This window comes from Mycoplasma sp. (ex Biomphalaria glabrata), assembly GCF_001484045.1.
In the GTDB taxonomy this organism is placed as follows: Bacteria; Bacillota_I; Bacilli_A; order Mycoplasmatales.
Genome location: NZ_CP013128.1, coordinates 396968 through 512310 on the forward strand (window position 1 = coordinate 396968; position 115343 = coordinate 512310).

At 28.4% G+C, this 115343-nt stretch carries 126 protein-coding genes, 5 tRNA genes and 2 pseudogenes (2 of these 133 running past the window's edge); 126 read left to right on the forward strand and 7 right to left on the reverse strand.

Features of this window, described 5'->3' with window-relative positions; all coding sequences use genetic code 4:
* From ASO20_RS01735 to ASO20_RS01840, 22 genes and pseudogenes are all read left to right on the forward strand, one after another.
* Window positions 1-127 carry the final stretch of a Mur ligase family protein gene (locus tag ASO20_RS01735; protein WP_085056251.1) on the forward strand. 1091 nt of this gene lie to the left of the window's left edge, so the window shows 127 of its 1218 coding nt (coding positions 1092-1218); the start codon falls outside the window, past its left edge; it ends in the stop codon at window positions 125-127.
* 34 nt (window positions 128-161) lie between these two features.
* On the forward strand, window positions 162-1145 hold the full coding sequence (locus tag ASO20_RS01740) for an ECF transporter S component (protein WP_085056252.1): 984 nt from the start codon (window positions 162-164) through the stop codon (window positions 1143-1145).
* Window positions 1129-2352, forward strand: coding sequence for a cysteine--tRNA ligase (cysS, locus tag ASO20_RS01745; RefSeq protein ID WP_085056253.1), 1224 nt, complete (start codon window positions 1129-1131; stop codon window positions 2350-2352). Before ASO20_RS01740 ends, cysS begins: the two co-directional genes overlap by 17 nt.
* A 21-nt stretch (window positions 2353-2373) precedes the next feature.
* Window positions 2374-3087: a 23S rRNA (guanosine(2251)-2'-O)-methyltransferase RlmB gene (gene rlmB / locus ASO20_RS01750; RefSeq protein ID WP_257720220.1), complete on the forward strand. Its 714-nt coding sequence runs from the start codon at window positions 2374-2376 to the stop codon at window positions 3085-3087.
* A gap of 8 nt (window positions 3088-3095) precedes the next feature.
* A complete protein-coding gene (locus ASO20_RS01755) occupies window positions 3096-3710 on the forward strand; it encodes a sigma-70 family RNA polymerase sigma factor (RefSeq protein WP_085056255.1) in 615 nt (204 codons plus the stop codon).
* Window positions 3711-3779: 69 nt separating this feature from the next.
* On the forward strand, window positions 3780-3920 hold the full coding sequence (locus tag ASO20_RS01760; protein ID WP_085056256.1) for a 50S ribosomal protein L33: 141 nt from the start codon (window positions 3780-3782) through the stop codon (window positions 3918-3920).
* A gap of 2 nt (window positions 3921-3922) precedes the next feature.
* A complete protein-coding gene (gene secE, locus ASO20_RS01765; RefSeq protein ID WP_085056257.1) occupies window positions 3923-4417 on the forward strand; it encodes a preprotein translocase subunit SecE in 495 nt (164 codons plus the stop codon).
* A gap of 28 nt (window positions 4418-4445) precedes the next feature.
* Window positions 4446-4982, forward strand: coding sequence for a transcription termination/antitermination protein NusG (nusG, locus tag ASO20_RS01770; RefSeq protein ID WP_085056258.1), 537 nt, complete (start codon window positions 4446-4448; stop codon window positions 4980-4982).
* Window positions 4983-5093: 111 nt separating this feature from the next.
* Window positions 5094-5564, forward strand: coding sequence for a 50S ribosomal protein L11 (rplK, locus tag ASO20_RS01775; protein ID WP_085056259.1), 471 nt, complete (start codon window positions 5094-5096; stop codon window positions 5562-5564).
* 1 nt (window position 5565) lies between these two features.
* Window positions 5566-6243: a 50S ribosomal protein L1 gene (gene rplA, locus ASO20_RS01780; RefSeq protein WP_085056260.1), complete on the forward strand. Its 678-nt coding sequence runs from the start codon at window positions 5566-5568 to the stop codon at window positions 6241-6243.
* Window positions 6244-6374: 131 nt separating this feature from the next.
* Window positions 6375-6878, forward strand: a complete 504-nt coding sequence (rplJ, locus tag ASO20_RS01785) for a 50S ribosomal protein L10 (protein ID WP_085056261.1) — start codon at window positions 6375-6377, stop codon at window positions 6876-6878.
* Between the two features lie 10 nt (window positions 6879-6888).
* Complete coding sequence (gene rplL, locus ASO20_RS01790) at window positions 6889-7254, forward strand: 50S ribosomal protein L7/L12 (RefSeq protein WP_085056262.1); 366 nt, start codon at window positions 6889-6891, stop codon at window positions 7252-7254.
* 189 nt (window positions 7255-7443) lie between these two features.
* Window positions 7444-10791 (forward strand): annotated as a pseudogene (gene rpoB / locus ASO20_RS01795) (DNA-directed RNA polymerase subunit beta); the annotation flags it as partial.
* A gap of 52 nt (window positions 10792-10843) precedes the next feature.
* Entirely contained in the window at window positions 10844-14689 is a 3846-nt protein-coding gene (rpoC, locus tag ASO20_RS01800; protein ID WP_085056497.1) for a DNA-directed RNA polymerase subunit beta', read from the forward strand.
* A 137-nt stretch (window positions 14690-14826) separates the two neighbouring features.
* Window positions 14827-15252, forward strand: coding sequence for a 30S ribosomal protein S12 (gene rpsL, locus ASO20_RS01805; protein ID WP_085056264.1), 426 nt, complete (start codon window positions 14827-14829; stop codon window positions 15250-15252).
* Window positions 15253-15312: 60 nt separating this feature from the next.
* Window positions 15313-15750: pseudogene (gene rpsG / locus ASO20_RS01810) on the forward strand (30S ribosomal protein S7); the annotation flags it as partial.
* Window positions 15751-15758: 8 nt separating this feature from the next.
* Window positions 15759-17828 carry an elongation factor G gene (fusA, locus tag ASO20_RS01815; protein ID WP_085056266.1) on the forward strand — a complete coding sequence of 690 codons (2070 nt, stop codon included), beginning with the start codon at window positions 15759-15761 and terminating at the stop codon, window positions 17826-17828.
* Between the two features lies 1 nt (window position 17829).
* Window positions 17830-18084: a hypothetical protein gene (locus ASO20_RS01820; protein WP_085056267.1), complete on the forward strand. Its 255-nt coding sequence runs from the start codon at window positions 17830-17832 to the stop codon at window positions 18082-18084.
* 82 nt (window positions 18085-18166) lie between these two features.
* A complete protein-coding gene (gene tuf, locus ASO20_RS01825) occupies window positions 18167-19351 on the forward strand; it encodes an elongation factor Tu (RefSeq protein ID WP_085056268.1) in 1185 nt (394 codons plus the stop codon).
* A gap of 66 nt (window positions 19352-19417) precedes the next feature.
* Complete coding sequence (gene pepF, locus ASO20_RS01830) at window positions 19418-21190, forward strand: oligoendopeptidase F (RefSeq protein ID WP_085056269.1); 1773 nt, start codon at window positions 19418-19420, stop codon at window positions 21188-21190.
* 57 nt (window positions 21191-21247) lie between these two features.
* On the forward strand, window positions 21248-21955 hold the full coding sequence (locus ASO20_RS01835) for a hypothetical protein (RefSeq protein WP_085056270.1): 708 nt from the start codon (window positions 21248-21250) through the stop codon (window positions 21953-21955).
* 11 nt (window positions 21956-21966) lie between these two features.
* Window positions 21967-23643 (forward strand): hypothetical protein, encoded by a 1677-nt coding sequence (locus ASO20_RS01840; RefSeq protein WP_085056271.1) that lies wholly within the window; start codon window positions 21967-21969, stop codon window positions 23641-23643.
* Here ASO20_RS01840 and ASO20_RS01845 read toward each other — a convergent pair whose 3' ends face one another.
* On the reverse strand, window positions 23644-24216 hold the full coding sequence (locus ASO20_RS01845; protein WP_085056272.1) for a hypothetical protein: 573 nt from the start codon (window positions 24214-24216) through the stop codon (window positions 23644-23646).
* Window positions 24217-24335: 119 nt separating this feature from the next.
* Between ASO20_RS01845 and rpsJ the strand changes: the two genes are divergently transcribed.
* The 71 genes from rpsJ (at window position 24336) to ASO20_RS02190 (ending at window position 77896) form a co-directional block, all read left to right on the forward strand.
* Window positions 24336-24638 (forward strand): 30S ribosomal protein S10, encoded by a 303-nt coding sequence (rpsJ, locus tag ASO20_RS01850; RefSeq protein WP_085056273.1) that lies wholly within the window; start codon window positions 24336-24338, stop codon window positions 24636-24638.
* 21 nt (window positions 24639-24659) lie between these two features.
* Entirely contained in the window at window positions 24660-25334 is a 675-nt protein-coding gene (gene rplC, locus ASO20_RS01855; protein ID WP_085056274.1) for a 50S ribosomal protein L3, read from the forward strand.
* Between the two features lies 1 nt (window position 25335).
* On the forward strand, window positions 25336-25968 hold the full coding sequence (gene rplD, locus ASO20_RS01860) for a 50S ribosomal protein L4 (RefSeq protein WP_085056275.1): 633 nt from the start codon (window positions 25336-25338) through the stop codon (window positions 25966-25968).
* A 1-nt stretch (window position 25969) separates the two neighbouring features.
* Window positions 25970-26299 (forward strand): 50S ribosomal protein L23, encoded by a 330-nt coding sequence (gene rplW / locus ASO20_RS01865; RefSeq protein ID WP_085056276.1) that lies wholly within the window; start codon window positions 25970-25972, stop codon window positions 26297-26299.
* Window positions 26299-27138: a 50S ribosomal protein L2 gene (gene rplB, locus ASO20_RS01870; RefSeq protein ID WP_085056277.1), complete on the forward strand. Its 840-nt coding sequence runs from the start codon at window positions 26299-26301 to the stop codon at window positions 27136-27138. Before rplW ends, rplB begins: the two co-directional genes overlap by 1 nt.
* 9 nt (window positions 27139-27147) lie before the next feature.
* On the forward strand, window positions 27148-27423 hold the full coding sequence (gene rpsS, locus ASO20_RS01875; protein WP_085056278.1) for a 30S ribosomal protein S19: 276 nt from the start codon (window positions 27148-27150) through the stop codon (window positions 27421-27423).
* Window positions 27424-27442: 19 nt separating this feature from the next.
* The gene (gene rplV / locus ASO20_RS01880; RefSeq protein ID WP_085056279.1) at window positions 27443-27787 is read left to right on the forward strand and encodes a 50S ribosomal protein L22; all 345 of its coding nucleotides are present in this window, start codon (window positions 27443-27445) and stop codon (window positions 27785-27787) included.
* A 2-nt stretch (window positions 27788-27789) separates the two neighbouring features.
* Window positions 27790-28452: a 30S ribosomal protein S3 gene (rpsC, locus tag ASO20_RS01885; protein WP_085056280.1), complete on the forward strand. Its 663-nt coding sequence runs from the start codon at window positions 27790-27792 to the stop codon at window positions 28450-28452.
* On the forward strand, window positions 28439-28849 hold the full coding sequence (rplP, locus tag ASO20_RS01890; RefSeq protein ID WP_085056281.1) for a 50S ribosomal protein L16: 411 nt from the start codon (window positions 28439-28441) through the stop codon (window positions 28847-28849). The genes rpsC and rplP overlap by 14 nt, the downstream gene beginning before the upstream one ends.
* Complete coding sequence (gene rpmC / locus ASO20_RS01895; RefSeq protein WP_085056282.1) at window positions 28849-29295, forward strand: 50S ribosomal protein L29; 447 nt, start codon at window positions 28849-28851, stop codon at window positions 29293-29295. The genes rplP and rpmC overlap by 1 nt, the downstream gene beginning before the upstream one ends.
* A complete protein-coding gene (gene rpsQ / locus ASO20_RS03155) occupies window positions 29288-29467 on the forward strand; it encodes a 30S ribosomal protein S17 (protein WP_442928645.1) in 180 nt (59 codons plus the stop codon). The genes rpmC and rpsQ overlap by 8 nt, the downstream gene beginning before the upstream one ends.
* Window positions 29392-29571: a small ribosomal subunit protein uS17 gene (locus ASO20_RS03160; RefSeq protein WP_442928648.1), complete on the forward strand. Its 180-nt coding sequence runs from the start codon at window positions 29392-29394 to the stop codon at window positions 29569-29571. The genes rpsQ and ASO20_RS03160 overlap by 76 nt, the downstream gene beginning before the upstream one ends.
* A 10-nt stretch (window positions 29572-29581) precedes the next feature.
* Window positions 29582-29950 (forward strand): 50S ribosomal protein L14, encoded by a 369-nt coding sequence (gene rplN, locus ASO20_RS01905; protein ID WP_085056283.1) that lies wholly within the window; start codon window positions 29582-29584, stop codon window positions 29948-29950.
* 8 nt (window positions 29951-29958) lie between these two features.
* Window positions 29959-30276, forward strand: a complete 318-nt coding sequence (gene rplX, locus ASO20_RS01910) for a 50S ribosomal protein L24 (protein ID WP_085056284.1) — start codon at window positions 29959-29961, stop codon at window positions 30274-30276.
* Window position 30277: 1 nt separating this feature from the next.
* Entirely contained in the window at window positions 30278-30820 is a 543-nt protein-coding gene (gene rplE, locus ASO20_RS01915; protein ID WP_085056285.1) for a 50S ribosomal protein L5, read from the forward strand.
* A 12-nt stretch (window positions 30821-30832) separates the two neighbouring features.
* On the forward strand, window positions 30833-31018 hold the full coding sequence (locus tag ASO20_RS01920) for a type Z 30S ribosomal protein S14 (protein WP_085056286.1): 186 nt from the start codon (window positions 30833-30835) through the stop codon (window positions 31016-31018).
* 19 nt (window positions 31019-31037) lie between these two features.
* Entirely contained in the window at window positions 31038-31436 is a 399-nt protein-coding gene (gene rpsH, locus ASO20_RS01925) for a 30S ribosomal protein S8 (RefSeq protein ID WP_085056287.1), read from the forward strand.
* A 9-nt stretch (window positions 31437-31445) separates the two neighbouring features.
* Complete coding sequence (gene rplF / locus ASO20_RS01930; RefSeq protein WP_085056288.1) at window positions 31446-31982, forward strand: 50S ribosomal protein L6; 537 nt, start codon at window positions 31446-31448, stop codon at window positions 31980-31982.
* Between the two features lie 9 nt (window positions 31983-31991).
* Window positions 31992-32342: a 50S ribosomal protein L18 gene (gene rplR, locus ASO20_RS01935; RefSeq protein ID WP_085056289.1), complete on the forward strand. Its 351-nt coding sequence runs from the start codon at window positions 31992-31994 to the stop codon at window positions 32340-32342.
* 8 nt (window positions 32343-32350) lie between these two features.
* Complete coding sequence (rpsE, locus tag ASO20_RS01940; protein WP_442928646.1) at window positions 32351-32965, forward strand: 30S ribosomal protein S5; 615 nt, start codon at window positions 32351-32353, stop codon at window positions 32963-32965.
* 10 nt (window positions 32966-32975) lie between these two features.
* The gene (rplO, locus tag ASO20_RS01945) at window positions 32976-33422 is read left to right on the forward strand and encodes a 50S ribosomal protein L15 (protein ID WP_085056290.1); all 447 of its coding nucleotides are present in this window, start codon (window positions 32976-32978) and stop codon (window positions 33420-33422) included.
* A 125-nt stretch (window positions 33423-33547) separates the two neighbouring features.
* Complete coding sequence (gene secY / locus ASO20_RS01950) at window positions 33548-35020, forward strand: preprotein translocase subunit SecY (protein ID WP_085056291.1); 1473 nt, start codon at window positions 33548-33550, stop codon at window positions 35018-35020.
* Window positions 35008-35679, forward strand: a complete 672-nt coding sequence (locus tag ASO20_RS01955; protein ID WP_157061705.1) for an adenylate kinase family protein — start codon at window positions 35008-35010, stop codon at window positions 35677-35679. The genes secY and ASO20_RS01955 overlap by 13 nt, the downstream gene beginning before the upstream one ends.
* Window positions 35669-36418 (forward strand): type I methionyl aminopeptidase, encoded by a 750-nt coding sequence (gene map / locus ASO20_RS01960; RefSeq protein ID WP_085056292.1) that lies wholly within the window; start codon window positions 35669-35671, stop codon window positions 36416-36418. Before ASO20_RS01955 ends, map begins: the two co-directional genes overlap by 11 nt.
* A 160-nt stretch (window positions 36419-36578) precedes the next feature.
* Complete coding sequence (gene infA, locus ASO20_RS01965; protein ID WP_085056293.1) at window positions 36579-36824, forward strand: translation initiation factor IF-1; 246 nt, start codon at window positions 36579-36581, stop codon at window positions 36822-36824.
* Window positions 36814-36927 (forward strand): 50S ribosomal protein L36, encoded by a 114-nt coding sequence (rpmJ, locus tag ASO20_RS01970; protein ID WP_085056294.1) that lies wholly within the window; start codon window positions 36814-36816, stop codon window positions 36925-36927. Before infA ends, rpmJ begins: the two co-directional genes overlap by 11 nt.
* Window positions 36928-36936: 9 nt before the next feature.
* Entirely contained in the window at window positions 36937-37317 is a 381-nt protein-coding gene (rpsM, locus tag ASO20_RS01975; RefSeq protein WP_085056295.1) for a 30S ribosomal protein S13, read from the forward strand.
* A 31-nt stretch (window positions 37318-37348) separates the two neighbouring features.
* A complete protein-coding gene (rpsK, locus tag ASO20_RS01980) occupies window positions 37349-37762 on the forward strand; it encodes a 30S ribosomal protein S11 (RefSeq protein WP_085056296.1) in 414 nt (137 codons plus the stop codon).
* A gap of 13 nt (window positions 37763-37775) precedes the next feature.
* A complete protein-coding gene (locus ASO20_RS01985) occupies window positions 37776-38732 on the forward strand; it encodes a DNA-directed RNA polymerase subunit alpha (protein WP_085056297.1) in 957 nt (318 codons plus the stop codon).
* 16 nt (window positions 38733-38748) lie between these two features.
* A complete protein-coding gene (rplQ, locus tag ASO20_RS01990; RefSeq protein ID WP_085056298.1) occupies window positions 38749-39108 on the forward strand; it encodes a 50S ribosomal protein L17 in 360 nt (119 codons plus the stop codon).
* A 60-nt stretch (window positions 39109-39168) separates the two neighbouring features.
* Window positions 39169-39993 (forward strand): energy-coupling factor transporter ATPase, encoded by an 825-nt coding sequence (locus tag ASO20_RS01995; protein WP_157061706.1) that lies wholly within the window; start codon window positions 39169-39171, stop codon window positions 39991-39993.
* A complete protein-coding gene (locus ASO20_RS02000; RefSeq protein ID WP_085056299.1) occupies window positions 39984-40859 on the forward strand; it encodes an energy-coupling factor transporter ATPase in 876 nt (291 codons plus the stop codon). The genes ASO20_RS01995 and ASO20_RS02000 overlap by 10 nt, the downstream gene beginning before the upstream one ends.
* Entirely contained in the window at window positions 40852-41709 is an 858-nt protein-coding gene (locus tag ASO20_RS02005; RefSeq protein ID WP_085056300.1) for an energy-coupling factor transporter transmembrane component T family protein, read from the forward strand. The genes ASO20_RS02000 and ASO20_RS02005 overlap by 8 nt, the downstream gene beginning before the upstream one ends.
* A complete protein-coding gene (gene truA / locus ASO20_RS02010) occupies window positions 41672-42433 on the forward strand; it encodes a tRNA pseudouridine(38-40) synthase TruA (RefSeq protein WP_085056301.1) in 762 nt (253 codons plus the stop codon). Before ASO20_RS02005 ends, truA begins: the two co-directional genes overlap by 38 nt.
* Window positions 42434-42453: 20 nt before the next feature.
* Window positions 42454-43263 carry a histidinol-phosphatase gene (locus ASO20_RS02015; protein WP_085056302.1) on the forward strand — a complete coding sequence of 270 codons (810 nt, stop codon included), beginning with the start codon at window positions 42454-42456 and terminating at the stop codon, window positions 43261-43263.
* A 96-nt stretch (window positions 43264-43359) separates the two neighbouring features.
* Entirely contained in the window at window positions 43360-43791 is a 432-nt protein-coding gene (gene rplM, locus ASO20_RS02020; protein WP_085056303.1) for a 50S ribosomal protein L13, read from the forward strand.
* 9 nt (window positions 43792-43800) lie between these two features.
* Window positions 43801-44196, forward strand: coding sequence for a 30S ribosomal protein S9 (gene rpsI, locus ASO20_RS02025; protein WP_085056304.1), 396 nt, complete (start codon window positions 43801-43803; stop codon window positions 44194-44196).
* Window positions 44197-44212: 16 nt separating this feature from the next.
* Window positions 44213-44289: transfer RNA gene (locus tag ASO20_RS02030), tRNA-Ile, on the forward strand.
* Window positions 44290-44454: 165 nt separating this feature from the next.
* On the forward strand, window positions 44455-45501 hold the full coding sequence (locus ASO20_RS02035) for a hypothetical protein (protein ID WP_085056305.1): 1047 nt from the start codon (window positions 44455-44457) through the stop codon (window positions 45499-45501).
* A 26-nt stretch (window positions 45502-45527) separates the two neighbouring features.
* Window positions 45528-46673 carry an ABC transporter ATP-binding protein gene (locus ASO20_RS02040; RefSeq protein ID WP_085056306.1) on the forward strand — a complete coding sequence of 382 codons (1146 nt, stop codon included), beginning with the start codon at window positions 45528-45530 and terminating at the stop codon, window positions 46671-46673.
* Window positions 46663-47754: an ABC transporter permease gene (locus tag ASO20_RS02045; RefSeq protein ID WP_085056307.1), complete on the forward strand. Its 1092-nt coding sequence runs from the start codon at window positions 46663-46665 to the stop codon at window positions 47752-47754. The genes ASO20_RS02040 and ASO20_RS02045 overlap by 11 nt, the downstream gene beginning before the upstream one ends.
* 80 nt (window positions 47755-47834) lie before the next feature.
* Window positions 47835-49274: an MATE family efflux transporter gene (locus ASO20_RS02050; protein WP_157061707.1), complete on the forward strand. Its 1440-nt coding sequence runs from the start codon at window positions 47835-47837 to the stop codon at window positions 49272-49274.
* A 61-nt stretch (window positions 49275-49335) separates the two neighbouring features.
* Window positions 49336-50535, forward strand: a complete 1200-nt coding sequence (locus ASO20_RS02055) for an acetate/propionate family kinase (RefSeq protein ID WP_085056309.1) — start codon at window positions 49336-49338, stop codon at window positions 50533-50535.
* Window positions 50536-50545: 10 nt separating this feature from the next.
* Window positions 50546-54109, forward strand: coding sequence for a pyruvate:ferredoxin (flavodoxin) oxidoreductase (nifJ, locus tag ASO20_RS02060; RefSeq protein ID WP_085056310.1), 3564 nt, complete (start codon window positions 50546-50548; stop codon window positions 54107-54109).
* Window positions 54099-56522 carry a leucine--tRNA ligase gene (leuS, locus tag ASO20_RS02065; protein WP_085056501.1) on the forward strand — a complete coding sequence of 808 codons (2424 nt, stop codon included), beginning with the start codon at window positions 54099-54101 and terminating at the stop codon, window positions 56520-56522. The genes nifJ and leuS overlap by 11 nt, the downstream gene beginning before the upstream one ends.
* 89 nt (window positions 56523-56611) lie before the next feature.
* A complete protein-coding gene (locus tag ASO20_RS03045) occupies window positions 56612-56812 on the forward strand; it encodes a hypothetical protein (RefSeq protein ID WP_232297026.1) in 201 nt (66 codons plus the stop codon).
* 13 nt (window positions 56813-56825) lie between these two features.
* Window positions 56826-58217, forward strand: coding sequence for a Sapep family Mn(2+)-dependent dipeptidase (locus ASO20_RS02070; protein ID WP_085056311.1), 1392 nt, complete (start codon window positions 56826-56828; stop codon window positions 58215-58217).
* Window positions 58218-58235: 18 nt separating this feature from the next.
* Window positions 58236-58619, forward strand: a complete 384-nt coding sequence (locus tag ASO20_RS02075) for a hypothetical protein (protein WP_085056312.1) — start codon at window positions 58236-58238, stop codon at window positions 58617-58619.
* A gap of 60 nt (window positions 58620-58679) precedes the next feature.
* Window positions 58680-58755: transfer RNA gene (locus tag ASO20_RS02080), tRNA-His, on the forward strand.
* A 51-nt stretch (window positions 58756-58806) separates the two neighbouring features.
* The gene (locus ASO20_RS02085) at window positions 58807-59337 is read left to right on the forward strand and encodes a DUF402 domain-containing protein (RefSeq protein WP_198140217.1); all 531 of its coding nucleotides are present in this window, start codon (window positions 58807-58809) and stop codon (window positions 59335-59337) included.
* Window positions 59321-59779, forward strand: a complete 459-nt coding sequence (tsaE, locus tag ASO20_RS02090; RefSeq protein ID WP_085056314.1) for a tRNA (adenosine(37)-N6)-threonylcarbamoyltransferase complex ATPase subunit type 1 TsaE — start codon at window positions 59321-59323, stop codon at window positions 59777-59779. The genes ASO20_RS02085 and tsaE overlap by 17 nt, the downstream gene beginning before the upstream one ends.
* Before the next feature lies 1 nt (window position 59780).
* A complete protein-coding gene (gene tsaB, locus ASO20_RS02095) occupies window positions 59781-60311 on the forward strand; it encodes a tRNA (adenosine(37)-N6)-threonylcarbamoyltransferase complex dimerization subunit type 1 TsaB (RefSeq protein ID WP_198140218.1) in 531 nt (176 codons plus the stop codon).
* Window positions 60311-61234, forward strand: coding sequence for a tRNA (adenosine(37)-N6)-threonylcarbamoyltransferase complex transferase subunit TsaD (gene tsaD, locus ASO20_RS02100; protein ID WP_085056316.1), 924 nt, complete (start codon window positions 60311-60313; stop codon window positions 61232-61234). The genes tsaB and tsaD overlap by 1 nt, the downstream gene beginning before the upstream one ends.
* Before the next feature lie 156 nt (window positions 61235-61390).
* Window positions 61391-61624, forward strand: coding sequence for a hypothetical protein (locus tag ASO20_RS02105; RefSeq protein WP_157061709.1), 234 nt, complete (start codon window positions 61391-61393; stop codon window positions 61622-61624).
* 2 nt (window positions 61625-61626) lie between these two features.
* On the forward strand, window positions 61627-62961 hold the full coding sequence (asnS, locus tag ASO20_RS02110) for an asparagine--tRNA ligase (protein WP_085056318.1): 1335 nt from the start codon (window positions 61627-61629) through the stop codon (window positions 62959-62961).
* 57 nt (window positions 62962-63018) lie between these two features.
* Window positions 63019-63615, forward strand: coding sequence for a hypothetical protein (locus ASO20_RS02115; protein ID WP_085056319.1), 597 nt, complete (start codon window positions 63019-63021; stop codon window positions 63613-63615).
* A complete protein-coding gene (locus ASO20_RS02120; protein ID WP_085056320.1) occupies window positions 63602-65581 on the forward strand; it encodes an ATP-dependent helicase in 1980 nt (659 codons plus the stop codon). Before ASO20_RS02115 ends, ASO20_RS02120 begins: the two co-directional genes overlap by 14 nt.
* A 19-nt stretch (window positions 65582-65600) precedes the next feature.
* Window positions 65601-67223 carry a hypothetical protein gene (locus ASO20_RS02125; RefSeq protein ID WP_085056321.1) on the forward strand — a complete coding sequence of 541 codons (1623 nt, stop codon included), beginning with the start codon at window positions 65601-65603 and terminating at the stop codon, window positions 67221-67223.
* A 37-nt stretch (window positions 67224-67260) separates the two neighbouring features.
* Window positions 67261-67710 (forward strand): response regulator, encoded by a 450-nt coding sequence (locus tag ASO20_RS02130; protein ID WP_085056322.1) that lies wholly within the window; start codon window positions 67261-67263, stop codon window positions 67708-67710.
* 59 nt (window positions 67711-67769) lie between these two features.
* Window positions 67770-67913, forward strand: coding sequence for a hypothetical protein (locus ASO20_RS02135; RefSeq protein ID WP_198140219.1), 144 nt, complete (start codon window positions 67770-67772; stop codon window positions 67911-67913).
* Window positions 67906-69159 carry a sensor histidine kinase gene (locus ASO20_RS02140; protein WP_085056324.1) on the forward strand — a complete coding sequence of 418 codons (1254 nt, stop codon included), beginning with the start codon at window positions 67906-67908 and terminating at the stop codon, window positions 69157-69159. The genes ASO20_RS02135 and ASO20_RS02140 overlap by 8 nt, the downstream gene beginning before the upstream one ends.
* Before the next feature lie 51 nt (window positions 69160-69210).
* Complete coding sequence (locus ASO20_RS02145) at window positions 69211-70395, forward strand: substrate-binding domain-containing protein (protein WP_085056325.1); 1185 nt, start codon at window positions 69211-69213, stop codon at window positions 70393-70395.
* Between the two features lie 6 nt (window positions 70396-70401).
* Entirely contained in the window at window positions 70402-71295 is an 894-nt protein-coding gene (gene pstC, locus ASO20_RS02150) for a phosphate ABC transporter permease subunit PstC (protein WP_085056326.1), read from the forward strand.
* Window positions 71285-72208 (forward strand): PstA family ABC transporter permease, encoded by a 924-nt coding sequence (locus ASO20_RS02155; RefSeq protein ID WP_085056327.1) that lies wholly within the window; start codon window positions 71285-71287, stop codon window positions 72206-72208. Before pstC ends, ASO20_RS02155 begins: the two co-directional genes overlap by 11 nt.
* Entirely contained in the window at window positions 72186-73109 is a 924-nt protein-coding gene (pstB, locus tag ASO20_RS02160; protein ID WP_198140220.1) for a phosphate ABC transporter ATP-binding protein PstB, read from the forward strand. The genes ASO20_RS02155 and pstB overlap by 23 nt, the downstream gene beginning before the upstream one ends.
* A 1-nt stretch (window position 73110) precedes the next feature.
* A complete protein-coding gene (locus tag ASO20_RS02165; protein ID WP_085056328.1) occupies window positions 73111-73770 on the forward strand; it encodes a phosphate signaling complex PhoU family protein in 660 nt (219 codons plus the stop codon).
* The gene (gene proS / locus ASO20_RS02170; RefSeq protein WP_198140221.1) at window positions 73760-75184 is read left to right on the forward strand and encodes a proline--tRNA ligase; all 1425 of its coding nucleotides are present in this window, start codon (window positions 73760-73762) and stop codon (window positions 75182-75184) included. The genes ASO20_RS02165 and proS overlap by 11 nt, the downstream gene beginning before the upstream one ends.
* A gap of 67 nt (window positions 75185-75251) precedes the next feature.
* On the forward strand, window positions 75252-75800 hold the full coding sequence (locus ASO20_RS02175; RefSeq protein ID WP_085056330.1) for a hypothetical protein: 549 nt from the start codon (window positions 75252-75254) through the stop codon (window positions 75798-75800).
* 134 nt (window positions 75801-75934) lie between these two features.
* The gene (locus ASO20_RS02180; RefSeq protein WP_085056331.1) at window positions 75935-76246 is read left to right on the forward strand and encodes an MG284/MPN403 family protein; all 312 of its coding nucleotides are present in this window, start codon (window positions 75935-75937) and stop codon (window positions 76244-76246) included.
* Window positions 76246-77454, forward strand: a complete 1209-nt coding sequence (locus ASO20_RS02185) for a hypothetical protein (RefSeq protein WP_085056332.1) — start codon at window positions 76246-76248, stop codon at window positions 77452-77454. Before ASO20_RS02180 ends, ASO20_RS02185 begins: the two co-directional genes overlap by 1 nt.
* Window positions 77420-77896 carry a hypothetical protein gene (locus ASO20_RS02190; protein ID WP_085056333.1) on the forward strand — a complete coding sequence of 159 codons (477 nt, stop codon included), beginning with the start codon at window positions 77420-77422 and terminating at the stop codon, window positions 77894-77896. Before ASO20_RS02185 ends, ASO20_RS02190 begins: the two co-directional genes overlap by 35 nt.
* On the opposite strand, the gene ASO20_RS03050 is transcribed toward ASO20_RS02190, so the two are convergent.
* Window positions 77893-78042, reverse strand: coding sequence for a hypothetical protein (locus ASO20_RS03050; RefSeq protein ID WP_157061711.1), 150 nt, complete (start codon window positions 78040-78042; stop codon window positions 77893-77895). The genes ASO20_RS02190 and ASO20_RS03050 overlap by 4 nt on opposite strands.
* Before the next feature lie 268 nt (window positions 78043-78310).
* Between ASO20_RS03050 and ASO20_RS02195 the strand changes: the two genes are divergently transcribed.
* The 6 genes from ASO20_RS02195 to ASO20_RS02220 all read left to right on the forward strand — a co-directional run bounded on the left by ASO20_RS02195 (window position 78311) and on the right by ASO20_RS02220 (window position 80094).
* Window positions 78311-78961 (forward strand): TIR domain-containing protein, encoded by a 651-nt coding sequence (locus ASO20_RS02195; protein ID WP_085056334.1) that lies wholly within the window; start codon window positions 78311-78313, stop codon window positions 78959-78961.
* Between the two features lie 13 nt (window positions 78962-78974).
* The gene (locus tag ASO20_RS02200) at window positions 78975-79415 is read left to right on the forward strand and encodes a hypothetical protein (RefSeq protein WP_085056335.1); all 441 of its coding nucleotides are present in this window, start codon (window positions 78975-78977) and stop codon (window positions 79413-79415) included.
* Window positions 79416-79564: 149 nt separating this feature from the next.
* Window positions 79565-79795: a phosphopantetheine-binding protein gene (locus ASO20_RS02205; protein ID WP_085056336.1), complete on the forward strand. Its 231-nt coding sequence runs from the start codon at window positions 79565-79567 to the stop codon at window positions 79793-79795.
* A 64-nt stretch (window positions 79796-79859) separates the two neighbouring features.
* Window positions 79860-79934, forward strand: a tRNA-Asn gene (locus ASO20_RS02210).
* Window positions 79935-79938: 4 nt separating this feature from the next.
* Window positions 79939-80014, forward strand: a tRNA-Glu gene (locus tag ASO20_RS02215).
* A 4-nt stretch (window positions 80015-80018) separates the two neighbouring features.
* Window positions 80019-80094: transfer RNA gene (locus tag ASO20_RS02220), tRNA-Trp, on the forward strand.
* A 63-nt stretch (window positions 80095-80157) separates the two neighbouring features.
* On the opposite strand, the gene ASO20_RS02225 is transcribed toward ASO20_RS02220, so the two are convergent.
* Window positions 80158-81012: a DegV family protein gene (locus tag ASO20_RS02225; protein WP_085056337.1), complete on the reverse strand. Its 855-nt coding sequence runs from the start codon at window positions 81010-81012 to the stop codon at window positions 80158-80160.
* Between the two features lie 68 nt (window positions 81013-81080).
* On the opposite strand from ASO20_RS02225, the gene ASO20_RS02230 reads away from it, so the two are divergent.
* The 9 genes from ASO20_RS02230 (at window position 81081) to ASO20_RS02270 (ending at window position 88834) form a co-directional block, all read left to right on the forward strand.
* Complete coding sequence (locus ASO20_RS02230; RefSeq protein ID WP_085056338.1) at window positions 81081-81386, forward strand: hypothetical protein; 306 nt, start codon at window positions 81081-81083, stop codon at window positions 81384-81386.
* On the forward strand, window positions 81386-82429 hold the full coding sequence (locus tag ASO20_RS02235) for a nicotinate phosphoribosyltransferase (RefSeq protein ID WP_232297027.1): 1044 nt from the start codon (window positions 81386-81388) through the stop codon (window positions 82427-82429). The genes ASO20_RS02230 and ASO20_RS02235 overlap by 1 nt, the downstream gene beginning before the upstream one ends.
* Before the next feature lie 75 nt (window positions 82430-82504).
* Complete coding sequence (locus ASO20_RS02240) at window positions 82505-82744, forward strand: FeoA family protein (RefSeq protein ID WP_198140222.1); 240 nt, start codon at window positions 82505-82507, stop codon at window positions 82742-82744.
* Window positions 82734-84899, forward strand: a complete 2166-nt coding sequence (gene feoB / locus ASO20_RS02245) for a ferrous iron transport protein B (RefSeq protein WP_085056340.1) — start codon at window positions 82734-82736, stop codon at window positions 84897-84899. The genes ASO20_RS02240 and feoB overlap by 11 nt, the downstream gene beginning before the upstream one ends.
* A 26-nt stretch (window positions 84900-84925) precedes the next feature.
* On the forward strand, window positions 84926-86164 hold the full coding sequence (tyrS, locus tag ASO20_RS02250; RefSeq protein ID WP_198140223.1) for a tyrosine--tRNA ligase: 1239 nt from the start codon (window positions 84926-84928) through the stop codon (window positions 86162-86164).
* Window positions 86165-86203: 39 nt separating this feature from the next.
* On the forward strand, window positions 86204-87424 hold the full coding sequence (locus ASO20_RS02255; RefSeq protein WP_085056342.1) for a DNA methyltransferase: 1221 nt from the start codon (window positions 86204-86206) through the stop codon (window positions 87422-87424).
* Window positions 87425-87427: 3 nt separating this feature from the next.
* Window positions 87428-88084, forward strand: coding sequence for a hypothetical protein (locus ASO20_RS02260; RefSeq protein WP_085056343.1), 657 nt, complete (start codon window positions 87428-87430; stop codon window positions 88082-88084).
* Window positions 88078-88494: a hypothetical protein gene (locus tag ASO20_RS02265; RefSeq protein WP_085056344.1), complete on the forward strand. Its 417-nt coding sequence runs from the start codon at window positions 88078-88080 to the stop codon at window positions 88492-88494. The genes ASO20_RS02260 and ASO20_RS02265 overlap by 7 nt, the downstream gene beginning before the upstream one ends.
* An 85-nt stretch (window positions 88495-88579) precedes the next feature.
* The gene (locus ASO20_RS02270; protein WP_085056345.1) at window positions 88580-88834 is read left to right on the forward strand and encodes a hypothetical protein; all 255 of its coding nucleotides are present in this window, start codon (window positions 88580-88582) and stop codon (window positions 88832-88834) included.
* A gap of 149 nt (window positions 88835-88983) precedes the next feature.
* Here ASO20_RS02270 and rpsD read toward each other — a convergent pair whose 3' ends face one another.
* Window positions 88984-89589, reverse strand: a complete 606-nt coding sequence (gene rpsD / locus ASO20_RS02275; protein WP_442928647.1) for a 30S ribosomal protein S4 — start codon at window positions 89587-89589, stop codon at window positions 88984-88986.
* 233 nt (window positions 89590-89822) lie between these two features.
* Here rpsD and ASO20_RS02280 point away from each other — a divergent pair, with 233 nt between their 5' ends.
* Together ASO20_RS02280 and thiI are read left to right on the forward strand one after the other, a co-directional pair.
* Window positions 89823-91529, forward strand: coding sequence for a septation ring formation regulator EzrA (locus ASO20_RS02280; protein ID WP_085056346.1), 1707 nt, complete (start codon window positions 89823-89825; stop codon window positions 91527-91529).
* A 57-nt stretch (window positions 91530-91586) separates the two neighbouring features.
* Window positions 91587-92747 carry a tRNA uracil 4-sulfurtransferase ThiI gene (thiI, locus tag ASO20_RS02285; RefSeq protein ID WP_085056347.1) on the forward strand — a complete coding sequence of 387 codons (1161 nt, stop codon included), beginning with the start codon at window positions 91587-91589 and terminating at the stop codon, window positions 92745-92747.
* On the opposite strand, the gene ASO20_RS02290 is transcribed toward thiI, so the two are convergent.
* Both ASO20_RS02290 and ASO20_RS02295 read right to left on the reverse strand, forming a co-directional pair.
* Entirely contained in the window at window positions 92744-93214 is a 471-nt protein-coding gene (locus ASO20_RS02290) for a hypothetical protein (protein WP_085056348.1), read from the reverse strand. The two genes, thiI and ASO20_RS02290, sit on opposite strands and share 4 nt — an antisense overlap.
* A 179-nt stretch (window positions 93215-93393) precedes the next feature.
* On the reverse strand, window positions 93394-94557 hold the full coding sequence (locus ASO20_RS02295) for a P-loop NTPase fold protein (protein WP_085056349.1): 1164 nt from the start codon (window positions 94555-94557) through the stop codon (window positions 93394-93396).
* A gap of 124 nt (window positions 94558-94681) precedes the next feature.
* Between ASO20_RS02295 and ASO20_RS02300 the strand changes: the two genes are divergently transcribed.
* The 11 genes from ASO20_RS02300 to ASO20_RS02350 all read left to right on the forward strand — a co-directional run bounded on the left by ASO20_RS02300 (window position 94682) and on the right by ASO20_RS02350 (window position 108274).
* Window positions 94682-95626, forward strand: a complete 945-nt coding sequence (locus tag ASO20_RS02300) for a DHH family phosphoesterase (protein WP_085056350.1) — start codon at window positions 94682-94684, stop codon at window positions 95624-95626.
* Window position 95627: 1 nt separating this feature from the next.
* Complete coding sequence (dnaE, locus tag ASO20_RS02305; RefSeq protein WP_085056351.1) at window positions 95628-98603, forward strand: DNA polymerase III subunit alpha; 2976 nt, start codon at window positions 95628-95630, stop codon at window positions 98601-98603.
* Window positions 98587-100413, forward strand: a complete 1827-nt coding sequence (locus ASO20_RS02310) for a Ppx/GppA phosphatase family protein (protein ID WP_085056352.1) — start codon at window positions 98587-98589, stop codon at window positions 100411-100413. The genes dnaE and ASO20_RS02310 overlap by 17 nt, the downstream gene beginning before the upstream one ends.
* Complete coding sequence (mutM, locus tag ASO20_RS02315; RefSeq protein ID WP_085056353.1) at window positions 100413-101240, forward strand: DNA-formamidopyrimidine glycosylase; 828 nt, start codon at window positions 100413-100415, stop codon at window positions 101238-101240. Before ASO20_RS02310 ends, mutM begins: the two co-directional genes overlap by 1 nt.
* Window positions 101241-101249: 9 nt before the next feature.
* Window positions 101250-101870 (forward strand): dephospho-CoA kinase, encoded by a 621-nt coding sequence (gene coaE, locus ASO20_RS02320; protein ID WP_085056354.1) that lies wholly within the window; start codon window positions 101250-101252, stop codon window positions 101868-101870.
* Window positions 101863-103278, forward strand: a complete 1416-nt coding sequence (locus tag ASO20_RS02325) for a hypothetical protein (RefSeq protein WP_085056355.1) — start codon at window positions 101863-101865, stop codon at window positions 103276-103278. The genes coaE and ASO20_RS02325 overlap by 8 nt, the downstream gene beginning before the upstream one ends.
* The gene (locus ASO20_RS02330; RefSeq protein WP_085056356.1) at window positions 103278-104192 is read left to right on the forward strand and encodes an ATP-binding protein; all 915 of its coding nucleotides are present in this window, start codon (window positions 103278-103280) and stop codon (window positions 104190-104192) included. The genes ASO20_RS02325 and ASO20_RS02330 overlap by 1 nt, the downstream gene beginning before the upstream one ends.
* Window position 104193: 1 nt before the next feature.
* Entirely contained in the window at window positions 104194-105120 is a 927-nt protein-coding gene (locus tag ASO20_RS02335) for a phosphatidylglycerol lysyltransferase domain-containing protein (protein WP_085056357.1), read from the forward strand.
* Window positions 105105-105950, forward strand: coding sequence for a GNAT family N-acetyltransferase (locus ASO20_RS02340; RefSeq protein WP_085056358.1), 846 nt, complete (start codon window positions 105105-105107; stop codon window positions 105948-105950). The genes ASO20_RS02335 and ASO20_RS02340 overlap by 16 nt, the downstream gene beginning before the upstream one ends.
* A gap of 80 nt (window positions 105951-106030) precedes the next feature.
* Entirely contained in the window at window positions 106031-107035 is a 1005-nt protein-coding gene (gene gap / locus ASO20_RS02345) for a type I glyceraldehyde-3-phosphate dehydrogenase (RefSeq protein ID WP_085056505.1), read from the forward strand.
* 42 nt (window positions 107036-107077) lie between these two features.
* The gene (locus ASO20_RS02350; RefSeq protein ID WP_269465123.1) at window positions 107078-108274 is read left to right on the forward strand and encodes a phosphoglycerate kinase; all 1197 of its coding nucleotides are present in this window, start codon (window positions 107078-107080) and stop codon (window positions 108272-108274) included.
* A gap of 138 nt (window positions 108275-108412) precedes the next feature.
* Here the strand turns inward: ASO20_RS02350 and ASO20_RS02355 are convergent, their stop codons facing one another.
* Window positions 108413-108805, reverse strand: coding sequence for a hypothetical protein (locus ASO20_RS02355; protein ID WP_085056359.1), 393 nt, complete (start codon window positions 108803-108805; stop codon window positions 108413-108415).
* A 100-nt stretch (window positions 108806-108905) separates the two neighbouring features.
* Here ASO20_RS02355 and tpiA point away from each other — a divergent pair, with 100 nt between their 5' ends.
* The 5 genes from tpiA to thrS form a co-directional block, all read left to right on the forward strand.
* Window positions 108906-109646: a triose-phosphate isomerase gene (tpiA, locus tag ASO20_RS02360; protein WP_085056360.1), complete on the forward strand. Its 741-nt coding sequence runs from the start codon at window positions 108906-108908 to the stop codon at window positions 109644-109646.
* Between the two features lie 10 nt (window positions 109647-109656).
* Window positions 109657-111162: a 2,3-bisphosphoglycerate-independent phosphoglycerate mutase gene (gene gpmI / locus ASO20_RS02365; protein WP_085056361.1), complete on the forward strand. Its 1506-nt coding sequence runs from the start codon at window positions 109657-109659 to the stop codon at window positions 111160-111162.
* 62 nt (window positions 111163-111224) lie between these two features.
* Window positions 111225-112211 (forward strand): ATP-dependent 6-phosphofructokinase, encoded by a 987-nt coding sequence (locus ASO20_RS02370; protein WP_085056362.1) that lies wholly within the window; start codon window positions 111225-111227, stop codon window positions 112209-112211.
* A gap of 3 nt (window positions 112212-112214) precedes the next feature.
* Window positions 112215-113615 carry a pyruvate kinase gene (gene pyk / locus ASO20_RS02375; RefSeq protein WP_085056363.1) on the forward strand — a complete coding sequence of 467 codons (1401 nt, stop codon included), beginning with the start codon at window positions 112215-112217 and terminating at the stop codon, window positions 113613-113615.
* Window positions 113615-115343, forward strand: the 5' portion of a protein-coding gene (gene thrS / locus ASO20_RS02380) for a threonine--tRNA ligase (protein ID WP_085056507.1). The gene runs 197 nt beyond the window's last position; only the first 1729 of its 1926 coding nucleotides appear in the window; its start codon is at window positions 113615-113617; the stop codon falls past the right edge of the window. The genes pyk and thrS overlap by 1 nt, the downstream gene beginning before the upstream one ends.

The following is a 115343-nucleotide window of genomic DNA, read 5'->3' on the forward strand; positions in this document are numbered from 1 at the left end:
TATTGATAATTACCAAAAATATTTATTAGAAAATGATTTTTCTAGAAAAATATTGATTTTTTTTGGAAGTTTTTATTTTGTCTCGGAAATAAAATTTCTATATGAAGAAAATCGATTGCTAAAGTAAAATTTAATTATTATCCGGTTTTAAGAGAGGAAATATGAATTTATATGTAGTGTTTGCGATTGTTGGGATTATATTTCTCTTCATTATTTCTTTTTGTTTGGAATTTTTCATAGCATACAAAAGTATTACTTTGAAAAATAGATACCAATTCTACTTAAAAAACACCTTTAAAACATCTAAAATAGCCATTACAGGTATATTTGTGGCAATAGCTGTAATGGCTAATTATTTTGTGATACCAATTGTTCCGCCACAAACAGTTCTCATTACTTTATTCTCAATAACAATTGGATTTGTAGGGATATTGTATGGACCGCTTTTAGGAACATTAACAGGTTTACTTGAAGATGTTTTACATTACTTGTTTAATTCAACCGGATTTAGTTATTATCCAGGTTTTACTTTTTCAGCTTGTTTACATGGTTTTTTTGCAGGACTATTTGTTTTAATTTTTAGATATATAATTGGTCGAAGAAAAACGTTGGTTATTTCTATGATTTCTATGTTAGTGATGCAAATATTAATGGTATTCAGTATTTTGTTAATTTATAGTGATTTTTCTATTTCTAGATCTTTTGAAAATATAGATAAGAAGTTTAACGGTAGTGGTTTAGTTTTCTTAATACTATATTTTACGATTCCTAATTTTGTCATGATTATTTCGTTCTTAATGCCAATTGTTAAACCTAAAAAATTTGAACATTTAAATGTTTATTACATGATCATTTTGTATGTTTTATTTGATCAATTTTTAATTTCGATGGTATTTGATAATTTATGAGTTCATGACCTATACGGGGTACCGATTGAACCATTAATAGCTTTAAAATCATTCTTATTGCCAATGTATGTTGTAATTAAATTTACCTTAACATATTTTCCTATTATAGCCATTTACAATTTATGACCAAATGATACATTTATTGGACTTTTGTTTAATAACAATAACAGCAATAAATGTGTAGAAAATAGTAAAATTAAGGAAATAAGCAAAAATCAGTATGAAAATTTTCAATAATTTAACAAAACAACTAGAAGAGTTTAAAACCATTAACCATAATCAAGTATTGATGTATGTTTGTGGTCCTACAACTTACGATTATATTCATATAGGAAATGCAAGATGTTTTTTAACTTTCGACATAATTTACAGATATTTAGAATTTAGCGGATATGAGGTTTTATATTTGCAAAATATTACAGATATCGATGATAAAATAATAAACCGTGCTATAAAAAATAAAAAAGAAGAACTAGAATTATCAAATTTTTTTTATCAGGAATTTATAAAAGATTGCGAAAATTTAAACATCAAGAAACCATGAAAAACCATTAAAGTTAGTGATGAAATAAATGCTATTAAAGAATTTATCAATAAATTAATTTCAAATAATAGCGCTTATATTTCAGATAGTAATGTTTATTTTGATACTTCGAAAATTCAAAATTATGGAGTTCTTTCAAAAAGAATACTAGAAGAAAATTTGGAAAATTCGCGCGAAATTATTCAATCAAAAAAACACAATGCAAGTGATTTCATACTTTGAAAACAAACTAACGAAGGAGTTAATTGAGATTTTAACGGAATTCAAGGAAGACCTGGATGACATACTGAATGTGTTACATTAATTAAAAAATATTTGGGACCTAGAATTGATATTCATGGTGGCGGAATAGATTTAACATTCCCGCATCACGAAAACGAAATCGCTCAATCTTGTGCGCTAGGAGATGATTTTTTAGCGAACTATTGAATACACAACGGACAATTATCACTAAATAATGAAAAAATGTCAAAATCATTGGGTAACATTATTAGTGTTCATGAATTTAATAATAAATATGATGATAATCTTTTAAGATGAATTTTTATGCAAAAACGTTATGCTCAACCTCTTGAAATAAGTGATAGTGTTATCGAGGAATCAAATAAACAACTTCACAAAATTTATGATGCTATTGAAAAGTCATTAATTAATTACATCAATACATCACAGTCTAATGAGTTATTTATGAGAAAATTTAGTGAACAAATGGATAATAATTTCAACACTGCAAATGTTGTAACTATTTTGCTAGAAATAGTTAAAAAAATAAACATTTTGACACGTGACAAAAATGTTAATAAAAACGAAATTTCTGTTCTACTAAACACATTTTTCAAAATTTTTAGTGTATTAGGTTTTAAAATGAAACAAAATTGAAACAAAATTGAAATTAATTAGGGGGATATTATTACAAAATTAATATATGGCAAACAACAAGTACTAAGCGCAATTAAGAGTGGAAAAAAAATTGACAAAGTTTATTGCACACCAAAGTCTTTTGATATGATCGATATTTTTAATCAAAATAAGATTATTTATAAATTAAGACCAAGTGATGAAATTACCAAAATTGCTGGCAATAATAATCACCAAAACGTAGTTGCATTAGTTTACATGGAAGAGCCGTTAACATTAGAACAATTTTTACTAAAATCATCATCAAAAGAAAAACAATTAATTGTGATTTTGGATAAGATACAAGACCCTCACAACTTTGGATCAATATTAAGGTCATGCGAAATATATAAAACTGATGCTGTTATTTTTGGAACTCATGAACAAGCCCCAATAACCCCAGTTGTAACTAAAACTTCTGCTGGAGCATTAAATTATTTAGATGTTGTTCAAGTTGGAAATATTTCTCAGGCGATTGAAAAATTAAAACAAGCTGGTTTTTGAATTTATGCAACTGGATTTTCCGAAAGAGCTGTTCCATTATCTGCAATAGATTTATCTGATAAAATGGCACTTGTCTTAGGCAATGAAGGTGACGGAGTTTCTAAGAATATTTTTAAAAATTCAGATTTTCAAGTAAAGATAGAAATGCTTGGTAATACAGAAAGTTTAAATGTTAGCGTCTCTTGCGGTGTTTGTCTATATTTCATTAGATATTTACAAAAATTTCACTACTAGAGGAGAATATGGAAATTAAAACATTAGAAATAATAACAAGTCAAAGTGACGAGTTTTTGGCATTGGTGTATAAAGATACATCACAAGAATCAATTATTTTTCAATTAATGGAAAAATATAACGATAGGTTTAATATTTTAATAAAACAATTGCTTAGAAAATATTCATCTATTGCACTATATGAGGAAGATTTTTACTTTAATAAGTACATTGCTGTTAAGAAATCATTAGATTGCTATAATCCAGAAAGCAATTATCAGTTTGTTCAATTTCTAATAAGAACATTTAAATGTCTTATTAGTGATTACGCAAGAAAATTTACACGTAATAAGCATGTTGCTTTAAATTATGCCATCAGAAACGGGATAGAGGATTATCACATCGAAATTGCTGAAAGTAATGATGTTGAATTTGATATTTATCAAAAAAATTTAGTTAGAAACGTTATAAATGGTAAGGAAAAATTAACTTCTATCGAAAAATCAATTTTATTGATGAGAGTTAGAGGATATACGCCAGAAGAAATTTCTTACGAAATGAGCATGCCTATTAAGGCTGTTCATAATGCCTATTATCGGGCCGTTACAAAATTAAAACAGAATTATAAATATATTTCTAATTAATTAGTATTACAATTACATTTTTGATACTATGATAGTAGTACTTAGGTACTATTTTTTATTTAGGAGCATATGAAAAAAAAACAATATATATTGATTTGCACCGTTTGTCATAGTCGAAATTATCAAACACATACAAATCTTAAATCTGATGTTGTTAATAAGTATTGCAAGAAATGTGAAGCACATACTCCGCATAAAATTTCGAGGTAGTAATGGAAAAAATGGATAAAAAAACTCTCCATAATCAGAGAAAAATCGAAAAAAGAGAAAACGCACTTAAAAAATGAAAAGCAAGAATTATAGAGCAAGAAAAAACTCCCGAATTAAAGGCTTATTTTTTTAAGTTAACTCCAGAGGAATTAGAAAAATACTTAAGAGAAGATGCGAAGAATCGACGTTCTGAAAAACGTTTATCATCAGCCGAATTTTATAAAAATAATTCTATTGATAAAGGTGTATATAATAACTTAAAACCCGATTCGATATCGAAAGTTAAATATAAAAGATACATGAATAATAAATCATGATCATTTCATTACTTTTGAGGTGTGGGTAAAGAGCGAAGAAGAATTCGTTGAGAGTCAAAGGAAAATTTGAAAACTGACACAATTCAAACATTAGTATTTATTGTTATTTTTGCAGCAATCTTTGCTGTAGTAGATTTATTTATTACAATGTTAAGATACTTTCATGTAATTCAAAAATAGATTTAATGGATAGAGATAGAGGAAGAAAATGAGTAATAATTTAAAGTGATATATCATCATAACTTATAATGGACATGAAGATAAAGTTAAAGAAGCAATCTTATCAATGGCTAAAACGTTGAATTGAGAAGATGATATAGTAGATTTAAAAATAGTAAAAAGAACTGAAATAAATTCAAAAACAAAGAAAGAACGCGAAAAAAACGTTTATCCTGGTTATGTTTTTATTAAGGCGAATATGACAAATGATGTCTGATTTAAAATTAGAAATACATCAGGAGTTACAGGATTTGTCGGGTCATCAGGAAAAGGAACAAAACCCTTTCCGTTGTCAGATGAAGATGCTGAAAGAATGATTAAACAATCTGTTGAACTAAAAAATAATAAACAAATTGTAATTAACTTTGCAATTGGAGATCATGTAACAATAACAAGCGAAAAAGATGGTTCTGAGGGTATTGTAAAATCAATTGATTATGCAAGACACACAGCAATAATCGAAACAGAAATGTTTGGTCGATTAATGCCAATTGAAGCTGATTTTCAAAATATTAAAAAGCGATAGTAATATTGCTTTTTTTTTATAGAAATGATATTCTATATAGGCACAATTTGTGTATATCTGTAGGAGACTATAAAAAGTCAGTTACTACTCAAAGAACCAAGGAGGTTTCTCGTGGCAAAGAAAGTTACACGTATCGGTAAAATTCAGATAGAAGGTGGAGCAGCAAAACCTGGAGCTGCATTGGCATCATTTGGAATTAATATGCCTCAATTTTGTAATGCTTTTAATGAAGCAACAAAAAATCGTAAAGGTGAACAAGTGCCTGTTATTATTACGGCTTATAATGATAAATCATTTGATTTTGTTATTAAAAAAGCGCCTTTAACTTCTTATTTATTAAAAGCAGTTAATGCTAAAAAAGGTTCAGCAAAACCAAATTCAGTAAAAATTGGAAAAATTAACGTTGAAACTTTAACTAAAATTGCAGAAGAAAAAATGGAGGATTTCAATACAACTTCCCTTAATTCCGCAATTAACACAGTAGCTGGAGCTGCAAAAAGTTTAGGGATCGAAATTGAAGGAAATTTACCTTCAAATAACGATAAAGAAATGCATTTAAAATTTAAAAAGGAGCAAAATTAATATGAAAAAATATAATTCGGCTACTGCTAAAGTGGAAAAAACAAAATTATATAATTTATTAGATGCTATCAAATTAGCTAAGGATACAAGTTTTACAAAATTTGATGGAACTATTAATATTGCATTAAATTTAAATTTAGATACTAAACAAGCTAACCAACAATTAAGAGGTTCAATTTCTTTACCAAACGGTATTGGAAAAACTAAAAAAATTGCAGTTATTACAACAACAAAAATTGCAGATGCTGAAAAAGCAGGCGCTGATTTTGTTGGTTCAAAAGACTTATTAGAAAAAATTAAAAATGAAAATTGATTTGGTTTTGATGTTTTATTAGCTACTCCAGAAATGATGGCAGAAATCGGTAAATTAGGAAAAATTTTAGGACCTAAAGGTTTAATGCCTAATCCAAAAGATGGAACAGTTACTATGGATGTTGCTAAAGCGATTGATGAAATTAAAAAAGGAAAAGCTTCTTTTAGAACGGATAAAGATGGTAACATCCATTCAATAATCGGTCTAGTATCATTTAGCGATGAAAAATTATTAGAAAACTTAGAAACATTTGTAAATTCAATTAAAAGATTAAGACCATCAGTTGTTAAAGGAAAATTTATTAAAAGTGCAACTTTATCAGCAACAATGGGTCCTGGTATTAGATTACAAGTTTCGGATAATTAATAATAATCAACTAATTTGCAGTTTGAAAAAATTGTGATATAATCATTAGTGCTTTTTGCCTAAGATAGTAACAGGGAAACCTTAATATTTGTTACCGAGGTGTTCTTAGCTTAAAGTAAGAAAGAGGTATTATGAAAAAGAATCTCTTGAACAAAAACGCTAAAGTTGAAGAAATTCTATCTAAACTAGAAGCATCGAAATCACTTGTTGTTTTCGATTACAAAGGTTTAGATGTGGCAACTTTAGAATCTTTAAGAAACATCTTAAGATTAAAGGGATCAGAACTAAAAGTTTACAAGAACACTCTTGCAAAAATAGGTTTGTCTAAATTAGTTAAAACAGATGGTTTTGATAAGTCATTAACAGGGCAAAGCATTTTCATGTTTAATTATGACGATGCTTTCGCTCCAATTAAAGAATTAAAAAAATTCCTAGCTGGAAAAGAAATTAAATTAGATGTAATTAAAGCTGGTGTTTTAGAAAAAAAATTCATCAACAAAAAAGAAGTACTTGAGTTAGCAAATATTCCAGGTTTTGAAGGATTAGTAAGTATGTTCTTATCATGCTTACAAGCTCCAATGAGAAACTTGGCTTACTCACTAGATCAAGTTGCTAAAAGTAAAGAATTAAATTAAGGAGTCAAAAATGCAAAAATTACAAATTATTGAAGCTATTGAAAAAATGTCTGTGCTTGAACTAAACGATTTAGTTAAAGCTATTGAAGAAAAATTCGGTGTTACAGCTGCTGCTCCAACAGCAGTTGCTGGAAATACTGAAGCTGCTGCTGAAGCTAAAGCTCCAACAGAAGTTTCAGTTTTATTAAAAAATGCTGGTACAAATAAAATTGCAGTAATTAAAGAAGTATGTACTATTACAGGTCTTGGATTAATGCAAGGAAAACAATTGGTAGACAAATTACCAGCTGCTTTAAAAGAAAAAATTAAACCAGAAGAAGCTGAAGAAATCGCAAAAAGATTAAAAGATTTAGGCGCAGAAGTAGAAGTTAAGTAATTAACTTTAATTTTTAAATTAAAAAAACAAGGATCGACTTGTCTTTCCTTGTTTTTAGTATTTATGGAAAACTCAATAAGGAGTTCAGGAGGCAAAATGACTTATCAAGTAAAGAAGTTCGGACATTATAGAAAAAGAAGATACTATAGTAAGATTGATAGATATATTGAATTACCGAATCTAATTGAAATTCAAACAAAAAGTTATAAAAAATTTTTTGATGAAGGTTTTGAAGAAGTCTTTAACGAGATTTTCCCGATTGTAAGTAATAATCGCGAAATGGTTTTAAAATTTAATGGTTTAAAATTCGGAAAACCTAAATTTAAGACTATCCAAGAAGCAAAAGAAAAAGGTAAAAATTACGAAGCTCCATTAGAAATTGATATAGAACTAGAATACACAGACGGAACAAAAAAGAGTCAACACGTTAAAAGTTTGTATTTTGGAGAATATCCAATTATGACAAGTAAAGGAACTTTCATTATTAATGGAAGTGAAAAAGTTGTTATTGCTCAATTAGCTCGTTCTCAAGGTGCATTTTTTAAAAATTCAATTGATGAGTTTACAGGTAAAAACTTATCATCTGCAATGATTATTCCTTTAAGAGGAACATGAATTGAAATTGAAAATGATTCAAATGATTTAGTTCATGTAAGAATTGACAAAAATAGAAAATTGAATGTCGTTACCTTCTTATATAGTTTTGGTATTCCGCAAGAAGTATTAGATCTTTTATTTGGAAATAGTCCTTTATATACAAAGTCATTAACTCAAAATATTGCAACAGATTGAATTGAAGCCTCACGTGAAGTTTTTAAGAAAATTAAACAAGGTGATCCAATCTCTAATGAAGGTGCAAAACAAATTATGGGATCATTATTTTTTGATCCTAAAAAGTATGATTTATCAAACCCTGGTCGTTATAAAATTAATAAAAAATTAAGCATAGCAACTCGTGCTTTAGGTTTTTATTCAGCTAGAGATTTAACTGATGCTAAGGGTAATGTAGTAATTAAAGCTCAAGAGCAATTTACGCATGATAATTTACCAATTTTATCAAAATTAATTGATGATAATATGTTAAATTTTGAATTTAAAACTATTAATTTTGGAAGTGTGAAATTGGATCTTTTAGAAATTATCAAGGATATTGAATTTCCAAATGAAACGTTGAAATTAATTGCTCCAAAAAGAACAAAAGAACACAATGTTATTCAAATAAGTGACATTTTAGCAACATTTAATTATTTTTTAAATCTATTTTCTGGAATTGAAACTTACGATGATATTGATGATTTAGCAAATAGAAGAGTTAGAACGATTTACGAATTACTACAAAATCAAGTTCGCATCGGTTTGACAAGAATTGAAAAAAATGTTCTTGAATTAATGAATACAACTTCAGATAAAAAAGCAACTATTAAAAATTTAATCAATAGTAAACCATTATTAGCTGTGATTAAAGAGTTTTTTAATACATCTCAATTATGTCAATTTATGGATCAAACAAATTTACTTAGTGAATTAACTAATAAACGTCGTTTAACAGCTCTTGGACCTAATGGATTAAGTCGTGACCGTGCAGGGGTAGAGGTTCGTGACGTTCATAATAGTCATTATGGTAGAGTTTGTCCTATCGAAACTCCTGAGGGACCAAATATCGGGTTGATTAATAATTTAAGTACATATGCTAAAATCAACGAATTAGGATTTATTGAAACTCCTTATTTAAAAGTCGTGAATGGAAAAGTAACTAACGAAATAGAACATTTGATGGCAGATGAGGAGAATAATCACTATATTGGTCAAGCTAATATTAAATTAAATAAAAATAACGAAATTGTTGATAAAGAAGTTATTGCTCGTTTAAACGGAGAAATTACATTAATTGAAGCGAATAAATTATCATATGTTGATGTTTCTGCAAAACAATTAATTTCAATTGCTACTTCATGTATTCCATTTATTGAAAATGATGATGCTAACCGTGCTCTGATGGGTGCGAACATGCAACGTCAAGCTATTCCACTATTAAGACCTGAAGCACCATTAGTTGGAACGGGTGTTGAATACGCCATCGCAAGAGATAGTGGTTTATCTATTTTAAATAGAGAAGATGGAGTAGTTAAATTTGTTGATGGAACAAAAATTATTGTTGAAAGTGATAAAGATAAAAAACAAATTCGCTATGATTTAATTTCATTTGAACGTAGTAATCAGGGAACATGCTTAACACAAATTCCGCTTGTAAAAGAGGGTCAAAGAGTAGAAAAAGATCAACTATTAACGGATGGTCCTTCAATGGAAAAAGGTGAACTAGCTCTTGGTCAAAACGTTTTAGTCGGTTTTACTACTTGAAATGGATATAACTATGAAGATGCCATTATTATTTCTGAACGTTTAGTAAAAGACGATGTATACACTTCTTTACATATTGAAGAATACACAATTGAATGTTGCGAAACTAAACTTGGTGAAGAAGAAATTACTAGGGATATTCCTAACGTATCCGAAAATTCTAAAAAGTATTTAGATGAGGATGGAATTGTTCTTGTTGGAACTGAAGTTAAAGAAGGAGATATTCTTGTTGGAAAAGTTACTCCAAAAGGACAAGTTGAAGCTTTAGCTGAAGAAAAAATTTTATATTCATTATTTGCTGATAAATCAAGAAGTGTGAAAGACTCTTCGTTAAGAGTACCAATCGGTGGAGCCGGAATTGTTCAATCAATCAAAATCCTTTCAAAGAAAGATGGAGATGAACTTAATAATGAAGTTTTAAAAGTAATTAAAGTTTACATTGTTCAAAAAAGAAAAATTCAAGAGGGTGACAAAATTGCTGGACGTCACGGAAACAAAGGAGTTATTTCAAAAATTTTACCTGTCGAGGATATGCCTTATTTAGCAGACGGAACGCCACTTGACTTAATGTTAAATCCACTAGGAGTTCCATCTCGTATGAACATTGGTCAAATTTTGGAATTACACTTGGGATTGGCAGCTAAGAAATTAAATATTCATGTAGCAACACCAGTTTTCGAAGGAATGTCAATTGAAGAACTTTCAACTGTAATGCAAGAAGCCAATATCCCAGAAGATGGAAAATTCGAAATCTTTGACGGGAAAACAGGTGAAAAATTTGATCAAAAAATTTCAGTTGGTTATATGTATATGCTAAAACTTTCACACATGGTTGAAGATAAAATTCACTCAAGAAATATCGGTCCTTATTCATTGATTACACAACAACCTCTTGGAGGAAAAGCACAAAATGGTGGGCAAAGATTTGGAGAAATGGAAGTTTGGGCACTTGAAGCATATGGGGCAGCTCATTTACTACAAGAGTTATTAACAATTAAATCAGATGATATTAAAGGTAGAACAAAAACTTACGAATCTATTGTTTGAAAAGAAAAAATTCCAAAACCTTCAACACCTGAATCATTCCTGGTTTTAACTAGAGAATTAAAAGCACTAGGTATTGATGTCAAAATTGATCGTAATATAACAGATGATATTAATTATGACAAAAGTGATTATCTAGAAGATGTACAATTTGGAGAAGAAGGAGAAAGATCATATGAATAATAAAATGAAAACTCATAAGGATATAAATTATATCTCCTTAGGATTAGCATCACCAGAAAAAATCATTGAATGATCTCATGGTGAAGTTACTAAATCCGAAACGATAAACTATAAAACACAAAAACCAGAACCGGATGGTTTGTTTTGTGAAAAAATATTTGGTCCAGTAAAAGATTACGAATGTGCTTGTGGAAAATATAAAAAAGTACGTAACAAAGGAAAAGTTTGTGAACGCTGTGAAGTGGAAGTTACTGAATCAATTGTTCGTCGTGAAAGATTTGGACACATCAATTTAGCTGCTCCAGTTACTCATATTTGAATGTTAAAAACTTCTCCAAGTAAATTGGGGCAAGTTTTAGCTTTGAAGACTAAAGATATTGAAGAAGTTGTTTATTTTATTTCATATATCGTCATTAATGAAGGTGGACATGAAGGAAAACCTAAATCTGGATTGAAACACAAAGATATATTAGATCAAAACCAAGGTCGTGAAAAATTAATCAATTCTTTGAGAACGATTTTAAAACAAGGAAATATTTCAGATAACGATATAGATTTAATCAATGTTTACTTAGGAGATTTAGCAAACCGTGAATTACCATATAATTTTGAAGAAATTATTAAATTAATTGAAAGAATTACGGGTGCAAAATTTGGGGTAGGAGCTGAGGCAATTAGAGAATTGCTAGAAAATATCGATATCACAATAGAAATTAAAAATCTACGTAACCAAATTTCTAAAAATATTGGTGATATTTCTAAAAATACAAAAAGATTGGGAGTTTTAGAAGCATTTCATGATAGTCAAAATAAACTTGAATGAATGATCTTAACTACATTACCAGTTTTACCGCCAAACTTGCGCCCAATTATTCAATTGGATGGAGGAAGATTTACATCTAGCGATATTAATGATTTGTATAGAAGAATTATCATTAGAAATGAAAGATTGCAAAAATTAATCGATGTTGAAGCACCGAAAATTGTTATTAATAACGAGAAAAGAATGCTCCAAGAAGCAGTAGATGCCTTATTAGATAACGAAAGAAAGCAAAAACCATTTGTAAGTAAAGACAAACGTCCTTTAAAATCACTAAGTGAAATTTTAAAAGGAAAACAAGGTCGTTTTCGTCAGAATCTATTAGGAAAAAGAGTTGACTATTCAGGTAGAAGTGTAATTATCGTTGGACCTGAATTAAAAATGCATGAATGTGGTCTACCTCGTGAAATCGCTTTAAATCTTTATAAACCATTTATTATTAGTGAATTGATCAGAAAAAATCAAGATACTAAAATGAATATCAAATCAGCTGAAAGACGTATTCAAGATAAAACAGATGAAGTTTGAGAAATTCTTGAGGAAGTGGTTAAATCACGTCCAGTTTTATTAAATCGTGCTCCAACTCTTCATAGATTAGGAATTCAAGCTTTTGAACCAGTTATTATCAAATCAAAAGCTATTAGATTACACCCTCTAGTGACACCGGCCTTCAATGCCGATTTCGATGGAGACCAAATGGCTGTTCATTTACCTCTTTCAGATGAAGCGATAGCTGAAGCAAGAGCTTTACTGATAGGTTCAAAAAACATTCTTGGTCTAAAAGATGGAAAACCAATTGTAACACCCACTCAGGATATTGTTTTAGGAATTTACAATTTATGTCGTGAACAATTACAAAAAGATGAAGATATTAATATTTTTTACCAAAAAGACGATGTAATTTCTGCATACGAACAAAACCATATTTCATTGCATGATATCATTCTTTTATCAACAAGAGCATATCCTAATAAACCTTTTACAACAAGCCAAAAAGACGGTTTTATCATTACAACAGCTGGAAAAGTAATTTTTAATGATGCTCTTCCAGCAACAATGAGATTTATTAATAGCGGAAACATTCGTCCATCAGCTCAATACATTCGATCAGAGCACATTGTAGTTTTTGGAAAAAATTCTTCAACTGATTTTGTTGGATTAAAAGATATTTCAGAGTTATACAATTATTTAGCTAATGAACGCGAAGCTAAGATTTTTAATAAAAAATCCTTATCACTTTTAATTGTTAATTTATTTAAAGACTTTAAAGGTGAAACAGCATATGTTTTAGATCAAATTAAAAATTTAGGATTTAAATTTTCAACAAAAGCTGGTGTAACAATTTCAGCATTCGACCTATTATTTAAAGATAAAAATGATGATGACATTATTTTTGAATACAAAAAAAATGTCCTTCAAGATTCAGCTAATAAAATCAAACAATATAAATCTATGTATAGCGATGGATTATTGACTGAAGAAGAACGAAAAATTCAAGTAACAACTGAATGAACTGTTGCAAAAAACAAAGTTCAAGACAAAATCGAGGAAATCATTTCTTCAGATAAGTATCGTAATAATCCAATTTTTCAAATGATTGATTCAGGAGCGAGAGGAAACATTTCTAACATGACTCAGTTAGTTGGTATGCGTGGATTGATGAGTAATCCAAAAGGTGAAACAATCGAATTACCAATTAAGTCATCATTCCGCGAAGGTCTAGATGTATCAGAATTCTTTATTTCTACTCATGGTGCTCGTAAAGGAATGGCTGATACAGCCTTAAAAACAGCTGACTCAGGTTATTTGACTCGAAGATTAGTAGATGTTTCTCAAGAAATTATTGTTTCTGTTGAAGATTGTTTTACAAGTAAATCATTTGTTGTTTCAAATATTGTAGACACAAAAACAAATTCATTTATTGTTCCGTTAAAAGATCGTTTAGTTGGTAGATTTATTGCTGAAAATATAACAATAAAAGGTAAAAAAATTATTGAAGCTAACCAATTAATTACAGATGAAATTGCTGATGAAATCGTAGAAGCAAACGTTGAGAGAGTACAAATTCGTTCATTACTAACTTGTGAAGCTGAAGCAGGTGTTTGTCAAAAATGTTATGGAACTCATTTAGCTAACAATGAACTTGTTAAAATTGGCGAAGCTGTAGGTGTTATTGCCGCTCAGTCTATTGGTGAACCAGGAACTCAGTTGACAATGAGAACATTCCATACTGGTGGTGTTGCTGGTGGTAGTGACATTACACAAGGGTTACCAAGAATTAAAGAATTATTCGATGTAACTCAACCTAAAGGAAGAGTTGCCTTAATTTCTAGAGTTGAAGGTAAAGTTACAAAAATAACTGATTTTAATCATGGACAATACGAAATTACTATTGAATACGAAAGACATGATTCAGATGGTAAAAAAGTTAAAGACTATGAAGTTTATAAGTCAAAAATTAATTCAAAATTACGTGTTAAAATGCACGATGTAGTACGAATTGGTCAAAAATTAACTGATGGAAGTATTGATTTACGTGAATTGCTAGAAGTGGCCGATGTAACAGAGGTACAAAAATATATCCTAAAAGAAGTTCAAAGAGTTTACCGTTTACAAGGTATTGAAATTTCAGACAAATATATTGAAATTATTGTTCGTCAAACGTTAAATAAATTGGTTGTTATCATTCCTGGTGATTCAAAATTATTAATAGGTTCACATATAGACGTTAATAAATTCAAAAAAATCAACAAAGAACTACTAATGAATAAAAAACGTCCCATTTTTGCAAAACCAATTATTCTTGGTATCAAAAAAGCTCCGCTTGAAAGTGAATCATTTTTAAGTGCTGCTTCTTTCCAAGACACAACTAGAGTTTTAGCGAACGTAGTTATCGAAGGAAAATCTGATCATTTAGTTGGATTAAAAGAAAATGTTATTATTGGAAATTTAATTCCGGCCGGAACTGGTTTATTAACAAGTGAAGAAATAATTGAACTTGGTAATAAAGCGAAAAGTGAACAGTATTAAAAATAGAGCATCTGCTCTATTTTTTTTGTAAATAAAAAATTTGTTTTTTTAGTAAAAAGTTATACAATATATATGTTTTCATGTATTTTACACACACGAGAATGTGTAAGAAGTTGCATACATAAATAGGAGGAAAAATGCCAACAATCAATCAGTTAGTTAGAAAACCAAGAAAAGATAAAACATCAAAAAGTAAATCACCAGCTTTAAACTTTTCATTAAATACAATTTCAAAGAAAAGAAAAGCTATTGCATCACCACAAAAAAGAGGAGTTTGCGTTCGTGTTGGAACAATGACGCCAAAAAAACCAAACTCAGCGTTAAGAAAATATGCCCGTGTTAGATTATCAAATGGAATGGAAGTAATTGCTTATATTCCGGGTGAAGGTCACAACTTACAGGAGCACTCAATTGTTCTTATTAGAGGTGGACGTGTAAAAGACTTACCAGGGGTTAGATATCACATTATTAGAGGTGCTTTGGATACACAGGGTGTTGAAAAAAGACGTCAAAGTAGATCATTGTACGGAACAAAGCGTCCAAAAGCTGCTGCTGCAAAATAATTTAATCAACGAATAAAAGGAGAATAATATGTCAAGAAAATCATTAAAAATTAAAAAAGAGTAAGTGTAGATCCAATTTACAACTCTAAGTTAATCAGTATGGCGATTAATAAAATTATGTTAGATGGGAAAAAAAGTATTGCACAAAAAATCTTTTATGATGCTTTAAAAATCGTTAAAGAAAAAACAAGCGAAAATCCTGTTGAAGTTTTTGAAAAAGCTTTATCAAACATTTTACCTCAACTAGAGTTAAAAAGTAGAAGAATTGGTGGAGGTAACTATCAAGTTCCTGTTGAAGTTTCAGCAGCTAGAAAAACTACATTAGGTATTAGATGATTAATCAACTATGCAAGATTAAGAAATGATAAAACTATGGAAGAAAAATTAGCTCATGAAATCATTGATGCAGCTAATAATACAGGTGGAGCTGTAAAGAAAAAAGAAGATGTTCATAGAATGGCTGAAGCTAATAGAACGTTCTCTCATTACCGTTTCTAGGATTAAGTATGGCAAGAGAATTTAGTATAGATAAATATCGTAATATCGGTATCATGGCTCACATTGATGCCGGTAAAACAACAACAACTGAAAGAATTTTGTTTCACACAGGAAAAATTTATAAATTAGGTGAAGTTCATGAGGGAGCTGCCCAAATGGACTGAATGGTTCAAGAACAAGAGAGAGGTATCACAATTACTTCTGCTGCTACAACAGCTTTTTGAAAAAACCATAGAATTAATATTATTGATACGCCTGGTCACGTGGACTTTACTGTGGAAGTAGAAAGAAGTTTAAGAGTATTGGACTCAGCGATAGCTGTTTTGGATGCTCAATCCGGAGTTGAACCACAAACTGAAACTGTATGACGTCAAGCTACAACATATCAAGTTCCAAGAGTTGTATTTGTAAATAAAATGGACAAGGTTGGAGCAAACTTTATTGCAGCTGTTGATTCGATTCATAAAAAATTAGGTGGAGATGCACATCCTATTCAATTACCAATCGGTGCTGAAAATGATTTTATCGGAATTATCAATATCGTTGATAAAGAAGCGTATTTCTATGATGGTAAATCAGATGAAAACTATGAAGTTAAATCAATTCCAGCAGAATACGAAGCTCAAGTAGAAGAATATCGTGCAAAATTAATTGAAGCTGTAGCTCATTATGAAGAATCATTAATGGAAGAATATTTTGAAAAAGGTGATGTTGATAATGCTACTTTAAAAACAGCAATTAAAAAAGCCGTGTTAACTTCAAAATTCTTCCCAGTTTTATGTGGTTCAGCTTTTAAAAATAAAGGTGTTAAAGCTTTACTTGATGCAGTCGTTGACTATTTACCAAATCCGATCGAAGTTCCTCCAATGAAAGGTTTTGACGACCATGGTAATGAAGTTAATGTAGAATCTGACGAGAATGGTAAGTTTGCAGCTTTAGCTTTTAAAATTATGACTGACCCATTTGTTGGTAAATTAACTTTCTTCAGAATTTATCGTGGAAAAATAACTTCTGGTTCTGCTGTGATGAACACAACAAAACAAAAAGATGAAAGAATTGGAAGATTATTATTGATGCATGCTAATAAGCGTGAAGAAATTGAAGAAGCGTATGCTGGAGATATTGTTGCTGCAATCGGATTAAAAAACACAACAACAGGAGACACACTTTGTTTAAAAGATAGACATGGTGAAGTAATTCTAGAATCAATGAATTTCCCAGAACCTGTTATCTCATTAGCTCTTGAACCAAAATCAAAAGCAGATCAAACAAAGTTAGGATTTTCATTACAAAAATTAGCTGAAGAAGATCCAACGTTTAGAACATTTATGGATCATGAAACCGGTCAAACAATTATTGCTGGTATGGGAGAGTTACATTTAGAAATTATTGTTGATCGCTTAAAAAGAGAATTTAAAGTGGAAGCTAATGTTGGTAAACCACAAGTTTCATACCGTGAAACATTAACAAAACCAGGAGAATGTGAAGGTAAATACATTAAGCAATCTGGTGGTAAAGGTCAATATGGTCATGTTTGAATAAAAATCGAACCAAACCCACAAAAAGGTTTTGAATTTGTTGATAAAATCGTTGGAGGAAAAGTTCCAAGAGAATACATTAATCCAGTTCGTGATGGTTTTAAAGAAGCACTTGAAAATGGTTTATGCTGAGGTTATCCAATGATTGATGTTAAAGCGACATTATTTGATGGTTCATATCATGATGTTGATTCATCAGAAATGGCCTTTAAAATTGCTGCTTCACTAGCATTGAAAGAAGCTAAAGAAAAATGTAAACCAGTTTTACTTGAACCTATTATGGCGGTTAACGTTATTACGCCAGACGAATATTTCGGAGATGTTGTTGGTAACTTATCATCAAGACGTGGAGAAATTCAAGAAACAGATAAAGACGGAAATGCTAATAAAATTAAGGCATTTGTACCATTAAGTGATATGTTTGGATACGCTACAGATTTAAGATCATTTACTCAAGGTCGTGGAATTTATACAATGCAATTTAGTCATTATCAAGAGACTCCAAAAAATATTGCTGAAAAAATTCAAAAAGGAAAATAATATGCCTAAAAAACTAAAACAGAAAAATATTAAAACTCTTTTGAAAGAGGAAAATCAAAATATTGATCCAATTATCCCAAAAGAACCAGTTGACCCAAAAACAGTAGAAATTAAATCAACTGACAAAAATTTTTTCATTAGTAGAAGATCAGATTTTTTAAAGGAAAAGAAAAAAATGAACACTGTGTTCATTGTTATTCTGATCCTTGTAATTTTAGGAACTATCGGCATTATTCTTTATTACTTTTTAAAGTAAGCAAGAATATTGTTTTTTTGAATAAAAAATAATAAAATAAATAAAGTTTTGCAAAAAATTAAGAAAAGAAAGAGGAAATCAAATGGCAAAAGAAAAATTTACTAGAACCAAAACACATTTTAATATTGGTACAATTGGTCACGTTGACCACGGAAAAACAACTTTAACAGCTGCAATTACAACATACTTATCAAAATCAGGTAATGCAAAAGCTAAAGGATATTCAGATATCGACGCTGCTCCAGAAGAAAGAGAACGTGGAATTACAATTAACACAGCTCACGTTGAGTATGAATCTAAAAAAAGACACTACGCACATGTTGACTGTCCAGGACATGCTGATTATGTTAAAAACATGATTACAGGTGCTGCTCAAATGGATGGAGCTATCTTAGTAGTATCGGCTACAGATGGCCCAATGCCACAAACCCGTGAACATATCTTGTTATCAAAACAAGTTGGTGTTCCAAAAATGGTAGTATTTTTAAATAAATGCGACATGGTTGAAGATGAAGAGTTAATTGATTTAGTTGAAATGGAAGTTAGAGAATTATTATCTCAATACGGTTTTGATGGAGACAATACCCCAGTAATCCGCGGATCAGCTTTGGAAGGATTAAATGGAAATCCTGTATGAGAAGCTAAATTGGGTGAATTAATTGAAGCTGCTGACACATATTTAGACGACCCAGCTCGTGAAATGGATAAACCATACTTAGTATCAATTGAAGATGTGTTTACAATTACAGGACGTGGAACAGTTGTTACAGGTAGAGTTGAAAGAGGAGTTTTACCAATCAACGAAGAAGTTGAAATTATTGGTTTAAAACCAACAAAGAAAAGTGTTGTAACTGGTATCGAAATGTTCAATAAATACTTAGACGAAGCTACTGCTGGTGATAATGTTGGATTACTATTAAGAGGAGTTCAAAGATCAGACGTACAAAGAGGACAAGTTATTGCTAAACCAGGTTCAGTTAAAGCTCACACAAAATTTAAAGCTCAAGTATATGCTTTAACTAAAGATGAAGGTGGACGTCATACACCATTCTTCTCAAATTACAGACCTCAATTCTTCTTTAGAACAACTGATGTTACTGGTGTTATAAACTTAAATCAAGGTGTTGAAATGGTTATGCCAGGAGACAATGCGGAATTAAATGTTGAATTAATTGCGCCTGTTGCTATTGAAAAAGGAACAAAGTTCTCAATCCGTGAAGGTGGAAGAACTATTGGTGCTGGTTCAATTACTGAAATTATTGCTTAATTAATTTAAACAATAAATAATAAATAGAAGGTAGTACCTTCTATTTTTTATTACAATTAAAACAATATGAATAATTTAAATAAATATGATTGAAACTTGTTACCTTTGCTTCAAAACAAAACCATTGAACAGTGGAAAAAAGAAATTATTGAGCATTATGAAATAATTTTTTCTTTGAAAGGGAAAATTACTAATAGTATTGATAATTTAAAAGAATTCTTAGATCACTCAAAAAAAAGCTCGATTATTGTTTCGAAAATAGGGTGTTATTTACATAATTTGGAAAATGTTGATTTATCTAATACAGAAATTTCCAAATTAGTTAACGATTTTGATTTATTTTTATATCCTTGAGGGATTAAATTATCCTTTGTTTCCAACGAACTTAAAGATAATGTTGAAAAAATACTAAATATGTTGGATGAAGAAACTGCAATTTATAAAAAATCATTTGAGCGATTGAAAAGAAGAAAAAAACATAAAATTTCTAATCGAGAGGAAAAATTGTTGTCAGTATTATCGAATGCATTAGGTAATTCCGATGAAATATTTTCTAAATTAACAAATGTTGATTTTTCCTTTGGAGAAGTAGAGGATTCGCAAGGTGTAAAATATAAATTAACTCAGGGAACAGCCTCAAAACTATTGCGCGATAAAGACATTGTTCTTCGTAAAAATTCATATTTTGCTTTTTGAAAAGAATATAAAAAACATGAAAACACGCTATCAGCAACATATTACGCCAATCTTTGTGAAACTAGTGCCTTTTCCAAAATTTATAAATATAAAAGCTCACTAGAAGCAGCACTTTTTTCAGATAATGTTACTCCAAAATTTTATAATTTTGCACTTAATCAAATTGCTAAAAATAGTAAATTATTACTTAAATGAAGGAAAATTCTTGTTAACAAAACTGGTATTTCCAATCCAAAACCATGAGATTGAAATACAGAAATTTTTAGTCCAATTGATAAGAAATATGAAATTAATGATTCGCAAAGAATTATTAAAGACGCTTTGAGTATTCTTGGTTCAGATTATGTAGCAAAATTAGATAAAGCATTTGAGAATAATTGAATTGATTGACTACCAAAAGATTCCAAAAGAAGTGGTGCTTATTCGTATGGAGTTTGAGAGGGGAATCCCTACATCTTACTGAATTGAAATGGTAAATATTTAGATTTATCAACCTTAGCGCATGAGTTAGGTCATTCAATGCACACACTTTACTCAAATGAAAATCAAGATTACGAATATCACGATTATCCGATTTTTTTAGCAGAAGTTGCCTCAACAACAAATGAACTTTTACTTGTCGAATATTTATTAAAGCATGAAGAAAATCCGCAAATGAGAGCATACATTTTAGAGAATGCTATTAGAGAAATTATTGGAACAATTTACCGTCAAGCGTTATTTGCTGATTTTGAACAAATTGTTCATAATAAAGTTGACCAAAATGAACCAATCACGTTGGATGTTTTTAAAAATATTTGTAAAGAATTATATCCAAAATACTTTCCAAAATTAAAAACAGAAACGTATGAGGATGAATTTGAAAATTTATGAGGATTATATGTTCCGCATTTTTATAGTGATTTTTATGTTTATAAATATGCAACTGCAATGATAAGTGCGATTTCATTTACGAATAAAATTTTGAACGGTAATAAAGGCGATGTGGAAAATTATTTATCTTTTTTAAAAATGGGTTCAAGCGAATGACCAATTGATGCTCTTAAGAAATCTGGAGTTGATTTGCTAGATAAAAAAACTTATGATGAAGCATTTGAATTATTGGAGCATTATTTATGTGAATTGGAAAAGCTTTTAAATTAATTTATAATTAAGATGTTTTAATGTATATAGTTACATTTACTAATTAAAGGGGGATTTATGGGTATTTATACACCAAGCACAACAGCGGTAAGATCTAGATGATCAAAGGTTTTTAGAGCATTAGCTTTAATTATTATTATAGGTTTAGGTATTGCAACAACTTCGCTGGCAATCTCGTTAAAAAATGCAAACGGAACAATTGAGCATATGAACGATAATCCAGTTGATCCAAGTAAATCAGGAAAACAACAAGCCGAGGGTGTCATTGTTCAAACATTTTTAAACTCTAATTCATGACAAAAGAAACAAGGTTCAACAACTGAATATTTAACTATGGCAGAGTTTTTAGGTGAAAATTTAATAAGTACGTTTGTGAGTAAATTGCCACAATTCGATCCAACACAATCAAATTTAAATGCCATTTCAGCAAGTTCAAGTAGCATAAATATTCTTAATTATTCACTGACTCCTGATGTTACAAATTACAACAGCAATAATCAAAAATACAAAGTTAATGAAGTTCAAGTAGTATTTACCTGTTCGTTTACATATGTAACAGATAGCCCAACTCCGCCTCCTGCAAAAGGTTATGCTCCAACGATGGAAGTGCATTTAAAATTTAGAACAGGAACTGACTACACACAAGACAAGGATCCAAGCGTTTCTCCGACTTCTAATCCAAAAATATTAATATGAACTGATATGATATCTGCCTATTCAATTTATATTCCTAATTCGAATAATCCATACCCAGATGGAAATTAATAGTGAGCAAAATGAATTCATACATTACAAATTTTAATACAATTGTTGAAAACAATAATTTAAAAATAAACCACAATCACGAAACTGTTGCAGATAATTTCCCCTTTTTAGAAAAAATAATTGTTTTTGTCGTTGAAAATATAAAAAAAGAAAAATCATTTATTGGCACTATTGCAATAAACGATAAAACTAATGAAATTTATTTAAACGCGCATCTAATAGTGGCTAAAATATTATTTGATCACTTTTTTCTTAATAAAAAAATTGATAACGATATAGCAAAAAGAATTAATCACCCTTTAATTAATTCAATTGTAAAAAATGATTTGAATTTTCAACAATCGATCAATTATTTTCATTATTTAATAAAGGATTTCACAGATTGATTGGTAGGTGTTAATTTAAAGAAAGAAGATGTTGTAGTTTTTTTTGATAAAGTGCAAATTAATGTTTTACAAAATAACATCTATGAAGATCAAGTTATTTCAGACATGAATAATTCATTATCATTAGTTTTTGATACGTCGATTGCTCAATTATTCGAAAACAAATTATTTAATTTCATGGATCAAAAACTTGTTTCTAGTAAGTATTCAGAATTGAGAGATATCTTTAATAAAGAATTTAAATCTATTTTTTCACGATTAGCTACTAACCAAAGTTTTATTAATAATTTAGACAATTTTATTCACTCGTCATTAATAATTGACGATTTATTTTTAGTTTCTCAATCTCAAATTTCTATAAATTATCAAACATGAAAACACGCTATTTCAATCAGAATAACACGAGTTTTAGAAAGAAATTTTGGCGAAAAAAATAAAACAGTAACTGATTTTGTCAACATATTAAATCATTATAAGTTGAGATTTTATATTGTTTTATATTTAGCAACTAAAAAATTTGATAACTTTTCTAATTTATCAACATTATCTATTTTTTGTGCATTAGAATTGTACTCGCATAATATTCCTTTGGAATTTATTTCAGCAATAATTGTTGAGCATAGCAGACTAGAAAATAATAAAGTTGTAATTGCAAATTCTAAATCATTAGATAATGTTTTAAGAAAATTGTTAAGTTATGTATTAAGAATTTATATGTCTAAAAAACCAATTAATTTTAATCAAGCAGGGCAATTATTATTAAATTCAATAGTTTCATTAAATCAAGTGAACGATATAGATGAATTTATTAAACATGCTAAAGATTTTCTAGTTAAATTTGATGAAAAAAATAACGATGAAGAAGGTATAGATGATATTTTAGATGATTCATTTGTTGGTAAATTTTTAAATAACGAGAAAATTAATTCCCCAAAAATGTCATATTTGTTGCCTAAATTAATTATGTTTTCTGAAATAACAAAATATAAGCATGAGATTGCAGATATTAAAATACCTTATTTAATTTATTTACCTCAGTTATTTCAGAAGAATGTTGAATTGAATCATTTGTCAATTGGAGATTTATTCCCGATTGCTGCAGACGATTACCAAAAGCTAGCAACAAATAATATGGATATTCAATTTGCATATATTTCTGCATGCAAAAATTTTAGTCATTTGTTGCATGATAAAGTAATTCAAGAAACAATAAATACTAGATCATTTAATGAAGATCAGAGAAATAAAAGGAAAAATCAATATATCGATTTATTTATAGATGTCTTAAGAATAAATAAATAACTATTCTTGGAACATTGTTGAAATGTGACTTCTTACTTTTGAAGATTCATTATAGTTTTCTTCAATAAAGTTGGTAAATTTTCTCTCTAATTCAATTAGTTCGATATATGAAGATACATGAATTACAAAACAACAAACATTTTCCTTTTGCTTAATATTGCATTCGTAATTTTGAAAAATAATTTTTCTTTTCTCGTTTGTTGTAAAGATTACTCTAGTCTTAAATATATCCATTAATTCGATTTTTTTATCATATTCTGTATTATGTTGAACTAAATTTTGACCAAAATAATCAGCTAACTTTAAAGTTAAGTTACTACTTGTAATAGCCATTTCGTGAGTCATAATTTTTGAACCATGGATAGATATAAAATCAAATAATTCAGTTATATTGGTTATAGATGTTAATTTAGCATGTAAGCCTTTATAAAAAGATATTATTTTTGGGTGTTGATCATTATCTTCCATTATTTTTTTTCGATATCTTTCAATTAAAAAATGTTTCACATCTTGAATACTTTCATAAATATCTTCATTAGTTTCTTTAAATATATTTTTAATATCATTATTCATACTTAAATTTTACTTTTTAATAATTTATTTTTTCAAATTTGATTTTATTTTTTTTATGTTAAAATTTTATTTGTGTTTAAAAAAAATCAACACACCAATCATAGTTGTTAAGGAGAAATATGCAAAAACTAAGAATTAGATTAAAAGCATACGATAGCAAAGTACTTGACGAATCAATTAAAAAAATCGTTGAAGTATTACAAGGTCTAGAGGCTGATATTAGGGGACCAATTCCACTACCTACAAAAATCGAAAAATATACAATTTTAAGATCTGTACATAAACATAAAGACTCAAGAGAACAATTTGAAAGAAGAACTCACGTGAGACTAATGGATATTTACAATCCAAATAACAATATTATTAACAAATTGAAATCTCTTTCATTACCTTCATCAGTAAATATAGAGATTAAATTTTAGTTTATTAGAGAAGGAGTAATAATGAAGGGTTTATTAGGAAAAAAAATTGGAATGACACAAATTTACTCAAAAACTGGAAAGGCAATCCCTGTAACAGTTATTGAAGTAACACCTAATGTAGTTACACAAGTAAAAACATTAGAAAATGATGGTTATGTAGCTACTCAATTATCTTTTGGAGATATAAGAGAAAATTTATTAACAAAATCACAAAAAACTCATTTTGCTAAAGCTAATACTACAGCAAAAAAATACACAAGAGAAATTAGAGATATGAATGGTTACAATTTAGGTGATAACGTTACTGCTTCTATTTTTCAAAAAGGTGAAATGGTGGATGTAGCTAGTGTATCTAAAGGACACGGGTTTTCAGGACCTATTAAAAGACATAATCAATCAACAGGTCCAATGGGTCACGGTTCAGGGTACCACAGAGGTGTAGGATCAATGGGTTCAATCACAAATAATAGAATATTTAAAGGTAAAAACATGCCTGGTCAATATGGACATGACAACACAACAGTTCAAAATTTACAAATTGTAGATTTTAGTGAAGAAAACAACTTTGTATTGGTGAGCGGAGCAATTCCGGGACCAAAAAATTCATTAGTGGTAATTTATGAATCAATTAAGCATCCAGGAGTTGTTAAACCGATTGAACTTGTAAATTACAATACAAAGAAAGAAAGTGAATAATATGCAAGCAAAAGTATTAAATAATAAAGGTCAAGAAGTAAAAAATATTAAACTTGCTGACGATGTTTTCGCTATTGAAAATCCAAATAGTCATGCAATTTTTTCATCAGTTATTTCAGAAGAAGCTTCATGAAGACAAGGAACTCATTCTACTAAAACTAAAGCTGAAGTTAGTGGCGGTGGAAAGAAACCATGAGCTCAAAAAGGTACAGGTAATGCTAGACAAGGTTCTACAAGAAATCCGCAATGAAGACATGGTGGAATTGCTTTTGGACCAAAACCAAATAGAAATTACTCATTAAAATTAAATAAAAAAGAACAAAACCTATCATTGAGATCTGCATTATCAATTAAAATGGCAAAACAAGAAATTACAATTATTGATTCATTCTCATTAAATGAATTTTCAACTAAAAAGTTCTTAACTAACTTAAAGGATTTAGGACTAGACAACAAAAAAGTTTTAATTATTGCTAATCAACCAAGTGATTTTTTAGCAAAATCAGTAGATAATGTTGCTAATGTTTTATTACTTGGTGTAAATCAAGTAACGACAAGAAGCATTTTAAATAACGATGTTATTTTAGCTTCAGAGGAATCAATTAAAGCTTTAGAAGAAAGATTGGTGAAATAATATGGATTTAATTAATGTAATTAAAAAACCTGTTTTAACAGAAAAATCATACCGCGGTATTCAAGATCAAAAATATACATTTGAAGTAGATCGTAAGTCAACAAAACTCGAAATTAAAAAAGCATTTGAACAATTGTTTGGAGCAAAAGTTGCGAGTGTTAATGTAATTAACAAAGAAGGTAAAAAGAAAACTGTTGGTAGATTCACTGGAAGAAAAAATCATGCTAAATATGCAATTATAACTTTAAAACCAGGTGAAAAACTAGAAATTTTTGATGAAGCCAATGCTGTTGAAGACAATGCTCAATCAGAACTTAAAGGAGATGAATAATGCCAGTAAAGGTATATAAACCAACCACAAATAGTCGTAGAAATTACTCTGTATTAGATTACAAAGCAACTATTACAAAACAAACTCCAGAAAAAAGCTTAACAGTTTCTTTCAAAAAACATGCCGGTAGAAATAATCAAGGTGTTATCACGGTAAGACATCAAGGTGGCGGTCACAAAAGAAGATATCGTTTAATCGATTTCAAAAGAAATAAATTTGATATCCCAGCTAAAGTAGTGGCGTTTGAATATGATCCAAATAGAACATGTAATATTGCATTATTGAATTATGTTGATGGTGAAAAGAGATACATCATTGCTCCACAGAATTTAAATGTCGGTGATGAAATTATTTCAAGCACTAAAGCACCAATCAAACCAGGGAACACATTACCATTAATTAATATTCCTGAAGGTACATTTATTCACAATGTTGAAATGAATCCTGGAAGAGGTGGACAACTAGCAAGAAGTGCTGGAAGTTCTGTTCAAATTTTAGGATTTGAAGAAGGTAATAAATATGCAATCGTTCGTTTAACTAGTGGTGAAACGAGAAAAATTCTTTCAAATTGTTTAGCAACAATTGGTACAGTTGGAAATGAAGAACACAATATTGTTTCTATCGGTAAAGCCGGGAGAAGCCGTTGAATGGGAATTAGACCAACCGTTCGTGGATCTGTTATGAACCCAAATGATCACCCACATGGTGGTGGTGAAGGTAAAACGCCAGTTGGACGTAAAAGTCCAATGACTCCATGAGGTAAAAAAGCTTATGGTGTTAAAACAAGAAATAAGAAAAAATTTAGCTCTAAATTAATCATTAGAGGAAGAAAGAAATAGGGAGGGAATATGGCTCGTAGTTTAAAGAAAAGTTATTTCGTTGAAGAAAGCTTAGTAAAAAAAGTTAAAGCAATGAATGAAAGTAACAAACGTTCAGTAATTAAAACTTGATCAAGAAGAAGCACAATAATTCCTGAATTTATAGGGCATACATTTGCCGTTCATAATGGTAAAGAACACATCCCTGTTTTCATTAGAGAAGATATGGTTGGTTACAAATTAGGACAATTCGTTCCAACAAGAAAATTTGTTACACACAGTAAAAACAAAAGTGATAGTAAGTAGTCATAGAGAAAGGTAGATTATGGAAGCAAAAGCATTTGTAAGTAAAATTAGAATTACACCAAGAAAAATGCGTTTAGTTGTTGATTTAGTTAGAAATAAATCTGTAAACGAAGCGTCATTAATCTTAAAAAATACAGATAAATCAGGAGCATATGTTGTTTCAAAATTATTGAAATCAGCAATTGCAAATGCAGTTAATAATCAAGGAATGAAAGCTGATGAACTAGTTATCTCGTCAATAATGGTAGGAGATGGACCAACATTAAAAAGAATGCATCCAAGAGCTAGAGGTAGATCTGGAGCAATTTTAAAGAGAAGTTGTAACATCAATATAACATTGTCAGACAATAAAGGTCAGGAGTAAAAATGGGACAAAAAGTTAATGCACATGGTTTAAGAGTCGGAATTAACAAGGGTTGAAGATCATCATGATTTGGAGACAAGAAAAATTATGCTAACTGATTAGTTGAAGATTCTAGAATAAGAGAAGCAATTACAAAAATCGCTGGGAAGAAAAATATTTCTGAAATTCTTATTGAAAGAATTGATGATTGTCCAAATATTGTAGTTATGACTGCAATGCCTGGTTTAGTTCTAAAAAAGAATGGTGAAGGTTTAGAATCTATTAAGAAAGAACTTACACAAAATTTAAAATTAAAAAAATATAATGTGGAAATTCAAGAAGTAGAAAATTTAAATTTAGATGCTCAAAGTGTCGCTTCATCTGTAGCTGAACAAATCGAAAATAGAGTTTCACACCGTGTTGCTCAAAAAAAAGCTATTGCTAACGTAATGGGTGCTGGTGCTTTAGGAATTAAGATTAAAGTTTCCGGAAGACTTGGTGGAGTAGATATGGCCAGAGAAGAAGGATATACTCGTGGGAAAGTTCCTATGCAAACATTAAGAGGACAAATTTCTTACGGTTTTGCTGAAGCAAAAACTAAGTATGGTCAAGTTGGAGTAAAAGTATGAATCTATACAGGTGATTCTTTGAAAAAACAAGAGGAGGAAAACAATGTTAATGCCTAAACGTACAAAATATCGTAGACCACACCGTGTGTCATATGAAGGAAAAGCCAAAGGCGGGAAAGAACTGAACTTTGGAGAATACGGATTAAGATCTGAAGAAGGAGCATGAATTACAGCTCAACAGATCGAAGCTGCCCGTGTTGCTTTTACTAGATATATGAAAAGAGGAGGTAAAGTTTGAATTAGAATTTTCCCTCACATGGCTATGACCAAAAAACCATTAGAGGTTAGAATGGGTTCAGGAAAAGGTGCTCCTGAAAAATGAGTTGCTATTGTAAAAGAAGGAACTATTATGTTCGAAATTGCTGAAGTTTCGGAAGAAGTAGCAAGAGAAGCTTTTAGATTAGCATCACACAAGTTGCCTGTTAAATGTACATTTGTGAAGAGAGGTGAATAATGTTAGATATTAGAGATATTAGAAAAAAAGACTTAACTGAGTTACAAACTCAATTAACAGAACTAAAACAAAAATTATTTGCTTTACGTTTTCAAAATTCAGTTGGTAAATTAGAACATCCTGGTGAAATTGCATCTCTTAAAAAAGATATTGCTCGTATTTTAACAGTGATTCATGAACAAAAAATGGGAATCAATCAAAATTGACAACCTAAAGTTATTAAAACACCAAAAACAGAAGTTGAAAATTTAGATAGTGTTGAAGTAATTGCTGAAGAAAAAACTGCAAAATTAGATGAAGTGAAAGAAAAAACGTCAAAAGCGAAAGTAGCAAAAGCTAAAACTTCAGGAACAAAGAAATCAGTTTCAACTGCTCCAAAGAAATCAGCTATTAAAAATATTAAAGTTGACAAAACAGAGGAAAAATTAGAGGTAATTCATGACTAAAACAACTGACTCAAGTGTAAGATCAAAGAGAAAATCATTGATTGGTGTTGTAGTGAGCAATAAAATGGCTAAAACAGCAACTGTTTTAGTTGAAACTTACAAAAAACACCCAATTTACAAAAAAGAATTAAATATTCTAAAAAATATCATGCTCACGATGAAAATCAAGTAGCAAAAATCGGAGATTGAGTAAAGATTTCTGAAACAAGACCAATCTCAGCAACTAAAAGATTTTATGTTGTTGAAGTTGTAAAACACGTCGAAGACATTAAATAGGAGGTACAAGATGGTACAACAAGAATCGAGATTAAAAGTAGCGGATAATAGTGGTGCTAAAGAACTATCTGTAATTCGTTGTTTGGGTGGATCACATAGACGTTATGCGTTTGTTGGAGACATTGTAGTTTGTTCAGTGAAAGATGCTATTCCAAATGGCCAAGTTAAAAAAGGTCAAGTTGTTAAAGCAGTTATTGTTCGTACAAAACAAGGAATTAAAAGACAAACTGGAGAAACATTAAAGTTCGATGAAAATGCAGCTGTAATCATTCGTGAAGACTTAAGTCCAAGAGGAACGCGTATTTTCGGACCAATAGCAAGGGAACTAAGAGATAAAGGATTTATGAAAATAATTTCTCTAGCTTTAGAGGTTCTATAGGAGTAATTATGAAAATTAAAAAAGGCGATAAAGTAAAAGTTATCACAGGAAAAGATAGAGGTAAAGAAGGTACTGTTATTAAGTCATTTCCAAGTGAAAACCGCATTAAAGTTGAAGGTATTAACATTGTTACAAAACACATTAAACCAAGTCAAAAAAACCAAGAAGGTGGAATTGTTAAGGTTGAAGGAAAAATTAACGTTTCTAATGTAATGTTTTTAGATTCAAAAGCTAAAGGAACTAAAACTTCAAGAATCGGTTACCGTTTAGAAGATGACAGAAAAGTAAGATTTTCGAAAAAAACAGGGAATAAAATAGGTGCTTAATATGAATTTAAAAGATAAATATACACAAGTAATTGCAAAAGAATTATTTACTGAATTTAAATATAAATCACCAATGCAAGTTCCAAAATTAGAAAAAATTGTTATTAATATTGGAGCTGGAGATGCTGCTGCAAATCAAAAAATAATGGATAACGTTGTTGAAGAACTACAAAGCATTACTGGTCAAAAACCTGTTGTTACTAAGTCAAAAAAATCAATTGCTTCTTTTAAATTAAGAGAAGATATGAAAATTGGATGCAAAGTAACTTTAAGAAATAAAAAAATGTATGATTTTTTAGATAAATTAATCAACATTGCATTACCGAGGGTAAGAGATTTTCAAGGAATCTCAAGTACAGCATTTGATGGACATGGAAATTACACTTTAGGTATTAAGGAACAAATCATTTTCCCTGAAATCGATTACGACAAGGTAACGCGTTTAAGAGGAATGGATATTGTTTTCGTTACTTCAGCAAAAACAAATGAAGAAGGTAAAGCTTTATTAAAAAAATTAGGTTTACCGTTTAAAGATAAACACTAACAAGGAGAGAAAATGGCAAGAAAAGCATTAGTTGTAAAATCAAAAAAACAAGCAAAATTTAGTTCACGCGAATATACAAGATGTGAAATCTGTGGAAGACCGCACTCAGTTTTGAAAAAATTTAAAATATGTCGTATATGTTTTAGAAAAATGGCTTACAAAGGTGAGATACCTGGCGTAAAAAAATCAAGTTGATAAGGAATAAAGGAGTTAAATTATGATGACAGATCCAATCGCAGATATGCTGACGAGAATTAGAAATGCAAATAAAGCACACATCACGACTTTGAGCATGGATAATTCAAAAATCAAAAAAGAAATCGCAAGAATTTTACATGAAGAAGGTTTCATTACTAGTTTTGATGTAAAAAAAGAAGAAAATTCACCAAAAGAAATTTTGAACATTGAATTAAAATATAACGACAAAAACGGTGTTATTAAAGGCATCAAAAGAATTTCAAAACCAGGTTTAAGAGTTTATACAAACTCTAAGGAAATGCCAAAGGTTTTATCAGGCTTAGGAGTGGCAATTGTGTCAACTTCTAAAGGAATTATGACAGGAAAACAAGCTAAAACGCAAAACTTAGGTGGCGAAGTTTTAGTGTTTGTTTGATAGGAGATCATTATGTCAAAAATCGGAGCTAAACCAATTAAAATACCAAACGGAGTAACAATTACTCAATCAGGAAATCTATTTGTTGTTCAAGGACCAAAAGGAAAAATTGAAAAATCTTTAATTAACGTAACTATGGAAATTAAAGAAGAACAATTACATTTAACTCCTAATAACAATATCACTAAACCATCTATGTTTTGAGGAACAGCTTCATCAATTATTAGAGGAATGATTGAAGGTGTTACAAATGGGTTTATAAAAGAACTAAATATTGTCGGAGTTGGTTACAAAGCAGCTGTTGCTGGGAAAAATTTAAATCTTGCCTTAGGTTTTTCACACCCAGTTAATTTACCAATCCCAACAGGAATAACGGTAGAAACACCAAAACCAACAATCATTATTATCAAAGGAATTGATAAAGAACAAGTTGGACAATTTGCAGCTTTAATTAGATCATATAAAATGCCAGAACCTTACTTAGGTAAAGGAATCTTGTACAAAGATGAGAAAATTATTAGAAAAGCTGGAAAAGCAGCTGGTAAATAGGAGATTAATATGTTAGGTAAAAATATAACAAATCAAAGAAGAAGACATTTAAGACTTCGCAAAAGATTAATAGGTACTTCAAATCAACCTAGATTATGCGTGACTGTTTCAAATAAATACATTTCAGCACAAATCATCGATGATAGTAATCACCATACATTAGCGTTTGCTACAACACAAACAATGGAACTTGCAAATAAAAATAACATTGAAGCAGCAACTAAGTTAGGTGAAGTGCTAGCTAATAGAGCAAAAGAAAAAAACATTACATCAATAATTTTTGATAGAGCAGGTAGAAAATACCATGGTAAAGTACAAGCTTTTGCTGATGCATGTAGAGCTAACGGATTAATTTTTTAGGAGTAAAAATGGAAGATATTAAACAAAAACAACAAACAATAAACGAAAACTCAAAAGAAACAAAACCTTTTGTTAAAAAAACTGATCGTCCAGGTGGTCCAAGAAAACCGGGAATGCGTCCAAGAAAAGAATTTTCAACTGATTTAGTTTTTGAAATAATTAAAATTAAAAAAGTTACTAAAGTTGTAAAAGGTGGTAGAAGATACCGTTTTAGTGTGATCGTTGTTGGTGGAGATAAAAAGGGTCGTGTTGGATACGGTACCGGAAAAGCGTTTGAAGTTCCAGATGCTATTAAAAAAGCCAAAAAAGAAGTATTAAAAAACATGATTAGAGTTCCTTTAACAAAAGAAACACAAACAATAGCTCACGAAATCATTGGTCACAAAGGTGCTTCACAAGTGCTATTAAAACCAGCTACAGAAGGAACTGGAATTGTTGCTGGTGGATCTATCCGTATTTTCTTAGAATTAGGCGGAGTTAGAAATATCTATAGTAAATCATTTGGAGCTAGATCAGAATTAAATATGATTTTAGCAACAATTGATGGAATCAAAAATCTAAGAACAAAACAACAAATTTCTAAGAGTCGCGATAAAAAAGTGGCAGAAATTATGTTTAACTAAGGAGAATGAAATGAAACTAAACGATATACAAGCTCAAAAAGGTTCTCGTCATACTAAAAAAACATTAGGTCGTGGTATTGGGTCAGGTCTTGGAAAAACTTCAGGACGTGGACACAAAGGTCAAGGTTCTAGAAAAAGTGGAAACGTTAGAATTGGTTTTGAAGGTGGACAAACTCCTTTATATAGAAGAATTCCGAAACGTGGGTTTACAAACTTTACTAAAAAAGATTTTTTAATTATTAATGTTGGTTTATTAAACGCATTAGAAATTGAAGGCGAAATTACACTAGAAATTTTGGTTGAAGCTGGTGTTATTAAGGCTCCAAAGAATAATCAATACTTAAAAGTTTTAGGAGAAGGTGATGTAACAAAACCATTAGTGGTTAAGGCATCTGCTTTTACAAAACAAGCTAAAGAAAAAATTGAAGCAGCTAACGGACAAGCAATCGTAATTTAAATCAAAAAAAGTGTAGTGAGAACTACACTTTTTTGTTGTTGTATGTTTGGTTTGCAATCATTCTTTGTTAATATTATAAAGTATAAAAATTTGTGTTAAACAAATTATAAAGTAAGGGGGAAATAGTGTCTGATAGATTAACCATGGTCCAAACGATCAAATATATGCTTAATTCAAAAGAGCTATATAAGAAGTTATTGTTCACTATTGGAATATTAATACTATTTCGTCTTGGTTCAAATTTAACAATTCCTGGAGTTACAGCTCAAGCAAATGATACAAGTAATCCGTTAGCTGCCTTAATGGGTGGGAAAAATGGGAACGATTTATTGAGCGTTTTGGGCATGCTTGGTGGTGGAGGTCTACGAAGATTTAGCATTTTCGCCTTAGGAATTTCGCCATACATTATGTCAACGATTATTGTCCAATTGTTATCATCTGATGTTATTCCATCATGAACTCATTTAAATAAGTCTGGTGAAGCTGGTAGAAAACGTTTAGATTTTTATGGGCGTATTATGACATTTTTTATAGCTATTGCACAGGGATATGCTTTTACAGCAACATTGCAATCGTCAAATGCTATTTCTTTTACTAAAGATAATGGTTTATTTACATCTTTTTACGTAGTTATGGTGTTAGTAGGAGGAAGTTACTTATCACTATGATTTGGTGATAGAATTACTAAAAGTGGTTTGGGTAACGGAGTTTCATTATTAATTTTTTCTGGAATTGTTGCTAATTTACCTTGAAATTTTTTCGAAATATTCCAAAACGCCATTAACCCAACTGGACCATTAGTTTACATTTTTAAAGGGATTTTGGATTCGATATTCTGTGTGTTAATTTTTATTGTTCTAACGGTCGCAACGGTTTATTTGTCGCAATCATTACGAAAAATTCCTGTGCAAAACTTAGGAGCCGGATTGGCGTTAAAAAATGAGGAAATTTCATATCTACCATTAAGAGTTAACTCCGCAGGAGTTATTCCAGTTATTTTTTCTTCTGCTATTTTAACAACACCAATTACAATTACTCAATTTATTTCAAATGATGAAGTAAAAAGTGTTATTACAACAATATTTTCAACTTCTCAACCCTTTGGAATGTTCTTATATTTCGCATTAACTTTTGCTTTTACATATTTTTACTCACACATTACTGTTAATTCAGAAGATATAGCTGAGAATTTCCGTAAAAATGGAACATTTATTCCAGGTATTAATCCTGGTAAGGATACCGAGAATTATTTGAAAACAACATTAAACCGTCTAAATTTTATTGGAGGGTTTACCTTAGCCGTTATTGCAGTTTTTCCATACATTATGGCTAAAGTTTTAAATATTCCATCACAAATTGCTATGGGTGGTACAGGATTAATTATTTTAGTTGGTGTTGCTATTGACACACTGACTCAAATTCAGGGAAGAATTCGTCAAAAATCATATTCTGAATTTAAAAGTCAAACTATATTCTTGGATGATATTCGTAATGCTAATGTTATGAATCAAGAAAATAAAAAATTTGAAATCATTCAAGATGGTTACTCAAAAAATAATGATCCAAATTCAGGAGAATTTGGTGGATGATTGTGGTAGATAATATGAATATTATTATTTTTGGTCCACCTGGATCGGGTAAAGGAACTATTAGTCAGGTTCTAGTAAATAAACATAATTACAAACATTTAGCATTGGGTGACGTTTTTCGCGAGCATATTAAAAAACAAACTAAACTAGGATTAGAAATTAAGAAAATTGTTGAATCAGGAAACCTTGTTAGTGATGAATTAGTTTCACAAGTCGCTAAAGAAGAATTAGTAAAAATTGGTCGCAAGCAACACTTAATTATTGATGGATATCCAAGAACAATAGGACAAGGTAATGCCTTAGATATAATTTCAAAAGAACTTAATATTAATTGAAATTTTGCTGTCTATTTAGATGTTGAACGCGAAATTATAATTGATCGAATCATCACTAGAAGGGTATGTTCGAAATGCGGGTCAACATACAATATTAGATATAATCCACCGAAAGTAGCTAATGTTTGTGATATATGTGGTGGAGAAGTTATCCAAAGAACAGATGATAAACGCGAAATTATTACTACACGTTTAGATAATTATATAAACGAGACAGCTCCGCTAGTTGATTTCTATAAAGACAAAGGTATTTTTAGAACAATTTCATCACACGGGGATGTAAATGAAATTGTTAATGAAATATTAAATTTACAATTAAAAAATGAAAGTTAGTGTTAAAACCCCTTTAGAAATTCAAAAAATCCGTGAAGTCGGATTAATTTTAAGAAATTTGAAAAACCACTTACGTCAAATTATTAAATCATCAATGACTTTAAATCAAATTAACGATATAGCTCATGATTATATTACTCAACAGCAGGGAATCCCTTCTTTTTTAAATTATAGTGGTTTTCCGAAAAGTATTTGTACTAGTGTTAATGAAGTTTTAATTCATGGTGTCCCCTCAGAATATTCTTTAAAACCGGGTGATTTACTTTCACTAGATATAGGTGTTTATAAGAACGGGTATCATGTAGATTCTGCTTTTAGCATGATCATCGATAATATCGATAACAAAAAAGCTCAAGATTTAATTAAATGCGCAGAAGAAAGTTTTTTTAATTCTATTAAAAATATTAAAGACGGTGCGCATTTATCAGATATTGGAAAAATTATTGAGGAAACGATTACATCTTGAAACTTTTTTGGTACAAGTTTGTATTGTGGTCACGGGATTGGTAAAAATCTTCACGAAGCACCAATGATTTTAAATTATTATGAACCGAGTTATGATTTAATATTAAAAACCGGCATGGTTTTAGCTATTGAACCGATGGTTCTTGATGGTAGTCCGGAAACGATTGTTGATAAGAACGATAATTGATCAGTTATCTCTAAAAATCACCAACTAACTGCGCATTATGAACATACAATAGTGATAACAAAAACAGGTTACGAAATATTAACTTAGTTTATGAATATTAATAACATAAATAATTTTTAAAAAAAATGAAAAATGATATAATCTACAAAGTTATAGAGTTTTTATTCCCATGCTTGTATTTCTTATACAAGTATTTTATATGGAAATAGAAGGATAAATCCCCTGACCTATAACGTGGAGGTTGAACTTGGCCGAACGTAATTTTATTACTATGGATGGAACAGTAAAGGAATTGATTTCAGATTCAAATATTATTGTTTTGTTAGATAACAAGATCGAAGTTATTGCCCATCCATCAGGAAAAATGCGTATTAACAAGATCCATTTATTACAAGGAGATCGCGTTCAAGTACAAATCTCGCCTTATGATTTAACAAAAGGCAGAATAACTTACAGGCTTCGTATCAAGAAAGGTGAAAAAAATGAAAGTTAGAACATCAGTTAAAAAAATATGTAACAAATGTCAAATTATTCGCCGTAAAGGTCGCGTAATGGTAATTTGCGAAAACCCAAAACATAAACAACGTCAAGGATAGGAGAAATTAGTGGCAAGAATTTTAAATATAGATATTCCTAATAATAAAAGAGTAATTATCGCTTTAACAAGCATTTACGGAATTGGTCTTTCAACATCAAAGGAAATCTTGGAAACTGCAAAAGTTGATGAAAACAAAAAAGTTAAAGATTTAACAGAAGAAGAATTAACAAGTATTAGAAATGCTGCAAATAATTACTTAACAGAAGGTAGCTTAAGAAGAGAAGTAGCTTTAAACATTAAGAGATTAATGGAAATTGGAAGCTATCGTGGTTTAAGACACAGAAAAAGTTTACCTGTTCGTGGACAAAGAACTAGAAGTAATTCTAGAACAAGAAAAGGTCCAAGAAAAACAGTTGCTAATAAGAAAAAAACTACAGCTAAAACATAGTAGTTAATTTTATTTTTCAGAAAGGATTAAAATGGCAAAAACAAATAATGCAAAAACTGTTTCAACATCAGAAAAAAAACGTAAACAGAAAAAATTTAATATCCAAAAAGCCCAAGCGCATATTCACGCTTCTTTTAACAACACAATCATTACAATTACTAATGAAAAAGGTGAAGCAATTACGTGAAGCAGTGGTGGAGCGTTAGGATATAAAGGATCTAAAAAATCAACACCGTTTGTAGCTCAACAAGCAGCTGCATCATGTGCAAAAATTCTTAAAGATTATGGAGTTCAAGAAATTTCAATTTTCGTTAAAGGATTAGGACCTGGGCGTGAAGCTGCTATTAGAGGAATTCAAGGAACAGGTTTAGCTGTATTAAGCATTAAAGATGTTACTTCAGCACCGCACAATGGATGTAGAGCTCCAAGAGCTCCAAGAAAATAATTAAGGAGAGAACATGGATAAATTTATTAGACCTACATTTGAAATAATTCACGAGAGTGACGATAAAAGGCACTGCATAGTTGCGGTTGAACCGTTAGAACGCGGATTAGGTGTTACGTTAGGTAACTCTCTAAGAAGAGTATTATTATCATCGATTCCTGGAGTAGCAGCATATGCTGTTAAATTTCATGGAGCAAGACACGAATTTTCAACAATTCCAAACGTTCTAGAAAGTATTCCGAATATTATTATTAATATTAAAAATTTAGTAGTAAAACCGGAAAATTTATTTCAGGAATCAAAAGAAGAAATCGTTTTAAAAATTGAAAATGCAACTGGCGAAGTAAAAGCCGGCAATATTAAATGCCCTACTGGTTTTTCAATAACTAATCCAGATTTACACATTGCAACTGTTACAGAGGGAAAAACATTTTCTGGAAATATTTATGTTGCAATTAATCGCGGTTTTGTTTTATTTACAAAAAATAAATTAAACATGAAAAAATCAGAAGGAATGATAGCTATTGACTCAAACTATTCACCTGTTAAAAATGTAAAAGTTGTAGTAGAAGAAACAAGAATCGGAAAAGTTAAAGATTTAGAAAAATTAACTTTAGAAATCGAAACAAATGGAGCAATTACTGCAAAAAAAGCAGTAGCATTTGCAAGCAAAGTTGTTATCGAACACTTAAATGAATTTGCTAATTGAGCTTCAGATATTCAAGCACAGGAATTGATTGTTGATCAAAAAGAAACAGAACAAAGAACATTCTTAAGTTCAAGTTTAATTGATTTAGATTTAACAGTTCGCCCATTCAATGCTTTAAAACAACAAGGTATTGAAAGAATTGAACAATTGTGTGAAATGTCATTGTTTGATTTAAACAACATTAAAAACCTTGGTAAAAAATCAGTTGAAGAAATTATTGAAAAATTAGACCAAAAAGGTTTAAAACTAAGACAAGAATAATTAAGAAGGAGAAAACATGTCATTTATTCAAAAACGTGGACAAAACACAACATGAAGAAATAATTTGATGAGAAATTTGGTTACTGAATTAATTGTTCACGGTCAATTAGAAATCATCGAAGTTAGAGCAAAAGAAGTTCAAAAACATGCTGATAAAATGATTACCTTAGCTAAAGAAGGTAGTTTGCATTCAAGAAGACAAGCATTAGCTTATTTAAGAGATATTAAAGACAAAAATGGAATTAGCGCAATTGATATATTGTTCACAAAAATTGCTGAAAAATATAAAGATCGTAATGGTGGTTACACACAAGTTATTAAAACTGAAAACCGCCGCGGTGATAGCACTCAAATGGCAATCATTCGTTTAGTATAAACTCAACCAAAATTTAAAAAAATTAAAATTATAACACCTCAAGTGTTATAATTTTTTTATATGTCTGAAAAAAATTTGAATATCATCGAAGTTGAAAATTTAAACTTTGGTTATTCACCAAAAAAATTAGTAATTAAAAATCTTTCAGTTAAAATTCCTCGTGGTAAGTACACCACAATTTTAGGGCATAACGGTAGTGGGAAAAGTACACTTTGTAAATTATTGCTTGGTATTATTTTTTCTCATGATGGAACAGTTAAAATTAACGATTTTGATATTTATAAAGACTACGAACAAGCTCGTAAATTTTTAGGAGTAGTGTTTCAAAATCCTGAAAATCAATTCATTGGAACAACTGTTAGAGATGATATCGCTTTTGGTTTAGAAAATAATTGTATTGATCCCAAATTGATGGATGAAATAATTTTAAAAAATGCAAAAATCGTTAAGATGGAAGAATACTTAGATTTTGAACCACAGAGATTATCGGGTGGTCAAAAACAAAAGGTTGCTATAGCTAGTGTTCTAGCTTTAAATACTGAAATTATTATTTTTGATGAATCCACGAGTATGCTCGATCCTAAATCAAAAAGAGAACTTCGAGCACTAATGATTGATATATGCCGTAAAAATAAAAAAACAGTAATAAGTGTGACGCATGACATGAACGAGGCTAACAGTGCTGATAACATTATTGTCCTAAAGGATGGGGAATTATTGATCGAAGGAACACCGAAATATGTATTTTCTCACGGTTCAATAATCAAAAAATCCAAATTAGATGAACCATTTCCACTTCTTTTATCTAAAGAAATTAATAAAAAAGATAAGAATTTTCCAAGAACATTATCGTACGAAGAGTTGGTGAAAAATTTATGCAAATAAAATGTAATCAAATTAATTTCATTTATCAACCTAAAACAGAATTTGCAAAACACGCATTGGTCGATATCAACACAACTTTTGCAGAAGGAAAAATAACTTGCATAGTCGGCAACACAGGAAGCGGGAAATCTACATTAATTCAATTATTTAATGCAATTGAACGTCCATCTTCGGGCGAAATTTTTGTTGGAAATAAGTGAATAATTCAAAAGAAAAACCGAATTAAAGATATTAAAAATCTTCGCCAAAGTGTTGGGCAAGTTTTTCAATTTGCAGAATACCAATTATTTGAAGACACAGTTAAAAAAGATATTTTGTTTGGTTTAAAAAGTTTGGGTCAAAAGAAAACTCAAGAATATTATGATGGTGCAGCAAATAAGTATATTAAGCTAGTTGGTTTGAAAACGGAATTTTTAGACAGTAGTCCTTTTGAATTATCAGGCGGTCAAAAACGTAGAGTGGCTATTGCAGGCATTTTAGCTATGGACCCGGATGTAATTATTTTTGACGAACCAACAGCTGGTTTAGATCCAGATGGTGAAATAGAAATTATGAAAATCATCGAATCTTTGCAAAAAGAGCATCATAAAACAATTATTTTCATAACTCACAATATGGATCATGTTTTAGAACATGCAGATAATGTTATCGTTATGAAGAATGGTGAAATAACTGCGACAGGGACTCCTATTGAGATTTTTGAAGACAAAAGCATAATTGAAAAAAATGACTTACTTTTACCGAAAGTATATGAAATAATTCATGATGCTAGATTGGTTAATGAATTAAGAAAATATAAAAAAGAAGTTCGCAACATTAAAGATTTAGCAAAATTTATTTTGTGATCAAGGGGGAATAATGAATAATTTTGTTCTTGGTCAATATATTCCTAAAAATACCATCATACATCGCTTAGATCCTCGTATTAAGTTTTTAGGATTGATTGTTTTGATAACTGCCATTTTTATCAAAGGTTATTGAGAATCTTTTACATATGTATCAATTTTTGTTGTTATTTTATTTATATTAGCTCAAGCACCGCCAAGAATAATTATTTCGATCTTCAAATCATTAATATTTATGGGAATATTCTTGTTTATTATAAATATGTTTGCTATATCGAGTTCTCATCAAGAAGTATTGGTCAATTGATCTTTTATTAAAATAACTTCTAAAACAATAACAATTACGGCATATATTATTTCTAGAATTGTTATTATGATGTTTTTAACATTTATTTTAACTATGACAACTAAACCATTAGATTTAACAATAGCGATAGAAGATTTATTAAAACCTTTAAGAATTGTTAAATTTCCGTCAAGTATTATTGCTATGATTATTTCCATTGCCTTGCGTTTTATTCCTACTTTAATTGATGAAACATTGAGAATAATGAAAGCACAAGCCAGTCGAGGAGTTGACTTTAAACATGGTAAGATTAAGGAAAAAATGAAGGCATTGACTGCTTTGATAATCCCTTTGTTTGTTAGTTCTTTCCAAAAAGCAAATGATTTATCAAATGCTATGGAAGCTCGAGGTTATAATCCTTACGGGAAAAGAACTAGATATCACCAATTTAAAATTAAATTATTTGATATTTTTGCTTTCTTACTAGTTTTAGGATTATTATCACTAGTTATTGTCACTTCAATAATCCCTGAACTTCAATGAATGCATGCTGGAGATAATTCTAGTTGATCGCCATATGCTTAATCGTTATTTAGTTACGTGTTCTTTTGATGGTCGTTTGTATAGCGGATGAAATGTTCAAGTTTCTACGCCAACAATACAAGCAACCATTCAAAATGCATTTAAAAAAATTTTTAAACAGGAAATTAAAATTTATAGTTCAGGGAGAACCGATGCCGGGGTTCATGCTGAAAAAATGTACTTTCACTTTGATTTCGCTAACGATTTTGATTTAAACAAGATATTAATGTGATTAAATCGTTTATTACCGTTAGATATACGTGTTATCAAAATTAGAAAAGTCAGTTTAAATTTTCATGCTCGATTTAGTGCTAAATGAAAAATTTATAGGTATAAATTTAAATACAACACACACCAATTTAATAATCAATATTATTTATTAATTAATAAAAATGAAATTGATTTTTCTCGATTGGAAGAAATTTTAAATGTATTTATCGGTGAACATGATTTTTATAATTTTTCAACTAAGTCAATAATTAAAAATAATACTATTCGTTTAATTAAATATATTAAAATTAAAAAAATGAAAATGGGTTTTGAAATAGAAATTTGTGGAAATGGATTTCTGCATAATATGGTTCGCAAAATTATTGCATTTGCAATAGATAACATGAATAATACGAATTGAAGAGATGAAATTACTAAATTTTTGGATAAGAAAAATAATGTTTATCCAAAAAAAGTTCCAGGCTATGCTCTATATTTGAAAAATGTTATTTATTAGTTGGGTATATAATTAAATCTATGGACATACAGAAAATCAAGAATTGTTATCATTCTCACACAATATATTGTAAACATGCGACATTAACACCAGAAGAATTAGTGCAAATGGCAATTAGTGAAGGTTTCGAAATAATCGGAGTTAGTGAACACGTTCCGTATAAAAATAATCGCCAAAATGGAGCTTCATTTCGTTTAGATATTAATAAAATCAAGGATTATTTTAATGATATGAATTTCCTAAAAGAAAAGTATAAAGATCAAATAAAAATTTATACTGGTTTTGAATGCGAATATTACCAAGGCGAGGAAAATTGATATAAGGAACTATCTAAAAATCCTAATGTTGATTACCTGATATTTGGCAATCATGCTTATCCTAGTGAAAATAATCCCATTTTCACTACTTCTAATCCATCAAAGAATCGCGAAGAGGGATTAGAACTTTATTGTAAATCCGCCATAAAAGGGATGAGATCGGGGTTGTTTAAATATTTTGCACATCCAGATGTTTTTATGAAAAATGAACAATGCTGAGATAGTTTGACGGAAAGTATTTCACGCGATATTATAGCATGTGCTATTGAATGTGATATTCCGCTAGGTTTTAACTTTACCGGTTATTTAATCGGTAAAAGAGAATTTAAACATGGATTAAGATATATTTATCCTCATAAGGAATTTTGAGAATTAGTATCTAAAATGGGAGCAAAAACAATAATAGAACCAGATGCCCATGGACGAATGGGGCTTCGCCAAGAGTATTTAAAAGAAATAATTAAATACGCAAATCAGTTCAAATTAAACATAATTGAAAAAATAGAAATTTAGTTTGTTAAATATAAAAAATATTATATAATTTAAATTGCCTATTTTGACTATGTAGCCCTGGTACCGTTATATGTGTTTAAAGAAAGGAAATAAACTATGAGACAAACGACAAATTTAAAACATTTAGAAGTAAACCCGCAATGATTTTTAATCGATGCGCAAGGACAAGTTCTAGGAAGACTAGCAACACAAATCGCTGATCTATTAAGAGGTAAAAATAAACCAGATTTTACTCCAAATGTAGATTCAGGAGCATTTATTGTTGTTATTAATGCCGATAAAATTGTTTTAACTGGAAATAAACTAAATGATAAAATTTACTACTCTCATTCAATGTATCCTGGTGGTTTAAAACAAAGAACTGCTAAAGATATGTTGGCTAAATTCCCTGAAAGAGTTTTAGAAAAAGCTGTTCATGGAATGATCCCTCACACAAAATTAGGGGATAAGCAAAGAAAAAAATTGTTTGTATACGCTGGAGATAAACATCCACATGAAGCACAACAACCAATTAAATTAGATTTATAGGAGAACAAAATGATTAGTAAAGTTATTAACTCAACTGGTAAAAGAAAAAATGCAGTTTGTAAATTAAGATTAATTTCTAATGGTACAGGAAAAATTACTATTAACGATAAATCTATAAATGAATACTTTCAAAATGATTTTTTAGTAAGTAATTCAGAAAAACCTTTTTCTTTAACAGAAACTGTAAATCAATTTGATGTTGTTGCTGATGTTCTTGGTGGAGGATTGTCTGCACAATCTGATGCATTAAGACACGCTATCGCTCAAGCATTAGCGGAATATAATGAAGAATTAAGATCAGTTCTTAAATCAAATAAATTTTTAACAAGAGATTCTCGTGTTAAGGAACGTAAAAAATACGGTCTAAAATCTGCACGTAGAGCTCCACAATACTCAAAAAGATAGCAATATCTTTTTACATGGGACTATAGCTCAGTTGGTTAGAGCGCACCCCTGATAAGGGTGAGGTCGATGGTTCGAGTCCATTTAGTCCCACCATTATGACAATTGTCGCCATTTAAAACCCTTTCGCAAGGGTTTTTTTATTATTCATGAACATCGATATTTTATAGTCCTTAATTACATTTGTAAGTTTTTTTTATTTAAAATTATATTAGCAAAATAGTTCAAAAATTTTATTTTTATATACAAGAAGGGTTTTAAATGAACAAAAAAATAGGCAACAAAAAACGTAGCAAATTTGTTAAATTAGCCACACTAGTCGGTGTTTCATTGTCAATGATTCCACTAGCCGGATTTACACTTAACAATAATACAAAAAACGTAGCAAATAGCGTTTTTAATATCGAGAGAAAAGGGGACAAATTAAATTTAACATTTAACTTTTTAAATTTTGAAAAATATTTAATCTATAATGCACAATTACCAATTCCAACTGATTGAAAACCACTTCAGCAATCAAGTAGTTTTCCATGAAGTCCGGGAGGAACAGGTTGAGATACAAGCATGGGATATACTTATTCAGTAAATACGTTATCTCAAGATAAAGGATTAGGAAATCCTACATCTTCATCTTTAACGGATACACAAGCAATTTCAGATAGAAATCTTAAAGAATTAACAACATGATTAGAAAATGTTAAAAACCAAACAAACACATCAGGAGCAAAAATAGTTGTTGCTGCAGATTGTGTGAATTGTTCTAATCCATCTCAAGATGGAGAACAATTGGGTAGTTTTCCAATTGATCCAAGTTATTACGATGTTAAGGATGGTAATGGTTCACCAACCAATAAAACACCTGGTACAATCTCACATAATCCTGTTGATACAGCATCATTTACACTAGGTTATACAAGTATTTTTAGACTTTCATTCCATTTTGATATTTCAGCAACCAAAGATAGTTCAATTCTTGTTTCAATGGCTGATGGTTGATTATCAAATACTGCTGCAAAGCAATTTGAAGATTTCATTCAAACTGGTAAATGCTCTCCACAACTGTATGTTGGTTCGTGATTTCAATTTCCTATCACTTACCAAGGTTGACTAACTGAAAAAGTTCAAGGTAATGATGATTCTCATCAAAATTTACCAGATGGATACTTTTTTAACTTATGAACAGTTCCAGGTAATGAAGTAACAGGAGCAACAATGGGTGTAGTTAGTTATATTTTTATTGCTGCGTCGATATTAATCATTTTAGGTTTATTTACACCTGCTTACATTAGAGCCATTAGAAGATGATAAAGAAAGTTATTTAGGGGGTAAATAATATGAAAAATTTAAGAGATCTAAAATTTTTAAAAAACTGAAGAGATAATATTGAAAAAAAACGTGCAACCTTGTATCGCGCAAAAGAAAAGATGACGGCGGCTGAAGAAAGAGCTAAACCTCAATCTCAAAAAGATCTTGAAAAACTTGAACGAAAAATGTCTTCAATTGAAGAACAAGTTAAAAGAGATGCTTCGTTTAGAGGATCAGCGATCGAGATTAAAGCCTTTACTAAAGTTTTTAAAAGTTTTTTTGCTGTAAAAGATGCCACATTTAATGTAAGTTCTGGTGTTATTCATGGTTTCTTGGGACCAAATGGTTCTGGAAAAACAACAACAATTAAATGTTTAATTGGTGCTGAGAGAAAATCATATGGAAATTTAAAGGTGTTTGGGAAAGTTGCGGGATCTGTTGAAGCAAAATCAACAATTGGTTATATTCCTGAAGCTGCTCGTTTCCCAAAACACATGAATTCAATAGAATATTTAATTAACATGGCAAAGCTATCAGGAGTAGAACCAAATGCGGCTTATGAAATTGTTAAATCAATTCTTGAATCAATGGGACTATGAAAATTTCGTTATAAAAAACCAATTTTCTTTTCATCTGGTATGCAAAAGAAAATGTTATTAGCTCAAGCGATGATTAATGATCCAAAATTATTAATTCTTGATGAACCAGCTGAAAACCTTGATCCAACAACTCGTGCTCAATTGTATAACGAGTTAGTAAGATTAAAAGATTTAGGGAAAACAATTTTTATTTCATCTCACGTTTTGGCGGAATTGAATGATATTGTTCAAGAAATCACAATCTTACGTTTTGGTAAAGTATTGTTCTCAGGGAAAACAGATACAATTGCTTCTTCGGGATTATCAACTTATCGAATTATTACAAATGATAATGATAAATTAATTACTTTATTAAATAAACAAGGTTTTTCTTGTAAGGAAACAGATGATGGAGTAATTATTAAAATTGAAAGTGAATCACAAAACTACATTATTCAAAATATTATTTACCAAAATAGTTTATACATTAAGGAATATGTGCAAGCTAAAAAATCACTACAAGATGTTTATGATTCACTAGTAACAGAGAATGACTTCAGTTCACCTGAAGATAAAGGAGGTAAAGGTGAAAATTAATACAAGATCAAAAGAGCATTTAACAAAAAGTTATATTGGTCTAGACTTTGACTTTTCAAAAATGAGAATTGCTGGAAAAGCACGTGGGTTTTCAATTTTTAACTATACATTAGTAAAAATGTTGAGAAGTCCAAGTACAATATTCTTCCTAGTAATTTCATTTATATTAACAGCAACTTTACTATACATTGGAACTAACGTATCAACTTTTACACTTGATAAAAAAGTTTCCTTAATGAATTCTACATATACTGTTGTTTACTTTACGATGTTTTTGTGTGGTATTTTTACAATATTTTTAGCGACAAAATGTTCACAAACAATTTGTGATGAAATCGAAGAAGGAACATTTCTTGTTGTTTTATCAAAACCGATTTCTCGTTTAAGTTTATTACTACAAAAATGACTTTCCTTTCAATTAATTGGAATGGTTTTAGTTATTTCTGTTTTATTATTCGATTCAGCTTTCTTAGCTATCGTTTTACAAAATGATCAAATATTTGAACAATTTATTAAATCAGTGGTTTTCATTTTTATTTTTTCAATAATTTACCAACTATTGTTTTCATCAATCTTCTTCATTATTTCATTTAGTGTAAGTTCAAGAACATTAATTATTATTGCTGCTTTAACTTCGATTCTATTATTGGTTTTAAACGTAATTATTCCTTTATTCACAGTTAATAATGTTTTACAAATTCAAAAAGGAATTAAACAATTAACGGTTTCTAATGATTTATATCCAGTTATTACTAATGAAATAAATACCTTCGGGATTATTGCTATTTTTGATATTTCGTACCAATTACAAACAATTTTCCACTTAGCTCAAACGTATTTCGGAGCTAAAGCTGCTGAAAATAACGAAATTGGAAGTTCAGGTTTCTTATCACAATTTGACTACTTCGAAAAACCAAACATTCTTCCTCCGCAATCAACAGGAGGAACTTCTCCAATTGCATTAATTAATGGATGATCAGATTTTATTAATGCATGAGTCTTGTTGGGAATTTATTTAGTTATCTCTGCTGGGTTATTAGTAGGAACATACTACTCATTAATTAACAAAGATTTTAGATAAAATAAAAATAATAAAAATTATATAAAAAATTGCCTTTGGCAATTTTTTTATTTTTGACTAACATATATAATTTAAATATTATGATAAAACGTCATATGGTTTTTTTTAGAGCACATAACATTTTTGATAAAAAATTTTTAAAATCAATATTACCATTTTTAATACCTGCTATTCTACAAGCATTAATCGATGTATTAATTAATTTTATTGACTCATTTTTGATTGGGAGTGTTAATACCCCAAATCACACAGATAATGTTTCAGCTTTAGTGGGAGTTACCGCTACGCAATCATTAATTTTTGTTGGGATATCAGTGATTATTGGCGCAGCATATGGTTGTAGTACATACGCTGCTCAATTTTTTGGTGCTGAAAAATATAGAGATTTACAAAAAAACAATATTGTTAGGTTATATTTGTCTGTTGTGACGGGTTTAATTTTTATGATTATTTGCTTTATTTTTCAAAGTACATTATTAAATTTATTTTTAAATGTCGATGGAACTGTCGGATCGAATGATAATGTTGGACCAATTGCTTTGACTTATGCCAAAACTTATGCACAATATGCCTTTTGAACTCTTCCATTAATTGGTGTGAGTTACACATTAATTGCGTCATATCGCGATTGTAAATATGTTTTACCCCCTTTTTGCAGTAGTTTGTTTGTGTTGATCATTAAATTTGCGATAACATTACCTATTTGTTTATCAAATCGTGATAATCCTGATTTAATAATTAATGTACTAGGAATTTCGAGACTAGTTTCATATTTTATTATTCCGATTTTTTTAATTATTTATGGATACTGAAAGAAGTACGAATTCTTGCCAAGATTTTTTATTTTTAAAGATAACGAACTCGTAAAAAAAGTTCTTATTAAAGCATTGCCGTTGATTGTTAATGAATTATTGTGAACAGTTGCTATCTCAAGTCAAATTTATTCTTATTCGAAACTAGGGGGTAATAGATTAGCTGGAGCAGAGGTTTCCTTTTCAATAAATGAATTATTTTTTACATTTTCACTAGGTTTGGCACCAATAGTTGCTGCCTTAGTTGGTCACCGCTTAGGAGAGAATGATTTAAAAAACGCAAAAAGAGATGCATATCGCTTAATTATTTTTTCTGGATTTGTTTCAATAATTATTGAAGTTCTTATATTAATTTCAGCATTCATTGTTCCAAGATATTTATATTCAGGATTAACCACGGATGCTATTTCATACGCAAGAAATATGTTACTTGTTTTAGCTGGATTTTACATTTTCATGGTGATCAATGGGGTTATTTATTATATTTTAAGAATTGGCGGAGATATTAAATCGGTGTTTATTGTTGATTCTATATCAACTATTTTAATAAATGGTTTGGGAACTTTCTTACTTGTTGAATTTTTATCACCATATATTGATTATGACCCAACGATTATTTATCTAATTATTTGTGCATCATACATTATAAAAACTACAATTTGTTTCTATATTTTCCAAAAAAAACGTTGGTTAAGAAGTTTGGTTTAATAGAAATTAATGGGAATAATGACTATATTAAATTAACTCATAAATTATATAATTGTTATGTATGAATAAAAAAGTTTTAGTTATTAATGCAGGAAGCACTTCTTGCAAATTCATGATATTTGAATTTCCATCAGAAAAAATATTAGCACAGGGGAATGCGCGTAACATTGGTTTAGAAGATTGCGCAATTTTAATTGAGTATGGTGATCAAAAAAATGAAACATTTACGCCAAGTTTTAATTATCAACAAGCATTAAATAAAATATTTAGTTTAGTAGTTGATTTAAAAGTAATTAAATCATTAGAGGAATTAGAATTTGTAGGACACCGTTTTGTGCATGGTGGAGAACTAAAAGAATCTAAATTGATGACGAATGATATTGTGGAAACAATCGAAAAAATGTCTCCATTTGTACCATTACACAATCCACCATCTTTACAATGTTACAAATTAATTAAGGAAAATTACCCTCATTTTAAGCATGTAGCCGTATTCGATACATCATTTCACGCAACAATTCCTAATTTTGAATTTTTATTTCCAGTTCCATTAAGATTTTATACAAATCACAAAATTCGAAGATACGGTTTTCATGGGACAAGTTTTCGTTCAATTCTACAAATGTTCATCGATGAAACAGGAATTAAAAAACCAAATTTAATTGTTGCTCATATTGGCGGAGGTGGAAGTGTTTGCGCCATTAAGGATGGAAAATCTTACGCTACAACGATGGGACTAACACCACTTGGTGGTTTTTCAATGTTAACAAGATCGGGAGATTTAGATCCATCGGTATTAGAACATATCATAAAAACAGAAAATTTAACATTAGACCAAGCAATGGAAGTTTTATGAAAAAAATCTGGAGTTCAAGGTTTAGCAGAATTACCAACTGGGAAAAGTTTTATAGATTTAACAAAGGAAGCACGTGAAGGTAACGAAAAGTATGCAATTGCTTTAAGAAATTACACTGAAGGAATCATTGGCTACATTGCAAAATATTATTTTAAATTAAGAGGAAAAGTTGATGCAATTATTTTTACAGGAGGGGTTTGTGAACATAGCGTTTATGTTCGTGAACAATTCTTTAGCGCCATTCAAGAAACTCTACAATTAAAATATAAAAAAGACTATAATCCCAATCATTCAATTAAATCATGACATGAATTAACTGATGAAAATAATAAATTAAAAATGATTGTTTTACCAACTAAAGAAGAATTAATCATTGCAAGGGACACATACGAAATAACGAATTAAGGGGTTATTTATGAAAAAAATAATTATTAATGGAACAACAGCTGCCGCTTTAACAGCTTATCAATTTTCAGAGGTTTGTGCTATTTATCCAATTTCGCCATCTTCAAGTATTTCAGAATACATGGATATTTACTCAGCAAAGAAAAAGGCGAATGTTCTAGGAAATGTGGTTGATATTATTCAAATGCAATCTGAAGTAGGAGCGATAGCTGCTGTTCATGGAGCTTTACAAACTGGAGTATTGTCATCTACATTTACTTCTTCGCAAGGTTTATTATTGATGTTGCCAAATCTTTATAAATTACGTGGAGAAATGTTGCCATCTGTTATATATGTAGCGAGTCGTTCAATCGCTTCTAGAAGTTTAAGTATTTTTTGTGACCATCAAGATATTTATGCGACAAGAATTACTGGTGTTCCAATAGTTTCTGCCGCATCAGTTCAAGAAATTTTAGATTTAGCTCCAGCCATTCATGCATCATCTTTACAAGCATCATCACCTTTTATTTTCTTTTTTGACGGATTTAGAACAGGTCATGAAACTCAAAAAGTGGAAGAGTATACACAGGAAATGTATAATCAATTTCTAAATAATGATGATTTAACGAAATTTAGAAATAGAACTATGACCCCAATGGATCCAGATACACGCGGAACGTCAGAGGATGAATCCTCTTTTTTTCAATCTATTGAGTCACAAAATTTTCAAAATCAATTAATTATTGATTCAGTAAAAGAACAATTCAAAAAAGTGGAGAAATTAACAGGTCGTCATTATGCACCTTTTGTTTATAATGGCGCAAAAAATCCTAAATATGTAATGATTATTATGGGTTCAGCAACAGAAATTGCAGAAGAAACAATCAACAATTTAAACGAGAAAAATGATGAATATGGTGTTATAAAAGTTCATTTGTATCGCCCATTCAGTGTAAAAGATTTTGTTAATGTTTTACCTAAATCTGTGCAAAAAATTGTTGTTTTAGACCGTGCTAAAGAATGGGGTGCTAATGGTGAACCACTATATTTAGATACTGTTGCAACAATAAACGAAAACAAAGATCAATTTAAAAAATTAGACCTAATTATTGGTGGAAGATATGGTTTGAGTTCAAAAGATTTCAATCCTGCAATGGTAAAAAGCTGTTTTGATCATTTACAATCTAATAATCCATTTCATTCATTCACTGTCGGAATTAATGACGATATGAACATGACATCTATTAAAATCGATGATTCATATATTATCGAAAAAAGTGACGAAAAATCATACTTGTTTTGAGGTCTGGCTGGTGACGGAATGGTTTCAGCTGGAAACACAATTACCAACTTTATTGGCGAAAATTCAAAAGATAATGTACAAGTTTATGTTACTTATGATTCAAGAAAAGCTGGCGGAATTACAAGAAGTTTTTTGCGAGTTAGTCCAAAACAAATTAAAGCTCCATACTATTCGCAAGCAAATAACTTAATTCTTTGCTCGAAGGATAGTTTTGTTCTTTCTATAAGAAGTATGTTGTCTACTTTAGGGAAGAATGGGATTTTCTTATTGAACACTCAAAGAACATCGCAAGAAATTGTTGAAATATTACCAAATCGAATGAAAAAACAATTAGCTGATAAAAATGCCAAATTTTATATTATTGATGCAATGAAATTGTCGAAAGAAGCTGGCCTAGGTGAAAGAATGAATACTGTTATTCAGATGGCGTTTTTATACCTTATTTCAGATGAGAAAAAATTTAATGAATCAAAACAAACATTAAAAGACATTGTTGAAAAAACTTATGGGAAAAAAGGACAAGACATTGTTGAAGCAAATTTTAAAGCTATGGATTTAGTGTCAAAGGAAAATTTATTAGAAATTAATGTTGATCCTCATTGAAAAAAACTACTTATTAATGAAAAACCGATCGACAAAAATATCTCATATGAGGAATTTACGAGATTAATGAACAACATGGATGGGAACGATATTCCAGTTAGTTTTTTTGCTTCTGAAATTAAAGGAAAGTCACTTTTAGATGGTAAAGCATTGAATCAAGACATTACATTCAATTTGAAACGACAAATGGCTAATAATATTCCAGTTTGAAATCCAGAGAATTGTATTCAATGTTCACAATGTGCTTTTTATTGCCCACACGCTACTATCCGCGCTTTTCAATTAACTAATGAAGAAATAAAAAATGCTCCTAAATCTTTTCCAACCATTGAACAAACAAATCCCGCGAATCAAAAATACCGTTTTGCAATCCATATCGATGCAGAGAATTGTGTAGGCTGTGGTTTGTGTTCTAATATTTGCCCAGGAAAAGGTCCAGATAAAAAAGCCCTAAAAATGACACCAGCAAAAGAAGTAGCTTTTAAAAATGTTGATTTAACTAATTATCTTTTCAAGAAAGTTGAATACAAAACAGATGGTTATTCAACTGATACCATTAAGGGAGCAGCTTTATTGTATCCATATTTTGAAGCTAGTGGAGCTTGTGCTGGATGTGGAGAAACTCCTTATTATCGTTTATTAACTCAATTATTCGGAAAAGATATGGTGATTGCTAATGCAACTGGATGTACTTCCATATATTCAGGAACATACCCCTTCACACCACTTACAAGAGATAAAGATGGTTTAGGACCAACTTGAGCCAATTCGTTATTTGAAGATAATGCAGAATTTGGTTTTGGAATGGTTAGTGCTTCATCGTATAAAAATAATGTTTTACGAGAAACAATTATCAAGAATCTAGATAAAGCAGAACCGGAATTTAAGGAAATTTTACAACAATATCTAATTGCGCAATCTCGCGAAGAACAACGAAATCTACGCTCTCAATTATTGACTTGAACTAAAAAAACTAAAGTTACTGAATTAAAACTAATTGATAATTTTAAAGATGTTCTTGTTAAAAAATCGCACTGAATTATTGGAGGAGATGGTTGATCATACGATATAGGTTATTCTGGTATTGATCATGTTGTTGCTAGTGGAAAAGATATAAACATTTTAATTTTAGATACGGAAGTGTATTCAAACACAGGTGGGCAAAAATCAAAATCTTCTCAAATCGCTTCGGTTGAAAAGTTTGCCTTTAATGGTAAAGATGTGGTGAAAAAAGATATTGCTTTAATTTTAATGCAATACAAAAATGTTTATATTGCTAAAATTTCTCTAGGAATGAATCCAATGCAAGCAATTAAGGCTTTAAAAGAAGCAGAATCTTACGATGGACCATCAGTTGTAATTTGTTATTGTCCATGTGTAGAACACGGAATTAAAGGAGGAATGTTTAATCAAAGACTTCATTCAATGCAAGCAGTAATGACGGGTTATTGACAAATTTATCGTCATGATCCAAGATTAATTGATAAAAACCAAAATCCATTTCAACTGGATTTTAAAAATCCTAATTTTGAAAATTTACAAACTTTTTTAATGTCAGAAAATCGTTTTGCAATATTGCAAAAAAATAATCCTAGTCACGCTCAAGAATTATATACTAAATTAAGAGCTAGTTTGGAAGATAAATTCAAACAAGTTAAATTTTTAAGTGAAAATTATTATGGAAAATAAAGAAACAAATCAATTTGCTTATGATCATTTAGCAATCGAAAGAAAATGACAAAAATATTGAGAACAAAAGAAAATTTTTAAAACAAACATTAAGTCCTTAAAACCGAAGCAATATATATTAGATATGTTTCCGTATCCGAGTGGTAGTGGTTTACATGTTGGTCATCCAAAGGGTTATACTGCAACAGATGTAGTTGCGAGATTTAAACGTTTTCAAGGATTTGAAGTACTTCATCCAATTGGTTGAGATGCTTTTGGTTTGCCAGCTGAACAATATGCATTAAAAACAGGGAATGATCCAAGTACTTTTACTTTGGAAAATATAGATAATTTTCGAAAACAACTAAAATCATTAGGTTTCAGTTTTGATTATGACCTAGAAGTAAACACAACAGATGAAAATTACTACAAATGAACACAGTGAATTTTCCTTCAACTATACAAGCACAATTTGGCAAAAATTGAAACAATTGATGTAAATTATTGTCCTGAATTAGGAACAGTATTGGCTAACGAAGAAATTTTAACTATTAACGGCAAAATGGTTAGTGAACGTGGAGAATTTCCTGTTTATAAAAAACCTATGCGACAATGGGTTTTAAAAATCACGCAATATGCAGATAAATTACTTGAATTGGATGATTTGGATTGACCAAACGGGATTAAAGAATTACAAAAAAAATGAATAGGTAAAAGTTACGGCCACACTATTAAATTTGAAACTAATAAAGATGTTTTTGTAAATGTATTTACAACTAGATTGGATACATTAGCAGGTGTTTCATATATAGTATTAGCTCCAGAACATATTGATGTATTGCGATTAACTACAAGTGATAATTTGCAACAAGTGAAACGATATATTGATGAAGCAAAATTAAAAAATGATTTTGAGAGACAAAATAATATTGAAAACATTACGGGATGTTTCCTAGGTTCGTACGCAATTAATCCTTTAAATAATCAACAAATACCAATTTATATTGCAGATTATGTCTTAAATCATTATGGTACTGGAGTAGTTATGGCTGTACCAGCTCATGATAAACGTGATCATAAATTTGCTAAAAAATTTAATTTGCCAATTACCTATGTTATTGAATGTTCAAAAGAAGATTGTTATGAAGGTGATGGTAAACATATTAATAGCGGATGTGCTAATGGATTATTAATTGAAAACGCTAAAACAGCATTTATGAATGAACTGAATATAAAAAACGTTGTTACACAATCAATTAATTATAAATTGAAGGATTGAATTTTTTCTCGCCAACGTTATTGAGGAGAACCTTTCCCAATAATTTTTGATGAGGAAGGGAAAAGTTACCCTATCGATGAAAAAGAATTACCAATTTTACTTCCAAAAGTTAAAAAAATTGAGATTGGTCACGAAGGACAAAGCCCTCTTTCAAAAATAACTAATTGAATTAAATTTGAAAAAGATGGGAAAATGTATACACGTGATAGTAATACCATGCCTCAATGAGCTGGAAGTTGTTGATACTATATTGCCTATATTCTAAAAAAAGATGATGAATACATTCCAATTAATTCAAATGAAGCTAAAGAATTATTAGATAAATGATTACCAGTTGATTTGTATGTTGGTGGCCAAGAACATGCTGTTTTACATCTATTGTATGCAAGATTTTGACATCGTTTTTTATTTGATATTGGTATCACTTCGAAAAAAGAACCTTTTCAAAAATTATTTAATCAAGGTATTATTTTGGGAGAAAATGGCGAAAAAATGTCAAAATCAAAGGGAAACGTTATCAATCCTGATGATTTAGTTCATCAATATGGGGCAGATGCATTTAGACTTTACGAAATGTTTATGGGACCATTAGACGCAACACTACCATGAAGTAATGATAATTTAATGGCAATGCGTAAGTGAATCGATCGTATGTATTTAGCGATTAAAAACTGTCAAATCCAAGATAATGATGATTTAAATTACGAATTCAATTTGATGGTAAAAAAAGTAACAGATAATTTAGGATTATTAAAATTTAATGTTTCAATTAGTGAATTTATGATTTTTGTAACTCAATTAATAAATAAAAAAGTTATTTCAAAAAAACATTTAAAATCATTTCTTGTTATGTTAAATACATTTATTCCGCACATAAGTTCCGAAATATGATCAAACTACTTTGAAGAAAACATTAATGAGCAAATATGACCATTAGTTAATGAAAGTGATTTAATCAAATCAGAAATTACATTACCAATTCAAATTGACGGAAAAACAAAATTTTTCCTACAAGTTCCAAATAATGCTAGTGAAAAAGAGATTTTAGGTTTGTTAAAAGGAAATCCTGAATTTACTAATAAATATGACACAAACAACATTCAACGCATTATTTATGTAAAAAATAAAATTATTAACTTAATCATAGGTAAATAATTAATTATTCTAATAATAGGCATTATTTATTGGAGATTATCATGAAATGCTTTTTAGATTTATGTAATTCAAAGATCAAACTAGGTTTTATGAATTCACACAGCGATCTTGATGTTTATTATTTTAACTCTAAAATACTTCTTAAATCTGCAAGTTATAATTTACATCGTATTGAATCTAATAACATAATCGCTTCTTGTCCTCAAACTAAATTGGGTGACGACATCATAACAAAAAAGTGTATAATGAAACCTAATTTAGTATTACACCGACTATATAATTATTTTTAGAAAGGGAATAACAATGATTAACTTTAAAGAGGAAATTGATAAAAGAAGAGAAAGTATTTTAGAAGACTTGAAATTAATTATCCAAACAAAAACAGTTTACGATGAATTTACAATATCTCCAGAAACCCCTTTCGGAAGATATGTTGCAAAAGGTTTTAAACGTTTACATCAATTAGCTGATCGTGATGGATTTATTTTTAAGGATGACGCAGGATATGCTTGTCATATCGAATATGGAAATGGAGAAGACCTATATGCAGCATTAGCTCATATAGATACAGTTCCTTTTGATGAAAATCATTGAACTTATCATCCGACTTCAGCTACGGTAATTGATAATGAAATGTGAGGACGCGGAACGCAGGATGATAAAGGACCATTAATTGCTTGTTATCATGCATTAAAAATTATCAAGGAATTAAAGTTGCCAATTAAAAATAAGTTTCGTTTAATTGTTGGTGGTGATGAAGAAAGATTTTCAAATTGTATCAAACATTATATGGAAACCCACCCTCAACCTAAGCTAGCCTTTACCCCTGACGGAAATTTCCCAGTTACCTCAGCAGAAAAATATATTCGTGTTTTTAATTTAACAGGAAAAATCGAAAATAATGACATCATCATTATGATGAAAGCAGGATTTGCAACAAATATTGTTCCTGACATTTGTGAAGTTATTGTAAAAGACATTAATTACAAAATGGAAAAATATTTTGTAGAATTTTTAACAAAAAATAATTTACGCGGAAAAGTTGAAAAGCTACAAGATGGCGTATTGCATTTGTTTTTAAAAGGAAAATCTTCTCATGCTTGCGAGCCGGAAAAAGGTGTTAACGCTATCGGAAGGATGTGTGAATTTTTAGCTGATTTTACAGAAAATGAAGTAGTTCAATTTATTAATTTTTATTTTAATGATGATATTCATGGTCACAATTTAGGAGTGCATTATTTTGATAGTTTTGAAGGGAATACAACATTAACACTGAGTCAATTAAATTATGAAAATTCAAAATTTCAAATGGCAATTGACACAAGAACTCCAAATAAAGAAATTAAAGAAAAATTACCAAAAACATTAGAACGCAAATTGGCAGAAAATTTTACAAATTCAGTTCAAGTTAGCTTAATTAAAGAAGGGAAAGGATTATTTTTTGATCCAAAATCTGAAGAAGTAAATTTTTTCCTAAATATCTATAAAAACATTACTAAAGATTATGATGCAAAACCTTTAGCAACAGGCGGAGGAACATATGCAAAAAATGTAGATAATTGTATGTGTTTTGGAGCAATTTTTGAAGGTGACCCAGATCGTGCTCATCAAATTGATGAAAAAATCAATTTAGATAGCTATTTTTTAGCAATTGAAATTTATTGTCATACTATTTATAAAATGCTTAATAATTAACAAGTATAATAAAAATATATGTTAGTTTTATCAAATGTAATGGATTCAATTGGAAGATGCCTGGAAAATGTTCCTATATGATTTTGAATGGTTGTTTTAACAATCGCTTCGTTAGCTATTTTATTAACAATAATTGCATTAGCTATTAAATCAGGTAGCAACAAAGGTATAAAAACAATTAATGGTGAATTAGATGTTGAAAAGCATCAACTTTTAAAGAGTGGTATTATTCCGTCTGAAAAGGAAAAAATTGCACTATTGCAAATGTCGACATTTTACTTTAGTAAATCTTTATTAACGGCTATTTTTTTTATCGGAAAAAGATTAACTTTAATTTCTGTATTTTTATTTTTATTAGCTTTATTATTAGCAACTTGCGGAATTTTATACTTTAATATATAAATTTGGTATATTTTCTCAAATATTGTAATATTAAATGTGTTAGTTTTAACTAATAATATGGCGGATGTGGCGAAGTGGTTAACGCACTAGATTGTGGCTCTAGCACTCGAGGGTTCAAGTCCCTTCATTCGCCCCATTTTTTTTATAAATTATTACTTAATATATAAAAAAAATGAGAGGAATTCTTTTGAAAAATTTAGCACCAGGAATGATTATTAAAGTTCATGCATACAAACATGATGGTACCATTTATCGAGAATGATCACGTTGCAAAGTAATGAAAAATGAACCAAATTACTTGATTCTAAATAATAAAGATATTTTAATTAAAGAAATTAAAGGTCAAACCTATCGTACTAAAGAATTAGCAATTTGATTTTTACCAAAAAATGAGTGGTTTAATATTTTAGCGATTATTCACGATAATGACATTAGTTGATATTGTAATTTAGCAACACCTATTGTTTATGATGGTGAAGTGTTAAAATACATTGATTATGATATTGATTTAAAGGTATTTGAAAATGGCAAATACGCTATTAAAGATTTGGACGAGTTTTTTGAACATAAAGAAAATTACAATTATCATTTAAAAATTTGTGAAAAAATTGAAAATAATTTAATTGATTTAGTTAAAAAAATTCGCGAGCAAACACATTTTTTTAACAAAGAATTCGTTAATGAATTAGTTGGAAAATATAATGATAAAAATTGCTAGTTTTTCGAACTATAATGAAATCGATGTTAAAAAATTAGTTAAGAAATTAACTAAACATTTTTATAACGGATTAATTATTTATTTTGAAGGCGAAGTAGGTTCTGGTAAAACCTTCTTAATTGATAAATTAATTAATGAATTAGATGAAAAAATTCACGCTTCAAGTGCAACGTTCACGATTGTAGAAACTAAGAAAGTTAATAATTACACTCTAAATCATATCGATTGTTATCGTTTGGAAGATAATAGCGAAAATAAAAATTTATTAATGGAATCGCTAGAAGTTGATTTAGTTTTTATTGAATGAGCAAGTAAATTAAATTTTTTACAAGATATACCGCATTTACTAATAAAAATTCAGAACAACAATAATGAAAGTCGTAATTATTTAATATATACAAATGATGAAAAAATTAACCAAAAATTTAAGGATATCCAATAATATGTATAAATTATTAATCGACTGCACGTCAAATTACTTAATTATCGCTTTAATAAAAGATAGTAATTTATTATTTTCTTTAAAAAAAGATAATGCAAAAAATCACACTGAGAATGCACTAGAAGAAATTATTAAAATGATTAAACATAATAATTTAAATAAAGAAGATATTGGTCAATTATTAGTAGTGAGCGGTCCTGGAAGCTTTACCGGAATACGTGTAGCTTTAACAATCGCTAAAACTTGAAAAATTTGAAATCCTTCTATTCAATTATTTTCTACAAATAGTTTTTTATTAAATAGTTTTGGTAGAAACGAAGTGAAAATAAGAGCAAATAGATACGAAGTATATTTTGCAAATGTAGATAACTTAAAGTTGAGTAATGTTCAGACTAAAAGAGACCAAGAATCAATTAGTGATTATGAATCGTTTGACCTAGAAAAAATTGATTTGTCATATTTATTAAATTGTTTTTTAGAAGTAAAAAAATTAGAAGATTTTCAACCATTTTATTTTAAAGGGGTGATCTAATGAAAATACTGGCTATAGAAACTTCTTGTGACGAAACTAGTTTAGCAATTATTGATAACGATACCTTAGTTTGCAACTTAGTTTTATCACAAATTAAAAATCACCGTGAATATAAAGGAGTTATTCCTGAATTGGCTGCTAGGTTGCATTATGAAAATTTTCATTTTTTGTTTGAAGAAATGACAAAATACAATGTTGAATTAAATTCAATTGATGTAATTACGTACACTTCAGAACCAGGTTTGCCTGGTGCATTAAGCGTCGGTAAAGTTTTGGCAGAAACATTGAGTTACCTATTGAATGTCAAAACCTATCCAATTAATCACATTTACGGACACATAAATTCAGTTAATATTGATGATAATTATTTGTATCCAGCTATTGCTTTAGTTGTAAGTGGAGGGCATACAAATCTTTATCTCCTAAAAGATAAAAAAAATTATGAACTTCTAGGAAAAAGTTTAGATGATGCAGCTGGAGAATGTTTAGATAAGGTAGGGAAGGTTATGGGATTAGACTATCCAGCTGGACCAGAAATTGATAAATTAGCAAACTCATGATATGGTCCGGAGTTACCATGTCCAAATCTTCGAAACAGACACGAATATAATTTCTCATATAGCGGAATAAAATCTTATTTTATTAATTATTGAAATAGTAAACCTCTAGTTAAGGAACAAGTTTCTTACACTATTCAAAATTTTATTATTTCTGATTTGATGACAAAAGCAGAAAAAGCAATTAAAAATTACCAGGCTAGAAGTTTTTCAATTTCGGGCGGTGTTTCTAATAACAATAAACTTAGAATGGAATCTATCAAACTCGGAGAAAAATTAAGTATTAAAGTATTGATTCCACATAAAGAATTTACAACCGATAATGCCGCTATGATAGCTAATGCATTCAAACATATTAATCGATAAATTTTTATAAATAAATGCATTATCATTTATAATAATTTGTAATATGAATCCAACAGAAAACTTAGAACAATTAAAAAAATTTTATGAATATATTAATTCCCCAAAAATAAAAAAATTAGATTTTTTTATCTAATATTTTTGGTTTTTCCAACTCCAATGATAATTGGAATATTGTGATTAGTTTTAGGTATTGAACCTAAGTGAGCCGCAACATTTTTCTTTATTATGCCGATTCTTTCGCTAGTGGTGGCTATATGAATTTTTAAATCTATTTTTGAAAATAAATTTGGAGATAAAAAATCATCAAATGAACACGGAAATGATCATAGATTTAATGGATCGAAAAACGATAGTGAAAACATCCAAGATGCAGAAATAATTGAGGAATAATTATGGATATTAAAAAAATTTTAACACTAAAAAAATCACAACAATTGGAAGTTACGGGTTGGGTTAAAAGTATTAGAGTTGGAAAGAACATAGCCTTCATTGTTTTACAAGATGGTAGCACTTTTTCAAAACTACAAATTGTTTGTAAAAATGATTTAGAAAATTTTAATGATATTTGTAAATTAACTATTTCAACAGCTATCAAAATAACAGGGGAACTAAAAATTACAGAGGGGCAAAAGCAAGCATGTGAAATTTTAGCAAGTGAAGTTAAAATTTTAAAATCATCTGATTTAGACTTTCCATTGCAAAAAAAAGAACATTCAATGGAATTTTTAAGATCAATCGCTCATTTAAGACCAAAGTCTGACTATTTTTTTGCTGTTTTCAAAATTAGAAGTTTTTTATTTCAAAAAATTCACCAATTTTATGCGCAAAATAATTTTCATTATTTAACGTCTCCTTTAATAACAAGTAATGATTGTGAAGGAGCTGGTGAATCTTTTGTTTTAGATTCACCAACAGAAAAAAATTTTTTTTCAAAGCAAGCAATGCTATCTGTTAGTGGACAATTAATGGGAGAAGCATTCGCTCAATCTTTTAAAAATATTTATGTTTTTGGTCCAGCTTTTCGAGCTGAAAAATCGAATACAACAAAACATTTAGCGGAGTTTTGAATGTTAGAACCAGAATTGGCTTTTTGTGACTTAGAAAAAATTATTAATCATGCCAAGGAACTAGTTGAATATTTAACTTCAGAAACATTGCGTGAATGTTTAACAGAACTAGAATATTTATCACAAGTGAATAACTTAGACTTAATTACTCGTCTAAAAAAACTAAATAATTTTGAATGCAAAATTATTAGTTATACAGAAGCTATTAAAATTTTGGAAAAAAATAAAGAAATATTTGAAAACAAAAACATTCATTGAGGGATGGATCTACAAACAGAACACGAAAAATTCCTGTGTGAAAAAGAATTTCAAAAACCTATTTTTGTCACACATTATCCGAAAGAAATTAAAGCCTTTTACATGAAACAAGATAATGATGGAAAGACAGTTCAAGCTTTTGACTTCCTAGTTGAAGGTATTGGTGAATTAATTGGAGGAAGCGTTCGTGAGGATGATTATGATATTTTAAATAAAACTATTGAACGTTTAAACATTTCAAAACAACCTCTAGAATGATATTTAAATTTACGTAAGTATGGATACGATTCTAGTGCTGGTTTTGGTTTAGGTTTTGAGAGATTAATTATGTACATAACAGGAACACAAAATATTCGCGATTGCATTCCTTTTCCAAGATCATTTAACTACCTATATTTCTAGAAATTTGTAAAAAAGTCCTAATCATATATAATTTTAATTATGATACTTTTAAGAAGAATGCTTTGTTGAATTTTAGATTTATCTTTATTGGCGGTATTGTTTTTCGGACTAACACTTGTTAACAAATTAATTCCATTTCATAATGGGAAGTTTTACTATTTTCTAGACGTGATTGAATTAGTTACTATCTACATAATTTTATTTTTGATAGTTCCGTTTTTTTTAAAAAAGAAAACTATTTTTCAATTAGTTTTTAAATTAGAGATTAAAGGTTCAAGTGAAAAATTAAAATATCTTGAATATTTTAAGTTCATTTTTTTCCCAATTACTTTACCTCTTTTACTAATAGTTATAAATTTACTATTAGCGCCATTGAATAGTTCATTTGTTTCAACCATTATAGAGACGTTAATTAATGGTAGTTTATTACTAATAACGCTTTTTGCAATAACAGCGTTAATCGATAAAAACCATGTAGCTATTCATGAAAAATTATTCAAAATCTACTGTATAAATTCTTTTGAAGAAGAAAAAATAGAATTAGGAAAATTTGACATTACAGAAGAATATACATCTATTATTAAACCTTCAATTAACGATGAATCAGTGAATGAAATTGACAAAATATTAAGAAGCAATAATGAAACAGTATAATAGAGAACAATTACAAGCTATTGAGACATTTAAAGGACCTGTTAAAGTAGTTGCTGGGGCTGGTACTGGTAAAACAACAGTATTGGTTGGTCATTTTAAAAACTTAGTTGAAAACCATAATGTTTCTCCAGAACGAATTGCTTGCTTCGCTTTTAACAAAAAAGCAAGATATGAAATGATTAAAAGATTAGAATATTTGAAAAATGAAAATATTTTTACTGATTTTTGAATAAATACTTTTCATTCTTTTGCATTACAATTTATTCGCGAGGAATATGTTGCTGCAAAATTAGTAAATCGTAATTTTGATGTCTTGGACGAAAATTCAGCAAAAAGATTGTACACAGAAATAAAAGACATTTTCTTATCGAATTACGAAAAAAATGAAGAAGCTTATAACAAATGAAAAGAAGTCACTAGAAAAATCGATAGTCAAATCTTAATGCACCATATCGAAAGAATTAAAATAGATTGCTTAAAAAGATTAGATGAATTAACACATGAAGATGTCGTTATTCCTAATGATAATGATGAATACAAAGAAGAAGAGATTTTTTATTTAAAGTATGCAATAAATCTTTTTTTTAGAAGACAAATAGATTTAAATTCATTAGACTATGAAGATTTAATTATTTACAACTTTAACATTTTAAAAAATAATCCTGATATTAGAAGGAAATGACAATCTAAATTTGATCATATTCTTGTTGATGAATTTCAGGATATTGACGGAACACAGTATCAAATCATTAAATATTTAGCGATTGGACATAAGAATATTTTTATTGTCGGAGACCCTGATCAATGTATTTACGAATGAAGAAGAGCAGATATTAATATTTTATTAAATATTTTTGATAATGATTTTCCGAATGCTAAAATAATCACTTTAAATGAGAACTACCGTAGTCCTCAAAACATTTTAGATGTTGCAAATAACATCATTAATCACAATACTAAAAGAATTAATAATATTTTCAAACATCTAAATTCAAAAATTGAAGCGAATCCCAGAAATATTGTTTCAAAGCAGTTCTATCACTTTAAAGATGAATTATATTGGTTGATTCAAACTATTAAAAATTTTGAAGTTCAAAAAAATTTTAATTTTAAAAACATAATGGTCGTTTTTAGAAGTAAAAAAATGTGATCGTTTGTTGAAATAGAATTCAAAAAAAATAATATACCGTATGTAATTTATGGAAAATCAAAATTTTTTGAATCTAAAGAAGTGAAGACATTTCTATCATATTTAACATTGATAATTAAGGAATCTGATCAAGAGTTATTAAATGTTATAAATTTTCCTGCTCGAAAAGTAGGTAAGAAAAGTCTTCAAAAATATTTAGATGAATCAGTTGAACAAGAAATGTCATTCTATAATTGATTTTTTGCAAAAACAGATTTTAAAGAACCACTAAAAAATTTACAAGAAATTCTTATTAAATATCGAAATCAAATTAATAATTTTTCAAAGAATGATGATATTAAAAATTTAGTAACTTCATATATTACGGAATTGAATTTATTTGAATTTTTTGGAGAGTATGAACCACATCACCACGAATCAAATAAGCAAAGAGTGGAAAATTTAAATGAAGTAATTCAATTATTTACTAATGAATTTAATGGGAATGATCCAATTGAATCTTCAATTAATTTTTTGAATCAATTTATCGGCACAGATATATCTGAAGGTAATGAAGAAAATAAGGTTATTCTTTCTACGATCCATGCAGCCAAAGGTTTGGAATTCGACATCGTCTTTATACCATTTTTATGCGAAAGGATTTTTCCTAATGGACGTTCAATAGCTGAAGGAAATAAGGAAGAGGAATATCGACTAGCTTATGTTGCAATCACTCGAGCTAAGAAATATTTATATTTATCAAATCACAGCATGGATTTTACGGGAAATTATTTTAAACCAAGCACATTTTATAAAGTCGGAAAAATTCAAATTTAATATTTATAATTAAATTATTATGTGATATTTATTTTTCTTTTTCTTTTTAATATTTGCATTATCAATAATTTATTTTTTATATAAAAAGATTCAAGTTTTAAATAGAAATATTAACTTTAAGGCTGAAGACATTATTCCCTTTAGTTATTCATTTGATTCAAAAACGATATTATTTACAAAAAATGAAAGCATTTTTAATGAAGCAAGAGAAATCAGCTATGTTAATTTCTCATCATATATCAGTTCAAAAAATCGATTAGATATTGATTTTTTATTTTCTAATTTCGGAAATATTTTTAATTATCGAGGTATTAATAGAATCGAATTATATTCAGATAAAAAGTCATATTCATATTTTTTAAAAATTTTGTCATCAGATAATAAAACAAAAACAGTTTACGGAGTTTTAGAACAGGTAAATGACTTTAGTGCACATCGCCATGTTCCTAAGAAAATTCTAGAAAAATATGAATTATCAAGTTATGTGAGCCATATAGATTTCATTATTAAGTCTAATCAAATTTTGAACCAAGAATACTCTTCAAAAAATTTAGTAGGCAAGAAGTACGCTTTTGCTTATGCTAGTTTTATTAACAAAAATTCTTCAATTAACACTTTATCAAATAGTGATAAAGAGGATTTATTTGAATCGATAAAAGAATGTTTAAAAGAAATTAATTACGATAAAACTTATTTTGCTATAACTGATGATATGAATTTATTTATTTTCAAGTATGACATTAGCAAACGAAGTGACTTGGAAAATTTTTGTCAAAAATTTAACGACAAATTGAATTCACGTTTGAACGCGAAAAGTATTATGGTATCGCTAACTATGACTTTTGGAGTTTATTTTGGTAATCAAATAACAAAAAATGATGATTTACAACGTAATATGGAATATGCTAAAGTTAGTTGATATCAAGCTATTGCTTATAATTTATTCATTTATACTTATCACCCACAAGATTCCATATTAACTATTTCTAATAAAATCGAAAATCGTATTATTGAAGAACTAAAGAGAAATGAGTTATCTGTTACTTTTAGTGAAATTAAAAAAGAAACAAAAACATTTGCAAAACTAGCACAGTTAGACAAAAATATTTCCAAAAGTAAAAAAACCGACCAATTCATAATTCAATGATTTTTAGTTGAAAATAAATTTGCTGATTTTGTCGATTTAATTGCTAAGGAAACTAAAAAAGCTAATTGTAAAATTATGGTAAAAATTTCATTTGACACCCTAAAAACAAATTTGCAAAGCATTATTAATTATGAAAAAATAATTAAGGAAGAAAGATTTATATTTTTAATTTCAGATTATACATACGAAGACATTATGATATTAAAGTGAGTTTTTCAAATCTTGAAAAAACATGATATTGAATATGGTTTATGACATTTCAAATTTTATGACAATATGTACTCAATCTTAAATCAAATTGAACCAAAGTACTTGATTTTATCATCAGATATTAACATAAGTATTGGAAAAAGAACAACTTTAATTGTTGCCTTACAAGGATTAGTTCAATATTGTGAGGAAAAAGATATTAAATTAATTGTTAATGAATTAGAAACGATTAAAAGTAAATATTACTACGATCAATTTAATATTAAAATGCGACTTTTACCTTAATTTTGAAATATTTCTTTATTTTTATATTATTTAAGGTATGAAAATATTAGTAATAGATGATAATAAACAAATCAATGATTATTGAAGTTTAGAACTTTTTCGTATGAACTTTTCAGTAGAATCTTCTTTTTCTATTGAACAAACATATACTTTATTAGAAAAAAATTCTTTTGACTTAATTTTATTAGATCTTCACTTAGGCACAAATGTTTGTGATGGATTTGAAATAATAGATTATATTAATAGAAAAAAATTTTCTACAAGTGTTATTGTAATTTCTGGAAACAATATTGAAGATTTTGATGAAAGTCAATTGCTGAAAATTAAAAACTCCTTTGCATTTGTTAAAAAACCATGTCTTAAAAATGAATTAACCCTTGTTATCGAAAAATGACTTACGTATGTTAAAAACAAAAACATAATATCTTACGGGAAATATGAATTAGATTCAAATAAAAAAATTATTTACAAAAATAAAAAATTTTAAATCTAAGTGAAATTGAATACAGTATTCTATCACATTTAATTGTTGCTCAAGGGAAAACATTGCCGAAAAAATACTTTTCTAATGAAATTAGTGACACATTAGAACAACATTTAGGTGTTTACATTTTTAGATTACGCGAAAAAATTGGTTCTAATTCGATAATTTTAATCAGAAATAAAGGAATTTTACTAAATTATGAGTAAATTAAGAATAACAATAGCATTAATAAATTTTTTCACCAATAAAAGAAAAATCGAAATATCCTTTTTAATTTCATTTGTTTTTTTAATTTGAATTCAAATGCTAACCATTTGATCAGTGGCTTACTATGTCCACGGAGGATGGTTATTTAGTAGAGCTGATTTTTATTACACAATAATGCCTCTAGCAATATTTAATGGGGTTTATTGTTTCGGATTTGCATTATTTTGAGGATTAGCTGCATATATAAATATAACAAGCTCAAGTTATGTTTCGAAAATTAGGGATGATATAAAACACCAACTTTTGGAAGAAGGAAACAGAATTAACTTAAACAATGAAGCATTTAAAAATATTAGTATTCATGACATCTTAAAATCTTCTAACGATCCAATTTTCATTATTGATAATAAAAATAACATTTATACAAATGAAGATATTCTTGCTAGGATCTGACCAAGTGATAATTTATTGATTAAAAATAGAATTCTAAAGTTATCTAAATGAAGATTAAAAAATATTAGCATTAATGAGAGTCATTATTTAATTGATTACTATGACATTAAATCAAATGATTATTTAATAATAATTATGAGAGATATTTCTCAATACCATTACGATAAGAAGATTACTCGCCATGAAATAAAGAATAATTTACAAAATATTTTAATAGAAATTGATAGTAATAATGTCGATAGTACAATTAAAGATAATATTTCATTTCATATTAAGAAAATAGATGAGTATTTAAATAACTCGGGGAAAATTGAATTAAATATTGAAAACGTTGATCTAAAAATTTTTGAAAAACAACTTTTTCAATCAATAAATAATGAAAAATATGAATTAATTATTACAAATAAATTGAATATTAATAATTGATTTTTTGATAAAAATAAAATTGAACATGCTATAAAAAATGCTGTTCTAAATTCATTTCATCATGCTGCAGTAAATAAAGTTAATCTAGATATAACAACTGATAGTAAATATTTACATTTTTCTATTATTGATTTAGGAAAAGGAATTGATCAAATTTCATTAAATGATGTCAAACAAGGTCACAATAATATTGGATTTGACCTAATTAACAATATTATAGAAGCTCATAAAAATAAAAACGGAGAAGCTGGATTTCTTACAATTAATTCGAAAAAAGATGTTGGAACTCTTGTCAAAATTTCAATTCCTAACATGAATAAAATTACAAAAAATTACAAAACAATGTATAATATTAACGAAATTTAATTTTTATTATTAAATTTATTGATTAATAATCCTGTTGTGAGGAGAAGATAGATGCTAAAACGTTACTATAAGAAGATATTAGTTGTTCTTGCAGTTATCGCCTTGCTATCATTTACTCTTGTTGGTTTCCTTGTTAAAGGAAGTAATGTTCTAGTAGCGGCAGGTAGTACAACTGTTTTGCCTTTATTAGAAGACGGTGCAGAGGAATATAACGCTCAAACTGGACAAAAAATTACAGTTTCTCCGGGCGGAAGCACGGTTGGTATTGAATACATCAAACAAAAAAACAAGATAGTAGATTTTGGTGACTCTTCACGTTACCCTAAGGAAGCTGAAGTTGGTAGTGATTATTCTGATTGAAAAAATCTTTCAACAATTACGTTAGCATATGATGTTGTTGTAATGATTGTTAACCTAGAAGAAACGGGATGTTCTGTTACACAAGGAAATAATTTAACATTAACTCCTCAAGAACTTCTTGATATTTATTCTGGAAAGATTACTACATGATCACAATTAGCACAAAATGATCCAGGAACTCATTTAAGTTGTTCATCACAGAACAATGAAACATGACTTGTTATGAGAGAGTCTGGTTCTGGAACAAGGGATGCTTTTTTTCAAGCTCTAGATCAATATTCAGGTGCTAAGAGTGGAACATCGCAAAATTTATATATAGCATCCTCACATGGTAATAAAGCCAATCATAGTCTGGAAGTAAATTCAACAGGTGGAGTTGTAACTGATGTTGATAATAATCCAGGAGCAATCGGTTTTATTTCACTCGGATACGAATCTTCTGTTAAAAAATCAACATTCGTTTCAGTAAAAACATCATCTACTCAATATAATCCGTTAGACGCTGGTTTCGAAAGTAATGTCTACAATCAATCGATTTCGAACGCTAATCCAGCTACTCCAGATAAAAATAATTATCTATTTTGACATCCAATGAACGTTATTATTGATGTTACGAATAATCGAATGCCTGATATTAGAACATTTATTATATGATTACTTGATTACGAAATTAAACAATACGACGGAGGCAAAGGATCTTTCGGATACATTCCGCCAGATATTAGTAGCATAAAAGGAAATACGCCGATTGAAAAAATAACTACATATTGAGACGAAATTTTAAGTATTTCTGATAAAGATAAAGCTGCTAAATTACAATATAATAAACCATGATGAGAAAATACATTCGATATCATTGCGAAGTGAACGTGATAATAAAATATGAAAACTACATCAATTTTAAAAAAATACGAAGATAAAAAGCAAATTATTGATCAAATTGCTAAATACAGTACTTTAATAATTGCTATATTTTTTGGTGCAATATTTCTTTCAATATTAGTTTTTTTAATTGTTCGCGGTGTAAACGGATTAGCAGATATTTTTTCAGTAACAAAATGAGATTTTGTTAATAATTATGGAGTTTTGCCTGTCCTTGTTGGGTCATTATTTGTAACTTTATTTGCTATTTTAATTTCATTACCAATTTCGCTTTGTACATCGATCGTTATTAATGAATTTACAACTCAAAAAGTGCGAATTATTTTAATATCAATTGTTGAAATATTAGCAGGAATTCCTTCAGTAATTTATGGTTTCTTTGGGGTTATGTTTTTTGTAGAAAACGGTTTATTAAATTATTCAGTTTTTTTAGCTGCTCTAATATTGGCATTTATGATTGTGCCAAACATCACACACTTTATTAATATTTCTTTACAAACTTTACCAGAACACTATCGCAATGCCTCATATGCTTTAGGAGCTAATCGCATTGAAACAATTATGAAAGTTTTAATTCCAAATATTCGTAGCGGAATTATGGCTGGAACGATGATTGGTTTATCAAGAGCGATTGGTGAAACAATTGCTGTAACAATGTTAATTGGAGGAACATCTAATATCGATGCTCATTCATTTTTCACAGATTTTTTTAACTCATTTTTGTTTGCTCCAAATTTAACATTATCATCTGTTATTGCCAATAACTTCCTAGAAGCCACTAAACATGAGCAAGACATTTTGTATGCAATTGCGATTGTTTTATTATTGCTTGTAACAATAATTAACTTTTTTGCTTTATGAATTATTAGAAGTAGGGAAAAAAATGCTAAATAAATACACTAGAAATGCGAAAAATCGTTCGATATATTATTGATCTTGATTAGTGATCTTATTTTCAGGAACTTTTGTTACTATTGGTTTTACTTTCTTAATTCTGTTTTACATTATCATTAACGGATTACAACATTTTCATTTAGACATGTTGGGGAAGCCATATAATTCAAAATCACCAATGAGTGGAGGGATGGGACCATTCCTGTTATCATCACTGATGATTTTATTTCTAACAATGGTGATGTCGATTCCATTATGTTTATTCTTTGCAATTTATTATGTTGAATATTTAAAGAATCCTCGTACTAAAGATATTATTTTTTCAACATTAAATGTTTTAAATTCTATTCCATCAATTATTTTTGGAATTGTTGGGAATACAATATTTGTTGTCACTTTTCACTTAGGTTATACAGGATTTTCCATTTTATCAGGTTCATTAACGTTGTTCTTAGTAATTTTTCCAATTTTATCAATTTCGATGATTCAAGCAATGACAAAAGTATCACGCATTACAATTGAGAGTTCTTATGCGCTTGGTTCAACAAAATGACAAACTATTTATAAAGTTCTTTTACCTGAGTCAATGAAATCGATGTCAGGAGGGATTATTCTATCAATTAGTAGAGTCCTTGGAGAAAGTGCTCCAGTATATTTAACTGTTGGTGCTTCCGTTTTTGCTCCTGCTAATTTCTTAGACCAAGGTCGATCACTTGTTGTATGTATTTTCTTATTGTTTCAAAATCCAAGTCCTGGTAGTACAGACTTTATTTATTCAATGGCCTTTGTCTTAATATTTTTAATTTTTATAATAATAGTTACAACAAGAATCTTCTTCTTCTTTATTGATAAAACAAATATTCAAGAGAAGAGAAAGCTTAAAGGTGTGTATGAAAAAATTTTTAAAAGATAAAACTGAAAAACTAAAATTAAGAAAAAAAACTAAATCGACAACTCAAGTTGATAAAGATTTAATCATTTCTAATACACAAGAACTGGATATTAATGATTTAGAAAAAGAAATTTCTCATAAAAAAATTATGCAATTTGATAACGTTAAAAAGAGTAAATTTGTATTTTCGGTTGAGAATTTGAATGTTTATTATGGTAAGAAACACGCTTTAAAAAATATTTCGATTGATATCGAAAAAAATAAAATTACAGCATTAATCGGACCATCAGGTTGTGGAAAAAGTACTTTTTTACGTTCTCTAAATCGCATGAATGATTTTTTCCCAAGCATTAATATTGAAGGAACTATTTTATTTGAGGGTCAAGACATTTACAAAACTTTCCCAAATGCATCATTATTAAGATCGACAATTGGAATGGTATTTCAAAAACCATCACCATTTTCTTTTTCAATATATGATAATATTGCTTATGCTCCCCGTATTCATGGAATTAAAAAGAAAGAGCAACTAGATCAAATTGTTGAAAAATCTTTAAAGCAGGCAGCATTATGAGATGAAGTGAAAGATAATTTACATCATTCAGCACTTGAATTATCGGGAGGGCAGCAACAGAGATTGTGTATTGCTCGCGCTATCGCTCTTGAACCTGAAGTTATTTTATTAGATGAACCAACTTCAGCTCTTGACCCAATTGCTTCACAAAAAATTGAAGAATTAATTGTGCAATTAAAAGAACGATACACAATTATTATTGTTACTCACTCAATGCGTCAAGCATCTAACGTTTCAGATAACACCGCTTTCTTTGTGAAGGGTGAAATTATTGAATACAATACAACAAAACACATTTTCTCAAAGCCAGAACATGAACTAACTAAAAAATACTTGCGAGGTGTTTAAAATGATCAATCAATTAGAATTAACAGAAGTTAAAAAAACCTTAAATAATTATTATTTAACAATTTTAGATTATTCAAATCAGATATTAAAAAAAATAGAAACCACAAGTTACGATTCAGCAAAATTAAAGCAATTAGTTGAACATGATTTAATCATCGATCGTGAACACTATAATTTAACAGAGGATTATATTTGATTTATTGCCAAAAAACGCCCACTAGCGTTAGATTTAAGAAGAATAATTGCTTATATTTTAATTATCAAAGAATTAGAACGTGTATCGGATGGATTTAAGAATGTTGCAAAAAATATTTTAAGTAACAATTGTCCACCTTCTGGTATCCACAAATATGTTGCCCCATTTTATAAAAAAATTGTTCATCAATTTGAAGATTTATCAAAAACATTAACAAAGTACGACCTAGATACTTTGAAAAAAATTTCTGCTCAACACATGATAATTAATCAAGAATACCATAAAATCGCTAGTGAATTGAATCACCAAACAGTTAAATCGACATCAGAATCAGAAGTAGCTTTGTTAACAAGTTACATTGTTTGTTTAAAAAATTTAGAAAGAACAGATGATCACTTAGTAAATATTTGTGAAGAAATTAACTATATTTATGAAGGAACTCATCAAATCGACAATGAAAAATAATCAATTAATTAAACACTCTATAATCGAAGATTCATCTAGTTGATACACTAACGTTTTAAATCAAGGAAAATTTGTTAACTACGGTCTTGTAAAAGGAACAATTGCTTTAACTCCTTATTCTTGCAAAATTTGAGAAAACATTCAGAATCACTTTAATAATCAATTTCGTAAACTAAACATTGATAATGTTTATTTACCATCTTTAATTCCGTTAAGTGAATTACAAATTGAAAAAGATCACTTAGATGGGTTCTTGCCAGAAGTGGCAATTGTCACACAAGTTGGTGAGAAAAAAATTGCTCCATTAGTTATTAGACCAACTAGTGAAGTTTTATTTTGTCATTATTTTAAAAATAATTTAGTATCTTATCGTGATTTACCAATTCAATTAAATCAATGATGTAATGTTGTTCGTTGAGAAAAAAATACTCGCCCATTTCTGCGTAACTCAGAATTTTTATGACAAGAAGGGCACACTATTCACGAAACATCACTAGAAGCTCAAACGATGGTAGATAATGCTTTAAACACATATAAAGATTTTGTTAACAACACCTTAGACATTTATTGTTTGAGTGGCAAAAAGACTGAACGTGAGAAATTCGCAGGTGCTGATGAAACAAATACTATCGAGTTAATTATGAAGGATGGTCAGTGTTTACAATCTGCTACTTCTCATAATCTAGGACAAAATTTTACCAAGATGTTTGACATCGCTTACCAAAAAAATAATAAAAAAGAATTACCGTTTCAGACATCATTTGGTATTTCAACAAGAATAATCGGAGGATTAATATTGTCACATGGTGATGACCAAGGTGCGATTATGCCACCAGACATTGCCCCATATCAAGTTGTTATTTGCACAATATTAGCAAACAAAGAACAAGCTGTATCGATAGAAGCAAAAAAATTGTATGTTTCATTAAACAAAAAGTATCGTGTCCTGTTAGATGATTCAGATAAATCGATTGGTTTTAAGATTAATGATTATGAAGTACAAGGAATTCCGATTCGTATCGAGATTGGACCAAAAAATATTGTTAATGATGAAGTAGTAATTGTTACTCGCATTAATGGTCACAAAGAAACTATTAATTTTACTCAAATAGATGAAAAAATTGCTGAGATTTTAAAAACAACTAAACAAGAATTATTTTTACGAAGTAAAACTAATTTAGAAAAGAAAATTAAAAAAATTAACAGCAAAACCGAATTTATTGATTGAATTATTAATCATAAGGGTGTAGCATTAGTGCCATTTTGTCTAGATGAACATCATGAAAAAAAGATCAAAGATGAACATGGTATTACTGCTCGTTGCATTTCAACAGACCATCACATTAATGATGAAGTTTGCTTTGAAACTAATAAACCCGCTAAAGCTTGAGTTTACTTTGGTAGAGCATATTAATTTACCACTTTTTTAAAATAATTAATTTGTTAAAATTAATGAAAATTAAGTTAATGAGTAGGGGAAAATGATTAAAGATGTATTAGAACTTGCATATAGAATTGGTAAAGGATCGATAAATGGTATTTTAAAAGAGTATGGAATTGTGGGCAAAAGAAAACAACGAGAATTTATTACTAAATTGAATTTAGAAATTAATAACACAATTTCTAATAAAAATTTAAATACAAATAATAATTCAAATGAAAATAAAATTATAATTAATTGTAGTGAAAGCTTGTCATCAAAAGACAACAATTCAGACGAGAAAAAAACAGAACAAAGTGCGCGATTTACTGAAAAAGACCTCTTAGATCATATTGAAAAATGAATAGATAAAACAAAACCAAATCAAAAAAAAGAAATTTTTAATTATGCACAGAAATTAATAAATAGTTCAAATGGACAAGAACTTTTTTTACATAATTCGCCTCAAAAAACATTTGCTGACATGTTTGGTATAGATATAGGTTCAGGCTTCCATATTCGGGGACAAAAAAATAGTCAATATTCGATTAAATTTAATTCTGAAGAAAGGAAAATTATATCCAAAATAATGAAAGAAAATCAAGAATAGTATTTTCTATTTAGAAAAAACACATTATCAAATGTAATATGAAATTTTTTTATAAACCCGCTAAAGCTTGAGTTTACTTTGGTAGGGCATACTAATTAAATAAAAAATGAATGAGCCTCAAAAAGAGGTTTAAGATGAAATATAAGGATACATTATGCCAAGTTAAACAGGCATTCTATAACTATGAATTAGCACAAATATTTATTCTGTCAGGAAAACAAGTGAACATTAATGTTAATTCAAAAAGTTTAACACCTGAAAAATATGTTGAGGTGATTAATTTTGTAATTAAAAAATTAAAAAAGGAAGAACAACGAATATTAAATAATAATTTTCTAGAAAAAGATTTTCAAAATTGATGATGTGAATATTATTCACGTTCCACATACTATCGCTTATCGAAAGAAGCTTATGATAATTTTTTAAATCTAATTAAGGAGATATAATGAAAATATTTGTCATAATCTTATTAATATTTACCACTTCCGTTAGTGATTTACAAAAAAACAATATAGATGTTAATAACAACCAAAGAAAAAATGAATACGTTAATACATCTAGACAATTTGCAAATTTAAAGAATGACCCGCCATATGACCATAGTAATCAATACTATAAGTTTGACAGTGTTGAAATTAAATTATTTCAACCACAAAATATGTTCGAATTAATTGCTCATGTTGAGAGTCATAAAATTTTTCCCAACAATGCTCCAAATCCATTGGAATTAACCTATTCAATAAATGGTTCAGCTGTTCAAAGTTTAGATGAACAATTTTCGTCAACCGGTCTTGATAAAAAAGACATGATTGTTAATATTCCAATGCAACAAGCGATTGATGATAAGGGAGTAATTAATATTAATTTAGATCTACATTATTATTTCATTTTTTTACCAACTCATGTTGTTTATCGAAGTGATCCAAGAATCTATAGTGGAACGTTTAATATTGGTGATTTTTTAAAAATTACTGATCAATATATCAATAATGACGATATTACTAATAATTCTATTTCAACAGGACTACCTTTAGATATAACATTAAATGCTAATGATAATTCGTACACATACACTGGTGACAAGGATTATGTAATTACTAGAACAAAATCACTTCAGGATAATGATGAATTTTTAGGTAATTCAGTTTTTAAAATAACAGAAAAAGACCCAGATCATGATAATTTTTTTACAACTAGTGTTTCACAAGGTATTTTAAATTTTACTAAGGGTTTTAGTTTTCAAAAAATCGACATGGGCATAATAGAGAATGGGGATAATAGCAAAACAATTTTTTTTAATGAAGAAAACTATTATGATCCAATATCAGATAAAGTTGTATTAGGATACAGTTGTGATTTTCATTCAACTCATGATGGCTTAAATTTTGATCCTTATGTGTGGAATAATCCTGGTGAAATAGTTATTCCAATTGCTTTTACAGGATTACTATCATTTGGAGTTTGTATTCATCTTACTTTTAATGGATACAAACCATTAGCAGGTGAAAGTGGTATATGACGATTATGTCAAGATGATATTGACATAAGTAAGTTGAAATATTTAAATACGTTATTTTTTAGTGCTAATGATGACAATAAATTTAAAGAGGGAATAACATTTGATCAATTTGAAAACGATTATTGAAACCATTAAATTTTCCTTAAAAGTTAATAAGAAAATCTATTTATTATTGGTATTTGCAATAATACTAGGAATTAGTTTTTATGGATTATATCGAAATTTTTCAAGCACATACACAAATAAAGACAATAATAAACTAAGTATAAAAATTCTAAAAACAGCATATGAAAACTGCATAGACAACAACACATTATCTAGGTGCATTGAAAATGAAAATAATAATATCATTTTAAATAAAGAATTATTTGAGTACTTTGTGACAAATTTTTATCTTATTGAAACTAATGCCATCGTTACATCATATAAAATTGATGATGAATTTAAAGACGTAAAATTGAGTTTTTACTATCCGACTAGCACTAATAACGATTTACAAGCAATATGCCTTGTAAATTTTGACACAACAAATTATAATTACCAATTCAACGAATCTTTTTATTGAAAAAAAATTTAAATTGAATTTCTATTTTTTTTATCTAGTTTGTTCATGATGTTTTTTCTGTTTTTGTTTTCTTTTTTTGATGATTTATAAAATAAACCAGAACCTAACAGAACAACAACTATAACAGCTAGAATAATGAGAACGCTATCTGCGACCATATATCTCCTTGTTTATTTATTATACAAAAGATTCATTTCTATGCTAATAAAATTAAATTTAATAATAAACTCTTTAAATAAAGAAGTATAGAAGTTTATTTATTAATCAACGCATGTGCATAAATTACACTTATTTAATATTACTTTTATATAATTTATATTTTTGAATAAGAAATATAAGAATTTTAATATACAAAAATATAAATGCGTTTTCGTTTGTGTTTTTTTATAATAAAATATAAAATTATTTAAAAATTAAGGGTAATTTATGAATAGCAAAAGTAATGTTTTTATATCATTTTCATATAATCAATCAAAGGATTGAAAAGACGAAATTAGCGAAATGTTAGTAAAAAAAGATGTTATAGTAGATTATTCCGAAAAGACAGACAGAGATCATCAAAATAATCCAGCAATCTGAAATGCGTTAAAATTAAGAATTGCCGGAGCATCTGTAACAGTTGTTTTGTACTCTGATGATTTTGAACAAGGAAAAGGCGGAAAAGCAATGGAGAAAAAAGATGATGCTAATGAATTAGATCCGCAATTTAACCAAGGATGAATTTATAAAGAAATTAGAGAATCACTAGTGGATGCTCAAAATAATCCAGTTAATGGCATTCTCGTTATAATGCCTGATGAAATATATGATGAATATCATCAAGTTGTTTCTTGTACGAAAACATCAGAACCAAGAATCCAAATTTTCGCAGATACCATCCCCCCTATAATAAAAGAAAACATTTTAAATGTTCATGATAAATTTAAAAAATCTGTATGCTCATGTTGTTGTAATTTTATTGAAGATTCATACATATCAATAATTAAATATTCTTCTTTTTGTAAAAATCCAGTTTATTACATTAGTGAAACTAAGAAAAAAAAGGGTAGAGCAAAAGAATTCAAAATTCGATATTAAAAGAAGGTAAGAAATGTACAATAAGGAAAATCATCTTCAAAGATTGAGTATTATTATTGAAAGACAATCTAATTTTAGTATGAAATTTTATATTCTTTTATTTTCGTTAGTGTCCTTCACCATTCCTATTTATACATTTGCATTTGAAAGTGGAATGTTTAAAAATACTTGTCAAACAATTCTTATTTCAATTTTCTCTTTCTTAGTGGTGAATACAGTTTCAATTGTATTTTTTTATAATTCCTATAAATATTTAAAAATGGAAAGATGCTTCATTATTTTGCAATCAAAAGTAAATAATGGGAAAATTAATGAAGAAAACTATGATTGAAAAAAGTTTTCCAAAGAGGAAGAAGTAAACAAAAAAACATTCGTATTCTGAAGTTCTCTAATAGCAATGATATTAATTGCGACTATATCTATTATATTGCCTATAATTCAAATATTTATTTAGTTTTGGTAATTAAATTAGATTATTTAACGAAATTCTTTTTTATAAAAATTTTAATAATTCAGATTTTTTAAACATTTTTTTATTTTCTTTACAAAAAATTTATTTATTAAAAAAATTGCTGGTGCTTAATTTACATATAATAATTATGTATGAACAAAAAAGACATCTTAGACATTATCCAAAAAGAGTTAGAAAAGAAAAACGTTAAAATTAAAGTTAATGAAAATACAGTTATTAAGGATTTAAATATTGATTCATTAGATATTTTAGAATTTTCTATTAATGTTGAAAATGAATGTGATGTTACAATTCCAGAAGATAAGTTATTAAAAATAAAAACAATTGGTGAATTTTTAGTTTTAATAGAGGCAAATAAATAATATTGCAATATTACCTATACTTTTAGTATAATGATTAAGTGTCTATTGACACCTCTAAATATTTGCCTTGTTAGCTCAGCGGTAGAGCAATCGGCTGTTAACCGATTGGCCGTAGGTTCGATCCCTACACAAGGCGCCATTTAGGCCTGTTGGTGAAGCGGTCAACACACATGCCTTTCACGCATGCATACACGGGTTCGAATCCCGTACAGGTCACCAATATAGGGGTATAGTTCAATTGGTAGAACGGCGGACTTCAAATCCGCGTGTTGTGGGTTCGAGTCCTGCTACCCCTGCCAATATTTAAACATAAAAAAATTGCATAAAAAAAGCACCCATGTGGTGCTTTTTTTCATTACTAATTAAAAATAATTAATTTTTTTCTTTAAAAGAGCCCCATACATGTTTAGACCTAAGTGAGCACTAATAATGATTGCAACTTTTTTAGATTCAATCTTTTTATTAAATTTAGCTTCAAGCATTTGAACAAAGTTCTTAACTTCATCCTCATTTGGAATAGTATGAATAGCGACTATTTCATAATCTTTTCAACCTTTGTCACTTACGACTTTTTCAATTCCTTGGATAACTCCAGAAATTAAACCACGGTTTTTCCCGATTGAATCAAATCCTTCGTAGTCAAATTTAATAATAGGATTAATTTTTAGTGTTGTTGCAACAATTAGTTTAGCTAAATTGATGCGACCACTTCTTTTTAAATAACTCATATCAGATGGTACTAATATGGCAGCGTATTTCTTTTCTAATTCATATAGTCTATTTTGGATATAGTCAAAATCCTTATCTGCATAAATATCATCTTGTAATTCTTCAAGAACATGAAGCATTAATAGAGCAATAATATTGCTATGTAATACAAAAACTTTACCTGGATATTTTTTTGCAACTAACAGAGAAGAAGCATATGAACCACTAAATTTTTCGGTAATTGGAATTACATAAATTTTTTCATATTTTTTTAATAATTCATCATATTTTTCTTTAATTGATTCTTGATTAGCTTGACTTGTTTTTAATAATCCTTGCGATAGTACTTGATATGCTTTAGCCGGATCTAAATCTATTCCATCATCTTTATAAACGTTATTATCGCCATCTAGTAGAGTTAATGGAATAAATTCTCATCCTAATTTTTCAACTTCACTTTTGCTTAAATTAATTCCTGAATCGACTAATATTCCAATCTTTTTCATCATATCCCCTTAAATTTTAGATGGTAATCTTTCTATTACTAAAATGCTTATTTAATTATAATTAAAATGATATGAAAAAAGACTATACAGAGAATATTTATACAGAAATTATCTCACCAATTAAAGGTAAGGTAACAGAAAATAAAGAAGTCAATTCTTCATTTACTGTCGAAAAAATTGTACGAAATACGAATGGAAAATCTCCTTTCACATCTTTGGATGATTACTGAAATAAAAGAAAAATTCATGAAAAAAAAGAAGCATACAAAGAATCATTCAAACAAGAGTATAAAACATTAAACGACAAAGTTCGTTTAAGTAAAACTGATACATCAGAGTGATTTGAAGATGATTATTCTTTTTTAGGTAAAAAGTAATGATATCTAACAAAAAATTTTTAAAGAAATTAAAAAGTGGTTTTTTTCAAGCAATTTACTTTAATAAAGAAAAAGAAATTTTAAAAGCATCTTCACCTGACGATATCATTACCATCCAATGATTTCAACGACACAATAATGCTATTCTTTGCGGAATTAATGAAAGTATTGAATTAATTAATCATTTGACAGAAAAGAAAGTAAAAATTTGAGCACTAAAAGATGGTGATCATATTAATGCTAATGATATCGTCTTAGCAATAAAAGGAAAATCGTATGATGTGTGCCCGCTTGAAGGTATTATTGATGGTATTCTTGCTCGTAGCACAAGCATCGCAACAAATGCTTATCGTGTTAAGCAAGCTGCTAAAAATAAAGAAGTAATCTTTATGGGTGATAGAGCAGATCATTATATAACGCAAGGTATTGACGGATATGCTGCACATGTTGGTGGGATTGATCTACAAGTTACTAATGCTCATGTTTCCTTTTGAGGAAATAAAAAGAATGTTATCGGAAGCATTCCTCATTCATTAATTCAAGCATTTGGTGGTGATATTATTGAAGCTTTGAGTGCTTACGAAAAAACATTAAATGAAAAGAAAATCGTTGCCTTAATAGACTTCAATAATGATTGTGTTAAAGAAGCAGAAAAAGTTGCTCATTATTTCAAAGATCGTCTATTTGCTGTAAGAATTGATACCTCAATCTCAAATCAAGATGAATACTTTAAAAGAGTTCCTGGTCAATGACCAGAGGAAGAAACTTATGGCGTTAATATTCATTTAATCCGAGGTGTTCGTTCAATGTTAGACATTTGTGGATGTCATCATACTAAGATAATTGTTTCATCAGGGATGAATCCAGAAAAAATAACATCATTTTTAGAACAAAATGCCCCAATTGATTATTTTGGAGTTGGTGAATATATATTAAATATTAATATTCGTTTTACTGGTGATGCAGTTGAACTAAATGATGAGATAGTAGCTAAAGTTGGCCGTAAAAAAGGCGATTATAGTAAATTGAAAAAAATTCAATAATTTTTAATTTATATATATTGCATATATAATTATTTAAAAGTTATAGTTTTATAACATAGTTAGGCAAAAATAATTGTGAAAACATTATTAGATCTGGAAAAAAATAAATCTTGTTATATTAAAAAAATTCACGGAAATGAATTAGATGTAATTCGTGTTAGATCAATTGGTTTTTTTGAAGGAGAGAAAGTAACATTTTTGTATGCAGCTCCTTTTAAGAAACATTTAGCATATGAAGTTAGCGGGAATGTTATTGGTTTGTCAAAAAGACTTGCTACAAAAATAGAAATTGTTGAGGATAGTGATGCAAAATAGAAGTTTTAAAGTAGCTTTTGTTGGAAACCCTAATGTTGGGAAATCTAGTTTAATAAACGCATACGCTAAGAATGCTAATTTGCAAGTTGGTAATTGAAGCGGTGTGACTGTTGAAAAACTAGAAGTTGAATACAAACATAATGAAAAAGAATTTATTTTAACTGACTTACCTGGAATATTTGATTTTCATGATAGTTCAATTGATGAAAAAATTACAGTTTCTAACATCTTATCTCAAAAATATGACCTATATGTAAATGTAATTGATGTAACAAATATTAGAAGAGGTTTATATTTAACTCTCTTATTAAGAGAATTAAATTTACCATGTCTTGTTGTGTTAAACTTCATTGATAAAGTTAAAAATAGTGAAAAATCTATTAATGAAAAGAAACTATCACAAATGTTGGGTTATAAAGTTATTTCAACTTCTTGTGCTAAAAAAATCAACATTAAAGAATCGTTAGATTTAATATTAGATGAAGCACAAAAAGCTATCGAAGTAAGAGTAAAGAAAAGTTTTTTATATTCTCAAAATTTAGAGGACTTAAAAAATAGCATTTCTTCAACACTTGCTAAAGAAAAATTTAGCATTATTATGTCAACTCCTGATTCACATTGCATCAATGATTTCGGTGCAATTAGATTAATGGAACAAGACCATCATTACTTTAGTCATTTAAAAATTGAAGGAGTTAAAACTCACGATATCAATAAAGCTATTTTAGATTTTGAATACGAAGTAGGGGAAAATACCAAAGATTATTTGGAAGAAAAAAGAAAAAAATTTATTAACAATTTAATGTTCATTTTAGATAAAGAATCAATAACTAATGATCGTTTAAAATTTACAAAAAAAGTAGATAAAGTTTTATTAAACAAATATGCCGGGATCCCATTAATTTTAATTATTTTTGCAGTGTCTTTCATATTAGTTTTTAATTTATCAGTTCCGTGAAAAAACTGAATTGATGAATTATTTAATTCATATTTAGCTGGTCAAATTAATAACATCATTATGCCAGATTGATTAAAACACTTGATAATAGATGGTGTTGTGGCGGGTGTTGGAACAATTTTAACTTTCTTTCCTGTAGTTTTTACTTTGTTTATTTGAATGAACATTTTAAAAGAATGTGGTTATTTAAATCGAATATCCTTTTTATTGTCTCATATCTTTAGAAAATGTGGATTGAGTGGAAAATCATTAATTCCATTAATTTTAGGATTTGGATGTAATGTTACAAGTATTTATGTAACAAGAAGCATTCAATCAGAAAAGCGTAGAAAAATTACTGCCTTAGTTGCGCCAATGATGGCATGTAATGCAAGAATTGCTATTTTTGGATTATTTTCAGCTGCATTTTTTGGAACATCATTAGTCCCAATAATTATGCTTTCAATGTATGTAATTGGGATAGCAATAGCTTTATTAATCGGAACAATTCTAAATTTCTTTATTAAAGAAGATAATTCACTTGAAGATGAAATTATCGAATTGCATCCATATCAATGACCAAGTTTTCGTGTGGTAATGAAATCAGCGTGAGTTAATTCAAGAGGATTTATTAAAAAAGCTTCTACATTTATTTTGGTGTTTTCAATTTTAATGTGAGTGTTAACATATTTCCCAAATAATGGAGATGCTAATAATTCTTATATTTCAATGATTTCAAAAGAAATTGCTGTTATTTTTAAACCACTTGGATTTGGCGATCATTGAGAGTTGGTTGCTGCAATTTTCCCAGCGATTATTGCTAAAGAATTAGCAATTACATCACTTGCTATTTTTATTCATGTACCAAATGTAACAACATATGATAACATTGGTAATTTATTAAATAGTTTATGATTATCTTTTCAACAAATGTTTATAGGTTTATTGCCAAACAATTGAGGTTCTAATTTCCAAAATGCATGAGCTAATGATAATACCATTACTAATAAAGTTCGTTCATTAACTGGATTTAATCAAACAGGTGCTTTTTCATATATGGTATTTATGTTACTAACTATCCCATGTGTCACAACCTTGGCCGCAATTAGGCATGAGTTTGGTTGAAAGATGACTTTAGCAAGTACGGGAATTAATTTAATAACACCATACATTGTCGCTTTATTAATTTTTCAGACAACTAATGCTATTTGAAAGTAAGTATTTTTTAATTAAAATTAATGAGTATGCATAAAGATAAAATCACAATTAAATACCTTCAAGATCGCAATATTATTAAAGATATTACGAATGTTGAAAAATTAGAAGAATCAATTAAAGAACATAAAGGTATTTATTGTGGTTTTGACCCAACCGCAGAATCACTACATTTAGGAAATTATGTTCAAATTGTTGCTTTAAAGTGATTTGCTAAGGCGGGTTTAAAACCAATTATTGTTCTTGGTGGAGCAACTGGTATGATTGGTGACCCGAGTGGTAAGAAAGTGGAACGTAAATTACTTTCTTCAGAAGACGTTTTAAAAAACGAAGCTAAGATTAGAAAACAAGTTGAGAATTTAGTTTGTTCAAATGTTGAAATTATTAATAATAAAAAGTTTTACGAAAACTTAACATTTATTGACTTTTTACGAGAAGCTGGCAAGTATGCTAATGTAAGTAACATGATTGCAAAAGACCAAATTAAAAAACGAATTGATGATGGAATTTCTTATACAGAATTTAGTTACATGATGTTACAAGGTTGGGATTTTTATCAACTATATCAAAATAATAATTGTGCTGTTCAAATTGGCGGAAGCGACCAATGAGGAAATATTACTTTTGGAGTAGAGTTAATTAGAAAAATTATCTCAAAGGATAACTTAGCGTGTGGATTAACATTTAATTTATTAACTAAAACAGATGGTACTAAGTTTGGTAAAACCGAAACAGGGACCATTTGATTAGATCAAAACATGACTAATTCTTATGAACTATACCAATTCTTTCTAAATCAAGAAGATGACATGTTAGAAAAATTATTTTATAGTTTAACTCTTAAATCTAATAATGAAATTAAGGAAATTTTAAAAGATCATTTCTTGAAACCAGAACTACGTAAAGGCCAAAAAGAATTAGCCTACACAATCATTACAGATCTGCATGGAAAAAATGGACTAGAAGAAGTATTAGATGTAAGTCATAATTTATTTGAAAATGATTTTAGTAATTTATCAGCTGATAGTTGACAAGTTTTATATAAAAATCTTCGTGGCAAAGAAATCAATACCGATAATCTAATGGATATTTTATTAATTGATATTTGCAAAAGCAAAAGAGAAGCAAGAGAGTTAATTAGCAATGGTTCATTAAGTTTTAATGGTCAAAAAGTAACTAATGAGAATTTTGAAGTTGTTTTTAAAAACAGATATTTATTGATTAAAAAGGGCAAAAGAAGTTTTTTTATTTATAAAAAAATGATATAGAAATATTTTTTCTAAAAGCAAGAGGGATACAATTTTAATATGGCTAAAATATTTAAATATAAAGGTGACGAAAAATTTACTCTTGATACTTTAATTAATTTAAAAGATATAGATGTGGATTGAAGCAGAACGGGAGACAAAAATGCTTCTTCTTTGCACTCAATTTCTTCATATTTAGCAATGTTTGCCCCCGCAATGCCAAGGTATTTTATCGAAAAATTAACACAAGAAAATGATTTAGTGTATGATCCTTTTTCTGGAAGAGGTACAACGGCACTTAAATCTAGAGAAATGAATAGAAGATTTGTAGGATCTGACCTTAATCCATATGCTTTAGTACTATCAAGATCAAAAATAGCAACTTGCACTAAACAAGAAGCTATTAATTATGTAAATAATCTTGAAATTAATTTTAAAGTTTGAAAAGATAATGAGAATAATGTTAATAAATTTAATAATGAAAATTTTTCTGAACTAAGATATTTTTATTCTAAATCCGTTTTAACTCAATTAATTTTCTTAAGAGAAAATTATGGAATAAATTGAAGAAATTTCTCAGATGTTCAAAACTTTGTATTTGGAATAACTTTAGGAATAATGCATGGAAAATTAAAAAAGGATGGTACAACTATTTATTTTTCATTAGATATGCCTAACACCATTTCTATGGCTCCAAATTATGTTAAAAAGTTTGCCGCTGCAAAAAACTTAATAAAACCAGATGTAAATATTTTTGAATTAATTAGAAATAGAATTAATCAAAAATATGATGAATTACTATCTAAAAAATTTAAATCTAATATTTATGAAATTAATGCATTAGAGAACAATAAGGATATTGAAAATAATTCAATTAAATTACTTATAACTTCTCCTCCATATTTAAGTGTAGTTAACTACACAAATTCAAATTGATTAAAATTATGGTTATTAGGTTATGAGAGAAGTAATTTAAGAAATGAGATTAAGTTATCAGATAGACTAAATTTTGAAAAATATACTAATTTTATGATTGATTTTCTAGAAAATGTTTATGACAAGATACAAATTGGGGGATATATAGTTCTAATTGTCGGTGATGTACATAATGAAAAATTAATTGAAAAAGTATGAGAAATAATTCAAAATAAAGTTAAATTTAATTTAAAGGAAATTTATTGAGATGATAAATATTTACAAACACACAAAATTACAAACATGTTAAATGGTAAAAAAGGTAAAGCAACAACTATCGAAAAAGTGTTGTTATTAAGGAAGTAATTTATGGATAATACAATAATAATAAGAAAAAGAATTAACATAAGTCAAATTTTCGCTGCAACAATGAACCCACGAGTGGTAATTGACGAAATCCATGCAGGAATAAATGGGGATTATTTTAGAGAGAAACAAAATAATAAAGAAGAAGATGCACTTAAAGATATTTTATCTAATGAGGAAGATTTTAAAAATTTTTTAGCTCTAATAACTTCTTTAAGTTCAATGTATAATCCAGTTATAGATATGCCTTATGTAATTAGTTCTAAAAATGGTGAATATATTGTTGTAGAAGGGAATAGAAGAATTTTGGCATTAAAATTATTATCTAAAATTTTACATATGCCAGAATATGATGAAATTATAGCTAATCTAGATGAAGAAATATCGGTTGAGTCGTTAGATGATGATGATGAACAAGGATCAAATTCAAATGATAATTCACAAAACAGAATGAAAAATTACAATAAAATAATCAATGTTATAAGAGACCACAAAGAAAAAATAACAGAAATAGATGTAAATTTTATTAATGGTGCTGATTCTAATAAGGAATCAGATGGAATAAGAGCTGCAGTTTTTGCAAACCACATTACAGGAAAAAAATTGGTAAGAGAAATTGAAATCGCGGTAGAACATTATCCATATATTCCAATATGCTAGATTCATTAACGGGTGAGGAGTGAGATGTAAAGGTATCTAAAATAGCGAACATTTTTTTTCGTGAAAAAAAAGATGTGTTGTGTTACATAAAATCTGCTCAATACATTGAATGTTTGTTAAATTGAGCTGGAATGGATAGAAAAAAATTTTTTAAAGAAAAAAAAGTTTCATCTTTGGAACAGCAATTTGTTAAAAAATTTATTAATGAATATAAAAGTGATTATTATGAAAACATATTGTCTTTTAATCTTAATCAAAAGTCTGGTGGTTATGAATTAACTTTGAAAGATAATAATATAGATAAATCAAAATTGTCAAAATTTATTTTAGACTCTTCAGAGATTCTATTTAATACCAGGACAATTAACTATCGCCCAAGAACAAGAAAGAAATATATTAAAAAATTGTAAAAATTGTGAAAAGATTAGAAAAGAAAAATTAGAAAAATATATTAAAAAAGATCACAAAAAAATTTTAGAAGATCTAATAGAACTTATGAAATTACAAAATGAATCTTATAGTGAGAAGAATCTTACTAAATCAATAATCATTGATTATACAGATGCTATAAATTCTAAAAAAATAGAAAAACATAATTCAGAAACATTTATATATTCTATGAGAAATTATAAAGAAATGTCCGAAAATTTAACCACAATAGATAGTTGAGTTTCTTGTAATAAACATAACAAAAATTTAATTAATTTAAAAGCAAACATAAATGCAATAAACATTAGAAAAAACGTATAAAAAATGATTATGTTTAAGAAAATAAATGTAATGAGTCGTTTAGTGGTTTCTTAGCAGTATTTTTATGTATCATTAAAAATAATTATTACTCCTAATAAATTAAAAACCCAAGCACTTGCTTGGGTTTTTTGATTAAATTATTTAGATTTCTATCTATTGTAGAACTCAATAATGAATGATTCGTTAATTTCTGAGTTTAATTCATTTCTCTCAGGGTATCTAACGAATGTTCCTTCGAATTTATTTTTATCAAATGATACGAACGGTAATGTTGTAGCATTTAATTTTAATCCTTCAGTAACGGTTGGGATTGATCTTGAAGCTTCTTTTAGAGAAATCATTTGACCAAGACGAACAGTTGTTGATGGAATATCATTTTTTCTACCATCTAATAAGATATGTCCGTGATTAACTAACTGACGAGCAGCAGCTCTTGTTGGAGCTAATCCCATTCTGTAAACTAAGTTATCTAGACGAGATTCGATAATGTGTAAAAGGTTTAATGATGATGAACCTTTCATTGTGATCGCTTTTTTGTAAATATTCTTTAGTTGTTTTTCTGTTAAACCATACATGTATTTAACTTTTTGTTTTTCAACTAATTGTTGACCATATCCTTTTAGAACAATTCTTTTTGTTCCGTGCATTCCTGGTGCTGTTCTTCTTTGTTTCCCTTTAGCAAATTCTTTATTTGTTTCTAAAATAGAAAATTTTAAACGGCGTGAAATACGGTGTTTTGGGCCTGTGTAACGCATTATTTTCCTTTTCCGCATGAGTAGCAAATTCTAACTGGCTGATTATTTACTAAAACTTTCCTTTTTTCAGCAGAAGTACTTGTTATCCTAGCGTTAAAATAATTTGACCAATCATATTTGATTGCTGACAAATGCTTTACTATGATAACATATTTTTTTAATTTATAAAATTATCATTATTTCTTAGAAAAATAAAATGTTATTTAAAATAGAATTATAACAAAGGGGTTTAAATGAGTATTTTATTTATTTCGTTGATATCAACATTATCAGGTTTAACGGCAATTGTGATGGGTATTACTGTGTTTTGTATCAAAATAAGATTATCTGAACACAATTTTCAACACCAACAAGATTTATTATTTGAAATTAATAATTTACCTTTTACATATTCAATGAATAAACTAGAAAATCTTTCAAAGTATAGTGAAGAGATTGCCGCTAATTACTTAACATGAAAAACAAATTATGAAAAATTTCTTAAATTTGAAAAAGAAACTATTGAAAAAGAAATACTTGATGTTAAGAAATTAGCTGATACTAAAAAATACTTTCGCTTTTTTCTTGGTTTGAAATCGTTAAGTGTTCAAGTTGCCAATTATGAAAAAATATCACTAGAATTATTTAGTGACATTGAAAATCTAACAAATGAAGAACTAAAATTAAGAATTGAATCTGCTGAACTTAAAAAATATTATTTATCTTTGAAACAAGAAACAGATAAAAATTATTTAGGTTTTGATAAAGTTCGTGACAAGATCGAGGGAATGGAAAAAAACATTAACACTTTATTAGATCGTTTTGAAGAATTCCTACAAATTGGGAATTATGAGCAAGCAAAATATGTCTTAAGAACAACAGCTGATGGTTTAAAAGTTTACGCTAAGGTAGTACAAAAAATTCCAAAAATATTTTTAATCATTGATCGTATTATTCCGTGTTCAATTAAACGTATTGAAAACAACTTAGCTGAACTTCGTAAAGAAACTTCCTTTTTAGATGGAACTAGATTTAACTTTCTAAAAATATCAACAGAACGAGCTATTAATCAATTAAATGAATATGCTTGTGATTTGCAATACATTAAAGCATCAAAACTAGTCGCTAAGGCATTACAAGATATTAATAACTTTGAAGCAATTTTAAATAAGCAATTAAAAGCTAAAGAAATGTTAAATGATATGTTTTTAGTATTTGAAAAAGCTTTTATTGATATGCGTGAAACGCAACAAAATTTAAATAAAAATATTTATATGCACCAAAAATCAGTGCAATTATCTCAAACAACTGTTCAATTAATGACAATTAGTGCAAAAAAATGAAATGAAATTGAAAGAATGTATGAATTAACTGTTTCTGAATTAAATAAGGATAAAATAACTCGTGATCCAATTGAGATACTAGAATCAATATATTATATTTCTAAAAAAATGCTAGAAGAAGCAAACAACATTCGTCGCAAGGCTGATGTAGTTGCGCAACTAAAAGATAAAAATATTTACTTAGAAGAATTAAAAAAATATAAAAATTCAATTGCCACAATTAAATTAAATTCGCATTTAACAAATGTTAGATATGCCTTACAAGAAGCAGCTATTTCGGTTGAAGTACTATCTGAAATAACGAATGCCATTGATGCTCAACTTAAAAAACCTCGTTTAGATGAAGAAAAAGTTGATAACTTATTCTTTGATTTAAAAAATCATATTAATCGCATTAATCTAATTTCAAAAGAAAAAGAATGAAATTCAGAAAAAATTGAAGAACTATTAAGTATTGCTAATCGTTATCGTCGCGTTAAACCAGATTATGAAATAAAATTATCTCAAGCAGAATCATGAATATCAAACAATAATCACGATAAAGCTCGTGAATTGATTGAGCATGTCCTAAATTCAGTTGATCAAAATATTTTAAGAAAATTTAATGGTAATGTCTAAAAAAATAAGGTCGAGATAATATTATGGTTATCGACCTTATTTATTTAAAATAATTTTATGAATTTAAAATATAATTTTGTAATCATTCGTTTTGGTGAACTTTATTTAAAAGGTGCTAATAAAAAATACTTTGTAAATAAACTATTTTCGAATTTAAATAAAAAACTAAAACCAATTGGTGTAAAACCAATTTTAGAAAAAGATCGTATTGTTATTGAATTAGAACAAAATATTGATGCTCGTATTAATGATATTTTAATAAAAACACCAGGTATTTCTAATTTTTCTTTTGGTTGAAAAATTACTCGTGAATGAGATGATCTTGTTAATTTAGCAGCTCAAGTTATTAAACAGCACAATCAACCTTATTATATTGAATGTGAAAGAAAAGATAAACGTTACCAAAAATCATCATTAGAAATAAAACAATACTTAGCTCATGACATTGAGAAAAAAACAGGAATTGTGGGTTCATTTGATTGTGATTTTGCTTTAAGTGTTATTGTTTATGAAAATTTCTTTTTCCTATGCGAAAATAAGCGAAAAGGGGTTGGGGGATTGCCAGTTGGCACAAGTGGAAGAGCTTTAATACTAATAAGTGGAGGAATAGATTCACCAGTTGCAGCTTATGAATTAATGAAACGCGGAATGGAAGTAGAATATGTTCATTTCATAACACCACCTCAAACAAGTGATCTAGCTTTAAGGAAAGTAAAAGATTTAATTTCTAAATTAAATGATTTTGCACCAAATCCCCAAAAGTTATATATTGTTGATTTTGCTAAAATGCAACATGAAATTATGTGTTCAGCCAAAGAAGAATATCGTATTGTGTTAATGCGTCGTATGTTTTATCGTTTGGCAGAAGCTATTGCAAACAATAATAAAATTCAAGCAATTGCAACCGGGGAATCGTTGGGACAAGTGGCAAGTCAAACGATTGAAAATCTTCAATCTGTTGACTCAGTAATTGATATGATTGTAATTCGCCCATTAATTACATTTGATAAAGTGCAAACTATTGAAATTGCTCAAAGAATTGGAACATATGATATTAGTATCCGTCCATATGAGGATTGTTGTACTTTGTTTGTTCCAAAAAATCCAGTTATTAAATCAAAAACCTATATTGCAAAACATGAAGAAGAGAAAATGTTAATGCTAGAAATTTTGAAAACTATTATGGATTCTGAAATTACTGAAGAAATTACAAATTAATAGAAAAAATCATTTGAAAATATTACACGTTCTGCATCTTCTTTAATAGAATATAGATTTAATTTATCAAAATTATGAAATTTTTTTCGAAGCAGATTTTCTATTTCTAAATTTTTATCTGAATTAAGTTCTTGATTTTTTAATATTAGGTTATATTCTGTCACACAATTTTCTAATTCTGAAAAATTATTTTCTATTGAGTTTTTTATAAATTCTTTATTTTTTATATTTTTGTTATTCACTTCAATATTATTTTCAAATTCTTTAATTTCTTTGTTGATTCTTTCAATTCTGTTTAAGTTTACATCCTTCATAATTTTTCATTTAGCCAACACTCCAGCATTATGATTTTCATCATTTCCGGTTTCCATTTTATCAACACTTGTATCAAGATTTTCATTTTCTCTTTTAAGATTCGCAATGTTTTCCTTTTTCTTTTCGATTTTCTTTGCTTCAGATAAATTCAATTGAGCTAAATCATTAATTTCTTTTGTTAGTTCTTTTTTTCGATTTTCAGTTATTTCTAAGCATGTGTTAAATGCTTCAGAATAATCAAAGTCAACTTTGTAATTTGCTCTACTTAAATATTTTTCATCATTAAAAATACTATTTAAACAATTTCAATAAGCACCTATTACATTTGGATTTAAATTAATGTACTCATAAGGAATAAAATTTGTTTTTTGCTCATTTGGTCTAAAATTTTATTAAAAAATTCGTTCTTTTTAATTTCGCGATTAATGAAATTTATAATTTCACTTTTTATAAATTTTGAAAAAACTTCATTCGCATCTCATATTTCTTTTTTAATTTTGCGCAAAATTTCATATTCATGTTTTATTTCAAAAATTTCGTGCTTTTTAAATAAGCGTTCAACTTCTCGAATTGATAACTTTTCACCATCTATTTCAAAATTAAAAACTTGTTCCAAAGTTATTAAAAAATCTTTTGATACATTCTTAAAATGTTCTTTAAAAAAATTAGAGTAGTCTTGCTTAAAATTATAATAATTAAAATCTACATATTTTTCTATTGGGTATTCATTTATGTCTTTTTTCTCATTATTGTGTTTTAGCATCTTTAAATTCAATGTCAAAATAATTAAATAATTTTCAAATTCCTGTAATTTCAAAACGGCTTTTAATAAATCTCAGGATAAGGAACCTAATCTTTCAATATTATCTATAAAAATAATAGTTTTTATTTGATTATTTTCAATTTTTGATCAATAATCTATTTCTTCTTTATTAGTATCGTTGTTTGGCTCTTTGAAGTTAAGTTTTCAAGCTTGTTCTAATCCGTAATCACTTTTGATAATGTAACTAAACTCTAATAATGAAAGAAATTTTTTTAGCATCTTTACTCTCATTTTATTTTTTATTCCTTCGTCATTAACATCAGACAAGTGAGTTTTTATTAATTTATTTGTTAATTGTGTAATAAATTCTGCTGGAATATCTTTTGAATTAGAAAATTTTCAAGCATCAATGATTATCATTTTCTCAAATATTTTTGATTCTATTTCTTTATCTATAAAAAGTTTTAAAAAATTCTCAATAAAAAAAGTTTTTCCGGTTCCTCATGGTGCATTTATAATTGTTAAGGGAGATTTTTTTGCAAGTTTTTCTGGAAAAAATTCGAAATTTTGGTCATTTAAGTACTTACTGTTATTTTTTTCATATCTACCGTATTCATTTTTAAATTTTTTGAATTCGGATTCAATATTTTTCAAAAAATCTAAAGAAACTTCTTTTAAATTTTTATCATCAATTTTAACAATTAAGTCTTTTGCATAACCTTTATTTTTCATTATTTCCAACATCCTCTTCTTTTTTGATATGTTAATTTATTAATTTTATAACATATCATGCTAACAATATGCAAAAAATCAAGTTAAAAATAGCCATTACATTAAACTAATATATAATTTAATCATGTCAAAATTAATTAAAATAATTTTAGAATCAGAAAACATAATACTAGCAAGGCATGAATTTCCAGATTTTGATGCACTTGGCTCACAATTTGGATTATTTTATTGAATTAAAGAAAATTTTCCAACTAAAAAAATTTATTGTTTAGGAACAAACGTTCCAAATAAATTTCCTGATTTATTTTCTGAACAAAAAGATATTTCTGACGAGGTCTTTTCTAATTCATTAATTATTATTTGTGATGTTAGAGCAACAGACAGAGTAGATGACCAAAGATATAAGAATTCTAATAATATTTTTGTTATTGATCATCACATCAAAAAAGATGAAAAAACTTTTGAACACGATAGTATTATTATCGAAAGCGCTTCATCAACTTGTGAGATTATAGCTCAAGAATTATTATCTGTAATAGATAAATATAAATTACCAATCAAATCTATTAATTCATTATTCCTAGGAATAGTAACTGATACTGGAAGATTTTTATATTCAAATACTAATAAGAATACATATGAAGTAGTTTTAAAATTTAAAGAACTAGGCCTTCAAGAAAAACCGTTATATGACAAACTAACAGTTTCTAATTTAACCTCACGAAAATTTTCTTCTCAGATTATTAATAATATGAAAATTACTAAAAAAGGAGTAGGATATTACATTTTAAACCCTAAAGTTCTTAAAAAATCAAAAATGGAATATAGCGAAGCAAAAGACTACGTTTTTGCTATGGCTGGTATTGAAGAAGTTAAAATATGAGCATTTTGCAGTTACGATATTGATAAAAAACAATATCGTATTAGTTTAAGAAGTAGAAATTATAATGTTAATAAAATTGCAGCAAAATATGGTGGTGGTGGTCACATGTATGCTTCTGGATGTAAAGTAGATAAGTTATCAATTTTTAAAAAAATCATTAACGATCTAAACTTACTAATAGAATAATATGAATGTTGTTGTTGGAATAAATAGTAGTTACTCAATACTAAACTCACTAATCAAATTAGAAGTTTTATTTGATGAACTAAAAAAAGAACAAGTTAAATACGTTGGAGTATTTGAAGTAAATAATTTATATTCCTTAAATCGTTTTAATAATTTAGCTATTGAAAATAATTTTGTTCCAATTATTGGAATTGATATTGAATGTTTAGAAAATAATTTTGTTCTTGTTGCTAAAAACAATAATGGTTACTATCAATTAGTAAAAATTAATAACTTACTAAATAATCAATCAAAACCATTAAATTCTTTAACCTCATTAATCGATTTAATAACAGATGATTTAATTTGTATCATCAGAAGTGTTAAAGATGTTAGTAACTTTAAAAGTATTAAAAACTTATTTCAAAATTATTTATCTAAATATTCTGATATTAAAAAAATATATTGTCCAAGAATTAGATTTATAAAGAAAAGTGATTCTGAAAATTACAAAGTGATTAGATGTATTGCTAATCAATGAAAATTAGAAGAGTTTAAAGAAACTAGTGATTTTGTTTCCTTAGAAGACTTTATTAAATCAAGATTAATTGAAGAAATTAAAAAAACAACTGAACAGGTTTTTCAATCATGTGATGTTAAATTTGAAAAACAAGAATCACAATTTATAAAGTACCCAACTACAACTACTTTAACTTCAGCTGATATGCTTAAAAAATATTCCGAGTCAGGTCTTAAAGCGCGATTTTTGTCAATGACTAACATTAATGAAAAAATATATTACGAACGTTTAAATTATGAATTAAAAGTTATTAATAATTTAAACTTTAATGATTATTTTTTAGTTGTGTATGATTACACAACATATGCTCGTAAAAAAGGAATTATGGTAGGTTTTGGGCGAGGGAGTGCGGCTGGTTCATTAGTATCATATTGTCTTGGAATTACAAATGTTGACCCAATTAAATACAATTTAATTTTTGAACGATTTTTAAATCCAGATCGTAAAAGTCCACCAGATATAGATATTGATTTTCAAGATAATCGTCGCGATGAAGTTTTTAATTACATTTTAGAAAAATATTCATCAAATAATGTAGCAAACATTATTACTTTTCAGACAATTAAAGTAAAAATGGCAATCCGTGATATCGGAAGAGTTCTTGATATTCCATTACATGAAATTGATGCACTTGCCAAATTAGTTTCCATTCATCATGATAATGATTTAGATTACGTTGTTAATCGTACTTTAGCAATTAAGAAAAAAATTGCTGAGAATAAAAAAATCAAAAAATTATTTGATATTTGTTATGCCATTATTGATAATCCAAGACAAGTTGGACAACATGCTGCTGGAATGATTATGTCAAAAAAACCATTGAATGATTTCATTCCTATTAACATTAACGAGGATGGTTTAGCGGTAACGCAATTTGACATGAACGAATTGGAATATTGAGGTTTGTGAAAAGTTGATATTTTAGGATTGAAAAACTTAACAATTCTAAAAGATATTCTTATTTTAATTTCTAAGAATCACAAAAAAACAATTAGTTTAGAAAAACTACCAATTAATGATAAAAAAACATTTACATTACTTTCTAGTGCTAATACGCTAGGAATATTCCAATTGGAATCATACGGAATGAAAAATGTTTTAACGATGGTTGAACCTAATAAATTTAGTGATTTATGTGACATCATTAGTCTTTATCGACCAGGTCCGCAAGACCAAGTTGAATTATATGCTAAAAGAAAAAAAGATAATGAACAAATCAAACTTGATAACGATGTTCTTGAAAAAATTTTAAAACCAACTTTAGGAATAATTATTTATCAAGAACAAATTATGCAAATAGCTTCTAGTTTTGCCAATCTAACCTTGGCACAAGCTGATAATCTCCGAAGAGGGATGAGTAAAAAAGATCAAAATTTAATTCTTCAGCAAAAAGAATTATTTATCAACGGAGCGATTAAAAAGGGATATTCAGAAACTGAAGCTAATCGAATTTTTGATTTAATTGAAAAATTTGCAGGATATGGTTTTAATAAAAGTCATGCTGTTGCTTATGCTTTATTGGGATATTATTTGGCTTATTTAAAAGCAAATTATTCTGAAGAATTTTATACATGTCTTTTATCTAATAATCTAGGTGATTATAAAAAATTATCTGAGTACATGCGTGAAATTAATAGTTCAAGTAATGTAAAAGTTGGTAATTTAAAATTAAACGAAACAAAACATTATTTTGTATTACTAAATCAAGAAATTATTCCATCAATTTATATAATAAAAGGTTTTGGAAGAAACTATTATGAATTATTCGATAAAGAAAGAAAAATTAGTAATTTTAATAATGACCCAATTGAAACTATTACACGATTAGTTCGCGCTAAGATTTCTGAAAAAATAATTCAATCAATGATTGTCTTAAATGCTTTTCAATCAAATAAATATAACCAAACAACCTTATTAAAAAATTTAAATAAAATTGTAAAATATAGTCATATTGTTATCAATAAAAATAATGAAATAGATTTTTCATTAGTCCCAAAAATAGAACTAATTCAAGAACAAGAAGATTATCCATTACTATCTAATCTTGAAGAAGAATCAATTGGTTTTAATATTTATTATTCATTAGATAAAGTCATTAAAAAACAAAGAAATATTCCTTTGACTATTAGTGAAATTAAAAGAAACAATATAACTAATTTCAAAATATGCGTTCAAGCAACATATGTAAAAGAAGTTAAAACAAAAAACCAAAAAAATATTTGTTTTTTACAAACTAAAGATTACACAGGAGAATTAGATTTTGTCGTATTTGAAAATAAATACGAAGAATTAAAACCTAAACTTAAATCTACTAATTATTTAGTTATAGATGCGACTAAATCAATAAAAGATAATAAGATATCGTACATTGTAAAAGACATAGAATTGATCGAGGTCAATAATGACAAAACACAATAATGAACTATGAATAATTGATTTAAGTGCCTTACTTTATCGAATTCATTACGGAATGGGTAATATCGTTTTAAAAACAAAAACTGGGCAACCGACTGCTGTTATTCGGGGAGTAATTAATATTATCGAAAGATTTATTTTTGATCATAATATTACTCATATTGCCTTTGCTTGTGATGTTTCTGGAGAAACATTTCGCTCAATGAGTTATGAAAACTATAAAGCCAAAAGAAAACCAATGCCAGAAGACTTAGTAGCTCAACTTGAACCAATTAGAGAGTATTTGAATTTGAGAAAATTTAGTTCTTATGCAAAAGAAAAATATGAAGCTGATGACGTGATCGCTACAATCGCAACAAGAGCAATTCAAGAAGATCCTAATATTCGTGTGAAGATATTAACATCTGACAAGGATATGTTGCAATTAGTAAATGACAATATTTCTATTCTTCGTATTACATCAGGGTTTAAAAATTTCGATGAATTTAATATTTATAACTTTGAGAAAAAAACAAAATTATTACCATCTCAAATTATCGACTTAAAAATCATGCTTGGGGACAAATCTGATAATTACCCAGGTATTCGTGGGATCGGCGAAAAAACGGCTATGGAGTTATTGAAACAATATGGTAGTTTGGATGGGATTTATGAAAATTTAGCTTCCATCAAAAGCAATAAACATCGCGACGCATTTATTAATGAAAAGAGCAAGGTAACGATGATTCGCGAATTAGCAACCATTATCGATGATGTTGATATCGATTTTCGCTTAAAAAATAATTTTATTAATTATAATGAAATTTTTAATAATTGAAATGGAATTAAAAATTATATCGATAAATATGAATTATATAGTATTAAAAATAATTTAAGAGGAAGATATCATAATCAAACCAGAGTAATGATAATTGATCTTGGAAGTAATTCAATAAAATATAGTATTTATTACTGTTTATCTGAACATAACTTTAATTTAATTGAGCACAAAAATAGATTTATTAAGTTAATTGATTTTGTTGAAAATTCACAAATTAGCACAGAAAAAATGGCAACAATTGTTGATGAAATTAAAAAATTTGTTGAGCCATCTCTTAAAAAATACAATATCCAATTAGAGAAAGTGATAGCTTTTGGAACTGAATGAATTAGATTAATTAAAAATCGTAAAGAATTTGTTGAAATGTTCCAAAAAGAATTGAATATTAAATTAGAAATTATTTCGCCTGGCGCTGAATGTAAATATAATTGATTGGCATATAAAAATGATCAAATCCATTTAAATAACGTGATTGTTATGGATATTGGTGGAGGTAGTGTTGAATTTATTCATATTGAAGAAGAAACTCCTCGCGATAAATATTCAATTTCAATGGGATTGAATGTTTTAAAAAATAGAAATTGCTCAACTAAAATGATTTTTGAACCAGAACTTAAAAATGTGGAAAAAGATATCAAAAAACTTCTTCCAGATATTTCAATTAAAGAACATCCATTTATTTATTGTAGTAGTGGGGCATTTTATTCTGTTATGGAATTATTGCAATATTTTGAAAACCTCAAGTTTATCAATAAATTTGTATCCTTATCGGAATTAGAAAATTTATATAAAGAAATTGTTAATTATGATTTTAATGACTTTTATAAAATTAATACATTTAATCAAGCGCGTGCTGATATTATCAAAATTGCTTTATTGATTTTGATTTGTGCTGGCAAAAAATTCGGAGTTGAAAATTTTGTTCTTGGACAAAAATCAATTCGCGAGGGATATTTAATTAATTTTATTAATCAATTGAAAAAGGGGAAATAATGCCAGAACTTCCAGAAGTTGAAACCGTTAGAAGATTTTTAGATAAATCTATTTCACACAGCAAAATTGTTAATATAAATATTTATGTTCCTAAATCTATTAAAAATGCTTCCCAAGAGGATTTTAAGTTGAAATTAATAGGTCAGCGTATTGAACACATTTCTAGAAAAGGAAAACACATTTTATTTATTTTAGATGATTATGTTTTAATAAGCCATTTGCGAATGGAAGGAAAATATTTTTATCAAAAAGTAGATGATGAAATTAATAAAAAACATTTAATGATGGAATTTTTCTTGTCTAATGGAATGGTATTAAGATACCTTGATACGAGAAAATTTGGAACTTTTCACTTAATTGAAAAAAAACAATGAGAAAAAAATCCGCTAGTAACAAAAATTGGCAAAGAATTATTTGACGAAGATATTACTGTTAACTATTTAAAACAGTCATGGCATAAACGAAAAAATGCTACTATAAAATTAGTTTTACTAGAGCAAAACATAATTGCTGGTATTGGAAATATTTATGCTGATGAAATTCTTTTTAAGGCTAAAATACTACCGACAAGAAAAATTCACGAACTATGCGATTTAGAATATCAAGCAATTATTGATGCTTATCGCGAAATAATGGCTCATGCCATTGAACATAAAGGAACAACGATTGCTACATTTCACAGCCAGCAAGGTGTCTCAGGGAATTATCAAAAATTTTTAAAGGTGTATGGTCGAAGCAAACAGAAATGTTTTATTTGCGGAACAGAAATTAAAAAAATAAAATTAAATGGCAGAGGAACTCATTATTGTCCATCTTGTCAAAAATAGGAGATTATTATGATTTATTGTGTAACAGGGAGACCAGGGTCTGGTAAAACAACATTGTTAAAAACTATTGAAGGTCGTTATGCAGCTAAAGTACATGTTATTTATGCTGATGACATTGTTAAAAATACTTTGTATGTTGAACATCATCCATGTTTTTCTCAATTAGTTAGTAATTTTGGTGAAAAAGTAATTGCTAAAGAAAACAAAGATAACAAAACTATCGATCGCAAAGTGTTATTGAATATTATTTTTGATAATAAAGAACAGCAAATGAAATTACAAAAAATTGTTTGGCCATTCCTAAGAAGAGAAATATCAAAACAATTAATTTCGGATAAACGCCCAATTAAATTAGTAGAATTAGGTGCTTATTTAAATAGTGATGGAGAATTTGATGATTTATTTGACGAAGTCATCTTGATTCATCGCAATGACTCATCAATTTATGATACATTAAGAGAAAAAAATCATTGAAGTGACGGGTATATTGAAAAATTCTTAAATGTTTTTTTCTCAGATTATAATCGCAATGATTTTAAATTAATTGTCGATAATATTGAAACCTTGGAGAGAGCTGTTATACAATTAGAATTATTGACAGGAGTTTTTGTATCATACGACTATGAGTAATGCTGATATTTTAAATGAAGATTTAGATATTACTAAGCCTGAGCTGGAAACGATAAAAGATGCTACTTCACCAAAAAAGAATACTTTGAAGAAGCTAAAAAACGATCCAACTACCGCTGATGTTTATCAAATTTTTACAACAACACTATTTTATGATGTTGACGACATGTCGCTATACTTTTTGTATCAACCAATCGTTGGGGTGGATGCAATTAGTATTTATAAAGTTCTTCTTTCGCAAGTATCAGCTAACTACCACAAAGTAGTCTCTTATGAACATGATTATTTACTAGCATTACTTGGTTTAAATTTTGATAATTTTATTGTGGCAAAAAATAAACTTGAATCAATCGGATTAATTTCTACATACATTAACACTAACGCAAGTTGAAGTGTTGGAGATAAGAGATGTTTTTACTATGTATTAAACCCACCATATACTCCAAAAAGTTTCTTTGACCACTTTTTGCTAGATCAAAAATTACTATTAGTTCTTGGTGAAGAACACTACACTAATACTAAAAATTTATTTAGAAGAGAAACACCAGACTGAACAACGATGAAGGATGTTTCAAAAAATTTTGATGAGTCTTTTGAAAAATTTAATCTTAATGTTAAAAATTATAAAACAATGTCTAACAACGATATTGTTTCACGTGAGAAAATTGATTTAGTTGGTAAATTTTTATATGAGATTAATCGTCACTTGGAAATTGTTGGTTCAGAACACCGAATTGAAAATAAAAATCACGTTCAAGGTTTATATAATTTAATGTCAGAATACAATGTTAATTATTTAATGATTGCTCGAGCAATTAAGAGTTTAGAAATTAAAGGTGAAAAAATTTCTAAGAAAAATATTGAAATTGAAATGCTAGAACGTATGGAAATTGCCAAGAAAATTGATATGCATGGTTTAAATGATTATAAGAACTCGCTAGTTAATGAAAATATCGAAATTGGATCAGTTCAAGTTAAACAAGAAATTGAAAAGAATACATCAATCACTACAGAAGATACACAACCAAAACTTCATTTGGATTGTTTAAATAACGATTTCGAAGAAGATAGTTTAGATTGTTGTAACTTAAATGATGTTTTTAAAACAATATCTTATCGCGATTTATACTCAAAATTATTTGATGTAGAATTAACAACAAGCACAAAAAATTCTTTTAACCAATTACTGACATTAATAACTCAAGAACAATTGAATTGAATTTTAGCCTTTAACTATATTAAACAAGGATATTACAATAAAAAATACACTGAGGTTATTGCTAAATCTTTACAACAGCGAAATTCAGAAAATTTTCAGAGTTTTCTAGAGTCAACAGGGATAAAATCTTTGAAGGATTTAAAGAAAAATTTAACATCCCTGCATGATCTTTTAAATAACGAGAAATAATGAAACAATTATCACACGAATTAAAAGTTAAAAAATTTAATGATTTAAAAAAAGATATTTATGATAATTCCTACCTAGTTCATTTGATTAAAAAAAACAAATTAACAGATACGAATTTAATAGATGGCATTTTGAATATTGAATTATTTCTTCATTACGATAAAACTTGTGACTCATGTAATGGAATCAATGAGTGTCATTTTAAACCGATTGGTAATTTTCAAAATGCCATTTGAGATGGCGAACATATTGACAATAAATTAACAATGTGTCCATTTGGGCAAGAAAAATTTGAAAAGATAAGTAATTTTCAAAACAATATACTACCACTTTCTAATATCGATAATTCATTTATGGAATTACGTTTAGAATCGATAAAAGCATGAAATGAACGTCAAGAGAAATTAATTAAAGCACTCCGAAAATTGTATTTTAAGGATAATCACAATCGTGGTCTTTATATTTTTTCATATTCAGGTAATAAAAAAATTGAAACTAAAAAAAATGAACTTAAAAATTCTTCTATCGGTAAAAGTTATATTTTTTCAGTCTTTGCAAATCAACTTGCCCAAGAAGGTAAAAAAGTTGCCTACATTGATACACTTAAATTGTTGAGAAACATTAAAAATTCATGAAACAAACCTGACGAAGAAAGGAAATATTTTTCCCTAGAGGAATTAGAAAACGTTGATGTTGTTATTTTTGATAATTTTGGATTAGCTAAATGACAAGATTGATTTCATATTGAGTATTTGGAACCAATTTTAGATCATCGTATGAAATTCAATAAATTGACATTCTTCATTTCAGATCGTGAATTGAAAACAATTTGTAATGAAGAAAAAAATTATGATTGCTGCATGTTGTTGAAATCAAAAATTGAAAGATTAATAGAAAAGGAAATTTCAATCTAATATGAACTTACGTCCACTTAATTATGAATCATTAAAAGAAATTTTAAACGAAGTAAAAAAAAGAAATGATTTACTGCATTCTAAGTGAACAACAATTATTTATTTTTTTTATAATCACTTAAAAAATTACGAAAATTTTTATTATCAAGATGATGAAAAGTTTTTTTTAGTTTTTGTAAGTCATGAAAACAGAAAGATAAAGCATTTAAATTTAATTGACGATAAACCACAAATTGAAATAATTGCTCAAATAATGGAAGATATGAAAATAAAAGATTACAAAATAATTTTCCTACATCGCATTCACAACATTATAGCAACTTTAAAAAATAATAATCTCTTAAAAAATTTAACTGTTTACAATTCTTTTGTTTATATATATTTAACAGAAAAATTGATCGGGTTTCCTGGTAAATCAATGCAAAAGAAACGCAATTTATATAACAATTTTCTTCATAATTTTGCTGATAAAATTGAGATTATTGATATTAAAAATGCTAACAAACAAGAACTAGTTAACTATGTTGAAAATTGACGAACTGCTAAAATTGAACATAGTGTTGATCATGAAGAAAAGTATGGTTTGTATCATGAATGCTATACGACTCAACAAATTCTTTTAAATTGAGAAAAACACGATTATAGCGGAATTGTTTGAAAGTATGAGAATAAAGTCCAAGGAATTATTTTTGGGAACGTCACAGATAAAAATAATGAATTAGTGGAAATGATGGTTTCAAAGACTTCTATTGAATTTAAAGGTGCTTATCAATATATGTTATCTGAAGTTTTGAGAAGGAATTTTCCTAACATCAAATACGTTTCTCTTGGTGATGATGAGTGTAATCCAAGTTTAAGAAAAAACAAATTGTCATATCACCCAGCTTACATTGTTGATAAATGAGATATTATATGCGAATTAGCTTAGCAAAAGAAATTGATTTTGAAAATATTAAAGCTAGCTGAAAAATAGCTTTTAAAAACGATTCACCTATTGATTATATTGATTGATTTTTTGAAAAAAATTACAACCCTAGTTGCACTTTCGTTTTAAAGAATAAAAAACAATTAATTAGTTCGCTACAATGAAAAGAATGCGAACTTCAATTTAATGATAAAAAACAAAAGGCTGCAATGATTTTTGGAATTAATACTTTGGAAGAATTTCAAAACCTTGGGTATATGAAAAAAATTCTTGAACATGCCATTAAATTATTATCAAAGAAATATGATCAAATTTTAATTCAAGCATATAATTGAGATTTATATCGCAAATTTGGATTTGTAAATATTGCCTATAAATATCATTTTTCAATTGATTGAAATGAATTGATTGGTCAAAAAATTAATTTCATCAAGAATCCATCTAATCAATCACTTTGCGCTATTTATCAGCAATTTATAAATAAATTTTCATTCTATAGTCACCGACATGAAAATGATTTCCAATTAATTAAAGAAGAAAATAAATTTTTCGAAGTTGATTTTTATGCTTCCAACAATGCATATGTGGTGTATTGTAAAACTAATAACACAATTTTTGAAACTTGTTATAAAACTACTAATGACTTAGAAGATCTATTAATTTCTATTAAAGAAAATATCCCAATTAATACAATTGTTTTACCACTTTACCAAGACAAAGTTAATTGAGCAAAATATGAAAAAGAAGAATTATTCTTACAAATTTTATCATCACCAAAAGTTCAGATTGAAAAAGCAAAATTAACAAATATTAACTTCCTAGATTGAGTGTAAAATAGATTTTAAATATATTGAAACTAATTATGACATTTGCTAAACTTATAGAAGTTTATTCAAATTATATAGGAGAAAATATGAACAAAAATATCAAAATCGCTATCAATGGTTTTGGAAGAATTGGTCGTTTAACATTCCGTCAATTATGAGACAATAAGAATGTTGAAATCGTAGCCATTAATGACTTAACAGACCCAGCTACATTAGCATACTTGCTAGAATTCGATTCAGCACAAGGTGGATTTAAAAGAAATAAAATTTCTTCAGATGGTAAAGATATTATCGTTGAAGGAGAAAAAGTTGCAGTTTTTGCTGAAAAAGACCCATCTAACTTACCATGAGGTAAATTAGGTGTGGATATCGTTATCGAATCTACAGGAATCTTCACTTCAGAAGAAAAAGCAAACGTTCACATTAAAGCAGGAGCAAAAAAAGTTGTAATTTCAGCTCCAGCTAAAGGAAAAATGAAAACTATTGTTTTCAACGTTAACCATAAAGAATTAACGCCAACGGATGTTATTATCTCTGCTGCTTCATGTACAACAAACTGCTTAGCACCAGTTGCTCATGCTTTACATACAGAATTCGGTTTAAAACACGGAAACATGTTAACAGTTCACTCAGTAACTAATGATCAAAGAATTCTTGACTTACCACATAGCGACTACAGAAGAGGACGTAGTGGATTTACAAACATTATTCCTACAACAACAGGTGCTGCTGCTGCTGTTGGTTTAGTATTACCTCAATTAAAAGGTAAATTGGACGGAATTGCTATGAGAGTTCCAACAATTACTGGATCAGTAGTTTATTTATCTTGTCAATTAGATAAAAAAGTTACAGCTGAAGAAATTAACTCAGCAATTAAAAAACATTCATCAGAAACACTAGCTTACTGTGAAAAAGAAATTGTATCATCAGATATCATTGGTGAAACACATGGTTCAATTTTTGATTCAAAACTAACAAAAGTTATGGACAACAATGGTGAACAATTAGTGCAAATCGTTAGCTGATATGATAATGAAGCATCATATGTTAACCAGTTAATTAGAACAACACTATACTTCGCTGGATTATAAAAATAAATGAAGGGCAACCTTCATTTTTTTAAGGAGATTAAAATGTTATTAAAACAAAAAACAATTAAAGATATTAATGTTAAAAACAAGAAAGTTTTATTGCGTGTTGATTTTAATGTGCCAATTAAAAATAACGTTATCACTGATGACAATCGTATTGTTGCTGCATTACCAACTGTCAATTACTTAATCGATCAAGATGCTAAAGTTATTTTATTTTCTCACTTAGGTCGCGTTGAATCAGAAGAAGATAAACAATCAGCTTCACTATTTCCAGTCGCTAAAGCTTTGGAAAAATTACTTGGTAAAAAAGTTATATTCATTGACCAAACAAGAGGTTCAAAATTAGAATCTGCTATTGATGATATGAACTTTGGTGATGTTTTATTATTTGAAAACACAAGATTTGAAGATGTTCCTGGAAAAAAAGAATCTAAGAATGATCCAGAATTAGGTAAATACTGAGCTTCACTAGGTGATGTTTTTGTTAACGATGCCTTCGGAACAGCACACCGCGCTCATGCTTCAAATGTAGGTATTGCTAAAAATATCAGCGAATCATGTGTTGGATTTTTAATTCAAAAAGAATTAGAAATGTTATCACAAGGAATAGATAACCCAACTAAACCACTTGTAGCAATTCTTGGTGGAGCAAAAGTTTCAGATAAAATTGCTGTTATTGAAAACTTAATTCCAAAATCAGATCAAATTCTAATTGGTGGAGCAATGGCTTACACATTCTTAAAAGCACAAGGTATTAATATTGGAAGTTCACGTGTTGAAACTGACAAATTAGAATTAGCTACTGAATTACTAAAAAAAGCAAATGGTAAAATTGTATTACCAATCGATCATGCGGTTACTGCTAAATTTGAAGATGTAAAACCAAATTATACACTAGATGCTAACATTCCTGATGGATCGATGGGATTAGATATCGGACCAAAAACAATGGAAAAATATGCTAATATTTTAAAAACTGCTAAAACAGTTGTGTGAAATGGACCGATGGGAGTTTTTGAATTTAAAAACTTTGCTAAAGGAACAATTAGCGTTTGTGAATCAATTGCAAATTTAACTGATGTATTTAGTATTATTGGTGGAGGAGATTCTGCATCTGCTGCTATTAATCTAGGATACGAAGATGATTTTACTCACATTTCAACAGGGGGCGGAGCAAGTCTAGAATACATGGAAGGTAAAACTTTACCAGGTATTGCTTGTATCCAAAATAAATAAGAGTGTTATTTTCCCAGATCGATAAAAAAATAAGGAATAATATAATTACCTTGCAAGGGTCAAAATTCCACTCCTTTCTCGATTAAAAGAAATAATTAAAGCCAAGTTTATAACTTGGCTTTTTTTATTGGTGAAAAATTATCTTTGGATTTTATTAATTTTACCGTTTATTGATGCTACTGTTAAAATGATTCCACTAATTATTGTTAAAATACCAAGAATTGAAAGCATAATACATAAACCAACTTCTTTATTGTTTAGTGTACGTTTTTTGGCATAATGCATAAAACATACAAATAGAACAAAGAAAATAATAATATACACAATCGGTATATAAGCTCATAATTGAGCAAAATCGTCAGAAATTAGAACTATTAATAAAAAAACTATAGCAGCAACAACTTCAATCGCGATTATTATTAAGGAAAGAATTAGTGATTTAATACTTAATGGCATTGGTTTTTTTGATTTAGCTTTGATACTTTTTAAATCTCGTTTAAAGTTTGTAAAGAAACTTTTAAAAATCATCATAATTTATCCTTTTTCTGTACTTTAATAAATTTAACTATTGCAATTATCTTAATTATGATAACATTTTAAAAGAAGTTTTTAAAACTAAAGGGGTTAAAAAATGCGTAAAAAAATAATTATCGGTAATTGAAAAATGAACAAAAATAATCATGAAACGATTGAATTTATTAAAGTAGCAGATGAATTTAAACAAGAAAATATTATTCACGGAGTAGCGGTTCCGGCACCATATTTAATGACTGCTAACTATTTAGCAAACAATTTAGTAGTTTGTGCTCAAAATTGTCATTTTGAAGATAAAGGAGCTTTTACAGGTGAAACTTCTCCGATGATGTTGAAAGATTTAGAAATTAATTGATGTGTTGTTGGACATAGCGAAAGAAGAGAATATTTTAATGAAAGCGATGAAATAATTAATAAAAAAGTTCTTGCTTTATTAAAACATCACATATCACCAATATTATGTTGCGGGGAAACGCTTCATCAATATAGTAATAATGAAACAAAATCAGTTGTTGAAAATCAATTAAGAAAAAATTTAGCTAGTGTGTCAGCTGATGAAGTAGTACATGTAGTAATAGCTTATGAACCAATTTGAGCAATTGGAACTGGAAAAACAGCAACGGCTGAAATAGCAGAAGATGTATGTAAATTTATTCGCGAAACTTTATCTAAATTATATGATGAAAAAACAGCTAACAAAGTATTAATTCAATATGGTGGTTCAGTTAAACCTGACAACATTAAAGAATTATTAAATAAACCAAATATTGATGGAGCTTTAGTTGGTGGAGCTAGTTTAGAAATTAATTCATACTTAGCACTATTAAAAAACATTTAAGGATAACATTATGAAAAAAACTCATTTAGTATGTATTATGGATGGTTTTGGGATCAGAAAATCTCATGAAGGTAATGCAATTTACTTAGCAAAAAAACCCAATCTAGATAAGTTGATGTCTGGATACCCAAATATCGAATTATATGCAAGTGAACAACCAGTAGGTTTACCAAAAGGGCAAATGGGTAACTCAGAGGTTGGTCATTTGAATATTGGTTGTGGAAGAATTGTTTATCAATCCCTGACTTTGATTGCAAAGCACATCATGGATAAAACATTCTTTAAAAACGAGGAATTATTAAAAGCATGTGAGCACGCAAAAAACAATAATTCTAATTTACATATTTTAGGTTTATTGAGCGATGGCGGGGTTCATTCACACATTGAACAAATTTTTGCAACAATCGAATTAGCTAATATGCAGGGAATCAAGAATATATATATTCATGCTTTTTTAGATGGTCGCGATACTGAAAGAGATTCAGGGGTTAAATTTTTAGACGAATTGGAAACCATTTTAGCAAAGTATCCAAATACTAAGTTGTTAACTATTTCTGGGCGTTATTGAGCAATGGATCGTGATAAAAGATGAGAACGTGTTCAAAAAGCTACTAATGTAATGATTAATCGTCAAGGTGAATCATTTACTAATCCTCAAGAATATGTGAAAACTGGATATGTAAAAGGAATTTTTGATGAATTTGTTGAACCAGCATACAATACTAGCGTAAACGCTAAAATTAGCGACAATGACGCAATTATTTCATGTAATTTCCGCCCTGATCGTATGATTCAATTAGCGAGTTGCTTAACTAATCCAAATTATGATTTTTACCCAAATAAATTTAATAATTTACACTTTGTAAGTTTTACACCATACGCTGATTCAGTTAAAGCACCTTATGCTTATAAAAATAGTGACATCGTTAATTGCTTAGGTGAAGTATTATCAAAAAATAATAAAACTCAACTAAGAATCGCTGAAACAGAAAAATACGCACATGTAACTTTTTTCTTTGATGGTGGAGTGAATGTTGAATATCCTGGTGAAAAAAGAATTTTAATTCCTTCACCAAAGGTAGCAACTTATGATCTAAAACCAGAAATGTCAATCGAAGAAGTAACTAATACTTTAATTAAAGAGTTGGATAACAATTATGATGTAGTTATTTTAAATTTTGCAAATTGTGACATGGTTGGACACACAGGAGTTGTTGAAGCAGCCGTGAAAGCAGTTGAAGCAGTTGATTCAGCGATTGGTAAACTATATCAAAAAATTAAAGCAATTAATGGAACAATGTTTATCTTAGCTGATCATGGTAATGCAGATTACATGTTAGACGGAGATGTTGTGATTACCTCTCACTCATTAAGTCCAGTACCATTCATTGTTACTGATAAAAATGTTAAATTAAAAAATAAAATTGGGAAATTAGCTGATGTATCACCAACGCTATTAAGTTATATGGGAATCAAAATTCCTCATGAAATGGATGGGGAAATTTTAATAAATTAACCTTTCTAAAATTATAAAAATTTAATAATATATAATAGAAAACAAATAATTTGAGGATCAAAATGAGTAAAATTAACAAAATTGGGATTATCACTTCAGGTGGTGATTGCCCAGGAATGAATGCAACAGTAACTGCCATTGCTAATGCAGCTATTGAACATGGTATTGATGCTTATTTTGTTGTCGATGGATATCGCGGATTAATTAATAAACAATTTATTAAAGCAACAAAAGAAAGTGCAGATAATTTCTTTAACTTAGGTGGGACATCAATCGGAACAGCGCGTTTACCAGAATTCGCCCAAGTAGAAGTTAGAAAAATAGCAGTAAAAAGTTTAAATGAAGAAGGCATCGATGCGCTTGTTATCATTGGTGGTGACGGTTCATATAAAGGAGCAATTCGTTTAAATGAAATGGGAATTCGTGTTATTACAATGTCAGGAACAATTGATAACGATATTGCCTCATCATTTTATACTCTAGGTTTCGATTCGTGTTTGAATACGTTAACAGATTATATAGATAATTGTAAAGATACTTCAAAGAGCCACAATCGTTGCACTATCATTGAAACAATGGGTCATGGATGTGGTGATTTAGCACTATTATCAGCAATGGCAACAAATGCTGATTTAGTTTCAACAAATCAAAATCAATTTACGATTGCTGAAATTGCTGAATTTGCCAAACAAGCCAAACAAGCAAACAAACGTATTTTTAGTGTAATTGTTTCAGAACAAATGTATGATTTGAAAGAATTGGAAACAACAATTCAAAAAGTTTCAGGATACGATACTAGAGCCAATCGTGTTGGTCATTACCAACGAGGTGGTCGCCCAAGTAATTTAGATCGCATCATTGGGGTTATGCAAGGAACTAAAGCAGTAGAATTATTGGTTCAGGGTCACACCGGTAAAGCCTTAGGGTATTTTTTTAATGAGATTAAAGTTTTTGATATTGAAGAAGCTTTAGATATGAAAAATGATAGGGACACCCATAAAAGATACATTAATGCTTTGAAATTAATGGGTTGCAAAGTTAAGGAGTAGAAAATGAAATATAAAAGTTTAGATAAAAGTATTTTAGTTAGAAAAACTAAATTAGTTACAACAATTGGACCATCGTCAGAAATACCTGCTGTATTTCCAAAAATGTTTGAAAATGGAAGTACATGTGTGAGAATGAATTTTTCACATGGGGATTATGCTGAGCATGGTGGAAGAATTGCGGCTGCAAAAAAACTTACTAATGAAAGACACTTACCAATTACCTTGTTATTGGATACAAAAGGACCAGAAATTCGTACAGGAAATTTTGTTAATGATGCATTAGATGTTGAAAAAGGAAAAATTTATAAAATTTATTCTAAAAAACCTTTCATCGGAAATAGTGAAGAATTTTACATCGATTACAAACAATTGCCAAATGATGTTAAAGAAGGATCATTGATTTATTTAGATGATGGAAAATTAAGATTGAAAGTTATTTCGACAAATCCGGAAATTTCTTGTGTAACGGTTCAGGCCTTGAACAATCACAAAATTAAAAACCGTCGTGGGGTTAATTTACCAGGAACAAACTTATCATTAAGTTTCTTATCAAAAAAAGATAAGGAAGATTTAGTTTTTGGTTGCGAAAACAAAGTTCATTATGTTGCAGCATCATTTGTAAGAAATGCTAAAGATGTTAAAGAAATTCGTAAATTTTTAAATAAAAATGGTGGGAACGATATTAAGATTATTTCAAAAATTGAATGTCAAGAAGCTGTTGAGAAATTCGATGAAATCTTAAAATTATCAGATGGAATTATGGTTGCTCGTGGAGACTTAGGTATTGAAGTACCATTTGAATTAGTACCTAATTTTGAAAAAACTTTTGTAAGAAAATGTATTATCGCTAGAAAACCAGTTATCGTCGCTACTCAAATGCTTGACTCAATGACAAAAAACCCAGCACCAACAAGAGCTGAAGTAACTGATGTTTTCTGAGCTGTTGATTTAGGAACTAGTGCAACAATGTTATCTGGGGAAAGTGCTAATGGAGATTATCCACTTGAAGCAACAAATGCAATGGCAAAAATTGCTTTACAAGCAGAAACTGAAATAACACATAATTTCATAAAAGAAGTGGCTATGAAAAAATGACCAAAAACTTCACGTGCTTTGGCAAAAAAAGTTTTGAACGGTGAATTTAACACATTAGTTGCTCATGAACCAAGTTATGATTTAGTTTCAAGTATTGCTTCAATGCATTTACCACTAAACATTATTGCTTTAACTAACGATTTAAGAAAACTGTGTTTCTTTGGAATTCAATACGGTGTTAAAGCTTGTTATAGTGATATTAAAAATTTTGACAAAACCGAAATCACTAAAATTGTTAAAAACATGGACACAATTGAAGAAGAAGGATTAAAAATCGCTTATCTAAATAGCGATGGAACAATTTGTTAATGAAAAAAAATATCAACATTACTTTAAAGAATAATCAAGTAATTAGTGTTGAAAATGATTTAAGCATTTACGAAATAGCAGGAAAAATAAGCACTTCTTTAAAAAAGAGTGCTTTATTTGCTTTGTTAGACAATAATGTTGTTGATTTACATACACAAGTTACTAATGATGCAACTCTAGAAATAATAACTAGTTCATCAGATAAAAATTATTTCGGAATCATTAATCATTCCTGTGCTCATTTATTAGCATACGCAATTATGGAGTTGTTTCCAGAAACTAAATTTTGAGTTGGACCAAATATTAAAGAAGGGTTTTACTACGATTTTGATTCATCAATTCCTATTACTAATGAGGATTTACCAAAAATTGAACAAATGATGCAAAGACTACTAAAGACGGGTTTTAAGATTTCCAAAGAAATCGTTTCAAAAACTGATGCAAAAAAAATTTTTCACAATAATAAATATAAATTAGCATTAATCGATAAAATTGACTCAGAAATTAGTTTGTATCACTTTGGTAAATTTGTTGATTTATGCCGTGGTCCGCACGTTTTTTTTACTAAAGAATTGAGTAATTTTAAATTATTATCAGTGTCTGGTGCTTACTTTGAAGGTAATGAAAAAGAAAAAATGCTAACAAGAATTTACGGAACATGTTGAGCAAGTAAAGAAGAATTAGATAAATATTTAACAATTCTGCAACTTCGTAAAGAACGTGATCATCGTAAAATCGGGAAAGATTTAAAAATTTTTATGTTTGATCAACTGGTTGGTCAAGGATTGCCAATTTGATTACCAAACGGGGCAGTTGTTAAAAATGAAATTGCTAAATACATTCGCGAGGAAGAAGAAAATTACGGTTTTGAATTCTTACAAACACCAATCATGGGTTCAATTGAGTTGTATAAAACTAGTGGTCATGCAGAGCATTATTTAGGAAATATGTATCCGATTATGAAAGTAGATAACGAACAATTAGTTTTGAGACCGATGTCATGTCCACATCATTGCATTGTTTATCGTTCGGAAATTCATTCATATCGTGAATTACCAATTCGTTATGCTGAAGAAGTATTGCAACATCGTTATGAAGCATCAGGTGCCTTAACCGGACTTGAACGTGTACGAGCTATGTCATTAACTGATTCTCATATTTTTTGTAATTTTGCTACTTTAGAAAAAGAATTTTTAAATTTAATCGCCTTTATAACAAAAATTTTAGCAACTCTTAAAATTAATGTGAAAGAGTTTCGTTTAAGTTTGCGTGACCCAAAAGATCATAAGGGTTTTTTTAATGACGATAATATGTGAGATAATGCTGAACAAACATTAGCGAAAATATTGAAAAAAGCAAAAATCGATTGCGTTGAAGCAATTGGTGATGCAGCATTTTATGGTCCAAAACTTGATATTCAAGTAGAAACAATTTTGGGTCATCAAATTACTTTAGCAACATTGCAATTAGACTTTTTATTACCTAAACGTTTTGAATTATTTTATATCAACGAAAGAGGTGAAAAGGAAGTTCCAATTATGATCCATCGCGGATTAGTAGGAACTTATGAACGTTTAGTAAGTATTTTGTTAGAACAAACAAATGGTAATTTGCCAATTTGAATGGCTCCCAAACAAGTTGCAATAATTTCAGTTCACGAAAGTCATGTTGATTATTGCACTCAAATAATTCAAGAATTTAAAAAGAATAAAATTCGATTTTTATTCC